This is a genomic window from Burkholderia stabilis (genome assembly GCF_001742165.1).
Taxonomy (GTDB): Bacteria; Pseudomonadota; Gammaproteobacteria; order Burkholderiales; family Burkholderiaceae; genus Burkholderia; species Burkholderia stabilis.
The window spans coordinates 285,346-400,688 of the sequence record NZ_CP016443.1 but is presented as its reverse complement, the minus strand read 5'-3'; the positions used below and the strand labels follow the sequence as shown (position 1 = coordinate 400,688).

Sequence of the window (115,343 nt, the reverse complement as noted above, 5' to 3'; positions counted from 1 at the left end):
GCAACGGCGCGATGCTCGCGGTCAGCCTGTCGACCTATGAAATCTGGGCGAACCCGAAACAGGTCGCCGATACCGACTACCCGCAAATCTCGAAGCTGCTCGACATGCCGCTCGTCGAAGTGAAGCGCCGGCTCGGCAACGACAAGACGTTCGTGCTGCTCAAGCGGCAGGTCGACGCCGACACCGCGAGCCGGCTCGACAAGCTCGCGATCGACGGCATCACGCAGATCGCCGATTCCAAGCGCTTCTACCCGGAAGGCGAATCGGCCGCGCACGTGGTCGGCTTCACGAACGTCGAGGACAAAGGCCAGGAAGGCGTCGAGCTCGCGGCGAATGCGCGGCTGCTGGGCACCGCCGGGCAGCGCGAGGTGATCCGCGACCGGCTCGGCCGCATCGTGTCGGACACGCGCCCGCTCGTCCCCGCGCAGCATGGCGCGACGATCGAGCTGACGATCGACCGCCGCATCCAGCAGCTCGCGTTCAGCCAGCTCAAGGCGGCCGTGGTCGAGAACAACGCGGTGGCCGGCAGCGTCGTCGTGCTCGACGCGCAGAACGGCGAGATCCTCGCGCTCGCGAACTACCCGACCTTCGACCCGAACGACCGCGCGCGCCTCACCGGCCAGCAGTTGCGCAACCGCGCGGTGATCGACACGTTCGAGCCCGGCTCGACGATCAAGCCGCTCGTCGTCGCGCTGTCGATCGACGAGCGCAAGGTCACGCCGAACACGATCATCAACACGTCGCCGGGCACCTACAAGATCGGCCCGGCCGTGATCCACGACACGTCGAACCACGGCTCGCTGACCGTCTCGCAGGCGCTGCAGAAGTCGAGCAACGTCGCGCTCGCGAAACTCGCGCTGAACCTGCCCGCCGAAACGATCTGGAACAAGTACCAGGAATACGGGATCGGCCGTGCGCCGGAACTGACGTTCCCGGGCGTCGCGTCGGGCCGGCTGCGCGGCTACAAGCGCTGGCGGCCGATCGAGCAGGCGACGATGGCATACGGCTACGGCCTGTCGATGTCGCTGCTGCAGATCGCGCAGACTTACACGGCCTACGCGGGCGACGGCACGCTGCACCCCGTGTCGCTGCTGAAGAACGGCACCGACCAGCAGACGATCGACGCGCATCGCGGCCACCGCGTGACGTCGGCGCAAACGGCCGCATCGATCCGCTCGATGCTCGAGATGGCGGTCGGCGAAGGCGGCACGGGGCGCCGCGCGCGCGTCGACGGCTACCGGATCGGCGGCAAGACGGGCACCGCGCGCAAGCAGGTCGGCGCGACCTATGCAAAGGGCAAGTACCGCGCGCTGTTCGCGGGAATGGCGCCGATGAGCAACCCGCGCCTGATCGTCGCTGTGATGATCGACGAGCCGCGCGGCAAGGGCTACTACGGCGGCACGGTGGCCGGCCCGGTGTTCGCATCGGTCACGAGCGGTTCGCTGCAACTGCTCGGCGTGCCGCCCGATGCGCCGGTCGAGCCCGCAACCAGCACACCGGCCAAGCCCGCGCCGCAAAAGACGGTCACGGCGCCGAAAGCGGCCGCTCAACCGAAAACGGCCGCCGCACAGAAAACCGCCACGCCGGTGAAAACGGCCGCTCAGTCCGGCACGGCCGCACACGCGAAGGCGGTGGCAGGCTGAAGCCGCCGCGCGGGCGGCACAGGATGCCGCCCGCCTTTCATCATCGCCGCCACGCTTTCATCCCACTTTCTAGGAACGTCACGCATTATTTGAGCGTTCCCGCTGCGCCCTCCTACAATTTTTGCGCGTCGCAGGCGGCCTTGCCCGCGCGCCCGACTACAACAACGGAGAGAGACGCATGCGATTCCACTGGAAAACGCTCGTACTGGCCACCGCGAGCGTCACGCTGCTCGGCGGCGCCCCGGCCCGTGCCGCCGATGCCACCGACGTGAAAATCGGCTTCCTCGTCAAACAGCCGGACGATCCGTGGTTCCAGGACGAATGGCGCTTCGCCGACCAGGCGGCGAAGGAAAAGCACTTCACGCTGATCAAGATTGCCGCGCCGAGCGGCGAGAAGGTGTCGACTGCGCTCGACAGCCTCGCCGCGCAGAAGGCGCAAGGCGTGATCATCTGCGCGCCCGACGTGAAGCTCGGCCCCGGCATCGCCGCGAAAGCGAAGCGCGCGGGAATCAAGCTGATGTCGGTCGACGACCAGCTCGTCGACGGCCACGGCGCGCCGCTCAGCGGCGTGCCGCACATGGGCATCTCCGCGTACAAGATCGGCCAGCAGGTCGGCCAGGCGATCGCTGACGAGACGAAGCGGCGCGGCTGGAATCCGGCCGAGGTCGGCATCATCCGGCTCGCGTACGACCAGTTGCCGACCGCACGCGAGCGCACCACCGGCGCGGTCGACGCGCTCAAGGCCGCCGGCTTCCCGGCCGCGAACGTGATCGACGCGCCCGAGATGACGGCCGACACCGAAGGCGCGTTCAACGCGGCGAACATCGCACTCACCAAGCATGCGAACTTCAAGCGCTGGGTGGCGTTCGGCTCGAACGACGATACGACGGTCGGCGCGGTGCGCGCCGCCGAAGGCCGCGGCATCGGCGCGGACGCGATGGTCGCAGTCGGCATCAACGGCAGCCAGGTCGCGCTCAACGAATTCGCAAAGCCGAAGCCGACGGGCTTCTACGGCTCGATCCTGCTGAACCCGCGCCAGCACGGCTACCAGACAAGCCTCAACATGTATGACTGGATCACGAAGAACCAGGCGCCGCCGCCGCTCGTGCTGACGTCCGGCACGCTGATCACGCGCGACAACGAGAAGCAGGCGCGCGCCGCGCTCGGCCTGTGAGCCTGCACAAGAAGGAACCGACATGACACGCACCACTCTCGTGACGGGCGCCGCCGGCGGCATCGGCCAGGCGCTGTGCCGCACCTTCCTCGCGGCCGGCGATCGCGTGCTCGCGCTCGATCGCGACCGCGCGGCGCTCGACCATTTCATCGATACGCTCGCCGACGCGCGCGCGACGCCGGTCGTCGACGACCTGACCGACGCGGAGCGATTGCGCTCGATGCTCGAAGCGCATCCGGAAGTCGACGTGCTCGTCGCGAACGCGGGCACGGCCGCGTCGACCACGCTGCGCGACACGACGCCCGCCACCTGGCGCACGGATCTCGATGCGAACCTGACGACCACCTACGTGAGCGTCGAAGCCGTGCTGGCCGGCATGCGCGCGCGCCGGCGCGGCGCGATCGCGATCATCGGGTCGGTGAACGGCGTGCACGCGCTCGGGCATCCGGTGTACAGCGCGGCGAAGGCCGGGCTGATCAGCTACACGAAATCGCTCGCGATCGAATACGGCCGCGACGGCGTGCGCGCGAACATCGTGCTGCCGGGCACGGTGAAGACACCCGCGTGGGAAGCGCGCGTGCAGCGCAACCCGCAGGTGTTCGAACAATTGAGGAAGTGGTATCCGCTCGACGATTTCGCGACACCGGACGACGTCGCGCAGGCCGCGCTGTTCCTGTGCTCGCCGGCCGCGCGGATCATCACCGGCGTTGCGCTGCCGGTCGACGGCGGCCTGCTGGCCGGCAATCGCGTGATGGCGCAGGAACTGACGCTCGAAACGTTTTATTGAACGAGGGGCGGCCGTTCGTCGGGCGGCCGGTACGACGACACCCTCGCCGCCCCGGCCGCTGCGCGGCGCGATGCCGCGCATCGTCAATGCGCAGCCGCGACCGGCTTCACCATCCTGCCGAGCACGTGCTCGGTCATCCCGCGCGCGAGTTCGGTCTCGCCCATGAACACGGTGCCGATGCCTTCGCTCGACAGCAGCGCGGCTTCGTCGCCGCTGTTCGTGCAGAGCACGACCTCGAGCGTCGGGTTGAGCGTGCGCGAGATCTCGACGATCTGCCGCACGTCGAACACGTCGGGCAGCGTGACGACCAGCATCCCGGCGCGCGCAATATGCGCCTGCACCAGCACGATCGGCTCGATCGCGTCGCCCGACACGGCCGCGATGCCGTCCGCGCGCAGCTTCTCGACGAGCTCGCGGTTCTGCTCGACGACGACGTACGCGATCCCGCGCTCGTCCAGCGCATGCGCGATCCGCGTGCCGACCTTGCCGTAGCCGACGATCACGACCTGCCCGGTCAAATGCGTTTGCGGCGTCGACATCGGCAGCGCGGCGAGCGGATCGTCGCGCGCCTCGAGCTTGCGCGCGAACGCCGAATGCTTGCGGATCCACGCGAGCGCCGGGTCGATCATCGCGAACAGCAGCGTGTTCATCGCGATGGAAATGAGCGCGACCGCGAGGATCAGGCTTTGCCCCTCGGCCGACAACAGCCCGAGCGCGCGGCCGAGCCCCGCGAGGATGAACGAGAACTCGCCGATCTGCGCGAGGCCCGCGCCGACCGTCAGCGCGGTGTTCAGCGGGTAGCGGAACGCGATCACGAGCGCAACCGCCGCGAGCGTCTTGCCGACCAGCACGATCGCCGCGACCTCGATCACGTGCAGCGGCTCGTCGAGCAGCACCTTCGGATCGAACAGCATCCCGACCGAGATGAAGAACAGCACCGAGAACGCGTCGCGCAGCGGCAGGGTCTCGTCGGCCGCGCGGCGGCTGAATTCCGACTCGCGCATCATCATCCCGGCGAAGAACGCGCCGAGCGCGAACGACACGTCGAACAGCTTCGCCGCGCCGAACGCGATGCCGACCGCGGCCGCGATCATGCACAGCGTGAACAGCTCGCGCGAGCCGGTGCGCGCGACGAGCCACAGAATGCGCGGAAACACGCGCTTGCCGACCACCAGCATCAGCGCGATGAACGCCGCGACCTTCAGCATCGTGACGCCGAGCGTGCCCCAGACGCTGCCGCCGGCCGCATGCACGTCGCCGGGCGGCGTGCCGCCGAGCAACCCGGCGACGGGCGGCAGCAGCACGAGCACGAGCACCATCACGAGATCCTCGACGACGAGCCAGCCGACCGCGATGCGCCCGTTGACCGTTTCGACGAGCCCGCGCCCTTCAAGCGCCCGCAGCAGCACGACCGTACTCGCGACCGACAGCGCGAGCCCGAACACGAGCGCCGCCCCGAGGCTCCAGCCCCATGTGAGCGCGAGCCCGCCGCCTAGCAGTGTCGCCACCGTAATCTGCACGACGGCGCCCGGCAGCGCGATCTTGCGCACCGCGAGCAGGTCGCCGAGCGAGAAATGCAGGCCGACGCCGAACATCAGCAGCATCACGCCGACTTCGGCGAGCTGCTGCGCGAGCGACAGATCGCCGACGAAACCGGGCGTGCCGGGGCCGATCACGATCCCGGCAAGCAGATAGCCGACGAGCGGCGGCATTTTGAGCAGCGACGCGAGGTAACCGAAGATCATCGCGAGACCGAAACCGGCCGCGAGCAACGCAATCAGGCTGACGTCATGAGGCATCCCCCCTCCCAAGTTCTTGTAACTATTTAGTAAGGTTCAAGAATGGAAGGATACGGGATGGGGCGGAAGAATGGCGCGCCGCCGCGAAAATTTCACGTGTCGGCGCGCCTTTGCGGGGTGCAACCCCGGCGATCCGGAAGGCGCGGCACGGCTCGGCCGGCGCCTTGAAACGGCGATCGAACCGGCGGGGCTGGAACGCCCCGCCGCCGCATCAGCGCGACGCCTGCGGGAACCGCGCGCCCGGCGGCGGTTCAGGCCGGGTCGACGGCACGCTCTTGCGCACCTTCGCGACCTGCGCGGCCGTCACCGGCTCGCCCGTGTTGCCCCAGCTCGTGCGCACGAAGTTCGACACGTCCGCGACTTCCTGGTCCGACAGGCGCCAGCCGAACGGCGGCATCGTGAAGGTCGACGGCGCGGTGCGCGTGCCCTGCAGCGCACTGCCTTCCAGCACGACGTGGATCAGCGACGTCGGATCGCCGCCCTGCACCACCGGGTTGCCGGCGAGCGCCGGGAACACGCGCGTGTAGCCGTGGCCGTCGCTGCGGTGGCACGCCATGCAGTTGTCGCGATAGACGGCCGCGCCCGGCTTGCTCGCGTCGCCCGTCTGCAGCGCCTTCGCAGCGGCCGCGTCGTACACGTGCGGCTGCTCGCCCTGCACGCGCGGCGGCAGCGTCTTCAGGTAGCGCGCGATCGCGTTCAGGTCGTCGTCGGTCATGTGCTGCATGCTGTGGCCGACCACGTCCGTCATCCCGCCGAATGCAGCCGTGCGCAGCGTGCGGCCCGTCTTCAGGAACTGCACGATCTCGGTTTCCGTCCACGTGCCGATCCCCGTGCGCGGCTCGCCGCGCAGGCTCGTCGGCACCCAGCCGTCGATCGCCGCGCCGCCGGCCAGGAAGTCCGGGCCGTCCGCGTCGGTCAACCCGCGCTCCTGCATCGTCGGCGCGCGCGGCGTGTGACACGCGCCGCAGTGGCCGAGCCCCTGCACGAGATACGCGCCGCGCGCGACCACCGGGTCGGTGTACGGCGCCGCATCGAACGGCTTTGGCGTCGGCGCGAACATCTTGCGCCAGATGCCGAGCGGCCAGCGCATCGACAGCGGCCACACGATGTCGACCGAACGGTTCTCGTGCTCGACGGGCGCGACGCCGTGCATGAAGTACGCATAAAGCGCCTTCATGTCGTCGTCGGTGAGGCGCGCGTAGGACGGGAACGGCATGGCCGGATACATCGTGTCGCCGTTCTTGCGCACGCCTTCACGCACCGCGCGGGTGAAGTCCTCGGCCGTCCAGTCGCCGATACCGGTTTTCCGGTCCGGCGTGATGTTCGTCGAATAGATGCCGCCGATCGGCGTGTCGAACTTCAGCCCGCCCGCGAACGGCTTGCCACCGCTCGCGGTGTGGCACGCGATGCAGTCACCCGCGCGGGCGAGGTATTCGCCGCGCTTGACGAGGCTCGCGTCGGCAGACTGGGCCGCGGGTGCTGCCGCCGCCCCGGAAGCCGCCGCGGGCGCCGGCGCCGGTTGCGCGAAAGCCGCACCGCCCGCGAAGCCGAGCACGGCCCATGCCGCACCGGCCGCCAGCGCGCGCGACACACTGCGCGCCGCGTTGTGGTTCATCGTCCTCTTCATACGGTCACCAGCGGGGCGGGATTTTTCAGGTATTGCTCGCGGATCGCACGTGCTGACCAGTAGGCCAGCGCCGCGATGATCCCGGTCGGGTTGTAGCCGATGCCCTGCGGCAGCGCCGAGGCGCCCATCACGAACACGTTGTGCACGTCCCAGCACTGCAGGTAGCGGTTCAGCACGCTCGTCTTCGGATCGGTGCCCATCACCGCGCCGCCGACGAGGTGGGTCGTCTGGTACGCGCGCGAATCGAAGTGCTTGCCGAACTCGCGCGTCGACACGCCGATCGCCTTCGGGCCCATCGCCTCCGCGATCTTCTTCATCTGCCCGGTCACGTACTGCGCCATCTTGATGTCGTTGTCCTTCCAGTCGAAGGTCATCCGCAACAGCGGCTGGCCGTACGAATCGCGATAGGTCGGATCGAGGTCGAGATACACGTCGCGGTACGACATGTTCGTGCCGTGCGCGTCCATCGAAATCGTGTGCGCGTAGTTGTCCTTCACGGCCTTCTTCCACGCCGAGCCCCACTGAGGCGTGCCGGGCGGCGTCGCGATGCCGCTGATCGGCTTCACGCCGGCCTGGTTCACCCACAGCGGCGAGCCGCCGACGAAGCCGAGCGGGCCGTGATCGAAGTTGTCCGCGTTGAAATCGTCCACCGCGACGCCGTTGCCGCCCGCGCCGATGAACGGGTTCGTGAACGTGTCCTTGTCGAAGAACGCCTTGATCGTCGACAGGTTCTGGTACGCGAAATTGCGGCCCACGACGCCTTCGCCGGTGATCGGGTCGTACGGCTTGCCGATGCCCGACAGCAGCAGCAGGTGCACGTTGTGATACTGGAACGCGGCCACGATCACGAGATCGGCCGGCTGGTGCACTTCACGGCCGGCCGGGTCGACGTAGGTCACGCCCGTCGCGCGCTTTTTCGTGTCGTCGAGGTCGACGCGCAGCACGTGGCACTTCGAGCGCAGCTCGAAATTCGGCGTCTGCTTCAGCGCGGGCAGGATGTTCAGGTTCGGCGATGCCTTCGAGTACATGTAGCACGCGTAGCCGCTGCAGTAGCCGCAGAAGTTGCACGGGCCCATCTGCACGCCGTACGGGTTCGTATACGGGCCCGACGTGTTCGCCGACGGCAGCCGGTACGGATGCAGCCCGAGCGACTGCGCGGCGTCGAAGAAACGCTGCGCCGAATAGGTGTTGAGCTGCGCGGGCAACGGGAAATTGTCGCTGCGGTTCGCCTCGAACACGTTGCCGTCGCCGACCACCTTGCCGCCGACCTTGTACGCCTGCCCCGACGTGCCGAACACCTTCTCCGCGAAATCGAAATGCGGCTCGAGCTCGTCGTAGGTGACGCCGGTGTCCTGGATCGTCATCCCCGCGGGGATGAACTTCTTGCCGTAACGCTCTTCATAGTGGCTGCGCAGGCGCAGCTCTTCCGGCGTGATCCGGAAATGCACGCCCGACCAGTGCAGCCCCGCGCCGCCGACGCCTTCGCCCGGCAGGAACGCCGCGAGCTGCCGGTACGGCAGCGCGGTGTCCTGCACGCCGTGGCGGATCGACACGGTCGTCTTCGACAGATCGAGGAACAGCTTCTTGCGGATGTTGTAGGTCAGCTCGTCGATCGTGTTCGGATACGCGCCGTCCGGATAGGTGTCGCGATATTCGCCGCGCTCGAGCGCGACGACCTTCAATCCCGCTTCGGTCAGTTCCTTCGCGAGAATCGCGCCGGTCCAGCCGAAGCCGACGATCACCGCATCGACATGCGGCTTTTTCTCTGCGGCCATCAGCTGCGCTCCCCGTTGATCGAAACGGGGCCGTACGGATACGGCTTGCCGTTCTGGTTGACGAAATCCATGAAGTCCGCGCGCGCGCCCGGAAAGCCGATCATCTTCCACGCGGCCATGTCCTGATTGCCGCCGTGCACCGGATCGCAGAAGTACCCTTCGCGCGTGTTCTGCAGCAACTGGCCGAAAAACACGCCGGGCGGCACGTCGTCGATCGGCGCGCCGCCTTTCTCCAGCGCGCCGAGCACGGTGTCGCGGGTCGGCGCGTCGAGATCCGCGAACGCCTTGCCGTGCGTCTTTTCGCAATAGCGGTTCACGGCCGCGATGCCGAGCCGGTAGATGTCGCGCGGCACGAGCTTCAGCTGGTAGCTGAGTTCGGGCACGCCCTGCTGGAACGGCCCCTGCATGTACCACGTCGCGCCGTGCGCGTAAGGCGTCTCCATCTGGCGATCGATGAATTCGGGCACGCCCGATTCGAGTGCGCCGGGGCCTTCGGCGTCGGCGGGAATCAACCGGTCGACGGCGGCCTGGACGAATGCCCACTCCTTCGCATCGAAGAAGGTCGGTTTGTACGGGGCGCGTTCGGCGTTGGCCGATGCGGCGGGCGCGTTGCCGGCCGTCGTCGCGGACGGCGACGACGAGCGCAGGTCGCAGCCGGCGACCGACGCGATCGGCACGAGCGCGACCGACGTGCGCAGGAAACGGCGGCGCGAGTTGGGTTTGTCAGGTGGCGTGGACATGGTCGGGTGTTGATCGTTGGGGATCGTGGTCCGGGCGCGCGCATTCCGCATGCGGTGCGCCCGGCACGGCGGCCATGCCGCATGCGGCCGGCCGTCCTGTTCTTTCGGGTGCTGCGAGCAACCTCGATTCGGGCACCTGCCCGCGCGACGCGCGGCGATGCCTTCATGCAGCCGCGGGCGCGCCGGCTCCGGCGGCGCTGCGCGGATCAACCTCTCTTCGGGTCTTATCTTCAGACAAATGCATGCCATCCGGCCTGCATCTGCCCACCATCGCCATGACCCTGATTCAACTTAGACGCCACGTTTGCCGACGGCAAGCGCAACGTGCACGACCCTCTTTCGGGTCCGGCGACGGGTACCGTGAATTATAAATGGAACCGGTTCCATTTCGAAGGGGTTCAATGCAATTCAATGCATCGAAAATCGCAACAATTGAAAAATCCGGGGCGCGGAATGCGCAAGGATGGTTTCGACGGAGATGGTGGATGACCGGCCGGCGCGGTGCCGGCCGAATGCCCTACACGAATGACCAGGGCCGCGCGCCGCTCACCATGGCCAGAACATCGACGCGAGCGACAGCGACAAAGCCGCGCAAAGCGGCGAGTAATACAGCGTGTCCATTCGCGCGAAACGCGAGCCGCGAATCCGCTTGAAGAAACCGACGTAACGGAAATCGCCGACGGCCCGCACCGCGAAGATCAATGCGAGCGCAACGACCGCGAACGCGATCGTGCAGGGATACGGGTTCCGCCCGAACCAGCCGGCCCGCGCGGCGACCACGCACGCACCGGCCAGCAACGCCACGGCGACGGCAAGCGTGCCGACGGCAGTCGGCCGCAACAGCGGCACGCCATCCTGTTCCGGAATCGCCGCACGCTTGCCCAGCCGCCCGCCCAACGCCCAGTAGACGTGAACGAGCGCAATCGCGCAAAGCGTCGGCACGCTGAAATACGCACCGGTCATGTCGGTCTGTGTCCTCGTCTCGTTATCTCGTTGTGTTGCCGGAAGGGTTCCGGCACGCGGCCTCGGCCCGCGACACGCATGACGATACCGAAACCCGACGGGTGCTGCATTGCGACGTCCGGTCGCAACCCGCCGCTGCGCGTGCTGCGGCGCAGTGCGCGGGGATCGCCGTACCGGCCGTGCGCTTGACTTCCCTCCACGCGCTACTACCCTGTTATTCCAGTACTGCGGTCTGCATGCCCCTTGCGCATCCGGCCGCACGTGCATCGTTCGCCGTACGGCGCACCTGCGCGACAACAATGACGAAGGCCATGGAGGCGACTCATGCTGATCGGTGTGCCGAAAGAGATCAAGAACCACGAATACCGCGTCGGCCTCACGCCGGCCGGCGCGCACGAGCTCACGCGGCACGGCCACGCCGTGCTCGTGCAGCGCGGCGCGGGCATGGCGATCGGCCTGCTCGACGACGACTACACGGCCGCAGGCGCATCGCTGTGCGACGGCGCGGACGAAATCTTCGCGCGCGCCGACATGATCATCAAGGTCAAGGAGCCGCAACCGGCCGAATGCGCGATGCTGCGGCGCGGCCAGATTCTCTACACGTACCTGCATCTCGCGCCCGATCCCGAACAGGCGGCCGCGCTCGTGAAATCCGGCGCCGTCTGCATCGCCTACGAAACCGTCACGGGGCCCGGCGGCGGCCTGCCGCTGCTCGCGCCGATGAGCGAGGTCGCGGGGCGCATGTCGATCCAGGTCGCGGCGACCCACCTCGAAAGCCCGCGCGGCGGCCGCGGCCTGCTGATGGCCGGCGTGCCCGGCGTGCCGGCCGCGCATGTCGTCGTGCTCGGCGCGGGCGTCGTCGGCACCGGCGCGCTGCAGATGGCGGTCGGCCTCGGCGCGCGCGTCACCGTGCTCGACACCAACGTCGGACGGCTGCGCCAGCTCGACCTGGTGTTCGCCAACCGGATCACGACCGTCTGCTCGAATGCGCATACGATCGACGAAGCCGTGCGCGACGCCGACGTCGTGATCGGCGCCGTGCTCGTGCCGGGCGCGTCGGCGCCGCGGCTCGTCACGCGCGACATGATCGCGACGATGCGCACGGGCGCCGTCGTCGTCGACGTCGCGATCGACCAGGGCGGATGCTTCGAGACATCGCATGCGACGACGCACGCGGAGCCGACTTACGTCGTCGACGGCGTCGTGCATTACTGCGTCGCGAACATGCCCGGCGCGGTTGCGCGCACGTCGACCTTCGCGCTGAACAACGCGACGCTCGGGGCTGCGCTCGCCATTGCCGACAAGGGCTGGAAGCGTGCGATGACCGACGATCCGCATCTGCGCGCGGGCCTGAACGTCTGCGACGGGCACATCACGTACGAAGCGGTCGCGCAGGCGCTCGGCCTGCCTTACGTGCCGGCCGCCGACGCGCTGGCGTGACGCCGGGCGCGCGTGCGTGCAGGCGGGCACGCCGCCTTCACGCGCCCTTCGGCCGGCTCCGCTTCGACGTGCCGCCCGCGCCCATCGTGCGCGCCAGCAGCGGCCGCAGTTGCGCGAGGGTGCGCGTGTTCAGCACGTCCGGCCGCGTAAGCCAGCCGCGGCGCGCCTGATCGATGCCATACGCGAGGTTGTCGAGTTCGTCCGTGTTGCCCGCATCCGAGCCGATCGCCACCGCCACGCCGGCCTTCGCGGCTTCGCGGCACCAGATGTCCGGCAGGTCGAGCCGCCGCGGCTGCGCATCGAGTTCGACGAAGCAGCCGCGCGCTGCCGCCTGCGCGATCACGCGCGGCACGTCGAGCTCGCAGGCGTCGCGCTCGCCGAGCACACGACCGGTCGGGTGCGCGAGAATCGTGAAATGCGGATGGTCCATCGCACGCAGCATGCGATCGGTCTGCGCCTCGCGCGGCAGGTCGAAACCGTCGCGTACCGCGCCGATCACGAGATCCAGCCGGCCGAGCATCGCGTCGGGCACATCGAGGCTGCCATCCTCGCGAATGCCGGCCTCCACCCCCTTGAGCAACACGAAATCGTCGAACGACGCATTGATGCGATCGATCTCGTCGAGCTGCCGCGCGAGCCAGTCGAACGCGTTTCGGCCGCCGCCCGCATGCGGTGCGCGATCGGTGACGGCCAGATACGCGAGCCCGCGTGCGCGCGCGGCGTCGGCCATCACGCGCAGGCTGTCGCGGCCGGCCGATGCATCGGTGTGCGCATGCAGGTCGCCGTGCAGATGCTTGCGCTCGACCAGCGCCGGCAGCGTGCCGGCGCGCGACGCATCGATCTCGCCGCGATCCTCGCGCAATTCGGGCGGCACCTCGTGCAACCCGATTGCGCCGTAGACCGATGCCTCCGTCTCGCCGGCAATCCGCTCGTCGCCGCGAAACACGCCGTATTCGTTGATCTTCAGGCCGCCCGCCTGCGCGATCCGGCGCAGCGCAATGTTGTGCGCCTTCGATCCGGTGAAGTAGACGAGCGCCGCGCCGAACGCGTCGGCGTCGACCACGCGCAGGTCGACCTGCAACCCGCTGTCGAGCACGATGCTCGATTTCGTCTGGCCGTGTGCGAGCACGCGCGCCACCTTGCCGTAGCCGACGAACGCATCGGCGACCGCAACCGGATCGCGGGCGGTGACGAGAATGTCGAGATCGCCGACCGTCTCGCGGCGGCGGCGGAAACTGCCGGCCGGCACGGCCTTGCCGACACCGGCGACCGCACTCAACCGTTCGAGCAACGGCAGCAGCGATTGCGCGGCATCCGGCAACAGGAAGCGTTGCGGCTTGCGCTGCAGGCGGTCGTCGATCGCTTCGAGCAGATGCGCTTCGGTTTTCGCGCCGAAGCCCGGCAGTTCTCTCACATGCCCGTTCTTCGCTTCGGCGCGAAGCTGTTCGAGCGAATCGACGTGCAGCGCGTCATGCAGCGCCTTCACGCGTTTCGCGCCGAGCCCCGGCACGTCGAGCAGCTCGACGATCGCGCCCGGCAGCGCATGGCGCAGCGTTTGCTGCAGTTCGCAGGTGCCGGTCGCGGCGATCTCGCGCAGCTTCGATGCGAGATCGGGCCCGATCGACGGAATCTTCCCGAGATCGTCGCCGTTCGCGACCATCGTCGGGATATCGCGCCCGTAGTCGGCGATCGTGCGTGCTGCATTGCGATAGGCGCGCACGCGAAACGGATTGGCGCCCTGGATTTCGAGCATGTCGGCGATCTCGGCGAACACGGCCGCACACTCGGCATTGTGGATCGGCATGATCGGCGTGGCTCCCTTCCACGTGGATGGCGCCGCGCGCATGCGCGACAGCGTCTGCCCGCCCGGCGCCGCATGTCGACGCCGCCGGGCGCCCGTTCGTCATCCTACGCTGGCCGAGCATGGCGTGCAGTGCGATCGCGGCCGCGACGTCAGAGCGATGCGCGTGGTGTCGTCGCGTATCGTCGCTCGTAGATCGACTGGCAATGCGTGCAGCGTTCGGCGGTCGGGCGCGCGAGCAGCCGCTCGTAGCCGACCGACGCATCGCAATCGATGCATTCGCCGTAGCTGCCGTCGCGCATGCGCTGTTGCGCGCGGCCGACCGCGCGCAGTTCGGTGAGCTTCATGCCGATCAACGCATGATCGACGTCGACGAACAGATCGGCGTTGGCCTCGTCGCCCTCGTCCGGCGCCGCGCCGGCAAGGTCCGCGTAGGATTCGGCCGCGCGCTGGTCCTCGCTCGTGCGGATGTCCGCACGCAGCGCCTGCTCGCTCTCGTTCAGCCGCTGTTTCAGCGTCTGCCGTTGTTGTTGGTCGAGCGCCATGGCCGTCTCTCCTTTTCCGGGTTCCGCGCGAAAGTGCGGCGCGCGGTGTCGCGCCGGTGCGCGGCGGGCAAGGTGCGACCGGCGCCGCCGCGCCCGGATGCGCGCCCGCACGCTCGAGGCGCCAGACGCATGCGAAGCAGGATAAACCCATTGACCGGGTGTGTGTTGACCGTCGTCAGCACCGCACCCGGTGCGGCGAAAAGCAGGGACAGACGCGAAATCGCGGCCGGCGATCAGCGCACGTCCTCGCCGAGCCACTGCTTGCTGATCGTGCCGTACTCGCCGTCCTTGAGCATCGTTTCGAGTGCTGCGTTGATCGCGTCGCGCAGTTTCGGGCTGTCCTTGCGCACCGCGATCCCCATCTTCTCCGGATACAGCAGCGGCCCGGCCGGCCTCGCGTCGACGTGCTTGTCGCGGATCGTCAGGATGCCTGCGATACGGTCCGTGACGAATCCCTCGATGCGGCGGTTCTGCATGTCGATCAGGATGTCGGGCAGCCCCTTGTAGGTTTTCACCTGCACGTCGGGCCGATTCTTGCGCAACCACGCCTCGTAGGTTTCCCCGAGCGTGACGCCGACCACCTTGCCCTTCAGCTGCGCGATGTCCTGCACGCTGCTGCCCTTCGGCACGAACAGCTGTGCTCCCGAACGATAGTAGGACTGCGTAAAATCCACGGCCTTCAGGCGCTCGTCGGTAATCGCGAGGCTGCCGATCACGGCATCGTACTTGCCGGCCAGCAGCCCGCCGACGATGCCGTCCCATGCCGTCATGATCGGCACGGGTTTCGCCCCGAGCCTGCCCGCGACGCGGGTGCCGATATCGACGTCGAAGCCGGTCAGCTTGCCCGACTCGTCGATGAAACTGAACGGCGGATACTTGCCGGTCAGCGCGAACGTCAGGTTGCCGGTCTGCCGGACCTTGTCGAGATCGTCGGCGTGCGCCGCGACGCTCGCGGCGCCGATGAACGCCGCGCAGGCGATCATCGTCATTCGTTGCAGCAAAGTCATCTTCAGTCTCCAGGATCTTGATCGTGAATCGAACGCGGCGATGCGTTCGACGTGGCATCGCACGGTGCTAGCGCCGCGCGACCTCGAACAGCGCGGCGGCCCCCTGCCCGCCGCCGATGCACATCGTGACGACGACGTGGCGCACGCCGCGTCGCGCGCCTTCGAGCAACGCGTGACCGACCATGCGCGTGCCCGTCATCCCGTACGGGTGGCCCAGCGCGATGCTGCCGCCATTGACGTTGACGACCTCGTACGACAATCCGAGCGTGTCGACGCAATGCACGACCTGCGACGCGAAGGCCTCGTTGAGTTCCCACAGGCCGATATCGGCTGTCGACAGGCCCGTGCGCGCAAGCAGCTTGCGCACGGCGGGCACGGGGCCGACACCCATCTCGTCGGGCCGGCAGCCGGCCACCGCGCACGCGACCAGGCGCCCGAGCGGCGGCGTGTCGAGCGTGCGCAACATTGCACCGGAGACGACCGCGCACGCGGCCGATCCGTCCGCGAGTGCGCAGGCATTGCCTGCCGTCACGGTGCCGCCGTCGCGCACGGTATCGAGCGCCGCCAGCGCGTCGCCGGTCGTCCCCGGACGCCCGCATTCGTCTTCGCCCACGCGCAGCTCGCGTGCGACGCTGTCGCCGCCGGCCTTGTCGCGCTCGAGCTTGCGCACGTCCACCGCGACGATTTCGTCGCGCAGCCACCCCGCTTGCGCCGCATGCGCGGCACGTCGCTGGCTGAGCGCCGCGTAGTCGTCCTGCGCGCGACGCGATACGCGATAGCGGCTCGCGACCACGTCGGCCGTCTCGACCATCGGCATGTAGGCGTCGGCGTGCCGCGCGAGCAACTGCTCGTCCTGCTGGCGATGGCGATTCATGTGTGCGTTCTGCACGAGGCTGATCGATTCGACGCCGCCAGCCAGAATCGCATCGGCTTCGCCGCCCGAGACCCGCGCCGACGCCAGTGCGACCGACATCAGCCCCGACGCGCATTGCCGGTCGAGCGTCATGCCCGGTACGCCGACGGGCAGATCGGCCGCCAGCGCCGCGAGCCGACCGATGTTGTAGTACTGCGACCCTTCCGGCAATGCGCAGCCGAGCATCACGTCGTCGATCCGTTCGGGATCGAGACCGCTGCGCGCCACCGCGGCGCGCAGCGAATACGCGGCCAGCGTCGGCGACGTCGTGTCGTTGAACGCGCCGCGAAACGCACGCCCGATCGGCGTGCGCGCATAACCGACGATCCATGCTTCGCGATCGGTGCCTGTCATGCGGCCTCCTTGTCGACGGTGAAATCGGCGTCGGTCAGGTTGCGGATCTCGGCGACGCTCATCGCGCCGAGCCGCTCGACCAGCGTCAGCCCATGCGCCGCGCACCGGAACACCGCGTATTCGGTCACGATCATTTCGACGCGGCGGCGGGCCGTGAGCGGCAGCGTGCATCGCTCGACGATCTTCGGCCGGCCGTTCTTGTCGGTGTGCGGCATCGTCACGATCACGCGCCGCGCCTTCTGTGCGAGTTCCGCGCCGCCGCCGATACCGGCCACGAGGCTGCCCGGCACGAGCCAGTTCGCGAGATCGCCGTACGCCGATACCTGCAACGCGCCCAGGAACGTGATGTCGACCAGCCCGCGCCGGATCATGCCGAACGACTCGGCGCTATCGACGATCGCGCCGCCCGGCACGACCGACACGTAACCGCCGCCGGCGTCGATCAGATCGCGGTCGAGATCGGCCGCGCGCGCGAGCGCGCCGACACCGACGATGCCGTTCTCCGAGTGGATCCAGGCGGCCGACGGATCGTCGAGATACGCCGGAATCAGCGTCGGCAGGCCGATGCCGAGATTGATCAATTGCCCGCGCGCCACTTCGCGCGCGGCCCGGCATGCGATCACGTGGCGCGGGTCAGCGCGGGATGGGCTGGTATTCATCGGTGTCTCCGTCGATCTGGATCAGGCCGTGCACGTGGATGCCCGGCGTATGGATGTCGTCGGACGCGAGCGGCGTCGCATCGACGACGCGCGCCTCGACCAGCACCCGATCCGCGGCCATCGCCATCAGCGGCGAGAAATTGCGCGCCGCGCCGCGATAGCGCAGATTCCCGCAGGCATCCGCACGATCCGCGCGAAGCAGCGCGAAATCGGCCCGCAGCGCGCGCTCGAAAAACAACGTCCGGCCGTCGACCGAAATCGTCTCGCGCGTCACGCCGAGTTCCGGCGGCAACTCGATATCGGTCACGACGCCGGGCAAACCGACGCCCGCGCAGCGGATGCGTTCGGCGAACAACCCCTGCGAAAAGAACTCGACCTGCAGCGCGCCGGACAGGTAGGCGCGCCGCGCGGGGCCGCTCAGGCCGAGATGCGTCGTCAGCAGCCGGCTCACGACGCCGGCCTCGATCAGTCGCGACACGCCGTAGTGGTCCTGGTTCGCGTCGTTCTTGATGATCGTCAGGCCGCGCTTGCCCTGCCGCTGCAACTCGGCGAGCAGCGAGAACGGCGTGCCCGGCGAGCCGAAACCGCCGACCATGATCGACGCGCCGTCCGGAATCGGCGCGACCGCGTCGGCGAGCTGCATGCGTTTGTCCATGTGCCGCCCCGTCATCGCCCGATCGTCCGGAACGCGAGGTCGAGCTTTTCGACGATCTCGTCGCATTGCGCGCGTGTCGTAATGAGCGGCGGCGCGATCAGCGTGTGGTCGCCGGTTTCCCCCATCAGCGATTTGCGCGGATAGACGATCACCCCCTGCTCGCGCGCGGCGCGCGTCACCTGCTCGCCGAACCGGAGCGACGGATCGAACGGGGTTTTCGTGTCGCGATCCGCGACATACTCGAGCGCGAGCAGAAAGCCGCGCCCGCGCACGTCGCCGATGAAGTCGTGCCGGGTCGCCAGGCTGTCGAGCAGGCCGCGCAGATAGTCGCCCGTCTCGGCTGCGTGCTCGACCAGCCCCTCGCGTTCGATCACGTCGATCACGGCCAGCGCCGTCGCGCTCGCAAGCGGATTGCCTGCGTAGGTATAGCCGTGCTGGAACCCGCCCGAGGCGAGGATCGGGTCGGTCAGCTCGGCCCGCGTCACGATCGCCGACGTCGGGTAGTAGCCGGCGCCGAGCCCCTTCGCCACGCACAGGATGTCGGCCTCGACATCCCAGTGCTGGAACCCGAACCAGCGCCCCGTGCGGCCGATGCCCGTCATCACTTCGTCGAGGATCAGCAGGATTCCGTGGCGCGAGCAGATCTCGCGGATGCGCGCGAAATACGCGTCGTGCGGCACCTCGGCGCCCGTGCTAGCGCCGCCGATCGGCTCCGCGACGAACGCGGCCACCCGTTCTGCGCCCACTTCGCGAATCGCCGCGTCGAGTTCGTCCGCGCAATCGAGCGCATGCTGCTCCGCGCTCTTGCCGGGCGGCACGCGATACTGCGTCGGCGAAGCCACCTTCGGATAGAGCTGGATCATCGGCTGGAACGGCTGCGTGAGCGGCGTGTAGCTCGTCATCGCGAGCGCGCCCATCGTCGAGCCGTGATAGGACGGCTGGCGCGCGATGAACACGCTGCGCTCGGGCGCACCGCTGCATACCCAATACTGGCGCGCGAGCTTCAAGGCCGATTCGACCGATTCCGACCCGCCGCTCGAGAAGAACACGCGGTCGAAGCGGCCGCCCGCGAGCCCGACGAGCTTCTCCGCGAGATCCACGGCGGGCTGGTTCTCGAACTGCGTCCGGTACGCGAACGCGACCTTGTCGAGCTGCGCGAGCATCGCGTCGCGGATCGCCGGATGACCGTGGCCCAGTTGCGCCACGATCGCGCCGGAACACGCGTCGATGTGACGCTTGCCGTCCGTATCCCATGCGTAGATGCCTTCGGCGCGTGCGACGGTGGGCAACTGCACGGCGGACTGGTAAAAGAGATGGTCGCTCATTGACGTCCTTTTCTGATTGCGTAAGGTGATTCGGTACCGCGCGGTCAGCGGATATCGGCGAGGAACGCCTGGGTCCGTTCGTGCGAAGGCCGATGAAAGATCTCGGTCGGACAGCCGTCCTCGACTACCCGGCCGTCGGCCATGAAGACGACGCGATCGGCCACGCGTTCCGCGAACCGCATTTCGTGCGTGACGACCATCATCGTCATGCCGGCCTTGGCCAGCCGCTCCATGACGGCCAGCACGCCGCCGACCATCTCGGGGTCGAGCGCCGACGTCGGTTCGTCGAACAGCATCGCGTCGGGCTTGAGCGCCAGCGCCCGCGCAATCGCGACACGCTGCTTCTGCCCGCCGGACAGGTTGCCGGGATAGACGTCCTGCTTGTCGAGCACGCCGACCTTGTCGAGCAGCTCCCGCGCTTCGTCCCGCGCCTGCGACGCCGTCATGCCGAGCAGTTGCATCGGCGCGAGCGTCAGGTTGTCGAGCACGGTCAGGTGCGGGAACAGGTTGAAATGCTGAAACACCATGCCGACCTTCATCCGCATCGCATTCAGGTAGCGCTCCTGCGCGCGGTGGCCGCGGCCCGGGTCGTTGACGAGGCTGCCGAGCACCCTCACCTCGCCGCGCGTCGGTGTCTCCAGGTGGTTCACGCAGCGCAGCAGCGTGCTCTTTCCCGATCCGCTCGGGCCGATCAGCACGACCACCTCGCCCTTGCAAACGTCGAGTGAAATGCCCTTCAACACGTCGAGCGTGCCGTAAGTCTTGTGGATGTCGCGCAGGACGATCTGCGGCTGGGTTCCGTTCATGCCCGGCCTCCCTTCAGGATCAGCCGCTGTTCGAGCTGGCGCAGCACCAGGCTCGTCCCGGTGGTCAGCAACGCATAGATCATCGCGCATGCAAAGTAGAGTTCGAATGGCTTGAAGGTCGCGCCGACCAGTTGCTGCGTGCGCATGAACAGCTCCGCGAGCGTGATCGTCGACACGAGCGACGTGTCCTTGGTGAGGATGATCAGGTTGTTGCCGAGCGGCGGCACGATCAGCCTGAGCGCCTGCGGCAGCACGACGAGCCGCATCGTGCGCGCGGCGCCGAAGCCGAGCGACCGCGCCGCTTCGACCTGCCCGTGCGGAATCGCGAGGATGCCGGCGCGGATCGTCTCAGCGTTGTACGCGCCGACGTTGAGCGCGAGACCGATCACGCCGGACGTGAACGGCGACAGCTCGAGCCCGAACTGCGGCAACCCGAAATAGATGATGAAGAGCTGCACGAGCAGCGGCGTCGAGCGGATCAGCCAGATATAGGCGCTGGTGGCATCGCGCAGCACGCGATGGCGCGACAGCCTGCCGAGTGCGGCGCCGAGGCCGATGGCCAGGCCGAATACGGTCGCGAGCAGCGTCAGCTCGACCGTGACGGCCGCGGCTTCGAACAGCATCGGCAGGTATTTGAAGACGAGATGGAAATCGAACATGGCATGGCGGCCAGCGCGCTGCGCGGCGGCGCAACGGCACTGAGGGTGTCTCCGTATGATGAGTGACCGATTTGATTCATCATCTGCAGATAGCCCGGAAGCCATTGCAGCAGAAGGAATCGGCCTGTTGTTTGACTGGATCGCAGTCTCGCTTTGAATTATTTTTCGGTCAATATATGATCTTTTTTAATCAATTGATTGACCGGAGCGAACATGCGGAGCGACTTCAGCCTGCGCGACATCGAAATCTTCCATGCGATCGCCACGGCCGGCTCCACGCGGCAGGCGGCCGTTCAGCTCGGCATCACGCAGTCGGCGGTCAGCCATGCGCTCGCGCGGCTGGAGGACAGCCTGCGCATCCGGCTGTTCGCGCGCGAGAACCAGCGCCTGCAGATCTCGCCGGCAGGCCGCTACATGCTCGACGAGGCCGTGCAGTTGCTCGACCGGCTGAATCGCATCGAAGAGGAAATTTCGCTGTTGCAGGACAGCGGCGTCGCGTCGCTGCGCATCGGCTGCGCGCCGGGGCTGTGCCACCGCTTCGGGCCGCGGCTCGCGCAGCACTATGCGCAGTCGCACACCGGCACGGGCGTCGCGCTCGACGTTGCCGCGAGCGGGCGGCTGATATCGGATGTGGAGGGCGGCCGCCTCGATCTCGCGATCGTGTCGTACGAGATCCATGAACCGGGCCTGATCTTCGTGCCCGTGTTCGGTGCGAAGATGGTCGCGCTGCTCACGCGCAAGAACCGGCTCGCCGCGCGCAAGCTGCTGACGTACGACGATCTCGCCGATCAGCAGTACATCAAGCCGATCCAGTCCGACCACCTGATCTACGACGATTCAAGCGACCGCCGCCGGCTCGGCTACGAGTTGCGCGTGAGCATGAGCTCGCTCGGCGAAGTGATCCGGCTGACCGACGGCGTGAGCCTGCTCAATGCGCTGACCGCCGCCGATCTGTGCGCGAACCGCGAGCTGGTGGCGCGCCCGTTCGATTCGAGCCAGTGGTTCAATTTCTATCTCGTTCACCAGCATGCGCTGAAGAACAATCCGGCCGTGCGCGACGTACTCGATATCGCGCAGGCGTGCGTGCGGGATACGGCGGAAAGCTCCGCGTATCCCGATGCATTCGTGATCCGCTGATGCGCAGCGGGCCGTCGCGCGTGACGCTCAGAAGGCGTTGCGCCCGATGAATCCGCGCACGACCGTCAGCAGGATGATCTTCATGTCGAACCAGAAGCTCCAGTTCTGCATGTAGAAGAGATCGAACTTCACGCGCGCCTCCATCGACTCGACCTTGCGCGTCTCGCCGCGATAGCCGTTCACCTGCGCCCATCCGGTGATGCCGGGCCGCACGCGGTAACGGTACATGTAGCAGTCGATCAGTTGCCGATAGAAATCGTCATGCTCGATCGCGTGCGGACGCGGGCCGACCACCGACATCTGCCCGAACAGCACGTTGAAGAACTGCGGCAGCTCGTCGAGCGACGTGCGCCGCAGGAACGCGCCGACGCGCGTGATGCGCGAATCGTTGCGCGACGCCTGCCGCACGACGCCCGGCTGCGCGCGATGCACCCGCATCGTCCGGAACTTCAGGATGTCGAACTCACGGCCATCGACACCCTTGCGCCGCTGCCTGAACAGCACCGGCCCCGGCGACGACAGTTTGACCGCGACCGCCAGCATCGACAGCAGCGGCAGCAACGGAATCAGCACGCCGAACGCGAACAGCCGGTCGAACGCGAACTTCGCCCACAGCTCCGGCGCGGAGCGCGGCGTGGTCGCGAGATTGATCGCCGGCATGCCGAGCACGTCGGTCGCAGAACGATCGACCATCGCCATCTGCCGCACGTCGGGCAACAGCCGCAACTCGACGAATTCGTCGCGCAGCTCGCGCACGATGCGCTGGATCCGCCACTCGTGCGACATCGGCAGCGTGAGCCACACCTCGTCGATCTCGCCGCCGCGAATCATGTCGCGCAGCGTGTTCCAGTCGTCGATCACCGGCACGCCGCCGATGCCGCCGGCGGCGCCCGACGCATCGTCATCGAATACGCACGCCGCCACGAACGGTCCGTTCGGCGCGAGCTGCATTCGCTCGATCGCCACGCGCCCGTACGCCGTCGCGCCGACCACCGCGACGCGACGCTGCCGCGCGCGCGGGTCGCCGCGCGTCAGTGCAAGCGCCAGCAGCGCGGTACGCCCGAGCAGCAGTGCCGCGTCGCCGGCCAGCACCGTGCGCACGATCCAGCGCGTCGTGACCGTGCCGCCGCGGTTCATGATCCACATCGTGCCGGCTACCGTCAGCACGCTCGCGCAGACGACGGCCGCCATCGTCTGCGTCAATACATGTGCACCGCCCTGCACCGCGATGCCGCCGCGCACGGTGCGCAGGTAGCGCGGCAGCAGCGCCACCGTCAGCACGCACAGCAGCGCGATCGCGCCGCGTTGCGCATCGGACAGCTCGCGCCACGCGAGGCCCGATGCCGCCTGCGCCGCGAGCGCCCCCGCCAGCACGAGCACGACGTCGGCCGCCGCGATCGCGGCGCGCCGCATCGCATGGGTTCCACCGGACATCGACTGCATCGTCATGCACCGTGTGCCGGGAATCCGCGACGCACCTCCGGCATGCGCGGGCGAACCGTCGCCGATCCCGCATTCCCGCGCGTACCGAGCAACCTGCGATAGTCGGCGCGAATCAGGTCGTAGCATTCGCACGCGTGATGTTCGAGGCCGACACGATCGAGCACGGTGATGCGGCCGCGGCGCTGCCGGATCAGCCCGGCTTCCTGCAGGTTGCCGGCGGCCTCGGTCACGCCCTCGCGGCGCACGCCGAGCATGTTCGCGATCGTCTGCTGCGTGACGGCCAGCTCGTCGCCGTCGATACGGTCGTGCGCCAGCAGCAGCCAGCGGCTCAGTTGCTCGCTGACCGAGTGATGCCGGTTGCACAGCGCGCTGCGCGAGACCTGCGCCATCGTCGCCTGGCAGTAGTTGAGCAGCAGCCGGTAGGTCGCCGGCGACCGTTCGAATTCGGCGCGCATCACGCACGACGGCACGCGATAGGCCATCCCGGCGATACGCACCTCGATCCGGCTCGACGCCGCCGCCCCGCCGACGAGCGTCGCGAGCCCGACCGCTCCCTCACGGCCGACCACCGCCACCTCGACCATCGCACCGTCCTCCATCAGGTGCTGCACCGACATCATTGCCGTCGTCGGGAAGTGCAGATGGCGCATCGGCTCGCCGACCCGGTCGAGCATGCCGGCCTTGATCCGGACCAGTTCGAGGTGCGGTGCGATGGCGCGGATGCTGTCCTCAGGGAGGGCATCGAGGATGGCGTTCGCCGAGTAGGTCGAGTGAAGATGAAGCATGTCTGTATCCCTTTTATTGTCCGCGCCGCCTGCAGCCGCGTGCACGGAACTCGTTATCGCGATGCGCGCCCGGACGTTGACAGCAGTTGCGGCCCACAACCCTGAATCCGATTGACCTCCGGCTTGTTGCCGCCGGATTGAATCGGTCGTCCCGTTTCGACACGCCAGCCGGAATAAGCGATTTACGTGCCAATACCTGTCCATGCTTAATATGTGAATCACGCCGCATTTAGATCGCCCGAATAACCGGCCCGAAGCAGAAAAAAACGTCTCATTTCCGGACACTCTTCCGGACCACGGACACTCTTTCGGGAAACTGACATGACGCGTCATTCGACTGATCAATTCGCGCGCGTCGAATCGCGACGTCCCAACCTGCCCCGCGACGCTTATCCTTCAAATACTTACAGTCGATTTTCAATTGTTTCCGTGACGTGCCGGACGGCATGCCGAGGCATTTCGGCGCGTCACACGCTTGTTTGAAACTGTCTCAAATTTGAATCCACCCACTAATTTCAGGCTCTGTCCGCTATCGCACACATCGCATCCAAGTCATTGATCTGAATGCAAAATCAAGCGATCCCCGGTTATTTGTCAAATAATGTTCAATGGGCGCGCGGCACTTTCTCCGGACGATTCATGATGTCACGCGATTGACGCACGATCGGCATTGAATAGTTCGCCAGCACGCCATTCCTTTTCCGGATGATTAATTTCTTGGAAATGAATCATTAAATCCGGATAACGTTTGCATGCAATCGAAATCGTCAAACTTTGTGAAATGACGCGCCGTGCAATTGGCAAAATGAAATTGCGTGCTAGCCTTTTCCGCAGCATCGTCATTTGAATTTCGATGAACACAAGTCCGCACGAGCGTGCGAAATCCCATTTTCCGGGATATCGCCGCGACGGCGCGCGACCGCCACCCTACGAGGATGCGCCGTGACCCACCAGGCCCATGAAGCCGTCGCGCAAGCGAACGGCATGATCGAGCTTTCCCACAGTTTCGATGCCAACCGGTTTCTCGCGGCCATCGACCGCGACGAGCTCACCACGCTGGCCCCTCATCTTCAACTCGTCCACCTGAAATCCGGGCAAGTGCTCTGCGAACCCGGCGACATGCTCGCCGCGGTCTACCTGCCCGTCACGACGGCGATTTCGCTGCAATACGTGTCGTCCGGCGGCATGACGCTGGAAGTGGCGGAGATCGGCAACGAAAGCGTGGTCTGCGACGACGTGATCGGCGGCAGCGGCAGGATGCCCTGCCGTGCGGTCGCCTGCCGCGACGGCTTCGTCTACCGGCTCGACCGGCGCGTGTTCGCCGCCGCGTTCGATGCGTCGCCGGTGATCCGCCATCTCGTGTTCGTCTGCGTGCGGCTGCTGATGGCGCAGGTGTCGCAGATCACGTTCTGCAGCCGTCACCACGTGCTCAAACATCAGTTATGCCGATGGTTCCTGCTCGCGTACGACCGCACGCGCAGCATCGAGATCCAGGTGACGCACAGCATGCTCGCGCAGATGCTCGGCGTGCGGCGCGAAACGGTCACGGATGCCGCGGGCGAGATCCAGAAGCTCGGCCTGATCCGGCAATACCGGAGCTCGATCGAGCTCGCCGACCTCGACGGTCTCGAACGAATGTCGTGCGGCTGCCGCGCGATCGTGCGCGACGAGATGAAGCGCATCCTGTCGGCCGACTCCGGCGTGCCGGCCGCATCGCGCGCCTGATTGCCGCGCCGATTCGCGCGGCGCGCGCCTGCGGGGTTGACGGTTTGTAGGGTGGCGAACAGAACGCCGTGCTGGCGAATGGTCTACTGATGCCGGACTGCCGGGGGGACGTCAGCGCATTTTGCGCGTCTGCCCGAGCGGACGACACCACGCACGCCGGAGCAGCACGTGAAAAACGAAATCAGAACCATCCTCAAACACGTCGCCCACCTCGAAGCCGCGATCGATTCGATCGGTGACGGGGACGACCTCTACGATGCGGGGCTCTCCTCGCTCGACACGATCCAGCTGATGCTCGCGATCGAGAAGCAGTTCAACATCGAGATTCCCGACGAGATGCTGAACCGCAACCTGTTCCGCAGCATCGACGCGCTCGCCGACACGATCGCCACGCTTCAACGCGCCGAGCATTCCGCATGAGCGCGCTGCTCCCCGAACTCGCGGCCGACAGCGAATCGCGTCGGCTCGACGAGGCCGCGCACGCCGTCGCACAGATCGCCGCGCAGCATGCGGATGCGGTCGATCGCGACGCGCGCTGCCCCGTCGAGGCGATCGAGGCGATGCGCGCGCGCCGGCTGCTGGGCGCAATGGTGCCGACCCATCTCGGCGGCGCTGGCGCATCGCTCGAAGACATCGCGTCGGCCTGCTCGATCCTCGGCCAGGCCTGCGCCTCGTCGGCGATGGTGTTCGCGATGCACCAGATCCAGGTTGCCTGCATCGTCGACCACGCCGCCGACCAGGGCTGGCACCGGCTGTTCATGCAGCAGCTCGTGCGCCACCAGTGGCTGCTCGCGTCGGCCACGTCGGAAAGCGGCGTCGGCGGCAACCTGCGCGCGAGCCAGTGCGCACTCGAAACCAACGGCGGCGAATTCCGGCTGCGCAAATCCGCGCCGACGATCTCGTACGGCGACTACGCGGACGGCATCCTCGCCACGGCGCGGCGCGATGCCGACGCGCCGGCTTCCGAGCAGGTACTCGTCACGCTGCTGCGCGACGGCTATACGCTCACGCGGCGCGGCGAATGGGACACGCTCGGGATGCGCGGCACCTGCAGCAACGGCTTCGAGCTCGACGCACGGGGCGCGGCCGTCCAGTGCCTGCCCGTGCCGTTCGCGAAGATCGCCGAGGAAACGATGGTGCCGGTCTCGCACATCCTGTGGGCCGCGGTCTGGATCGGCGTGGCCGGCGACGCGTTCCATCGCGCGCACCAGTTCTTCCGCGCGCAGGCACGCCAGACCGACGGCGCGCCGTCGCCCGCCGCGCGACGCATCGCCGAATCGCTCGCGCTGATGCAGGCGATGCAGGCTCGCGTCGACAACGTGGTGCGGCTCCATGCGAGTGCGTCGGCCCGCTCGTGGTCGGCCGGCATGGCCTGGGCCGCCGAGATCAATACGCTGAAAACCTACGTGTCGGCCACCGCGCTGGAAGTCGCGCACCAGGCGATGATGATCTGCGGGATGGCCGGCTACAAGCAAGGCACGCCGTTCAGCATCGGCCGCCATATTCGCGACCTGCACGCGGCGCCGCTGATGATCAGCAACGACCGTATTGCCGCCAACACTGCGAGCCTGCTGCTCGCGCTGCGTCCTGCGACGCTGGAGAAACATTCGTGAACGATCGCCTCGCCGTGCCCTCCGCCGCCTCCACTCCCGCCGACGCGCCGCTCGACCGCGCGGGCGTCAACCCGCTGCGCGACGCGCTGATCGATGCCGGCCTGCTGGTCTCGACCGGCATCCAGGGCCTGTTCGGCCGCAGCGAGCCGTTCGAGCGCGTCGTCGAAGCGCTCGACGCATTCGTCACACGCCTCGGCGCCGACCAGCAGGCCGAAGTGCTGCGCTTCCCGCCGGCGATGAGCCGCACCGAATTCGAGCGCAGCGAATACATGAAGAGCTTCCCGCAGCTCGCCGGCAGCGTGCATGCGTTCTGTGGCGACGAGCGCCAGCACCAGCGCGTGCTGCAATGCCTCGATCGCGGCGACGACTGGACGGAAAGCCAGAAGCCGACCTATGTCGTGATGACGCCGGCCGCGTGCTACCCCGTCTATCCGGTCGTCGCGCGCGCGGGCGCGCTGCCCGCCGACGGCCGCATCGTCGACGTGTTCTCGTACTGCTTCCGCCACGAGCCGTCGCTCGATCCGACCCGGATGCAGCTGTTCCGGATGCGCGAGTACGTGCGGGTCGGCACGCCCGAGCAGATCGTCGCGTTCCGCCAGACGTGGATCGAGCGCGGCACGCAGATGATCGACGCGCTGCGCCTGCCCAACGCGATCGATCTCGCGAACGATCCGTTCTTCGGGCGCGGCGGCAAGATCGTCGCCGACAGCCAGCGCGAGCAGAACCTGAAGTTCGAGTTGCTGATCCCGATCGAGCACGACGACCGGCAGACCGCATGCCTGAGCTTCAACTACCACATGGATCATTTCGGCGTGCTGTGGGACATCCGCACCGCGACGGGCGACGTCGCGCACACGGGCTGCGTCGGCTTCGGCCTCGAACGGCTCACGCTTGCGCTGTTCCGCCACCACGGCTTCGACATCGACGCATGGCCGGGCGAGGTCCGCGACGTGCTGTGGGGCACACGATGAAATTCGTTTCCCGCGACGGCGAGGATGCGTCGTTCGAGGATGTGCGCCATCGTGCGCGCCACTACCGGCCGCATCCGCTGCACAGTCAGGAGATGGTCTGGAAACAGACCAACTGCTACGTCGACATGTGGCTCGAAGTGCTCCGGTGGTGGGGCTTCAATCCGTACGCGGCGCTGCCGTTTACGATCGCGCTCGATTTCGAGGGCGACCAGTTCACGTTCTTCAAGTTTCCGCACGACGAACTGGAGCGGCTCTACGGGATCGTCGTGCAGGAGCACTCGATCTACGAGCCGCTCGACCAGCACATCGAGACGCAGGTCGCGCGCGGTCACCTGATGATCGTCGAGGTCGACGCGTGGTTCCTGCCCGACACGCGCGGCAGCAGCTATCGCACGCAGCACACGAAGACGACGATCGGCATCGATGCGATCGACCGCTCGAAGCACCAGATCGGCTACTTCCACAACAGCGGCTATTACGTGGCGGAAGATTTCGACTACAACGGGCTCGTCGGCAACAGTTCGCCGATGACGCTGCCGCCGTACGTCGAATGCGCGAAGCGGCGCTTTGCGCCGCTCGACGAGCGCGCGCTGTGCGAAGCGTCGCTTGCCGCGCTGCACCGCCACCTGCGGCGCCTGCCGGTCGTCGATCCGATCGCCGCATTCCGGCGGCAGTTGCAGGCTGACGCGAGGACGCTCGCCGATTCGCCGCTCGAACACTTCCACGCGTATTCGTTCAACTCGGTGCGGCAGCTCGGCGCGAATTTCGAGCTGTTCGGCCACTATGCGCGCTGGCTGCAGGCGAGCGGCTGCATCGGGCCGTTCGCCGAGATCCGCGCCGCGTGCGATCGCATCGCGTCGGAAGCGATGGTGCTGGAATTCCGGCTCGCGCGCGCCTGCGCACGCGGCAGGGAAGAGCGCGGCGACTCGACGCTCGAGGCGATCGAGGCCGCCTACGCCGACCTCGTCGCCTGCGCGCGGGAGATCAACGCGCCGCCGCGTCACGTGACGACCCTGCGCGGCGACGCGGCGCCCGTGCCGGTCATGCGGTGACGCGCGCGCCCGCCCCGCCCGCGTGGTCGATGCTGGCGACGGCCGCAGGCGCCGCGCAGGCGCCGAGCGCCCTCCCGGCCGACGGCGACGGCTGGATCACAGCGCCCGTGCCCGGCACCGTCGCGCAGGCGCTCGCGCTGGCCGGCCGGATCGACGAAGCCGCGTCGCTCGACAAGCGCGACCACTGGTACCGGATCGAGCTGCGCGGCCGCGGGCCGCGCGTGCTGCGCTTTCACGGCCTCGCGACGCTCGCGCAGGCGTGGCTCGACGACACGCCGATCCTGCGCTCCGACAGCATGTTCGTCGCGCACGACGTGCCCGTGTCGCTCGACGGCACGCACCGGCTCACCCTCTGTTTCCGCGCGCTCGCGCCGCACCTGCGCGACGCGCGCGCGCCGCGCCGGGCGCGCTGGCGCACGCGGCTCGCCGAGCCGGCGGCACTGCGCACGGTTCGCACGTCGCTGTTCGGGCACATGCCCGGCTGGTTTCCGCCGTACGTGCCGGCCGGCCCGTGGCGGCCCGTCGACGTGCTCGACCCGGCCGCCGCGCCGGTTCTGGTCGATTGCGATTTGCGCGCCCGTGTCGAAGGCGACACGGGCTGGCTCGACGCGGAACTGACGTTCTCCGCGCCGCTGCCCGACGCGCTCGCGGCCCGGCTGTCGTGCGGCGAACACCACGCGACGCTCGAACGCGCCGGCGCCGACCGGCTGCGCGCGAGCGTCGCGGTGCCCAACGTGCGCCGCTGGTGGCCGCACACGCACGGCGAACCGGCCCTCTACGACATCACGCTGCACATCGGCGACGAACGGCGGCCGCTCGGCTCGACGGGCTTCCGCACGATCGAGATCGACGCCGGCGCCGACGGCAAGGGTTTCGGATTGCGCATCAACGGCGTGCCGGTGTTCGCGCGCGGGGCGTGCTGGAGCAGCGCCGCGCCGCTCGCGCTGCACGCGGACGACGCGACCTACGGCCGCCTGCTCGGGCTCGCGCGCGACGCCGGTTTCAACATGATCCGCGTCGGCGGCACGATGACCTACGAAGCCGACGCCTTCCACGCCTGGTGCGACCGGCTCGGGATACTGGTCTGGCAGGACTTCATGTTCGCGAACTTCGACTACGCGCTCGACGATCCCGCGTTCGCGGAGAACGTCGAGCGCGAAGCCCGGCAGTGCCTCGCGCGCCTCGGCGCCTCGCCGTCGCTCGCGGTGCTGTGCGGCGGCAGCGAGATCGCGCAACAGGCCGCGATGTCGGGGCTCGGGCCGAAGCAGCGCTTCCTCGAGCTGACCGCCGACCGGCTGGCCGGCCATGCGGCCGCGCGCCGGCCCGACGTCCCGTACGTGCCCGATTCGCCCGACGGCGGCGTGTTGCCGTTCATGCCGCGCGAACGCGTGTCGCACTACTACGGCGTCGGCGCGTACCTGCGCCCGCTCGACGACGCGCGCCGCGCGGACGTGCGCTTCGCAAGCGAATGCCTCGCGTTCGCGAACGTGCCGTGCGATGCGACGCTCGCCGAGCTCGCCTGGCCCGGCGTGCACGAGCCGCGCTGGAAGGCGGCCGTGCCACGCGACCCCGGCACGTCGTGGGATTTCGAGGACATCCGCGACCACTATCTGCAGACGCTGTACGACGTCGCGCCCGACCGGCTGCGGCGCGAAGACCCGGCGCGCTACTTCGAGCTGTCGCGCGCGGTGATCGCGGACCTGATGCGCGAAACGTTTTCCGAATGGCGGCGCACCGGCTCGCGTTGCGCCGGTGCGCTCGTATGGCAGTTCCTGGATGTGATGCCCGGCGCCGGCTGGGGCGTGATCGACGCCGCGCATCGGCCGAAATCGGCATGGTATGCGCTGCGCCAGGTACTGCAGCCCGTGCAGGTGCTGCTGGTCGATGAAGGCCTGAACGGCCTGGACGTGCATGTCGTCAACGAGCGCCCGGCGCCGCTGTCGGCGGCGCTCGAATTGGTCGCGCTGCGCGACGGTCGCACGGCGGTCGCACGTGCCGGCTGCCCGGTGCGGATCGCCGCGCACGACACGGTGCGGATCGGTTCGGCCGAGCTGCTCGGCCGCTTCTTCGACTGGACCTATGCGTACCGTTTCGGGCCATGCGAGCACGACACCGTCGTCGCGACGCTACGCGCCGACGATGGCACGCTGCTGTCACAGGCGTTCCATTTCCCGTCCCGCACGCATCCGGCCGTGCTCGCGCGCCGTGAACTCGGGATCGAGGCATGCGTATCGCGCACCGGCGACACCTGGCACGTCGACATCGACACGCGGCACGTCGCGCGCCATGTGCAGATCGACGCACCGGGCTTCGTGCCGCGCGACGACTGGTTCCATCTCGCGCCCGGCACGCCGGCGCGCGTCGCACTCGTCCCGCTGGAAGCCGCCGGAAAAAATCCGGCCGCCGCCGACACGCCGCCCGCTGTCGAAATCCGCGCGGTAAACGCCGCACGCGCGGTACGCGCCACGCTCGCCGGCTGACGCGACGCTCGCGGTCATTGCAACCGCGAGCGTTCTCTACCTGTCGTAGCCTCAGTCCGACGAGCCCGTGCCGCGCGGCCGCTCGATCCCGTACGCCTCCATCCAGCGATACAGCGTCGCACGCGACACGCCGAGCTCGCGCGCGGAAGCCGCGACGCGCCCGCGCGTGCGCAGCAACGCGGTTTCGATCGCCTCGCGCTCGATCGACTTGCGGATGTCGGCCACGGACGGCGATGCCGCGTCGAGACAGTATTCGAGCTCGAGATCCTGTGCGGTAATCAGGCGTCCTTCCGTCATCACGACGGCGCGACGCACGCGGTTGATCAGCTCGCGGACATTGCCGGGCCAATCGTGCTTGTAGAGCGCCGTGATCGCGTCCGTCGAGAAACCGCGCACGCGATGGCGCGCGTCGCCGCGGAAACGTTCGAGCATGTGGTGCGCGAGCAGTTCGATGTCCTTGCCGCGCGCACGCAGCGGCGGCTGATCGATGCGCATCACGCACAGGCGGTGGAACAGGTCCGCGCGAAAGCGCCCTTCCGCCATCGCGTCGCGCAGGTCGACGTGCGTCGCGGATACGATCCGGACGTCGACCGGCACCGGGTCGCTGCCGCCAAGGCGATGAATCGCGCGCTCCTGCAGAAAGCGCAGCAGGCTCGCCTGGCTCTCGTGCGGCAGGTCGCCGATTTCGTCGAGCAGCAGCGTGCCGCCGTTAGCGGCTTCGACATAGCCGATCTTCCGCGCGTTCGCGCCGGTAAACGCGCCGCGCTCGTAACCGAACAGCTCCGATTGCAGCAGATGCGGCGGGATCGCGCCGCAGTTGACCGCGACGAACGGGCCGTTGCGCCGCTCCGAATGGCGGTGGATCGCGACGGCCGTGAGTTCCTTGCCGGTGCCCGTTTCGCCGAACACGAATACCGGTGCGTCGGTGCGCGCGAAGCGCCGCACCGTATCGAACAGCCGCAGCATCGCGCTGCAAGTGCCGACGATGCCCTTCTCTTCCGATTCGAGCCGTTCGCGGTCGCGCGCGAACAGGCATTCCATTCCGTATGCGTGGCCGACCGTGTCGGCGATCCGCTGGTGCGACGCCGGCAACGTGACGTAGTCGAAACAGTAGTCGCGCAACAGTGCGCGTACGTTCGGGGAAGCCGTCTGACCGACGTCGACGAGCGCGACCCACACGACGTCGCGCATCGACGCGCACGTGGACGCGATGCTGCCGATCGCATCGGCATGGCCGCCGCTCAGATCGAGGATGCCGCAGGTGATTTCGCCGGACGTGTCGCGCAGCTCGCTCGCCTGCGCGACGATCGAGACTTTCCAGTCGCGCCGCGCGAGTTCCTTTCGCAGCATCACGGACGGCGACTGCGTCCAGTAGATCAGCGGACGCTGCCCGTTACCGCTCTCCCCGCCGGCGCTCTTATCGCGCGTTATTGGCATATTCATAACGAACCATCACTTTCTCCACTCCGCGAACCGTTCGCGTGCGCTGCGGCCGGCGGCGAATGGCCACCTGTCCGCGCTGCGTTTCCGCAGCTTTGGCGAAGATCGAAATTGCACACGGTGAGAGCCCCTGGAGGTCGAGCCGGATGTCATCCGGCCTCGTTGTCATCGAACTCGAACGGAACGCGCGACCGCAGGAGCCACGACGTCCCGGCTTTGATGCGACGCGCCGTCAGGCTGGGCACGTCGGCAAACGGGAATTCCGTCCGCATTTGCGTCGCGTCGTACACGACAGTCGCGCTCGATGCTGAACCGGATGGCCGCCAACCCGATCTCGGAATGACCACCGCATTTCATCCGTTCCTGAATTTACACCCCGTTTCAAGATGGTCGTGTTACCAAAAGATAATCCTGATTCAGCCGGTTACGCGACGCTCGCCCCGCTCGACGCCCCTTTGACCACTGAGATTTGATTATCTCCGACCATTCCCGTCAATCAGTGGCAAATACTACTTTTCACGAAGATTGACACTGTTCATTACCCACGGTTTTCGCCGAAATCCCGGGAAATGACCGGCACCGCATTGCCCGCGCCGCATAATCCCGCGCGCCACCGCACCGCCGTATCGTGTGGCGACCGCTCGCTCGTCCGTTACACCCCGTAATCAGTCTCCCCGCGGCGCGCGGTGCGTTCGTGCTGCACCGGCGCCATCCGGCGCGCGCGACCTGTGCGCACCATTTTGCGGCGAATCGCGATGGCCCAATGTTAAATCGGGTGTGACGGCAACCGTTTCCCGCAATGCAGCATGACAACGGGCACGACAGCGTACGGATGAACGACGTGCGCGCCGCGCAACCGCGCAGGCGTGCATCGTCCTGAAGGAATTCGACTGGGCTGCAAGCGTCGGCTCGCGCAATGCGGCCGACCGTGTGCGCGAGCATGTGCCCGGCGCCGCCATGCACGACCAGCCCGTCGTGAACGATCGCAATCTTCAAGTCCTGCCCCCGGTTCTTTATTCACATTCGATGTTGGCTGGCCGCGCATCGCGGTGCGGCCGCCAGGATGGAGCAATTATGGAAAGGCACCGGCCGCGATGGTGTGTGCTACCGCACATTGCCGCGTTCCCGGGGCGGGCTCACCGCGTCGCATGCCACTCGGTCCGCGCGAATCCGGAGCGTGAGTACGCTTTCGAACAGACCAGTACATCGCGCATCCGGATGATGAAGATGCCGCGCCGCACGTGACGATCGCGTCCATGCGGCACGGCATGCCGAAGGCATCACGCGAGGAACGCATCATGGAATGGCATTGTTGTGAATTCGAACACCTGAGCGCCGTCGATCTCTATGCGATCCTGCGCGCGCGCAACGTCGTGCTGGTGGTCGAGGATGCGCATACGCATCTCGACATCGACGGCAAGGACGCCTGCGCGCTGCATGTCTATGCGAGCGTGCGCGACGGCGACACCACGGAAGTTACGGCCTACGCGCGCATCCTGCCCGGCGACGACATCGATCCGGACGTCGTGATCGACAAGGTACTGACCAGCGGGAGCTGCCGCGACGACGACACGCTCGAGCGGCTGATCGGCCGCGCGCTCACCGCCGCGCAGGCCGCGTGGCCGGACGCCGCAGTGCGCACGCACGTATCCGCGCCGCGCCAGGCGTTCTACAAACGCTTCGGATTCCGCAAGGCTTATGGCCCGTATCTCGAACAGGGCGCGCCGTTCGTCGGCCTGATCCGGCCGGCCAACCGCGCCGACGGCACGCTGCGTCACCTGCTGTCCCGGGCCGTCTCTGCGTCCCGGCCGCGAAACGACGACACGCGCGCCGACGGCCGCACACACAACCGGCTGCCCGCCGATACCGGAGCCAATCGATGACCCGCACCCTTCGCCCGGTTCCCGAACCCGATCTGCCGCGCATCCTGCCGGTGATCCTCGCCGGCGGCTCCGGCACGCGGCTGTGGCCGCTGTCGCGCGAGCAGTATCCGAAGCAGCTGATCGAGCTGATCTCGAACGAGTCGCCGCTGTCGGCGACGGCACGCCGCCTGAACGGCATCGAGAACGCGTCGCTCGGCGACACGCTGCTGCTGGTATGCGGCGAACAGCATCGCGTGATGAGCGCCGCGCAGGTGCTCGGCCGCGCGGCGCCCGCCCGCATCCTGCTCGAACCGGCCGCGCGCAACACCGCGCCCGCGCTGACGCTTGCGGCGCTCGACGCGAGCGCGCTCGCGGACGATCCCGTGCTCGCGGTGATGCCGGCCGATCACGTGATCGCCGATATCGGCGCGTTCCAGGATGCCGTCGCACGGGCCGCGTGCTACGCGCAGGAAGGCGCGATCGTCACGCTCGGCGTGCTGCCGCGCCGCGCGGAAACGGGCTACGGCTATATCCAGGTCGGCGAGCCGCGCGCGGGCCGCCAGGGCGGCCATGGCGGCTACTCGATCGGCCGCTTCGTCGAAAAACCCGATGCGACGCTCGCCGAGCGCTACCTGCATTCGGGCGACTACTGGTGGAACAGCGGGATTTACGTCACGCGCGCGTCGGTGTGGCTGAAGGCGATCAGCGCGCTCGCGCCGGCGATCCATTCGGCCTGCGAGACTGCCTGGCGCGCGGGCGTCGCAGAAGATCCGTTCTTCCGGATCGATGCGGCGGCCTTCGACGCATGCCCGTCCGACTCGATCGACTATGCGGTGATGGAGCGCCTCGCCGAGCACCGCGAACTCGGCATCGAAGGCATCGTGGTGCCGCTGTCGGCCGGCTGGTCGGACGTCGGCACCTGGGATGCGATCTGGGAAATCATGCCGAAGGACGATCAGGGCAACGTGGCGCGCGGCCCGATCGTGTTCGAGGATACGCAGGACAGCTTCGTGCGCTCGGAGGGACGTCTCATCGCATGTGTCGGGATGAAGGACGTCGTCGTGATCGAGACGCCCGATGCGGTGCTGGTCGCGAACAAGCACGACGTGCAGCGCGTGAAGAACATCGTCGCGCGGTTGAAGACGGACCGGCGCCCGCTGGTAAGCGAGCACCGCAAGGTGCAGCGGCCGTGGGGGCATTACGATTCGATCGACCTCGGCGAGCGGTTCCAGGTGAAGCGGATCGTCGTCGAGCCCGGCATGCGGCTGTCGCTGCAGATGCATTATCACCGCGCGGAGCACTGGATCGTCGTGCGCGGCACCGCGAAGGTGACCCGCGGCAACGAGACGTTCCTGCTGTGCGAGAACGAGTCGACTTATATCGCGGTCGGCGAGGTGCATCGGCTCGAGAATCCCGGCCGGATTCCGCTCGAGATCATCGAGGTCCAGTCGGGCGATTATCTCGGCGAGGACGATATCGTCCGGTTCGAGGATCAGTATGGGCGTGAGGTTGAAGCACTGCTGGCCACGCCGGTGCCGCTCGCTTCGCAGAATGCGCATACGCACACCGTGGCGCAGGACCAGGATGCCGTCCGATAGCCGCACGTGGCGATCCGATTCACGCCGTGCATGATCGATCGCGCCGTCCGAGCCACGGTCAATCGGAGCCGCGCTGCGACCAGCGCGGCTGCCTGACGTACTGGCGTACGCGCGGCAGCAACGACGTATCCGCGCCGGCAACGTCGGGGGCGGCCGAATGGGACTCAAACACCGTCGCGCACGGCGCCGCACGCTTCTGGCCGGTTGCGCAGGTTTGGGCGGGGCCAACCCGCACCGGCTGACCGTCGATCGCCGACAACTGGTTACCTGCCAGCCGGACCCCTGATACGTTCCCCCACAGACGAATGCCGTCGAACCGCGCGTGCGACACGCGATTGCCGACCACGGCCACGCGCGTCACCGCACCCGACCACGTGCTGATGTCGATCGCGCCCTGCTGCGTGAGCGGACGCGAATCGGTCCGGCCGGTCGCGGTCTGGATATCCGTGATCACGTTGTTCTCGATCCGGATGTCGGACGCGCCGTAGGTCCCGTTGCTGTCCTCCTGCGCGACGAGAATGCCGGCGCTCACCTGCACGTTGCGCACGATATTGTTCGAGATGGTCACATCCGCACCGCCGACGACCGTGATGCCCCGCCCCCAGGTGTTTCCTTCCAGCGAGTTTCCGGTGATCAGCACGTTGCGGCTCAGCACGCCGTCTTCGCGGTAACTCACCACCGCGATCATGTCGTCTCCGGTGCCGCGCACGACATTGCCCTGGACAAGCACGTTGCGCGCGCCGTGCGTCATGTGGATACCGTCGGCGAGCGTCGACAGCACCTCATTTCCAACGATCGCGACATCCGTTCCACCAAAGACGAAGATGCCGGCGCCGCCACCGTCGATCACGTTGTCCAGCACCTGCACGTCACGCCCCGTCACGTCCACCTTCGTCGATTCCGGCGTATAGAGACGCGTCGTGCCGGCTCCTGTCAGCCTGAATCCGACGATCGTCGTACCTGCGCCGCGCATCTCGATCGTCTGGTCTTCCGGAACGGTCGCGATCAGCGTCGCGCCGTAGCCGGACAGCACGACATGCGCCTGCTTCACGACGAGCGAACGACCGACGACGTAACGACCCGGCGCGAACACGAGCCGCTGCCCCGGCCGCAACGCGTCCAGCGCGCGCTGCAGCGTGTCGGCCTGATCGGCGGTGTCGGAGGCCGGACGAACATACGCATCCGGCACGCCCGCATGAATCCCGCCCGGCGCGGACGCCCCGGATCCGGCCACGGCAAGCCCCGGCCACCACGGGCCGCCCGCCACACACAGGCCGAACATCACGGCGCACGCGCCTGACAGGCATTGCGATCTACGCATATCGAAGCATTCTCCTGGGTTTGGCGATCCGGTACGACCGCGCGATGCGGCATGCGTGTGTCGTCACATCGGGAATCGGCTGATGACGATCGGCCGGTGCGTGTGCCATCGGACGCATGCCATGAGAAACATGATCCGGCAACGCATCGCTGCGCGCGGCGGCACCTGCGTACAACGGCCGGTCTCAAGCCTGCCCGCGAAACCGACGCAGCGAACGACGGGCGGTGCGTCCGATTAGATCATCCCGCCATGCCGGGCTTCGGTGCGTCAGCCCACCCATACCGTCCACGTCACGACGACGCGAAGCCGCGCGATGCCCGATTGCCGCTACGATCGCGCGCCGAATCCCCGAACGGTAGGCTCGCGAACAAAGCCGCCACGCGCGGTCCGTATCATGATCCACACACGCTATGGCTGTGGCCGTCGCCGCAATCGCCGGGCGGAATCGGCGTGCAGCCAGGTAGGCCGTGGCGCCGATCGCACCACGTCGACGCCCGACACGCAAGCTGCTGCCCGAGTCGCAAATGTCGACACGACCGTCTCGTTGCCGATCGATGTCATGCCGGCCAACGTCACGCGATGCCAGGTATCCGGATCGCCCATACCTGCTCGCCCGAGATCCCTTCATGACCGACCTCACCATCGCAATCTGCAACTACAACCACGGCGCATACCTGCGCGACGCGATCGATTCCGCGCTCGCGCAAACCGCGCAACGCGTCCGCGTCCTCGTGGTCGACGACGGTTCCACCGACGATTCGCGCGACATCATCCGGTCTTACGGCGAGCATATCTCGGCAGTCTTCCAGGAGAATCGCGGCCAGGTCGCCGCGTATAACCGCGCGCTCGAACAGGTCGCCACGCCGTACGTGATCCTGCTCGACGCGGACGACGTGCTCTATGCCGATGCCGCCGCCCGCGTGTTGGCCGAGTTCGCATCCGGCGATTTCGTGAAAGTGCATTTCCGGCTCGACGTGATTACGCAGGACGGCGCACCGACGGGCGTCACCATTCCGCAATCGGCCCTCGACACCGATTGCGGCCGCTTGCTGCGCGCGGGCTGGTTGTATCCGTCGCCACCCGCATCGGGTAACGCATATCGCACCGACGCGCTCAAGCGCATCTTTCCGGTGCCGGTCACGCCCGACAATCTGCATGGCGCCGATTTCTACGCGATCTACGGAATCGCGTTGCTCGGTGCCGTGCACATGATCGATGCGACGCTCGGCGGCTATCGCGTACATCACCGGCTCGACACGCGTACCGACGATGACGCGGACCGCGGCACAGCCGATCTGGCATTCGGAAATGCGGAAGACGCGGCCACCGGCGCACTGAAGGCCGGACGACGCTGGTCGACACTGCGCACGCTCGCCGACACGCGGCTGTATGAATCGCTCCCTGACGCCCCGTTCGATTTTGCGATCGAAAAGGCCATCTTTGCGAGCACGCTGTATCGCGCGCCGTTCCCGCGCCGCTGGCGCTGGTTCCGTTCCGAATCGGGACGCTACTGGCATACCGTGCTGCGCAACCCGTTCTGGCGCCCGCTCAAGAAACTCGTCGTCGCAACGCTGTCGCTCGCATGCCTGCTGCCGTCGTCGGCGCTCAGCGACCGTGCGATTCGCTTTATCGCCAACCCGCTTGCTCGCGCCCGCATTCAGAACGGCACGTCGCGCCCGGGCAGGCCGGACCGGCAAGCGTCGGCCTGACCCGGCGCTCGCTGTGTGCTTGCCTCGACACGTGCAATGTCAGCCCGGGCAACGCCGACTAATGTAAGCCATCGCACCCAGTTCGCCGTGCTTGCACAGCACAATGGTCCGGACCGACCCGATCAGGCATTTGCGTGAAAAACGCGCGATGGACACGTCTGAATCGTCATAGCCGAACGCCGGTGTTCGATGTTCGAATCGGTGATTCGCATGTGACGATGGGGAGACCCCACGACAACTTCAGCGAATCGAAAAGTTGAGCGCGGGGCGACAGATTCATTGATCAGGAATACATAGGCATTCAGCCGGATCTTTCAACCGGATGACTCGCCAGCGACTTCGCGATTCGTCGGCGACCGGCCTCGACAGAGACCGGATGAAGGCGCGATCGAACAGACAGACTCGACGATGACCACGAAAAAAATCGTTCACGTTGCCGAAGCGTTCGGCGGTGGTGTGCTCTCGATGCTGACCCATCTCGCCAACCACGCGGCGGAAACCGGCGCCGACGTAACGGTGCTTCACTCGATCCGATCCGAAACGCCGGTCGATTTTGCAACGCTGTTCCGGCCCGACGTCAAGCTGGTCTACGTGAGCATGGCACGTGAGGTCAGCCCCAAAAAGGACTGGCTCAGCTTGCGTGAACTGATCAAGAACCTTCGCGACAGCAACCCCACCGCGATTCATCTTCATTCGTCGAAAGCGGGCGTGCTGGGACGCATAGCCGCGAGGATCGCCGCACCGAATGCCAGGGTCCTTTATTCGCCCCACGGGCTTTCGTTTCTGCGTTGCGACGTGTCGCGTGCGAAGCAGTTCGCCTACTTGAGCTTCGAACGCATTGCGGCTCGCCTGGGCGGAACCGTCGTCGCCTGCTCGCGCAGCGAACTCATGGAGATCAAGGGCAAGGTCCACGCAAAATCCGCGGTGCTGGTGGAAAACGGCGTCAACGTGGTCGAGATCCCGTCACGCCGGATGCGCGACGATCGCAAGATCGCGATCGGAATGAGCGGCCGGGCATCGTTCCAGAAAAACCATGAAGCGTTTTGCCGGCTTGCGGGCAAGCTGCGCGGTCCCGACATGGCGTTCGTCTGGATCGGCGGCGACCGGGACGAAATCCCGGATCCCGAGGCGCGCCACGCAGTCGTCTGTAGCGGCTGGCTGACCCGCACGCGCGCGCTGGAGCTGACGTCCGAACTCGACATCTACGTCCAGACATCTCGCTGGGAAGGCATGCCGGTGGCCCTGATCGAAGCCCAGGTGGCCGGCATTCCCGCGGTCGTGACGGACGTCGTCGGCAACCGCGACGTGGTAATTCACGGCGTGACCGGATATATCGCGTCGAACACCGAAGAGATGGCCGGTTATCTGACCATGCTCCGTGACGACCGGAAACTCCGCGAGGAAATGGGCGCAGCCGCCAGACAACTCGCGACCTATCGGTTCTCGATGAGCGCCATCTTCCGGCGCTGGAATGCGCTCTACGGACTACGTCCGGTCGAACCTGCTACCGATGCGCGCGACTTCAAGCAGGTTGGCGCCGATCAGGTCAAGACCCAGTTCTGATTCCGATATTTCATTGCTGACATGATCGCATTCAAACATCCGAAAAAACTCATGTACAACGGTCGGTTTACCACGCAGAAAACGACCGGCGTACAACGCGTCGCGCGTGAGTTGATCGCCGCCCTGGTCGAGTTCCAGTCCGACGATCCGGTGACGGTACTCGTCCCGCCGCAGCCCGCCGTCGCCGTGAGCGGCACCCGGACGATCCGGGTCGGTTTCGGCAAAGGCGCGATCTGGGAACAACTGGTCCTCCCGCTTTTTTCTCGCCGCAGCCGCATCGTCAACCTCGGCAATTCGGGTTCCATCTTTCTCGGCAACCAGATCATCTTCATGCACGACGCGGCGGTATTCGATACGCCCGCTCACTTTTCCCGGCTCTTTCGGGTGTGGTACCGGATCATGTTCTGGATTCTTGCACGCACCTCCGCTTGCGTGCTGACCAACTCCCGCTTCTCGAGGGATCGTCTCGCTCATCATTGCGGCGTTTCGACGGACAAGATCAGCGTCGTACCACTCGGTGCGGATCATCTCGACGCACTGGAGCCGGACACGAGTGTGCTGCGAGAGCACGCGCTGACATCCGATCGCTTCGTGCTCGCGGTCAGCAGCATGAACCCCACCAAGAATTTCGGCCGATTGATTGCGGCATTCCGGCAAATCGGCGATCCGTCGGTGGATCTCGTCATTGTCGGCATGCGCAACACGGCCGTGTTCGGAAAGCAGGACCACGTCACCGCGGCCGAGCCGAACATCAAGTACGTCGGATACATCAGCGACGAAAAGCTGAAGGCGCTGTATCAGCATGCGACCTGTTTCCTTTACCCGTCGATCTACGAAGGCTTCGGCATCCCGCCTCTCGAAGCGATGCGCTACGGTTGCCCGACCGTCGTGGGCCGCTCCGCGGCGCTGCCCGAGGTCTGTGCGGACGCGGCGCTTTACTGCGATCCCTATTCGTCCGATGACATCGCGGAAAAACTGAAAAGCCTGCTGGATTCCGCCGAACTCAGGGCCGATCTGAGACGCAGGGGGCCTCTGCATGCGGAGAAATACCGCTGGAGCAAAAGTGCCGAGCTGATGACGCAGATATTCGATCGCCTTTAGCACGGCGCGCAGGCCCGCCTGCGTTGCCTTGCGCCGGATCGGCCGCCCGCCTGCGACCTCCCGTCTGCGCGCGCCGGGAGGCCCGTCGCGGCGACCGACCCGAAACACCATTCCCTGTGCAACGTAATGGCCGAGGCCAGACAACGGCATGCCGAGAAATGACACGATATATCGACTTTGAAACGGAACCGGTAGCCGATGACGAACCTGCGTCGTTTGACCTGATCATCGTCGGTGGCGGCGCGGCAGGACTGACGATCGCACGCGAAATGTCCGGCCTCGGGTTGACCCTCCTGCTGCTGGAGAGCGGCGGACTCGACGAATCGGCCGACCACGAAGCGCTCAATGCGGTCGACGTCGACGGATCGCTGGACGACGACGGATTGCAGCAGGCGCGACAAGCGTCCCATGCGTATCAATTGAAGTTCTGGTCGTCCGAAAACCAGAAGTTCGGCGTCCGGTGTCGCGTACTGGGTGGCTCGACTGCAGGCTGGGCCGGTAAAGTGGCGCCGTTCGATTCGCTCGATTTTGCGTCGCGCGACTGGCTGCCGAACTCGGGATGGCCGATCAGCGCCGTCGACCTCGCGCCCTTCATCGAGCGTGCGGCGCAACGGCTCGACGTCGGGCCCCTCGTCAACGGCCCGGCGTTCTGGGCGGCCGCGAAGCTGCCGGAACCGGCACGCATCGCCCGCATGAAGCATTTTTCGTCGTTCTTCTGGCAGCTTGCACGCTCGCATCGCAACCTGACCGACGTGATGCGATTCGGCCCGGACTTCAGAAGCGAAACGCATCGCGACGTGACCGTCGCGTTCAACGCAACGGTGTGCGCGATCAAAACCGACGTCGACGGCGTGACGGGCGTGGAAATCGCCGCATCGCTGTCGGGAAAACGACGTTGCATCGTGCAGTCGCGCCATGTCGTGATGGCCGCCGGCGCGATCGAAAACGCCAGGCTTCTGCTGCTGTCGAGGGACGCGGACGGCCATGCGCTCGGGAATGCCCACGACGTCGTCGGGCGCTATTTGACCGACCATCCGTGCATGTCGGTCGGCACGTTCTCGCAGGACAGTCAGGCTTCCGCGGCGGCATTGCTCGGCTTCTTTTCGCTGCAGCGAAACTATCGCGCTTTCATGTATTCGCACGGACTTGCGCTGCGCGCCGAAGTCCAGCAGGACCAGCGCCTGCCCAATATGGCGGTGTACGCAAATACCCGCATATCGAACGACGATCCGGTGGTCGCGCTGAAACGGTTGGCAACACGGCAAAGCAAGCGTCCGCTGGCCGATCTGCTCCTCGTGCTGCAACGCTCGGGCGTCGTCGTGAGTTTCGTCGGCCGGCGCGTCGTGGGGAGTTCGATGATTCCTCGCCGCCTGCGCCGCCTGATCGTGGATGCGGTGATCCGGCTCGATGCGAACTTCGTCGCCCGCGACTACGTGACGAAAGGTACCGGCAGAAAAATCGAGCAAGTCGCGCTCGACGTCATCTGCGAGCAACCGTCCGTGCCCGACAATCGCGTCACGCTGTCCGATCGATGCGACAGGCTCGGATTGCCCTTGGCGCGGGTGACCTGGGAGCCCGGCGACACGATGAAGCGGGCCGTGCTCGCGTTCGCACGATTGCTCGCGGACGATCTTCGCGCAGCCGGCATGCACGGTTTCTCGCTCTGGCCGGAAATCGCAGCGGGCGATCTGTCGAAGATCGTGCCGCACGACATGGCGCACACCGCCGGCACGACGCGGATGGGACGGGATCCGGCAACCAGCTTCGTCGACGAGAACTGCCAGGTGCACGGCGTTCGCGGCCTTCACGTCGCCGGTGCATCGGTCTTCCCGACCAGCGGGCACGCCAATCCGACCATGGTGATCATGGCGCTCGCGATCAGGCTCGCCGATCATCTGAAATCGACGCTGGTCGCGCAGCGGGTGGCGGCCTTGAAGCAACCTGCCGTTGCGAACGATGCGGCGCAGTGCGTGCTGGTGACGGGGGCAACCGGAAATCTTGGCGCGGATGTCGTCGATCAGTTGATCCAGCGCGGTTATCGCGTCCGCGGGCAATTCCGCCACAAGGTACCGACCGACCCTCGTGTCGAATGGGTCGCCGTGGATTTCTCCGATCCCGATCTCGACGATGACGTGCTCGACGAACTGGTCGACGGCGTCACGGCCGTGGTTCACCTCGCGGCCAGCCTGCCGGGCCAGCCGCAGATGGAAACGACCAACGTGATCAACCTGGAGCGCTTCGCCCGGGCGTGCGTCCGCGGTGGCGTCAGGTATTTCGGGCAGGCCAGCTCGATGGTGGTCTACGGCTCTCCGCGCAGCCGGCTCGTGGCCGAGACGGCGCCCCTGCTCGACGTGAGCCGGCCGCTCGAGCAGCAGTATTTCGAGTCGCGTGACATGCGCGAGTACGCGCGAAGCAAGCGGCTCGGCGAGGATGTTCTTTCCCGATACGCGAACAGCATGCATGTCGATCTGTATCGCATCGCCTTCTCGCAACAGCCCGGCCACCTCGAAGCGTCGTTGAACTGGAGCAGGAAGAAGCGGTTCTTCGTGCTGTACCGCAACAGTCACTACATTTCGCCGCGCAACGTCGCCAGGGCGATCGTGCATCTGCTCGCCCTGGCGACCGACAACGGCCGCCGCGACGGCATCGACGCGTTCAATGTCGCCGATACGCATTCGCCGACTTACAACGACATCTACCGGCGCGCGGGACGCAAGCAGATCCACGTGCCTTTACTCGCCGATGCGCTGAAGAGCCTGGCAGTCGGAAAGCGTGTCGGGAAGCGTTATCCGATGGGATTCTTCCGTCTCGACGACAGCAAGTTGCGATCGACGGGTTTCGTCCTCGATCGCGACGGCTGACGGCGACGCACGGCAAGCCCGCGCCCGGCCAACTGTCGCCCAGCGCACTGTCGAGCTCACCGCTCCTCCCTAGAGTGAAGCGATTCTTCCTCAATCACTTCAGGCGCCCGGCCCCACCGGCCGGTCGCCCTCTCCTCCCATGACTACACGCGAAGCCAGCCTCGACGTCGCCCGTGGCGCGGGGATCATTCTTGTCGTCTACGGGCACGTGCTGCGCGGAGTCGTCTCCGCGGGACTCGTGCCAGCCGGCACGGCCGATGCCGTATTCGCATGGAACGACTATGTGATCTATACGTTCCACATGCCGTTGTTCTTCTTTCTGTCCGGACTGCACGTCTGCAGTTCGCTGCGCCGCGCGCGGCAAGGTTTCCTGTGGTCGAAGGTCACGACGATCGTGTACCCGTACCTGCTGTGGTCGATCCTGCAGGGCGGCGTGCAGATCGCAATGTCGTCGCACGGCACCAATCATCCGTTTACGCCCGGCGACCTGCTGGCGATCGGCTGGCGGCCGTTCGCACAGTTCTGGTTTCTGTATGCGCTGATGCTCTGCATGATCGGCGCGTGGGCGCTGGCGTCCGGCATGCCTGACATGACGCGCACGCCCATGCCCGCACGTGCGCGCCGCCGGCTCGCCGGCGGAGCAGCGGTCGGCCTGGTGCTCGGTGCGGCGACGCAGTGGGGCATCCTGTCGACGACGCTGATGAACGTGCCGTTTTTCGTGGCCGGCATCCTCGCGTCGCAGGCGCTGCCAGGCTGGCTCGAGCGCAACAGCGGGCCGACCGCGTGCGCGGCGACGGCGGCGGCGTTCGTTGTGGCGATCGTGTTCGCGCATGGCTTCGGCAGCGCAACGAGCATCTGGGCCGTCCCGGCCGCGTTCGCAGGCATCGTGCTGGCACTGCAACTCGCGCATCGGTACGCGTCGCAACCCGCACGGGCTGCGTGGCTCGCGTCGATCGGATGCGCGTCGATGCCGATCTATCTGATGCACATTTTCGTGATGGCAGGCGCGCGCATCGTGCTGATGCGCATGGGCGTCACCAGTCTCGCGGCGCATCTCGCACTCGGCACGCTGGCCGGCGTCGCGATTCCGATGGCCGTCTATCTGGTCGCATTGCGTACGGGCCTCACACGCATCGCCGGCTTTCCGGCATGGCCCGAGCGCCTGACGGTCGCGCGCCCGCGTGCCGCGTGAGCTTCTTCGAGACGATCCGATGCCGGTTCGGCGGATTTGGCAGCGCCCGATTCGCGCTGCGCGCCGAAACCTTTCGGCACCGGGCGTCTTGATCGAAAGCTTGTGACGTAACGCTCCGGGATGGCCATCGGTTCGACACGATGCATGGAACGCGCGTCTATGGTGCTGCCTGCACCACTCCGGACAGCTTGACGATGCCACGCGGTGGAGTCGCGGTCAGGCTGCTGCGCTACGCGGCGCATGTCCGATCCGTATCGACACGCGGACGTTCCGCAATTTCAATCTCGTCACCGAATGGATTCCGGTCCGCGAAACACCACCGGCCGGGTTGACAATCGACTCAGCCGAGATCCGGCTCGCCGCGAACCGATTGCCCGGTCGCCGCACGGCTGAACCGTCGGCCCGCGCTGCCGATTCTCGCGTCGCCGGGCACAGCACGCCCGGCGACCGGCGAAACACGCGCCGGCCGCGTCGCAAACCAGCGGAATATGATGACCGGCAGCACGAGCGGCACGAAATTCCGTCCGCTGAACAGGTTCGGCGTTCGGAGTATCTCCATCAGCGACACGAAAAGCACCGCATGCGCGCAGCACCAGAACCCGCTCCCGCTTCGCCAGCCGGCATAACTGCGGCCGAGCATCCAGCCGAGCACGACCGCATCGAGAAGACCGAACCAGCCCCACTCGTAGAAGTAGACGAAGATCCCCGACGGATTGTTGAATTCCGGGTCGGCGTAGCTGTTCAGGAACAAGTTGACGCTGTCGCTCGAATCGAGCCACGGCTGCAGCATTGCACCGATCCCGGGAAAGCGCAGAAGCCAGTCGAACGTGAACATCGGATTGCCGTGACTCCATCCGAGCACGCTCAGTATCCCGGCGCCGTTGTTCAGCGACGTCGAGTAATACAGGCCGAGACGCTCGAGCGCGAAGTCGAAGACGTTGTCGTAGATGTTGACGTAATAGGCTTCCCACGAACGGTTGTACTCGTTCGCGATGAACAGCCCGAACAGCAACGGAATCGCCGCGTACGGCCCGAGCGTCAGCAGCCGCGCATACCGGCCGCCCAGCCGGAACCGTACGACCATGAGCGCGAACGGCATCACCATCTCGATCAGTGCGAGCCGCTCCGCGAACAGGAAGCTGCGCAGCAGCGTCAGCACCGCGAGCACCGCCAGGTATACCTTGTAACGGTTCAGCCCCTTCACCGGCGTCCTGAACACGTAGAAGTAGAACGCGACGAACGGCGCCGTCGCCTGCGTAAACGAGCTCAGGCCCGTGATGCGTCCGATCTGCTCGAGCATGTCGTACGCGTTGGCCTCGCCATGCAGGAATGCGAGCAACAATGCCGGTCGCGCGATGATGCTGCTCAGCATCACGAGATTTCCGAACAGCGCCAGCGCGAACACGAAATCGAGCACGCGCGGCGACAGCGCCACCGGAGCTGCCGCGGGCCTCGCCCGCGATTCCGCCTCGGTCGTCGCGAACCACGCCGCCGCCATGACGACCAGCAGGAACAGCGCGCCGACGAACGCGTAGTAGCCGTCGAAATAAATCCGCGCAATCGATTTCTGGTCGCCCAACAGGCTGATCGACAGCATCCCGTACAACGGCAGGATGAAGATCAGCACGAGGCGTGCGGGGTCCTCCCACCAGTAGCCCGTGTAACTGCCCGTCGCGCGGCGCGCGCGCGCCGTCGCCGCACGCTGTCGCAGCCCGACGTCGCCCGCCGCTCGCTTGTTCATGAAACGCGTTCCACCCGTTGCCCCGACGCCATCACCCCCGTGTATCCCGACGCGGCCTGATGCGTGTTCGTGTCCGAATAATCGTAGTCGTAGCGCCCCGGCGATCCCTTGTAGTCGTTCAGGATCACGCCGCGGACATCGATATGCGCGTGCTCGAGCCGTCGTGCGCTCTCGTCGAGCGCCGTCAGCGTCGTCACGCCGCTGCGCGCGACGAGGAACACGGTGCCCGCCAGGCGCCCGAGTATCAGCGCGTCGGCTACCGGCAGCAGCGGCGGGCCGTCGATCATGACGAGGTCGTAGCGCGATGCGACACGCTCGATCATCTCCGCGAGCGCGGGTTGCAACAGCAATTCGCCCGGATCGGGCACGACATTGCCCATCGCCATGAAATCGAGGCCAGGCGCCACGTCGCGCTTGATCGCCTCGTCGAGCCCGTGGGTGCCCGCAACGACATCCGACAGACCGGGCGCGCGGCTGTAACGGAACCGCTCGTGCAACGACCCCTTGCGCAGATCGGCATCGATCAACAGCACTCGCCGCTTCGCGGCGCCGACCAGCGAGGCGAGATTCGCGGCAACAAACGATTTTCCGACTCCCGTCGTGGGCCCGGAAATCAGGACCACCCGGTTCGGTGCGTCCGGCATCGACAACTGCAGCGCCGCGCGGAAATTGCGCAGGCTTTCGAGCGCCGCGTCCTGCGGCACCGGCTGGCGCGCATCGCGCCGCCCGGCTTTCGCATGCGGCTCGGCGTGCGCCGTCGCCGGGCTGTGCGGTACCGTCGCGAGGACCGGCACCCCCGTCGACCATTCGATTTCCTCAGCGTCGCCGATCGTGCCCACGATACGCTGCCGGACGACCACGAACCCGGCGCCCGCCAGCATGCCGACCAGCAGCAGCGCGATCACGGCCACGCCGCGATGCGGGCCGACCGGCATCTCCGCGACCTTCGCCGCATCGACGATCCGCACGGTGCCGGTCTTGCTGGCCCGCGCGAGCAGCATCTGCTGGCGCGTGTTGAGCAGGTTCGTGTAGAGCGCGGTGTCAACCGCGACGTCGCGTTGCAGTTGCAGCACGCCCTGCTCGACGGTCGGCAACTGCTGGATCTGCTTGCGCACCATGTCGAGCGAACGCTGCGCGTCGCCGAGCTGCGCGTCGACCGCCACGACTGCCGGGTGCTTGGGCATGAAGCGCGTCAGCAATTCCTCGCGCCGCTGCTGGAGCGTCTGCACGCGCGTCTCGATGTCTACCGACTGCTGCCGGAGCGCCAGCGCCTCGTCGCTCGTGTTGACCGTGCCGTGCGACGCGCGGAATGCGTTGAAGCGGTTCTCCGCGTTTTCGAGCTGTGACTTCAACTGCGGCAGCTGCGCATCCATGAAGCGGATCAGCTTGTCGGCCGCCTCGGACTTGCGCTGCGTGTTCTGCGCAAGGTATGCGTCGCCGATCGCGTTCAGCACGCGGCTGTCGTGCGCGGGATCGGTGCCGTCGAGCGTCACGCCGATCATGTTCGACTGCTTGCCTCGCTCGGAAATCAGCGCGTTCTTCTGCAGCCACGCGGTCGCTTCCTCGTCGCCGTAGCGCGTCAGGTCGAAGCGGGCGCCGGGCATGCCGGCCACGTCGCGCACGAACACGTTGATCGGCCCCTGCGGCGTCTCGACCTGCAACGGCTGGCCGATCCGGCCCTGCCAGACGGGGCCGGTTCTGCCGAAGAAACCCGTGCGCTGCAGCGTATAGGCGCCGTCGTTGCCCACGACGAGCGCGAAACGCTTGCCGAGCAGCCGCTTCGGCACGTCGAAGCTCGGCACGTCGATGCGTTCCGTGCCATACACGTAACCGCCCGGCAGCGGCGACGACAGCCCGTCGGCCGCGTTCACGAGCCGCCAGCCGACGATCGGCAGGTAATGTGGCTGCGCATCGACGGTGAGATTGGTGCTGTCGACCGCGCGGGCCAGCACCGCGCGAGACTTCAGCACCTCGATCTCGGTCGACGCGTCCGTCTTCAGGTCGAACACCGACGACGGGTCGCCCGACGGCGACGTCGGCTTCGACTCGGTCGGGCTCTGCTCGACCTGAAACAGGATGTCGGTCCGGTAGACGGGATGCGCGCACAGCGCATACACCGCCCCGACGAACGCGCCCGCGAGCGTCGTGCACAGGATCAACCGACGGCCGCCATAGAGCATGCTCCAGTAGCGGCGAAACGGATGGGACGGCCGCAACGCGGGTCCGTCGTGCGGGTCAGGCAGAGTCAGAGTGGTCATACGGCATCAGTCCCGTAGGCGCGACGAATCGCGATCGCGAAATCCGTCACGAGGTTCACGGCGAAATGGCTTTGGCCGTCAGCGCGCCCTGCGCGGACGACGGAATCAGCAGGTTCACGACACGGCTCCAGCGGACCAGCGACGACGCATCGACGAACACGACGTCGCGGCGCTCGAGCGGGAACTGCTCGGCCAGCGCGAACGACGCCGGCGAACTGCCGTCGAGGTGATAGACCTGCGGGCGATTGCCGGGCCCGCGGCGCACCACGTACACCTGCCGCGCGTCCGACGTGTACTGGCTCACGCCGCCGGTGTCGCCGAGCGCTTCGCCGAGGCTCATCCGGCCGTCGGTCAACGTCAGCGTCGCCGGACGCGACACCTCGCCGAGCACGAACACCTTGGCGTCGCTCGCGGCACGCACGCGCACGAGATCGCCGTCGCGCAGCAGGATGTTCGACGGGTTGACGCCCGCGGCGAGCATCGCCGGCAGGCTCACGTTCACGGTCTTGTCGCCGCGCGTCACCACGACCTGCGAGCGGTCGGCCGTCGCGGTGAAGCCGCCCGCGCGGTCGATCGCCTCGGGCAGCGTCATCGGCATGTCGTTGACGATCTGCAACCCCGGCGTGCGCACTTCGCCATCGAGGTAGACGCGCTTGCTGCGATACGCCTGGATACGCAGCGCGATCTGCGGCTTGCGCACGTATTCGCCGAGCTGTCTCGTCAATGTCGCGCGCGCCTGCGCCTCGGTCAACCCGGCCACATGCACGAGGCCCGCGTACGCGAACTGCACGTTGCCGCCGGCGTCGACCGTGTAGCCGGTCGCCACGGAGTTCGCGCCGACGGCATCCGCGCCGCCCGTCGTCTGCGTGACCGGAAGGTTCAGCTCGGGGTGGTCCCACACGACGATGCTCAGCACATCGCCGGCGCCGATCACGTACGGCGCCGGCTTGCCGAACAGTTGCCGGATTTCCGCATCGACGTTGGCCGGTCGCGCCGCATGCTGTTGCTCGACGAACGCGGGCGTGATCTCGATCAGTTGCTCGTTCGATACGTTCTGTACGCCATCGAGGCCACCCGCGCCCGATGCGTCGGCACTCACGCGTGCATTCGCGTCGTGATCGGCCGGCGCGCGATACGTCATGCCCGGCGAGAACGCACACGCGCTCAGCGCACACACGGCTGCCGCCAGCGCCACGCGCGACAGCCACGGCGAGCGGCAAACGCCGGCCGCGCGTCGCCGCGCCATCCCGAACGTCGATTCTTGTTGCGTGGTGGTTGACATGATGTCCTTCCGAAACTGTGCGGTAACCCGCCGAACGCGGCGGATTCCGGTATTACGCTTGCCGGCGCGGCTCGCATCGCGGTGCCGCTCCGCCCTCTTCACCGCAATTCACTCGGTACGATTCGTCATGAACTGCCATTCGTCACTTGCGTCGCTCGTCATCCTGTCGGCCGGCTTTGCCTGTGCCGCCGGTGCGCAATCCCTGCCCGCCGATTCGGCCGACGCGCCGGTCTTCGCGTCGTCACCGTCGCTCGCACCGCCACCTCGGCAGCGTTCGGCGCAAATCCCGCCGGCAAGCGCGGCCGTTGCAACAGCGGCATCCGACGTTTCTGCATCGGCCTTCGCGCGCCCCGGCAGCCTTGTCGCCGCCGAACCCGATTCGCGCTCGCACCGCACGCTGCGCCGACCGCTCGTGCCGAGCCGACCGCATCGTGCGCCAGCGGCCAGTGCTGCCGCCGACGGCTGGAGCAGCGATACGTTGTACGCGTCGCCCTACGCAACATCACCCTACGTACAGCCGAACGATCCGGACTGACACAGCCCGCCTGTGCCACAGGATTGGACACCACCACGAACGGCGCGTCTGTGAGCGACCTCACCGAACGCCGATCTTCATCCGCAACGGGGATCGCTCCCCGAAACGCACGACCACGACGCAACGCGCATCACACGCATCACGAACGGCCGACCGACACCTTCGCGTACGGTTGCCCTGCTGCGTCGGGCGCGACCGGATCGGCCACGCGAGTAGCCGCCCGGTCCGAATCGCCGCTCAACGCCCGCATGCACAGATCGATGACGGCATCCGTCCCCGCAGCGCCGTACAGCGCGTGATCGATCTGCGGCATCAAATGCATGCGGACGTGACGAGAGCGCCGGAAGGCTCGCTCCACCGCCCCGAAGTGACGCCGGACGTCGTCAATGCCGGGATCGACCGAGCCATATACGAGCAGCGTCCACACGTTGCGCTGCGCGAGTGCGTGCATCACGCCGCGCGGCGTGCCGACGCGCGGTTTCCAGCCGATGCGCGCGGCCGCCTCCATCGCGGGCACGCTGATGCGCGCGATGCCGTTCGCCGCCACCGCGCGCAGGATCGGCCGCAGGTCGCGGCGCTCGCGGATGAGCCGCTTCCACCTGCGCCATTCGCGCACCGACAGCCAGTAGCCGCGAACGGAGTTGTTACGCTGCTTCTGCACCGCTTCGAGCGTGAGCCCGGCCGGCCAAACGAAACGCGCGAGATTGATCGCGATCACGCCGCCGAGCGACGGCGTCTTCACCGCCGCATGCAACGCCGCATATGCGCCAGAACAGACGCCGGCCGCGATGACGTCCGCGTGGCCGAGCGCGCGCAGCCAGTCGGCAGCCGCCGCGACGTCGTCGATCGCCTGCGTCGAATAAACGACACCCGACTGGTCGTCCTCCGCGGCAGGCCCGCTGTCGCCGATACCGGTTACGTCGATCCGCAGCGTCGTCACTCCGACCCGCGCCATTGCGCGCGCGAGGCGCACGCCGAAGCGCCCTTCGCCGCTGCGCGGATTCGTCGACGTATTCGCGATCACGAGCGCCGGGCTGGCCGGTACTGACGGCGTCGCTCCGGCGGGACGACACAGCACGCCGGCCAGCCGGTTGGGGCCGACCGCGACGACCTGCTCGGTCATGTCGTTCATGTCGAGCGCGGCGGCTGGCTCGCCGTTCCATGCAGGATCCGCACGCGACCCGGTTTCGGCGGCCCCCGCCAAACGCGGCGCGCGTTCGACAATCCAGTGCACCAGCGTATCGATCGCCGCCCGCGGAAGGCGCGAGCGCGTGCCGTCGAGCATCGTCGTCGGCCATTCCCGGAAGGGATCGCATGTCACGTCCACGCCGCGCGCGAGCAATGCGTCGCGCAACGCGGGGCCGTCGCCCTGCTCCGGCTGGAGCAGCAGCATCGAAGCAGGCAGCGTCGGCGCATCGCGCACGACATCGCACAGATCGGTTGCCTTCAGCGCATCGACGAGATCGGCCGGGAACCGGTGCCCGAGCACGTTCACGCACGGCTCGTCCCGTTGCGCGAGACGGATCGCCGGCGGCGCCGTGTCGAGCCACTGGCGGTGAACGAACGACAGTTCGCGCAGATATGAACGGCCGCGCACGGCCGGCGAAAGCGCCACCATCGCGTCGACGCGCGGCACGGTAGACGAACCCGTGCCCGTCGCGGCCAGCATCGCGAACATCGCCCCCGCGCGAATGCCGACGAGCGTCAGCGCGGTCACGCCGGCTTCGTCGCGCAGCAGGTCGATCGCCTGGCGAATACTGTCGACACAGGCCTCGTACCGCCCGGCGTCGCGATCGTCGCCCGCCGAATCCCCCGCGCACGGATAGTTGAATCGCAACACGGTGACGCCCTCGTGCACGAGACGCTCCGCGATCGCGCGCGTGAGCTTGTGCGTCCACGTGGCCTCATGGCCCAGCGATTCGCACAGGATCACGCCCTGTCCCGTCTGTCCTTCGTGCAACCACCCCATGCAGCCAGTGAACGCTATCGGCTTCACTCGGTACTCCTCGGATCGGTATTTGTTATCGAATGCACGCCCGTGCGCCGGCGGGTTCACCGGCATGCGCGGCAGCGCGATCACGCGACGCACCGGCGAACGCACGCTCACCCGGCCGCGAAAATCGCCGCGCCCCTGCGCGGCCCGCTCGCCGTGTTCCGTGCACCGCACTGCCCCGCGCCCGGACCGGCCGCGCACCCTCGCGCGCGCCAGTCCGCGATCATGGAATTCGTCGCGTTGTACCCGGTTCGCCCGCGTGCGGCCCGATCGGACTCGCTGGCGGCAGGCCCGCCTCGGACGACCCGGTGCATTCGATTAGATCATTCGGACCGACCGGCCTTCGGTGCGCCAGCTTACAAATGCATTCACCACTGCGACGATGCAACGCGGCTCGCCGTGTCGCGATTCGCTCCATCCGTACTGCGGGAAGCCGCGAACGGTAGGCTCGCGAACAATGCCCGCTTGCACGGTCCGTATCATGGCCGTCATACGATGTGGCCGTGTCCGGCATCGCCGAATCAAACCGGCGCGCGACGGAGCGACCCACGAATCCAGGCAGCCGGGTCAGCGCCGACCGGCCGCGCCCCGCCACGCGGCCTGCACCGGTCGCCATGTGATGCCCCTCGGCGCCGATCGAGCGAATGTCAAACCTCAAGAAGAACTTCCTGCTGCTGCTGACCCTGCAGATTTCGATGTATGCAGTGCCGCTGCTGATCGCGCCGCTGCTTACGCACGCACTGGGCCCGGAAGGCTACGGTCAGCTCGCGTTCTCGCTCGCGGTCATCGCCTACCTCACCAACTGCACGAGCTACAGCTTCGACCTCACCGCGACCCCGCGCATCGCGCTCGCCCGCGACGATCGCACCGAACGCTCACGTATCTTCTGGGCGACGCTGTATGCGCAGATCGGCATCGCCGCCGTCTGTTTCGTCGTGTTGGTCCTTCTGACTTTCCTGATCGGCCGCTTCGGCGAAGACCGCGATCTGCTGCTGATCGGTTTCGGCATGGTGGCCGGCGGCGCGTTCACGCCCGGCTGGTATTTCCAGGGCATGGAAAAGCTGCGCGCGCTCAGCCTGATCCTGTTCGTCGGTCGTATGCTGAGCCTGCCCGCGATGTTCGCGCTCGTGCACAGCCCGGCGGACATCGATCGCGCGATGATCGTCAATGCTGCCGTCCCGGTCCTGTCGGCGATCGCGCTGGCCGGCTATCTGTATCGCCATCGCGAAATCGAATTCGTCCGCGTCGGCGTCGCCGACATCACCGAATCGCTGAAAGGCGGCTGGCAGGTGTTTCTCGCATCGACTTCGATCGCTTTCTATGCGTCGACCAATACCGTGCTGCTCGGCTTCGTGTCGGGCAACGTCGCGGCCGGCTACTTCGCCGCCGGCGACAAGCTGATCCGCGCGGCACTCAGCATGCTCCAGCCGCTGAAGGCCGCGACCTATCCGCGCATCAGCTACCTGATGCGGCACGCGCGCAGCGATGCATTCTCGTTCCTGCGCAAGCTGTTCGTCGTGCAGGTCGCGATGGTGCTCGGTATCTCGCTCGCGATTTTCTTCGGTGCGCCGCTGGCCGTGCGCGTGCTGTACGGCCCGGCGTACGAACCGACGGTGCACGTGCTGCGCTGGATGGCATTCATTCCGTTCATGGCCGGCATGACCGACATGTTCGGCGTTCAGACGATGCTGCCGCTCGGCATGAAAACGGCATTCACGCGGATCCTGATGTCGTCCGGCATCCTGAACATCGTGCTGGTGCCCGTGCTTGCCAAGTATTTCGCCGAACTGGGCGCGGCGGCGGCCGTGCTGCTGGCCGAGGCGGCGGTCGCGGCCGCGCTCGCGACCGTCGTCTATCGGGCCGGCATTCCGCTACCGGGCAGCCCGGTCGCGCGGCGCAGCTAGCGGGCACATCGCGCCCCGGTTTCGATGCGCACACAACGAGCCTCCCCTCCTTCCCCCACGCGAGCCCCTCTACGCAGGTACTTCTTACCCTGCCAAACACCTCGAATCGGGAACGATGACCGTCTTTTCACCACATCGCGCGCCCCTGCCAAATAAAGATCGTACGTATCGGTAGAAACACCGATGCTGTAGTCAAACTACATTCATACCATTAGTCGCTGCAGAGAATCGCTACATCCGATTCGGCAGCGTCGGGCGGCCTGTGCGTCGCCGCCCACATTTGCCGGTCGAGCCCAACCGGCCGTATCGATTCCCCGCCTGGCCTGGCATGCCGACGCGCAACCACCCTGCATCGCCAGCCGAATGCGTCCGGTGCGAATCCACGGGACGCGCGCAGCTCCAGACATCATTCGAACAACCGGCAATACGATCATGGAGAGCAACATGCGGGACACACTCTGGCCGGCCGTCGTGCTGGCAGCGACCCTCTGCACCAGCGCCTACGCGGCCAATGCCGATTTCAACGCGCAAGGCGACGCCACCGATGCGTTCGCGTCGGCGGCCGCGCAACGGCGCGCCGACCTGCTCGTGCGCAAGATGACGCTCGACGAGAAACTTCAACTCATTCATTCCCAGTACGAAATGTCGAAAGTGCCGGGCGGCGGCGGCGGCTACATCCAGGGCGTACCGCGCCTCGGCATTCCCGATCTCAACATGGTCGACTCGGCGACCGGTTCCGGCAGCACGTCGCAGGCCAGCACGACGTTCCCCGCGACGATCGCCGTCGCCGCGAGCTGGGATCGCCGCCTGTCGTACGACTACGGCAAGCAGGTCGCGATTCAGTTGCGCGCGCAAGGATTCGGCATGGGTCTCGGCGGCGGCACCAACCTCGCGCGCGAACCGCGCGGCGGCCGCCTGTTCGAGTATCTCGGCGAAGATCCGCTGCTCGCGGGCGACCTGCTCGCGGAACGCACGCTCGCCACGCAGCGGCAGAAAGTCATCGCGACGATCAAGCACTACGCCGGCAACGAACAGGAACACGGCCGGATGGGCGGCAATACGCAGATCGACGAACGCACGCTGCGCGAGCTGTACCTGCTGCCGTTCGAGATCGCCGCGAAGCGCGGCCGGCCGGGCAGCGTGATGTGCAGCTACAACCGCCTGAACGGCGCGTATGCGTGCGAGAACACTCACCTGCTGAACGACGTGCTGAAGAACGAATGGGGCTTCCAGGGCCAAGTGCAATCCGACTGGGGCGCGACGCACAGCACCGCCGCCGCGATCAACGCCGGGCTCGACGAGGAAGAGGACGTCGGGCCGACCGTGTACCTGACGCCGGCCGCCGTGAAGCAGGCGATCGCGAACGGCTCGGTGTCGACCGCACGCCTCGACGACATGGTGCGCCGCAAGCTGGCCGTGATGATTCGCGTCGGCGTGATGGACGACCCGGCCAAGGGCGGCGGCACGATCGATTTCGCGGCCGCGAACCGGTTCGCGCAGGCGGCCTCCGAGCAATCGATCGTGCTCCTGAAGAACGACGCCAACCAGTTGCCGCTTGCCGCGTCGGCGCTGTCGCGCATCGCGGTGATCGGCGGCCATGCCGATGCGGCCGTGCTGTCCGGCGGCGGCTCGGGCAACACGCGCGACCCGGTGACGGGTTCGTTCGCGGGCTGCGGCGGCCTGACGTTCGGCGCGTCGACGGGCTGCAGCTGGTGGCGCAACCCGTGGCTGAAGGTCGACGTGCCGATCGTCGCGGCAATCCGTGCGCTCGCGCCGGCCGCGCAGGTCACGTATGCGGGCAACAGCGACCAGCAGTCGCCGTTCCGCGCCTACACGCAGCAGGAAATCGACCAGGCCGCGGCGCTCGCGGGCCGCTCGGACGTCGCGATCGTCGTGGTCGCGCAGCCGGCCGGCGAGGATTTCGGCGACCTGCAGAGCCTGAGCCTCGCGAACCCGTCGAACCAGGATGCGCTCGTCGAAGCCGTCGCGCGCGCGAATCCGCACACGATCGTCGTCGTCCAGAGCGGCAACCCGGTGCTGATGCCGTGGAAGGATCAGGTATCCGCGATCGTCGAAGCGTGGTACCCGGGCGAAGCCGGCGGCAAGGCAATCGCGAACGTGCTGTTCGGCGCGGTCAATCCGTCCGGCAAGCTGCCCGTCACGTTCCCTGCCCGCGACCAGGATTCGCCGACCTGGGGGCAAAACGGTGCGTTCGAGAACGATCCCGTCTACGCGGAAAAGCTGAACATGGGCTATCGCTGGTATGACGCGCGCAACATCAAGCCGATGTTCGAATTCGGCTACGGGCTGTCGTACACGCACTTCGCGTATTCGGGGCTGTCGGTGTCGCGGCAATGGGACGGTTCGTTGAGCGTCGCGTTCACCGTGCGCAACGACGGGCGCGTCGCCGGCGCGGAAACGCCGCAGGTCTATCTCGGCGTGCCGTACAAGGACGAACCGCCGAAGCGGCTGGTCGGCTGGGAGAAGATCCGGCTGAATCCGGGTGAAGCGCGGCACGTTCGTGTCACCGTGTCGCCGCGGATGCAGAGCGTGTGGGATACGTCGCGCAACGGCTGGCGGATTGTGCCGGGCGGGACGGTGTATGTCGGGGCGTCGTCGCGCGATATCCGGTTGCAGGGGAACTGAGTGACGGCGTGAAGCAACCGGAAGCGCAGCGCGTGTCGTGGGCTGCGCTTCCGGTCCAGTGACGGCGCGCGCATCGCATCTCGCGTGCCTTGTGCTGCCGCAAATGCGGCGCTTGCCTGCCCGCGCACGATCCTCTTTACCGGAGCATCAGCGCCAGCAGCGTCGTCAGCGCGGCGATGGCGACGATCCCCGCCGCCACGCCCGCCAGATGCGCGGCAACCGCCAGGCCGGGAGGCAAGCGCACCGGCGGTACGTCGCCCGCCGCCCTGCCGGGCCATCGGCCGCGCGCGACCGGCCGGGCCCGGGCACGCGATGCGAAGCCGGCCATCATGCGCCGCCCGCTTCCAGCGTATCGAGCAACGGCCGGGCCAGATGCAGCACCTGGTACACCGTGCCCGCGCCGCCATCGGCCGGCTCGTGCTCCGATACGCGTACCCGCGTCAGTCGCCAGCGCAACGGATCGACGCTGACGGCGGCGGCGACGACATCCGGCTGCGCCGCGACTTCGCGATTGCGCGCGACCTCCTGCGCGATCGCCGCATCGAGATCGGCATCCGCCGGAATGTCGACTTCCTCCAGACGAACGAAACGTGCCGTCGACGCGCGCCCCTTGCGCGCATCGAGCGCGACCCGGACGTCGATCGGCGCGCGTCCGAAGCTGTCCGTCACGACCCGATAACGGCCGTCCGTCACGAACGCCGCGAACGCCTGCTCGTTGCGCCACAGATAAAACGACGCATAAGCGTTTTCCGTCGCGCCGTAGCGGCCGGCCTCGCGCAGCAGGAATCCCTTGAACAGCAGATCGGGCGTGTCGTCCCAAAGCCTGCCGCGCTCGCGGACGCGATGGCGAATGATGTCGAGGTCGTAATCCGCCGGCAGGCGGTGCACGTAGTACGCGGTCAGCATGATCGACTCCTGGCGAAAGAAACTGGCGGATCGGACGGGATTCCGGATGTCCGGGCGACTGGATAACAGCGTAGAAGACCTTGAATCATTTGAAAAGACGATGGCAGAATATTTCAATGATTCAAATTCGAAATGGATGAGTGTGCGATGAAAACGCTCGATATCGAAGCCGTGCAGGCGTTCGTGCTGACCGCCGACCTCAAGAGCTTCACGCGCGCCGCCGAGGCGATGGACACCACGCAGTCGGCGGTGAGCCTGAAAATCAAGCGGCTGGAAGACGGGCTCGGCCGCCGTCTGCTGGAGCGCACGCCGCGGCAGGTGCGCCTGTCGGCGGACGGCACCGCGTTCCTGGAGCCGGCGCGCGAGCTGGTGGCCGCCCACCAGGGTGCGGTCGGCGCGTTCGGCACCGGCCAGCGGCGGCTGGTGATCGGCGTCAGCCACCATGTCGTCGGCGCGGATCTCCCGATGCTGCTGCGGCGCATGAACGACGCGGAGCCCGGGCTCGTGCTGGAGATACGGGTCGCAGCATCGCGCGACGTGCTCGACGCATTCGACCGGGGCCAGCTCGACGCGGCCGTCGCGCTGCAGCACGACAGCCGGCGGCTGGATGGCGAAACCATCCTGTCCGAGTCGTTCGGCTGGATGGCCGCCGCCGATTTCGAATACCATCCGCCGCATCCGCTGCGGCTCGCGACGCAGGCCGAGCCTTGCAGCGTGCGCCGCATGGCGGTCGATGCGCTGAACGAAGCCGGTATCGCATGGACGGAAGTCTTTGTCGGCGGTGGAGTGGCGACGATCGGCGCAGCGGTGTCGGCGGGGCTGGCCGTCGCGGCGCTCGGGCATCGCGTGGCGCCAGCCGGTACGGCCGACGTGAGCGCGCGATACGGGCTGCCGCCATTGCCGACGCGCGACGTGGTGCTCTACTCGGGCCTGACCGATGCGCGCGCCCGGCAGGCGCTGCGCACACTGGGCGCGGCGCTGCGGTCGTCGGTCGGCATGCGGTGAATCGGCACGTGCGCCGGAGGCTGAACGCAGCCCCCTTCGCGAGACGTTTCGCCGCCCTTCCGGCGCGGCGCGGTATGCTTCGACACGCGCCGCGCATCCGCCGCGGCGGATACAGACAACACCCGGAATACGGGCAAGCGATTGCATCGATCGCGCTTGCCCATGACGATCAACGTGACTTACACCCTATCCGCTCCCCGTACGACCGAAATCGAGATCCGCAAGAGCCGCTTCATCGCGTACGCGCTCCCCGTCGACGACCGCGACGCCGCGATGCAGGCGCTGCAACGCCTGCGCGACGAGCATCCCGCGGCCACCCACGTCTGCTGGGCGCTGCTGGCAGGCGGCCAGTCGGGCATGTCGGACGACGGCGAGCCGTCGGGCACCGCGGGCCGGCCGATCCTCGAAGTGCTGCGCCATCACGACCTCGACGGCGTGCTCGGCGCGGTCGTGCGTTACTACGGCGGCGTGAAGCTCGGCGCGGGCGGGCTGGTGCGCGCGTACACGGATGCGATCGCGTCGGCGCTGCTCGATGCCGAACGCGTCGAACGCATCCGCCACACGCGGCTCGCGATCGAGATCGGCTATCCCGAGGAGGCACGCGTGCGCCGCTGGATCGAACAAGCCGGGTATGAACTGGTGGACAGCGCGTACGGGATGACGGTGAAACTCGTGATCAAGCTGCCGGAAACCGCCGACGCGAATGCGCGAATCGAGTTGTTCGACCTGACGCAGGGACGGTCGGGGTTTCCGGACCTGTAACGAAGAAACGCGCCGCCGCACGCGCCTCGCCGTCAGGACTTCCTCGAAGTCCAGCCGAAAAATCGAATACGTCCGATAGAAAAACTGCGTACCAGATCTTAATCTCACCGGGTTCCCGGCGACTCGCTCCATCCACGTTTTCCCGACAGCCCATGACAGGGTGCACGAGAGGCACCCTCGGCCCGGGCGGCACGCATGGCCACGCGTGCCGACGTGACATGCGTCAGGCGTCGCCAATAATCAAAACTCAGCCATGGGATAACGGACGCATGCAGCAAGTAAAAAAACTCCAAGCCGAACTTGCGGAACTCGATATGCGTATCAACGCGGCACGGCGCCGCGAACGCAATGCGGTACTCGCGCAGGTGCGCGAACTCGTCACGGGCTATGCGCTGACCGCGCGGGAAATCTTCGGGCAGGGTTACAGCGATCGCGCGAAGCTGTTCACCGTCGGCGTCAAATATCGCGATCCGGTAACGGGTGCGACGTGGAGCGGGCGCGGCCGCGCCCCCGCCTGGATTGCCGGCCGCGACCGGGCCGCCTTCCTGATCCGCGAGTAACGCGCGCCGCATTGCACGGCGCGCCCTTCCAGTCACTCAATAAACATCCGGCACGATCATGGTGTCCGGCACCGGCCGGCGCAGGTAATCCTCGTGATGCTCGCGTTGCGGCAGATCGATCGTCGGACGCGGCACATCGTGATACGGCACCTGGCCCAGCAGGTGGTGGATGCAGTTCAGCCGCGCGCGTTTCTTGTCGACCGCCTGCACGACCCACCACGGCGCCTCGGGAATATGCGTCCGCTGCAGCATCTCTTCCTTCGCGGCCGTATAGGCTTCCCAGCGGCGGCGGCTTTCGAGGTCCATCGGGCTCAGCTTCCACTGCTTCAGCGGATCTTCGATCCGGCTCTGGAAGCGCACCTCCTGCTCGTGATCGGTGATCGAGAACCAGTACTTGACGATCTGGATCCCGCTGCGCACGAGCATCTTCTCGAACTCGGGCACCGACCGGAAAAACTCCTCGTACTCGTCGTCGGTACAGAAATTCATCACGCGCTCGACGCCCGCGCGGTTGTACCAGCTGCGGTCGAACAGCACGATCTCGCCGCCGGCCGGCAGATGCGCGACATAGCGCTGGAAGTACCATTGCGTGCGCTCGCGGTTGTTCGGCGCGGGCAACGCAGCGACCCGGCAGACACGCGGGTTCAGGCGCTGCGTGATGCGCTTGATCACGCCGCCCTTGCCGGCCGCGTCGCGCCCTTCGAAAATCACGACGAGCCGGTGCCCGGTGGTCACGACCCAGTCCTGCAGCTTCACGAGCTCGCCCTGCAGCCGGAACAGTTCGCGGAAATACGCCTTGCGCGCCTCGCGACGCTCCGGCGAGAACAGCAGGTCCTCGCCGTCGTCGAAGCGGCGGTCGTCGAGCTCCATCTCGAGCTCCTCGTCGTACGCGTCGACGAGATCTTCTTCGAAACGGCGCTGGCGCGTCTCCATCGACGTCGTATCGGTGTGGTTGTCGGTCTCGGTGCGGGTATCGTTGTCGCCCATGGGGCCTCCTTCCATCATTGACGCAGGCAAACTGTCGCATTATCCCAGTGTCGCGCGTCAAAATGATGAAAACCTCCGGCTTGGGGTCGGTTCACGTCAATAACCGGCCGGCGAACGCGCGCCGGCGTCAGAAGCGGAACGCAAGCAGCACGCTGGCCAGCACGGGATTCGCCGAAATGTCGAACGTATTCGAGGCGAGCTGCCGGTTCGGCTGGTCGATGTCCAGCGTAATCTTCGTACGCAACGGGATGTAGGTGACCATCCCGGTGATCCAGAGCTGGCGCGTGATCTGGTAGCTCGCGCCGACGGTGAACACCGGCTCCCAGACGCTCTTCACCTTGGCCGACACGTTGGTCTTCCCCGATAGCAGCAGGTCGCCGCCGGCGTCCCAGATCCGCTGGAACAATGCCGGATCGAGCAGCAGCGACTGCAGGCTGCCGATGTCCGCGCCTGCCGCGAGCAGTCCGCCGAGCGACGCGAGCTTGCGCTGGAACACGGGGTTCAGGTTCGTGTTCGTGAAGCGCGTATAGCTGATGCCGAGGCCCGCGAACGGACGGAAACGATCGTCACGCTCGCCGAGGTAATACTTGAACACGACGGACCCGAGCCAGGCGCGCGTGGTCGCGAGCGGGTTGCTCTGCGTGTTCGCGAGATCGATCAGCGGCAGGCGCCCCTGCACGCCGGAAAAGATGCGGTCGAGCGGCAGCGCGATGCTGCCGTTCCCACGCAGCGTCAGCACCGGCGGAATGCCGCCGCCCAGTTCGGCCGCCCAGTTCTCCGAGAAAAAATGCGTGAACGTGAACGCCAGCGTGTTCGTATTGTCGAGCGACAGGCTCGAACCCTGGTTCTGGAAACTGTTCAGCCCGAGCGCGTCGGTGTGCGTCGTGACGGGCGTCGATCGGCCGGTCGTCGCGACGAAGTGCCAGCCGAGTCCGACCATGTTGCGATCGTCGCCCATCAGTTGCTCGAGCAACGGCGGCGCCTGGGCCGCCGGCAGATCGGGCAGCCGCGACGGATCGACCGGGTGCAACTCGTACGGCATCCGGTCGGCGTGGACGACACCGCTCGCCGGTGCGTCGCCGCGCGCATCGCGCGCAGTGGCAGGATCGCAGCCGGCTGTGCCGTTGTCGTCGAAGCCGATGCCGTCCGCGCCGTCGTCGCGCGACGCGTCGCATGCGCGCCCCGCCCCGTTGGCGCGCTGTCCAAGCGTGATCTTGCGCGCCGTCAGCGGCACGTCGGGCTGCGGCACGTCGAGAGGCGCGCTGCGCTGGCCGCGAGCCGGCCCCGCATCGGTCGCCCATGCGCCTGCATCGAACCCGTCCGCGTCGCCGCCCGGCCAGAAGCCGATCCCGTCGGCGCCGGCCTGCCAGCGCGCTCCCGCGTCGCCGTCCGGCTGCGGCGCGCCGTGCGCGGCTGCCGCACACGCGAACAGCGTCGCGCCGAGCCAGCGCGACAGCGGGCGCACGGAGCCGGGCCGCGCGCGGCGGCATTCGTCGCGGCGCGTCATCGGCTCAGGCCGGCACGCCGAACAGGCGCTGGCGGATCCGGTACAACGGCTCGAACAGCCATTCGAGCAGGCTGCGCCGTTCGAGCACGATGTCGGCCTTCAGCATCATCCCGGTCCGCAGCGACAGCGGCCGCCCTTCGAACGCCGGCGTGCGGTCGGCCAGCTCGACCCAGGTCTTGAAGTAGGTCTGCGGCGCGGCCGTGTCGCCCGGCAGGTTCAGCTCCTTCGCCGAGAACGCAACGGGCGAGATCGACAGCACCTTGCCGCGATACGTCCCGAACTTCTCGACCGGATAACTTGCGTACGCAACCTTCACTTCCTGGCCTTTCTTCACGAAACCGGCCTTCGACGACGGAATGTAGACCTCGGCGATCAGCCCGTCGGCCTTCGCGGGCAGGATCTCGACCACGCGCGTGCCGGGCGGGTCGATCACGCCGCCCTGCACGACGTCGAGCCGCACGATCTGCCCATCGGCCGGCGCGTACAGCACCTGGTTCACGTTCTCGTCGATGTTGTATTCCTTCGCGTTCAGCTCCTCCTGCTTGATCTTCAGTTCCGCGTTCGCGCCGTCGTACTTGCTCTGCATCGTGTCGAGGTCGCCGCGCAGCTTCATCGCGTTCTTCGCGAGTTCGGCGCGGCGCAGCAGCAGGTCCTGGTATGCCTGCCCGGCCTGCAGGTATTGCGTGTTGACCTGGTTGTACTGTTCGAGCGTCACGACCTGTTCGTCGAGCAGTTGCTTCACGCGCGCGCGCCGTTCGCCGTACTCGTCGACGATGCGCTTCTGGTCCTGGATCTGCCGGTCGATCAGCCCGCGGCTCTCGCCCTGCGCGGCGATCTGCTGGTTGATCTGCTGCACCGACGACCGGTATTCGAGCCGCGCCGCGTCGATCTGCTGCGTGACCTCGACGCGCTGCCGGTCGAGCGCCGCGCGCATGCCCTGCACGTTGTTCGCCTGGCTGACGAAGCTCGTGTCGCGCGTCACCGCCATCAGCCGCTGCCCGGCCTTCACCTGCTGATCCTTGCCGACGAACACCTCGCGCACGGCCCAGCCCGGCGGCGCGCCGACGCCGATCAGCCCCGAGCGCGGCGTCAGCATCCCCGACACGCTTTCGGTATTCGCATAGCTCAGTTCGACGAGCGCGGTCACGAACATCGCGAACATCGCCAGCGACAGGTAGCAGAAGAACCGCATCGACACCGGCACGTCGACGACGCCGTGGATCACGGTGCCGAAGGTCGTACCGCGCGCGAGCTTGCGCGACGGCTTCTGTTCTCGGAGGGCGGAGTTCCAGGTCGGCATGGGGCGGGCTCGTCAGGAGCGACGCCGCGCGGCCGCATCGAGCAGCGGCGTCGGCATCAGGTAAGGCGTGAAGTGTTCCCAGAAGTGCCATTGCTCGGGCTGGCGCACGAGCGCCTGCTCGAGACGGTCGACGATGCGCTGGTGCGTGGCGCGCACGGGCGAGGTATCGTCGTCCGCGCCGAGCATCGGCGCGAGCGGGCTGGCCGCGAGCTCGGTGAAATGCACCGCGCAGCGATCGCGAAACGGCACGCCCGTTGCATACGCCACGAGCAGCGGAATGCCCTGCTCGACCGCGAGCTTCACGCCGCCGCCGGCCATCCGCACCCAGCGCCCGCCGAGCCGGCAGCGGTTGGTCTTGCCGAACTTGCCGTGCAGGTCGGAAAACAGCAGGAACACGGGCGCCTCGCGCCGCAGGCTGGTGATCAGCCGCCGCAGGTGCACCCGCTCCTCGATGTCGATGAACTCGACTTCGCCCGCGCCGTATTCGGCGACGAGCCGCAGCGCATCGTCGAAGAACGCGCCGGGCGCGTCGCGGTGCAGGATCACCATCAGCTTGCGGTCGTCGGGAATCATGAAGCGCAGCTTCGTGACGAACAGCATCAGGTTGCCGAAGTGCAGCCCCGCGAGCATCAGCGGGCCGCCGCGCGCGAGCGCCTCGCGCAGCTGCGCGTCGCCTTCGCATGCCATGCCGTCGATCATCGACTTCATCGATTCGAGGCTGTGCGTGCGCAGCTTGAGGCCCGCGAACTCGGCCTCGAACAGCTCGCGCACGATCGCGGCCGATACCTCCCGCACGCGCCGCGGATCGTCGTTCAGGTGCGCGCTCAGCATGTACGCAACCGCGCGTTCGATCGACTCGCGAATGCACGGAAAGCAGCGCAGGCATGCGCCCGAGCACCAGCGCATCAGCCGCAGCCCGCGCGCGGGCGACGTGCGCAGCGCCACCGCGCGTACCGCGCGCCGCACCAGGAACGCATACGAGAACGGATTGAGCAGAAAGAGTCGCCCGAGCATCACCGTGCCTCCTCGGTCGTGCGCCATTCGTCGGTCGCGTCGGTCAATACGCCGTCGTGCATCCGGTAGATCCGGTCGACCATCGACAGGATCGACGCGTCGTGCGTGACGAGCACGATCGTGCACGGCAGCGTCAGCACGTTGCGGCAAATCTCGTGCGTCGTCGCCTGGTCGAGGTTCGACGAGAACTCGTCGAGGATCAGCAGGCGCGGCTCGCAATACAGCGCCCGCGCGATCAGCAGCCGCTGCATCTGGCCGGCCGACAGGAATTTCTGCGTATCGCCGAGCGGCGTGTCGTAGCGATGGTCGAGCCGTTCGATCTCGTCGTGGATGCACGCGAGCTTCGCCGCGTCGAACATCGCGCCGATGCGCGGCGCGGGCGCGAAGTTCGTGATGTTGTCGCGGATCGTCCCGCGAAACAGCTGGTCGGACTGCGTGACGGCCGCGAGATGCTTGCGGTACTGCCGCAGATTCACTTCCGCGAGATCGACGCCGCCGACGAACAGCGTGCCCGGCTCGGGCCGCACGAGCCCGCAGATCAGGTTCAGCAGCGTCGTCTTGCCGCTGCCGGTACGGCCGACGATCGCGATCTTGCTGCCGGCCGGCACGTCGAGCGCGATGTCGCGCAGGATCGGGCGGTTGCCGCCCTTCGGCACGTACGACAGCGCGCGGATCGACAGCGCACCGTCGAAGCCGTCGACCGGCCGCACGACCGCGTCCGGCGCGGGTTCCTCGGTTTCGGTCTGCAGCACGTCGGCGACCCGGTCCATGTGTACCTGCAGCACCTTGCGGCGCACGTAGAGCTGGATCGAATCGATGAACTTGTCGGCGAACAGGTTCTTGTACTGGATGAACGCGTAGATCACGCCGATCGTGCTCTGCCCGTGCATCACGAGCCACGCGCCGTACGTGACGATCACGAGCTGCTCGACGTGCACGATCCCCTTCGACACCGCGTCGAACAGCAATTGCAGCCGCTCCTGCTGGCGCATCGCCTGCAGCTTCTGCGTGAATGCGTTGATCCACAGGCTGCTGCGCGCGGTCTCGGCCGACAGCAGCTTGATCGAATGCGCGGAGCGGATGTTCTCGATCAGCAGCGCATCGGCCTCGGCGCCGCGCGTGAGGATCTGCGACATCGCATCCTGGAGCTGCGGCTGGATCGCGAGCCGGCTCAACGCGAACAGCACCATCCCGGCCAGGCTGATGCCGGCCAGCACGGGGCTGTAGTACAGCATCAGCACGAGCGTCAGCGTGCAGGTGACGATATTGAGCAGCCCGCCGACCAGCCCGTCGACGAGAAACCGCCCGACCTCCGACACCGACGACACGCGCGAGATCGAATCGCCGGTGTTGTGAAACAGGAAATAACCGATCGGCAGCCGCGCGAGGTGCCCGACCATGTTCGCCGACAACTGCTGCGACACGATGTTGCGCAGGTAGCTCTTGATGTTGCCGACGAGGTTCGCGTACAGCGTGTCGAACAGGAACACGATCGCGAACAGGATCGTCAGCAGGTACAGGATGTCGACGTCGGTTTTCTTCAGCGCCTCGTCGATCGTCAACTGCACGTACGACGGGCCGAGCAGCAGCAGGAGCTGCGCGGCCACGCCGCCCGCGATCCCGATTGCAAGGCTCTTGCGGATGCCCGTCAGCCCTTCGAGGTAGTCGCGCAGCCGGATCCGGTCGGCCGGCCCCGCACGGGTGAAGCCGATGTCCGGATTCAGTTCGAGTGCGTAGCCGGTGATGTGCGTGAGCGCCTGCGCGAGCGGCAGCTTCGTCTCGCCGAGCGCGGGGTCGACGATGTGCACGCTGCCGTAGCCGACCTTCGTCAGCACGACATAGTGGTTCATCCCCCAGTGCAGGATGCACGGCGTCTTGAGCGCGTCGAGCTCGCCCGCGTCGAACTGCAGCCCGCGCGCGCGCAGGCCGAGATCGTTCGAGATCTCCATCAGGTCGAAGAACGACAGCCCCGAATCGATCCGGACCGGATAGCGGTTGCGCAGCGTGCGCAGCGTCGTTTCGCGCCCGTGCCACGACGCGATCATCGCGAGACAGGCCAGGCCGCACTCCGTCACTTCGTCCTGCAGGACCGGACGGACTTTACGCGTATTGAAGAGCATGGTCAGGCACCCGGGGCGCAACGACGCGCCGCCCGGGCCTGCCGGTGCAGGCCCGTGGCGGGTCGTGCGCGATACGCATGGGCGCGGCCGGAGCACTGCCGGCCGCGACGAAAGATCGGTGTTGGCGGCCGCTCAGCGCGACGAGCCGAGCGACATCCGGAACTGTTCGACGGCGCGGGTCTGGTACTGGGTCATCAGGCCCTGCAGCGTGGACCCGATCGACTGATTGACGAGATCGACCGTATAGGCGGCCGAATTGGAGTAAAGCGACGCGCCGCCGCGAATCTGGCGGGCCTGTTCTTCCGTGATGTCTCGCATTTTTGTGGCCTTTATATCGTCGGAACGCCTTCAGCCGTCAGCCAATCTCGAAATCAATGGCCGTTTGCTTTATTACGGGGATAATTCGGCATTCCCGTCTCCTGATAATCGCCCGACCCGGAAATAATGCATTCCGGATTCGCTTTTATTTCACTGCGGCGATCGTTCTTTTACTTCTGTTTCGCAGCATTTCGCGCGGGGGGCGCCTCCCCGCGCACGGCGGTTACTTGCCGGTGTTATTGAACGTCTTCGGGTTCTGCAGGTAATTGCCGAGGCTCGGCAGGAACTGGCCGAGCGCGGTCACCACCGGCGCGGCGTCAACAGCGAGGCTACCCAGCGAGCTGATCGCACCGCCGCCATGCACATTCCTGACCTGTTCCGTCGTCATGACCTTCATCATTCTCTCCTCGTAAAAAATAAAGATGATGCAAAGAACCTTCATTGAAAGACAAACGGCTTTTAATCCCGAGCGACTTGTTAATCTAATAATCACTGCGATTACGAGCCGAAATCAGGCTATCATGCGGGCGCATCGGAATTCAATGGAGGACACACTCTTACAGGCGAGTTTTCCGATGCGCCGCGGCTAGCGGGCATTCACGCTGTTTGAATTCAATTTCCAAAACGTTTTAATCCCGCCGCAATGCGTTGCGGCACGGGCAGGAGACGGAGACGGCCATGTTTGAAACGAGGCGCGCGAATCGCGGGTCGGCAACGCGGAATGCGGGTAATTCCCTATCAAGATTTTCGACTAGGTGGAATCCCCGACTTGCGACCATTACATTATTCGCTGTAACAGTGACTGGTGCGGCTGCGAACGCGCATGCGTTCTGCCTCGACACCGCCTACCAGTACGCGGTCGTGCACGATCCGCGCTACCTGCAGGCGCGCAGCGAATACAATGCGGCCCGCCAGAAATTTCCCGAGGCGCGCGCGCAGATGCTGCCGCAGGCCGCCGCGCAGCTCGAATGGGGGCGCTACGGCACGCACGCGAACCTGTTCGGCATCGACGTCAGCGGCTCGAGCAATGCCGCGTACGGTTCCGCACAGATCACGCAGGCGCTGTTCAACGTGCCCTACCTGTACGACATGCGGCGCGCGACCGAGTACGAGGAATCGTCGAAGCAGAAGCTCGAAGTCGCGAAGCAGGACCTGATCCTGCGCGTCGCGAACGCGTGCTTCGATCTGCTGAGCGCGCGCGAGAAGCTGCAGTCGGCCGACGACGAAGTGAGCGCGCTCACGCGCCTCGAAAGCGATACGCGGCGCATGGCGCAGCTCGGGATGAAGACGATCGGCGACACGGCGGAGATCGAGGCGCGCCGCAGTCTCGCGCAATCCGACGAAGCGCTCGCGCAAACCGATGTCGACGCGCGCCGCGCGCGCTACGAAACGCTGCTCGGTTCGACGATCGATTTCTCGCGCTGGCCGCGGCTCGCGATGCGCGGGTCGTCACCGCGCATTCCGTCCGGCGAGTACGCGCCGCAGGACAACCCCGCATACCGGCAGGCGTATCGCGACGTCCAGGTCGCGCGGCTCGCCGCGAAACGCGTCGGCGCCGAGCACCTGCCGACCGTCGACCTGTTCGCATCGTATTCGCGCGGGCTCAATCCGAACCTGCGCGGGCTGACCGATCGCTCCGACTTCCATCAAAGCGCGTTCGGCGTACAGGTGACGATCCCGATCTTCTCCGGCGGTAGCGTGTACTACCGGCAGGTGGAAGCCGAACACGTGACCGAGCAATACCGCAACCGGCTGCGCGAAGTCGAGGAACAACTCGGCACCGATCATCGCGAGGCGCTGTCCGCGCTCGAATCGGTCGGCAAGCGCATCCGCGCGTTGCAGCAGTCGTTGCAGGCCGCACGGCTCGCGTACGACTCGTCGATGAAGGCGCATCAGGTCGGCTACAGCACGACGTACGAAACGCTGAACCTGCGGCGCGATATCTCGGGCATCCGGCAGAAGCTGTTCGACAGCTATCTCGATGCGCTGAAGCTGCAATTGAAGCTGAAAAGCGTGCTCGGCACGCTCGACGAGCAGTCGCTGATCGCGGTAGACAGCTTCCTCGAAAGCAACGCGGCGAACGACCGGAGCTGAGTGCGGACCGTCGCGCATCGCGCATGCCGGATTGTGGTTGCGCATGCAACCTTGTACGGCGATGCCGGTGCGCCGGCGCGATCGTTTCATCGCGCCGGCTCGCCGCGATATCGCGCCGCCGTTTCCGGCAAACCCGCGTCCGACCCTGCCCGATTGCGCGACGCAACGCATGTGCCTGAACGCACGCCGCCCGGCCGCGCCGCCGGCGCAACGTGCAGGGGTATACGCGATGTTGCGTCAAAAAAAATCTTTGCATAGAGTGCATCCCATCGATCCGGCGGACAAAGACGTCCCACGATCGTGCGCAGCGCGAGCCCGATAGCCCGCGCTTCGCCGGCCAAGCATCCGGCCGCCCATCCGCATTCCCCGTTATCCGACAGCGTTGTCGGATGAACGGACCGGCAAAGAAGCCCTTGCCTCGCTCGTCGAGGCAAGGGCTTTTTTTTGGTTCATCGCGGGAAACCGTGGAGCCTTGGAGGGCGATTGCGTAACCTGATGCCTGACTTTATGGAGGTCAGGAGGAAGAATTGCTCGATCGCAAGACACTTCAGGCACTGGGTTGCTGGACAGGCTATCGGCTGGAGCGGGTGGAGTGGCCGGAGGGCGAAAGCCGCACGCTGTCGCTGTACTTGAAACCGGTCAGCAAGGTCATGTACTGCGAGCAATGCGGAGCGCGTTGCCAGCAGATTCATGAAACGACGGTGCGGCGCGTGCGCGATCTGCCGTTGTTCGAGTACCGGGTGGTGTTGCACGTGCCCCGCCGCCGGGTCTGGTGCGAACGCTGCGGCGGGCCGAGGCTGGAGAAGCTTGGCTGGCTGGGCCGCTACCAGCGGGTGACGGAGCGATTCGCCAAGGCCTGCGAGAAGCTGCTGCAAGCGGCCAGCGTGCAGGCGGTAGCCGCCTTCTACGACCTGGGCTGGCATACGGTCAAATCAATCGACAAGATGCGCCTGCGGGCACGCGTGGCCGAGCCGGACTGGTCGACCATCCGCTATCTGGCGATGGACGAGTTCGCGCTCCATAAAGGCCATCGCTACGCCACGGTGGTGGTCGATCCGATCGGCCGGCAAGTGCTCTGGATTGGGGCGGGACGCTCGCGCGAAACGGCCCGAGCCTTCTTCGAACAGCTTCCCGCGGGCGTCGCCGAGCGCATCGAAGCGGTTGCGATCGACATGACCACGGCCTACGAGCTGGAGATCAAGGCGCAGTGTCCGCAGGCCGAGGTGGTCTACGACTTGTTCCACGTCGTCGCCAAGTACGGGCGCGAAGTCATCGATCGGGTGCGCGTGGATCAGGCCAATCAGTTGCGCCACGACCGGCCGGCCCGGAAGGTTCTGAAGTCCAGTCGTTGGCTGCTGCTGCGCAACCGCCGCAACCTGAAGCAGGAACAGGCCGTGCATCTGAAGGAACTGCTGGCCGCCAATCAGCCGTTGCTGTGCGTCTACGTGCTACGCGACGAACTCAAGCGGCTGTGGTTCTACCGGAAGCCAGCTTGGGCGCAAAAAGCTTGGGAGCAATGGATCGAGCAAGCTCGGCAAAGCGGGATTGCCGCGCTGCAACTGTTTGCGCAGCGTCTGCAGGGTTACTGGCACGGAATCCTCGCCCGCTGCCGCCATCCGCTCAATACCAGCGTCGTCGAAGGCATCAACAACACCATCAAGGTCATCAAACGCAGGGCATACGGGTACCGCGACGAGGAATACTTCTTCCTCAAAATCCGCGCCGCCTTCCCCGGAATTCCGCGATGAACCTTTTTTTTGCCTTTCGAAAACGCACGTCTTCACCCGAACCAGGAGCACACCATGCGTCATGGCGATATTTCCAGCAGCAACGACGCCGTCGGCGTCGCCGTCGTCCAGTACAAGATGCCGCGTCTGCACACGCGTGCCGACGTGATCGCGAATGCCCGCGAAATCGCCGAGCGCGTGGTCGGCATCAAGCGCGGCCTGCCCGGCATGGACCTCATCGTGTTTCCCGAGTACTCGACGCACGGGATCATGTACGACGCGAAGGAGATGTACGACACGGCATCGACGATCCCCGGCGAGGAAACCGACATCTTCGCGGCCGCATGCCGCAAGGCGAACGTGTGGGGCGTGTTCTCGCTGACCGGCGAGCGCCACGAGGAGCACCCGAACAAGGCGCCGTACAACACGCTCGTTCTGATCAACAACCAGGGCGAAATCGTGCAGAAGTACCGCAAGATCATGCCGTGGGTGCCGGTCGAAGGCTGGTATCCGGGCGACTGCACGTACGTCGCCGAAGGGCCGAAGGGGCTCAAGATCAGCCTGATCATCTGCGACGACGGCAACTACCCCGAGATCTGGCGCGACTGCGCGATGCGCGGCGCCGAGCTCGTCGTGCGCTGCCAGGGCTACATGTACCCGGCGAAGGACCAGCAGGTGCTCGTGTCGAAGGCGATGGCGTTCATGAACAACTGCTACGTCGCGGTCGCGAATGCGTCCGGGTTCGACGGCGTGTATTCGTATTTCGGCCACTCGGCGATCGTCGGCTTCGACGGCCGCACGCTCGGCGAATGCGGCGAGGAGGAAAACGGCGTGCAGTATGCGGAGCTGTCGGTGAGCCTGATCCGCGACGCGCGACGCAACATGCAGTCGCAGAACCACCTGTACAAGCTGCTGCATCGCGGCTACACGGGCAAGATCGGTTCCGGCGAATCGCCGAACGGCGTCGCGCAATGCCCGTTCGAGTTCTACGCGAACTGGGTGAACGACCCGGACGGCACGCGCCAGGCCGTCGAACGTCTCACGCGCGCGACACCCGGCACGCCCGAATGCCCGATCGAGGGCATCCCGTCCGAAGCGCCCGCGCATCGCTGAGCACGCCGCCTTGCCCCGGCCGTTCGCGCCGCGTGCGCGAACGGCTCCGTCTCACTCTGGAGCTTTCATCATGCTCGGTGTCGCTCTCTTCTTCATCGGCGCAGTGCTGGTCGTCAACGGCGTCGCACTCACCGGCCGCATCGAGCCGCGCGACGCAGCCGGCCTGAACCTGCTCGTCGGGCTGCTCGCGCTGCTGATCAATCTCGCCGGCCTCGTGCGGGCATCCGCGCCGCCGCAGTACTTTTCCAGCGCGGGCGGCCTGCTGTTCGCGTTCACGTACCTGTATCTGGCCGCCGTCCAGTGGCGCGGGCTGCAAGGCGCGGGCCTCGGCTGGTACTGCCTGTTCGTCGCGATCAGCGCGCTCGTCTATGCGGGCACGTCGCACGACGTTCGTTTCGGCACGATGTGGCTGCTGTGGTCGAGCCTGTGGTTCCTGTTCTTCGTCGCGCTCGGGCTGAAGCGGCGCGTGCGCTTCCTGCCCGGCTACACGATCGCGATCGGCGTCGGCACCTGCTGGCTGCCCGGCATGCTGATGATGACGGGGAGGTGGTGATGAGCGCACGCGATACGCCGCTTGCCGTCGATCCGCTCGCCGGACACCGCATCGCCGACGCCCCGTTCTACCAGCCGGCCGGCGCCGAAGCCGACTGGTTCGAGACGGCCTGCCGCCATCACCTGCCGGTCCTGCTGAAAGGGCCGACCGGCTGCGGCAAGACGCGCTTCGTCGAATACATGGCGTGGCGCATGGGCCTGCCGCTGATCCAGGTCGCGTGCAACGACGACACGTCCGCCGCCGACCTGACGGGCCGGCACCTGCTCGACGCCGACGGCACCTACTGGGCCGACGGCCCGCTCACGCTCGCCGCGCGGCACGGCGCGATCTGCTATCTCGACGAGATCGTCGAGGCGCGCCCCGACGCGACGGTCGTGATCCATCCGCTGACCGATTCGCGGCGCGTGCTGCCGCTCGACCGGCTCGGCGAAGTCGTGCACGCGCATCCGGATTTCCATCTGGTGATCTCGTACAACCCCGGCTATCACGGCGAGCACCGGCGGCTGAAGCCGTCGACGCGGCAGCGCTTCGTCGCGATCGACTTCGGTTATCCCGATGCCGCGCACGAAGCCGACGTCGTCGTACGCGAAAGCGGTGCCGATCGCGAAACCGCGCGCCGGCTCGTCGATCTCGCGCAGCGCACGCGCGCGCTGGTCGGCAACGGGCTCGACGAAGGCGCGTCGACGCGCCTGCTCGTGCACGCGGCCCGGCTGATCGTCGCGGGGCTCGCGCCGCTCGACGCCTGCCGGATCGCGATCAGCGACGCGGCCACCGACGATGCCGACACGCGCGCCGCGTTGCAGGCGATGGCCGCCGCGCATTTCGCGACATGAGCGCGCTGCAACTGGCCCGTTTCCTGCACGGGATGACCGCGCACGAGACCGACGTGCGGCTCGACGATGCGGCGCTGCGCGCGACGCTCGGCCACGCCGCGTTGCGCGTGCCGCGCGCGCTGTCGCCCGGCGCACGCATCGCGGCGGCCGCGCACGCGCTCGCGCACTGGCTGCATTCGCCGTCCGGCGAGCCGGTCGACACGCTGACGCCGATCGGCACCGCCGTCGCCGGCCTGATCGAGGATGCGCGCGTCGAAGCGCTGCTCGCCCGCGAATGGCCGGGGCTCGCGACCTTCTGGGCGCCGGCGTTCGCGCCGATCGAGCGCGAAGGACTCACGTTCGGCTGCCTGTGCGCACGGCTGGCGAAGGCGCTGTTCGATCCGTCCTATCGCGACGGCAATCCGTGGGTCGACAAGGGCATGCAACTGTTCGACGAAAAACGCGACGCGCTCGACGACTATCGCGCGTTTCGCACGATCGCATCGCGGCTCGCGAACGATCTCGGCCAGATGCGCGTGCGCTTCGAACCCGACGACGGCGCATGGCTGCGTTACCGCGACGACAACTCGTGGCTGTGGGCACAGCCGGCTGCCGCCGCCGAACGCGCGGGCCATGAAGGCATCGAGATGTCGGCCGCGACCGGCGGCCACGGCGACGACCACGACGACGAGCCGCCGCCCGCGCCGGATGCGCCGCGCTATCCCGAGTGGAATTGCCACACGCAGCGCGAACGCCGCGACTGGACGACGATCGTCGAACGCGCACCCGCCACGTCGGCGCCGCCGCCGTCGCTGGCCGCGCTGATCGACGCCGACCGGCGCGCAGCGAAGCGGATGCCGGCCGCACGCGCATCGGAGCTGCTGCGCCGCGTTGGCCGCCAGCTCGACGGCGATGCGCTCGACGTCGATGCGGCGGTCGCCGCGCGCATCGCGCGGCGCGCCGGGCATGCGCCCGACCCGCGCGTGTTCCGCCGCCGCGTGCCGCACGATGCGCGCGGGCCGGTGCTGATCCTGCTCGACCTGTCGGCGTCGACGGCCGCGCACGTCGCCGCGCTCGAAAAACGCGCCGCATTCGTGCTCGGCGACCTGTTCGACCGGCAGCGGCGCCGCTGGGCCGTGCACGGCTACACGTCGGACGGCCGGCATCGCGTGTACTACGCGCGCTTCAAGGATTTCGGCGAGGCGTTCGACGCCGGCCGCCGCGCGGCGCTGCTCGCGGCCGATGCCGGGATGAGCACGCGCACGGGCGCGGCATTGCGTCATGCGCTCGCGCTGCTGCGCCGCGAAGCGGCGAGCACGCGGGCCGCCGTGCTGATGATCGGCGACGGCGAAGCCGCCGACATCGACGTGTTCGACCCGCGTTACCTCGTCGAAGATGCGCGCCATGCGGCGCGCGGCGGCCGGCAGCGCGGCGTCTCGATCGCCGGTCTTTCGTTCGGCGCGCCGCCCGGGTTGTCTACAATACTCGGCGTCGGCCCGGGCTGCGTTCACGCGGCGAACGGCGACGCCTTGCCCGCCGTCGTCGCGCACGCGGCCGGGCGCCTGACCGCCTGACGGCCCTACCCGGAAGAAACAGGACAGACGGAATGAACAGTGTGAAGGTTGGCGTATTGTTCTCGCAGAGCGGATGCACGTCGCACCTCGGCCAAAGCCAGTTGCGCGGCACGCTGCAGGCGATCGCCGAGATCAACGAAGCGGGCGGCGCCAACGGCTGCGAGATCGTGCCCGTCGTGCGCGACGCGTGTTCGGACCCGGCCGTCTACGCGCGGCTTGCCGAGGAGCTGATCGCGACCGAACGCGTGAACGTGCTGTTCGGCGCGTACATGTCGAGCAGCCGCAAGGCGCTGATTCCGATCGTCGAGAAGTGGGACAAGCTGCTGTTCTACCCGACGCTCTACGAAGGCTTCGAGTTCTCGCCGAACGTGATCTATACGGGCGCCGCGCCGAACCAGAACAGCGTGCAGCTCGCCGCGTTCATGACCGCGCAGTTCGGCCCGCGCGTGTACCTCGTCGGGTCCGACTACATCTACCCGTACGAGTCGAACCGCATCATGATCGACCTCGTCACGCAGCATCCGGAAGGCCAGATCCTCGGCGAGGTGTACATGCCGCTCGTCGCGTCCGAGCAGGATTTCGCGGCGGTCGTCGAGGATATTCGCGCGAAGGCGCCCGATTTCGTGTTCAGCACACTCGTCGGCGACAGCACCGCCGCGTTCTACCGCGCCTATGCGCAAGCCGGCCTTGATGCGCGCAAGATGCCGATCGCGAGCCTGACGACGTCCGAGATCGAGCTGGGCCAGATGGGTGCGGCAGCGGCCGGCCACTACACGTCGTCGCCCTATTTCCAGACCATCGATTCGGACGTGAACCGCCGCTGCATCGCGCAGCTCAAGGCGCGCTTCGGCGACGACGCGAGCGCGTCCGCGCCGTGGGAAGCCGCGTATTTCCAGGTCCACCTGTTCGCCAATGCGCTCGCACGGGCGGGCACGGACCAGCGCGACCGGCTCGTCGAGCATCTCGCGGATGCGGAATTCGATGCGCCGCAAGGCCGCGTGAAAATCGACCGCCTCACGCAGCACACGTGCCTCTATCCGCGCATCGGCTGCGCGACCGCCGACGGCAATTTCACGATCGTGCGCGAAGCGACGCGGCGCGTGCATCCCGATCCGTATCTCGTCACGCACTCGCTCGGCGATCGCGTGCACACGCCCGACGAACTGAAGGCGTAACCGACGATGCGCACCCGCACCCCGATCCGCTCGACGCCGCGCCTGCTCGCCGAACTGCGTTCGCTCCGCGTGATGGTGTACTACCCGGACGACGACAACGGCCTGCTGCTCGTCGAGCAACTGTCGCGCATCGGCTGCCCGAGCGAGCAGCGCTGGCCGCCGCCCGCCACCCTGCCGGAGAGCGTCGACCTCGTGATTCTCGCGGTAAGGCCCGACCTGCTGCACCTGTCGATCCCGTGGCTCGAGGACGAAGCGCGACCGCCCGTCATCGCCGTGACGACGTACGAAAGCCCGACGATTCTCGAATTGATGCTGCGCATCGATGCGCAGAGCGCGGTCACGACGCCCGTGCGCTCGTTCGGTTTATTGAGCGCGATGGCGCTCGCGTGCCACCAGAGCCGCCGGCACGACGAATACCGGCGCCGTATCGCGCAGCTCGAACAGCGCGTGATGTCCGCGCGCACGCTGCAGGAGGCGAAGACGCTGTTGATGCAACACAACGCGATCAGCGAGGAAGAGGCGTATCAGCAGATCCGCTCGCAGGCGATGGAGCGCCGCATCTCGATCAACCAGCTCGCCGAGCAGATCGTGCATGCGCATGCGCTGCTGAAACGGTGACGCGGGATCGTTCGCCGCGCGTCAGTCGGGCGGCGGCAGCACGACCGTGTCTTCCGGCCCGAGCACGCGCCCGTCCTGCGAGCGCAGCTCCAGTTTCCTGACCGGCAGCCCGGTCTTCCTGTCGACGAGGAGCACGTGCGCCTCGTCCGGCTCGAAGAAGAAATCCTCGCCCCACTGCCGCAGCGCGACGAGCAGCGGAAACAGGCCGCGCCCTTTCTCGGTCAGCACGTATTCGTGATGCGCGCCGCCGTCCGCGGCCGGCACCATGTCCATGATCCCGTGCGCGACCAGGTTGCGCAGGCGTGCGGCCAGGATGTTCTTCGCGAGGCCGAGGTTCTTCTGGAATTCGCCGAAACGGCGAAGCCCGTCGAATGCGTCACGGACGATCAACAGCGACCACCAGTCGCCGATCGCGTCGAGCGGGCGGGCAACTCCACAGAGGGAATCTTCGTGCGTGGTTCGTCTGTTCATCGAGGGTTACGGTGTTTTTTGCCGATGCGATTGGTTGCAATATAAAACCAAGATCATAAAAGATCAACCCTCGGCGGCTGACTGTTCGCGATCGATGAATGGAACGGATGTATCGCCATGGATTGGCAATTCAATTCGTGCATTTCAATCGATATATCCCTCCTCATCCCCTTTTTCATCGTTCATCGAACGCGGTAACGCCGTCATCCAGCGGTGGCCCGGATCATTCTTCAGGTTGCAACTTGAAACCACATGTCCTACGCTTCGACATGGTTTCAATTTGAAACCAAACAATCCGGCTACCCGAAGGAGCGCACGATGATCCGGTCCGATGCCACGTTCGACGGCACCTTTCCATTCGCCCCGCATTTCGACGACACGTCCGGCTTCCGGATGCACTACGTCGATGAGGGGCCGCGCGACGGCGAAACCGTCCTGTGCCTGCATGGCGAACCCACGTGGGGTTACCTGTTCCGCCATCTGGTTGCGACGCTGAGCCGAACGCACCGCGTCGTCGTGCCCGACCACATGGGATTCGGAAAAAGCGCGACGCCGCAAGATCGCAGCTACTGGCTGCACGATCATATCGACAACCTGGAACGTTTCGTTCTCGCGCTCGACCTCGATCGGATCACGCTCGTGCTGCACGACTTCGGCGGCCCGGTCGGCATGGGGCTTGCCGCCCGTCACCCGGATCGCATCCGGCGCATCGTGTCGGCGAACGGGCCGACGCCGTTCGGCCAGCCCGATCTGATCGAACGCCTGACCGCGAACGGCCGCGATGCGCCATGGTTCCGGTGGATCACGCGCGCGGCTGCTGACGACACGCTCGAAACGGTGCTCGGGCAACTCGGCTTCAACATCCTGAGCACACTGAAGCTCAACGGCTTCGAGAATCACGCAATCATCAACGAGACGTGGATTGCGGCCTACGGCGCGCCGTTCGCGCGACCGGCCGATTGTCTCGGCGCGATCGGATGGGCACGGGGGTTTGCTGACGACGCGCACCGGTTCGAGGCGCCCGATGCGGCGGCGATACGCGCGATACGCGACAAACCCGCGCTCGCGATCTGGGGAGACGCCGATCGAACGCTCGGCGCCGAACACTTCCTGCCGCTCTTTACCGCGCTGTTTCCATCAGCGCCCGTCGAGCGGCTGGCGGGCGTCGGGCATTACTGCTTCGAAGATGCGCCCGAAGCCATTTCGGCACGGATCGCCGCGTTCATCCGGAGCACTGGCTGAACGCGTTTCGTCGCACGCGCGATCCAAAAGAAAAAGCGTTCCGCAGCCGAAGCTGCGGAACGGCGTGCGCGGCCGCTGTCGCGAGCGCGCACGCGTCACTTCGCGTCAACTTCAGCGTCAATGAATGATCCGCGTCACCCCCCGCCCGCGCGGATCGGCCATCGCTTCAGGCGTCTTGCCGTCGATCTTGATTACCTGGATATCGCCGCTGAAATCCTGCCCCTTCAGCGTGTAGCCGCGTGCCTCGATCTGCTTCGCGAGTTCGCCTTCGATCGGGTGGTACGGCTCCCAGAAGATCGTGTTCGGCGGCAGCAGCTGATGATGGAAGCGCATCGCGCCGACGGCTTCCTTCAACGGCATCTTGAAGTCGTAGATGTTGTTGATCACCTGGAAGATCGACGTGAAGATGCGCGAGCCGCCCGGCGTGCCGATCACGAGCGATACCTTGCCGTCGCGGGTCATGATCGTCGGCGACATCGACGACAGCGGGCGCTTCTTCGGTTCGATCGCGTTCGCGTCACTGCCGACCACGCCGAACATGTTCGCGACGCCCGGCTTCGCGGAGAAATCGTCCATCTCGTCGTTCAGCACGATGCCCGTGCCGTCGGCGATCACGCCCGAGCCGAAATAGCCGTTGATCGTGTACGTGTTCGACACCGCGTTGCCCCACTTGTCGACCACCGAGAAGTGCGTCGTTTCGGCCTTCTCCGGCATCGTCGTGCCGAGGCCCGGCTGCACGCTCTTGGTATCCGACGGCTCCTTCGGGTTGACCTCGGCCGCGCGCTTCGCGATGTACGCGTCGTTGGTCAGCTGCGCGATCGGCACCTTGTAGAAATCCGGATCGCCCAGATACTGCGCGCGATCGGCGAACACGCGCTTCTCGATTTCCGCGACGAGGTGGATGTATTGCGGCGAGTTGAGCTTCACGCCCTCGAAGTCCTGCTTGAGGTCGGCCTTCATCTTCAGCAACTGCACGAGGCCGATACCGCCCGAGCTCGGGGGTGGCGCGGTGATCACGTCATAGCCGTTCCACTTCGCCTGCACCGGCTGGCGCCACACCGCGCGGTACTGCGCGAGATCCTCGGTGGTGATCAGCCCGTTGCCGTCGCCGGTCTTCATCGACGCGGCGATCAGCTCGGCCGTCTTGCCCTTGTAGAACCCTTCCGCACCGTCGTTCGCGATGCGCGTCAGCACGTCGGCGAGATCGGGTTGCTTGAAGTTCACGCCCGCCTTCAACCCGGAGAAGTATTTGTCGAAGTTGGTCTTGCCGCCGAATTCCTTCGATGCGTCGACGCCGCGCTGCGCCAGTTGCTCGTCGACGAGGAAGCCGTCGCGCGCATAGTGGATCGCCGGCGCGAGCACCTGCTTCCACTTCAGTTTGCCGAAGCGCTTCTGCGCTTCCCACATCCCCGCGACCGTGCCCGGCACGCCGACCGCGCGCGGACCGTACAGGCTCATGCCCTTGACGACGTTGCCGTCCTTGTCGAGATACATGTCCTTCGTCGCGGCGAGCGGCGCGCGCTCGCGATAGTCGATGAAGTACGGTTTGCCGTCCTTGTAGATCGTCATGAAACCGCCGCCGCCGATGTTGCCGGCTTCGGGGTAGGTCACGGCGAGCGTGAAGGCGATCGCGACGGCCGCGTCGATCGCGTTGCCGCCTTCCTTGAAGATCCGCTCCGCGGCATCCGCGCTGTACTTGTCGGCCACCGCGACCGCCGAGCTCGTCAGGACCGCCGGTTGCGGCCCTTTCGCATACGCGGGCGCGTTCGGCAGGAACCCGATGCCGGCCACCGTCGCGAGCACGACAGCGGATGATTTGAAGCGATTCAGCGTAGTCATTGCATGTCCCCCATGTGGATCTCCTTCAGGCTGGAAAAGCACCTGATCCGCTTATAGCCGCTGGCGCGCCTGCGGCCACATACCGGTTTCGTAGTATAGGGGGACAAAAAGGGTCGAACACGCGGCGCGCCACGAAAGCGTGCCGATTGTCGGCGTTGTGTGCGTCCGGTCACGCAGTCGTGCCGATACACGCATGCGGATCGGTCGAAATTGCACGCGGCGCGCGTCATCACGCAACGCACAAAACGGAAAGTTGCGAATCGCACTGCGCGCCGTGCCGCATGCAAAAAAATCTGCGCGCGAACCACCCGCGGCGCAGTGCGATCTGAGAAGATAGCGCCCCGCTTTCGCGCCGCATCATTTTCATTCACGCGCCGCTTCACGTTTCTTCGTCTCGCTCCCTATGGCATCACACAATGCGCATCATGCGTCCGGCTTCGCGGCCGGCGTCGCCGCCGCCGTTCTCGTCGCGCAGACCGGCGCAACCGGCCCGTGGCACGCGGGCCTGCTCGCCGCGTTCGCGGCCGGCGTCGCGGGCGGCACCGCGCCCGACTGGCTCGAAGTCGCGTGGTGGAGCCGCAAGCGCCGCCTGTGGATCACGCATCGCACCATCACGCACTGGGGCATCGGCTGGATCGCGCTGCTCGCGCTCGGGTGGCACGGGCTCACGCATCATCCGCATCCGCTGTGGGCCGCGCCGTTGTTCGGCTTCGCCTGCGGCGGCGTGATGCACCTGCTCGCCGACTGGCCGAATCCGCTCGGCGTGCCGTGGATCTGGCGGCGTCACTCGCTCAACCTGTGGAACAGCGGACATTGCGATCTCATCATCGTGGGCGCCGCCTGGGGCGGCACACTGTGGCTCGCGCAATCGCTGTGGACACGCGCGCCGCTGCTCGAACACTGGCTCGGCTGGCTGCATCGCGTGTAGTCGCGTGTCGTCACACGGTGTCGCGGTTCAATGCGGCATCGGGTGCTGCGCGCACATCCGTCACGTCCATTGAAAGTTTCGTGCGCGGCCTCATCTGACGTGTCGATACGCGTGCCCGAGCGGCACGCAATGCCCGGCACGCACACGCGACGTCTGGCACACTGACGATTCGATTCGCGCGCGATCCGTCCGTGCGCTCGCACCCCATTTCAACGCTCCGATGGACGTCACCGCTACCCGCCCCGCCGCCCGTGCGCTCGACGTGTTCCACCCAGCCGTCGCCGCGTGGTTCAGCCGCACGTTCGCCGCGCCGACCGGCGCGCAGGCGCTCGCGTGGCCGCACATCAAGGCCGGCCGGTCGACGCTCGTCGCCGCGCCGACGGGCTCGGGCAAGACGCTCACCGCGTTCCTGTGCGCGCTGGACGATCTGGTGCGCGATGCGCTGTCGCATGACGGCACGCTGCCCGACGCAACACTCGTCGTGTACGTCTCGCCGCTGAAGGCGCTGTCGAACGACATCCACGTGAACCTCGATGCGCCGCTCGCCGGCATCGCCGAATCGCTCGCGCAACTCGGCCTGCCGGTGCCGGCGATCCGCACGGCCGTACGCACCGGCGACACGACGCAGGCCGAGCGCGCCGCGCTGCGCAAGCGCGCGCCGCACATCCTCGTCACGACGCCCGAATCGCTGTACGTGCTGCTGTCGTCCACATCGGGCCGGCAGATGCTGTCGAACGTGCGCTCGGTCATCGTCGACGAGATCCACGCGCTCGCGTCGTCCAAGCGCGGCAGTCATCTCGCGCTGTCGCTCGAACGTCTCGACGCGCTGGCCGGGCGCGCGCTGCCGCGCATCGGGCTGTCGGCGACGCAAAAGCCGATCGATGCGGTCGCGCGCTTCCTGGTCGGCGGCCCGGCCGATGCGCCGCGCGACTGCACGATCGTCGACACGGGCCACGCGCGCGAGCGCGACCTCGCGCTCGAACTGCCGAACGTGCCGCTCGAACCGGTGATGGCGACCGACGTGTGGGAACAGATCTACGACCGGATCGCCGGGCTCGCGGCCGCGCATCGCACGACGCTGGTGTTCGTCAACACGCGGCGCACCGCCGAGCGCATGACACGCCATCTCGCCGACCGGCTAGGCAAGGAGGCGATCGCCGCGCATCACGGCAGTCTCGCGAAGGAGCACCGCTTCGATGCCGAGCAGCGCCTGAAACGCGGCGAACTGAAGCTGCTCGTCGCGACCGCGTCGCTCGAACTCGGCATCGACATCGGCGACGTCGATCTCGTGTGCCAGGTCGGCTCGCCGCGCGGGATCGCGCCGTTCCTGCAGCGCGTCGGCCGTTCGGGGCACCATGTCGGCGGCATCCCGAAAGGCCGGCTGTTCCCGCTGTCGCGCGACGAACTCGTCGAATGCGCGGCGCTGCTCGATTGCGTGCAACGCGGCGAACTCGACGCCTTGCGCCTTCCCGAAGCGCCGCTCGACGTGCTCGCGCAGCAGATCGTCGCCGAAGTCGCGTGTGCGGAATGGCAGGAGGACGCGCTGTACGCGAGCTTCACGCGCGCGGCGCCGTACGCGCGCCTGTCGCGCGAGCGCTTCGACGAAGTGATGAAGATGCTTGCCGAAGGCTTCACGAGCCGCCGCGGCATGCGCGGCGCCTACCTGCATCGCGACGTGGTCGGCGGCACGGTGCGCGGGCGCCGCAACGCGATGATGACCGCGACCACATCGGGTGGCACGATCCCCGACATGGCCGACTACGCGGTGCTGCTCGAACCGCAGGGCATCCAGGTCGGCACCGTCAACGAGGATTTCGCGATCGAGAGCCTGGCCGGCGACGTGTTCCAGCTCGGCAACCAGTCGTACCGGATCATTCGCGTGGAAACGGGCCGCGTGCGCGTCGAGGACGCGCAGGGCCAGTCGCCGAACATTCCGTTCTGGATCGGCGAGGCGCCGGGGCGCAGCGACGAGCTGTCGGCGGCGGTTGGCCGGCTGCGCGCGCGGCTCGACGGGCTGCTCGCCGAAGGCGACCGGCACGCGGATGCCGGCAGCAAACGCAAGCGTGCGGGCGCTCGTGCCGCGACCGACGTGGCGACCAACGCAGGCGCCGACACCGGCACCGCGATCGCTCCCGCCGAAAGCCGCCTCGCACCGGCGTTGCGCTGGCTCGTCGACGAGCTTCACCTGTCGCCCGACGCCGCGCGCCAGATCGTCGACTACCTCGCCCGCACGCGCGCCGCGCTCGGCGCGCTGCCGACGCAGGACACGCTCGTGATGGAGCGCTTCTTCGACGAATCGGGCGGCACGCAGCTCGTGATCCATTCGCCGTTCGGCAGCCGCATCAATCGCGCATGGGGGCTCGCGCTGCGCAAGCGTTTCTGCCGCAGTTTCAACTTCGAGCTGCAGGCCGCCGCGACCGACGACGCGATCATCCTGTCGCTGTCGCTCGCGCACAGCTTCGCGCTCGATGAAGTGTGGCGCTACCTGCGTTCGGCCAGCGCCGAGCACGTGCTGGTGCAGGCGCTGCTCGACGCACCGATGTTCGGCGTGCGCTGGCGCTGGAACGCGACGACCGCGCTTGCGCTGCCGCGCTTCACCGGCGGCCGGCGCACCGCGCCGCAACTGCAGCGGATGAAGAGCGAGGATCTGCTCGCGACCGTCTTTCCGGACCAGGTCGCGTGCCTCGAGAACATCGTCGGCGAGCGCGAGATTCCGCATCACCCGCTCGTCGACCAGACGCTCGACGATTGCCTGCACGACGCGATGGACACCGATGGCTGGCTCGCGTTGCTGCGCCGGATCGAAAGCGGCGCGATCGAACTTGTCGCGCGCGACCTGCCCGCGCCGTCGCCGCTCGCGGCCGAGATCCTGAACGCAAAGCCTTACGCGTTCCTCGACGACGCGCCGCTCGAAGAGCGTCGCACGCAGGCCGTGCAGTCGCGCCGCTGGAGCGATCCCGAATCGGCCGACGATCTCGGCGCGCTCGACGCCGATGCGATCGATGCGGTGCGCGACGAAGCATGGCCGCTCGTGCGCGACGCCGACGAAATGCACGACGCGCTGCTCACGCTCGCGTGCATCGCCGACAGCGAAGCACAGGCGCACGAAGGCTGGCCCGAACGGCTCGCGGAGCTTGCGGAAAACCGCCGCGCGACGAAGCTCGTCACGCCGGGCGGCGCGGCGCTGTGGGTGCCGGTCGAACGGCTCGTGTGCATGCGCGCGTTGCATCCCGACGCACGCACGGCGCCGGTGCTCAAGGTGCCGGCCGCCTGCGCGCAGCAGTGGGAAGCGGATGCCGCACTCGTCGACGTGATCCGCGCACGGCTCACCGGTTTCGGGCCGCTTGCGCTCGACGCGATCGCGCAACCGCTCGGCCTGCCGCCTGTGTCGATCGCGACAGCGCTCGCGGCGCTGGAGCGCGAAGGCTATGTGATGCGCGGCCGGTTCACGCCGGGCACGACGACGGACGAATGGTGCGAACGCCACCTGCTCGCCCGCATTCATCGCTACACGGTGAAGCGGCTGCGCCGCGAGATCGAACCGGTCGAGCGCGCCGATTTCATGCGCTTCCTGTTCCACTGGCAACACCTGACGCCCGACACGCGCGGTTCGGGCCGCGATGCACTCGCGGCGGTCGTCGAACAGCTCGAAGGCTACGAGGCCGCGGCGAGCGCCTGGGAAGACGCGCTGCTGCCCGCGCGGCTCACCGACTATATGGCCGGCGGCCTCGACGAGCTGTGCCGCTCGGGCAAGCTCGTGTGGACGCGCATCGGCGCGCCGGCGCGCGCGGCCGGCACGCCCGTGAAGACGACGCCGATCGTGCTGCTGCCGCGCCGCCATCTCGCCGCCTGGCAGGTGCTGCGCGACCCCGACGCGCAACCGGCGCTGTCCGCACGCGCCACGCAGGTGCGCGATGCGCTCGCCGCCCATGGCGCGATGTTCTTCGATGCGCTGCTCGACGACCTGCACATGCTGCCCGTCGAACTCGAACAGGCGCTCGGCGAACTCGTGTCGGCCGGCCTCGTGAATGCGGACAGCTACGCGGGCCTGCGCGCGCTGCTGAAGCCGGCCGTCAAGCGCAGCGCGACCTACGCGCCACGCACGCGGCGTGGCGGCGCACTGATCGGCGGGATGGACGACGCGGGCCGCTGGGCGCTCGTGCAGCGTCAGCCGCCATCGGACGATGCGCCGATGCCGAAACGCGGCCCGGCCGCGACCGATCCCGACGCGGTCGAACACATCGCGTGGACGCTGCTGCGTCGTTACGGCGTCGTGTTCTGGCGGCTGCTCGAACGCGAAGCCGACTGGCTGCCGAGCTGGCGCGAACTCGTGCGCGTGCTGCAACGGCTCGAAGCGCGCGGCGAGATTCGCGGCGGACGCTTCGTCGCCGGGCTCGCGGGCGAGCAGTTCGCGCTGCCCGAGGCGATCCCGATCCTGCGCGAACTGCGGCGGCAACCGGGCGACGGGCAGTACGTATGCGTGACGGGCGCCGACCCGCTGAATCTCGCCGGCACGCTGCTGCCCGGCGACAAGGTGCCGGCGCTGGCCGGCAATCGCGTGCTGTTCCGCGACGGCGTGCCCGTCGCATCGCTCGTGTCGGGTGCGTTCCACTATGCGCCCGAATTGTCGCCCGCCGCGCGCGAGGATGCGCGCCTGCGCCTTGCGCGCTACTGCTGACATCGACTGACACGCGTACCGCACAGACTACTGATCGCCGGGCCGCGCTGTCGCCATCGTTCGGGTAGCATCGATCGATTGGCCGCGCGGATTCCCGCGCCCGTCCATAACAAGACTTCCGGAGACTGCTGCCCATGCCCTCGCATGCCGACTCGCCTGCCGCCCATCACGCAGGCTCGCTGACGATTTTCCAGGGCGCCGCGCTGTATATCGGCGCGGTGCTCGGCACCGGTGTAATCGCGTTGCCCGCGCTGGCCGCCGAGGTTGCAGGCCCGGCATCGCTGCTCGCGTGGGCCGCGCTCGTCGTGCTGTCCGGGCCGCTCGCGGCCACCTTCGCCGCACTCGGCGCGCGCTATCCCGACGCGGGTGGCGTATCGACCTACGCACGGCGCGCGTTCGGGCCGAAAGCGGCGGCGATCGTCGGCTGGTGCTTCTACTTCGCAGTGCCGGCCGGGGCGCCGGCCGCCGCGATGTTCGGCGGCGCGTACGTCGCGGCCGTCACGGGCGGCGGGCACACGACGGTCATCGTCACGGCCGCCGCGCTGATCGCGACCGTGTCGGCGGCGAATGCATTCGGCGTCACCGTATCGGGCCGCATGCAGCTCGTGTTGTCGGCCCTGCTCGTCATGCTGCTGCTCGCCGCGGTGCTCGCGTCGGCGCCGCATGCACGCACGTCGAACCTCCATCCGTTCGCGCCGCACGGCTGGCTCGCGGTCGGCCAGGCCGCCGCGCTGCTCGTGTGGAGCTTCGCCGGCTGGGAAGCGATCACGCATCTCGCCGCCGAATTCCGCCGGCCCGCGCACGACATGCCGCGCTCGGCCGGCATCGCGGTCGTGGTGGTCGGGTTCCTGTACCTGTCGGTCGCTGCCGCGAGCGTGACGGTGCTCGGGCCGTCCGCGGGCGGATCGGGCGCGCCGCTCGCCGAACTAATCGCAGGCGGCATCGGCGGTCATGCGCAGGTGCTGGCCGCCGCGGCCGCGCTGCTGCTCACGCTCGGCACGATGAACGCGTATTTCGCAGGCGCCGCGAAGCTCGGTGCGGCGCTCGGGCGCGACGGCGCGTTGCCTGCGTGGCTCGCACAAGGCAGCCAGGTCGGCGGCGTCCCGCGCCGCAGCCTTGGCGTGATCGCCGTGCTCGCGGCCATTGCACTGGCCGCGACGACGATCTCGGACGTCGGGCCGAAGCCGCTCGTGCTCGTCACGTCCGGGTGTTTCGTGATGGTGTACGGGCTCGGCGCGGCCGCCGCGCTGAAGTTGCTGCCGCGCGGGGCATCGCTTACCGCTGCGCATGGATTTCGCTGGTCGCGGTCGCCGGGTTGTTCCTGACGACCGGATGGTACTTGCTGTGCCCGCTGCTGCTCGCGGGCGGTGCGCTGCTTTATCTGCAGATGGCCGGGCCGCGTCAGTGACCCGGTTTGCGCATGCAGGCCGACACCCGCCGGCTCTTGGCCACGCACCGGCAAACGCCGGCCGCAGCCCGCTGCGCATCACACGGCCGATCGCGACAAGCCGGCCGCGCGCCGTTTCTTCGCGCCCGTCAGGCCGGCACCAGCTCGAAGCTGAGCCGTTTGCCGAGCGCGGTGGCCGCGCTCGCGAGCGTCGCCAGCGTGAGGCTCGTGTCGGTTTCGTCGAGCAGCCGGTTGAGCGCGGCGCGGCTGGTTTTCATCCGCGCGGCCATCGCGGTTTTCGTGATGTGCTGCGCCTTCATTTCCTGCCCGATCTGCCACGCGATCACGCGCTTGATCGCGGTGGCGGTGGCCGCTTCGAGATTGCCGTCCTCTTCGAGGAAGGTATCGAAGTCGCTGCCGATATGCGGGTTGTTCGTGGTCGTCATGTCGTACTCCAATGCATGGCGTTGCCGGCGGCCCGACCGTCGACGACGGCGCGTTCCGGCGCAACCGGGAAATTCAGATGGCGTGCGTCAGCGCTTTCAGCCGCGCGACGGTGACGCCGAGATCGTCCGACGGCGTGGCCCGCGACTGCTTGAAGAAGCCGTGCAGCAGGACCATCGTGTCGCCGACGACCGTGAACAGCACGCGGGCGCTCCGCCCCGGCAGCATCACGCGGATCTCCCATAGATCCTTCGCCATCTTCCGGACCAGCGGCATGCCGAGCGGCCAGCCCAGCTGAACGGTCTTGATCTCTTCGCCGATCACCCTGCGCTCCACTTGCCCGAGCGCCTTGAGCCATTCGCGCACCGGCTCGTTACCGCGCGCCGTGCGGAAAAACCGCACGCCGAGCGTGACCTGGATTTGCTGTCTCGCCATCGTCTTGTCACCAAGCGTACCAAAAACGATACGATATGCCAAGCGCCGCGAGTACCGCTACTGACCGAATGGCCAATCAGGCGGCAGGCAAAGGAATCGAGACGGGTGTGCGGTGCGGTCCGGCGCCTCAACGATCGCGGCGAGCCGGCTTGCGCGCGGCGCGTGGCGACCGGTGCGGGCGCGTATCGCCGAATCGGGATCGCGCGATGTCGCGCACCGCGTCGATCAGCGTGCGCGCGACCGGCGACGGTTGCGCGTCGGTGCGCAGCACGAGCCCGACCGGTTCGTCGGTGCCCGCGGACGGCAGCGGCAGGCGCGCCAGCGCACCGGCCGACAGATCGTATTCGGCCGCATAGAGCGGCACGAACCACACCGCGTCGTTTTCGAGCGCCAGCGCGCGCGCGACCGACACCGACAACACCTCGATGAACGAATCCAGCGGCGGCACGCCACATGCACCGAGCAGTTGTTCCGCCGACTGGCGGATCAGCGTGCCGAACGGCGGCAGCACGACCGGGTAGCGCGCGAGCTCGGTGGCCGGCGCCGCGCTCGACAGCAGCGGATGCCCGGCGCGCACCACCGCGACGAGCGGCTCGTTGTACAACTGCTCGAACGAGAGCCCGATCATCCGCTCCGGCTCCGACAGCCGCCCGATCGCACATTCGATCGCACCTGACTTCAGGCGCTCGAGCAAATCGGCGTTCGCGGCCGTCGCGATCCGCACGACGACGCGCGGCCAGCGTTCGGTGAGCGCCTTCATCAACGCCGGCGCGAGCGATGCCGCGACGGTCGGCAGCATGCCGATTTCGAGCGTCGCGGCGGCGGCCCCGCTCTCGCGCGCGAGCAACCCGATACCCTGCCGCAACGCCAGCACGCACGCGTTCGCATGCGGCATGAACAACTGCGCCTCGCGGGTCGGCTGCGCGCCCTGCCGGCCGCGTTCGAACAGCTTCACGCCGAGGATCGCCTCCAGTTCGGCGATCGTCTTCGAGACGGCCGGCTGCGTGATCGACAGGCTTTCGGCCGCCTTCTGCACGCCGCCCAACTGCGCGACCGCGAGAAAGCACTGCAGGTGCCGGAACTTGACGCGGCCGTCGGCGATACGGTTATTCATAACGGGTGGTTATGCGATTGACGATGAAACGCCATTTTGCATAACTTTCCGGATAGTCCCAAGCAGTCGTTGATACGTCACGCGTCCCGCCGCAACGCGTGGAAGCCGGTCGGCTCCCAGATCCGCTTCGCGATCAGCAGCCCCGTCCCGTGTTTCTGCCCGAGCGGCGCGGACGACGATTCCGCATGCAGTGCGGCGGCCTTGCTGCGCAGGCGGCGCAGCTCCTGCTCGAGTTCCGCGGCGGCCGCCTCGGTCAGCATCCCTTGCGAGAACGTCATCGTCTCGCCCGCGCCGTCGAAGCGGCTGTCGAGGAAATCACCGAGCGCGTGCGTGTGGAAATAACGCCGGATCGGGCCGCCCGGCAGCCAGTCGAAATCGCGCGCGACGCGCACGCGAATCCGGTCGCCCGGCAGCAGCGCGACGACGTTCATCCGGTCGAGCATCAGCAGGTATTTCACGCACTCGGCTTTCGTCACGCGATAAGCCGACACGATGTCCTCGACGGTCCAGTAGTTGATCGCGCAGACGGCCACGAGCAGCAGCTTCTCGTCCGACACGAGCAGCGCCTCCTGCTGCTCGGTCAGCACGTGCAACCGCGGCGCCGACGCCGAGGCCTCCTGCACGAGCTCGGCCAGCGTGTAGCCGAGCAGCTGTGCGATCTCCGCGACGCGCTCGAGCGTAAAGCGGCCGCTCGCGAACAGCCGTTTCACGCTCGTCTCGGATACGTCGAGCGCACGCGCGACATCGCGGTAGGTCATTCCCTGCGCCTTCAACTGGCGCTTCAGCGTTTCGATGAGTTGGGCGGTTTCGGTCATTTTGGTATCGAAAAATGATGCTTAAAGTCAGATATTAGGCCACCTGCGCAGGCAGATGAACACGTTTTAGTACTTGTCTGCATAATCCGCTCCTTCCTGTCACTCAACGACGGAGCCGAAATGGCCACCCGAACCGAAACCGCAGCCTACGAACCGCACCACGCCGCACCGCGCGATGCCCGCGATACGGATCGCACGATGCCGCTCGCCACCGTCCGCACGCTGGCCGCCAGCGCGCATGTCGGCGATCTCATGTTCATCCGCGTGCCGGCCGGCTCGCCGAGCGATGCGGCCGGCGCGACGGGTGCGTGGGCCAATCGCTTCGGCATCGTCGTCGATACGTCGGGCGACGAACCCGTGATCGCCGAGCCCGCGCTGGCGTGGACGAAACTCTCGCCGCTGTCGCGCTTCGTCGCCCGTACCGAGGGCGGACGCATCGCGCTGGCGCGCCGCGTCGCGGCACCGACGGCCGACGCGCAACGCCGGATACACGCGGCGGCCGAACAGCGGATCGACGCGCTGCTCGGCAACCGCTTCAACGTGCGGGCGCGACGCGGTTTCTGCGTGCAGTACCTGAGCGACGTGATCGGCGCCGACCGCGCAGCGACGCCGGCCGCACTACTGCGCAGCGGCGCGCTGTCGCTCGAATTCGACGGAATCGTGTTCGATCCCGGCCGCAAATGACGGCAGGCAGGCTCAGGGAGGCCGGATAACAACAAGAACAAAAGACAAAAAATAGCGACGGGCTGGCTGGAGGGCCGTGCACGGGGTCGTCACCGACGACGCGAAGCCCGATCGCTTTCATCCGCCGGACAGGCATCCTGTCCGGCGGATTTTTCATGGGCGCGCCAAACATAACCATCCGTTATGCGTCTCGCGAAAAAAGGTCATTTTGCATAACCTTTCGGATTGGCTAAAGTCGTGCCATCCACTTTGCGAAAAACCTATCAGGAGACGCCCGATGGATTCCCCCACGATCCTCACGCCGCGCGACTGGCCGTCGCATCCGGCCTATGTCCACCCCGAGTACCGCTCGTCCGTGAAGCGCGGCCCGACGCGCCCGATGATCCCGCTGAAGGAAAAGCTGCGCGACCAGTACGCGCCCGTCTACGGCGCCGAAGATCTCGGCGCGCTCGATCACGACCTGACGAAGAACGCGGTGAAGAACGGCGAGCCGCTCGGCGAGCGCATCGTCGTCACCGGCCGCGTGCTCGACGAAGGCGGCCAGCCCGTGCGCAACACGCTCGTCGAGGTATGGCAGGCGAACGCGGCCGGACGCTACGTGCACAAGGTCGACCAGCACGACGCGCCGCTCGACCCGAACTTCCTCGGCGCGGGCCGCTGCCTGACCGACAACGAAGGCCGCTACCGCTTCCTGACGATCAAACCCGGCGCGTATCCGTGGGGCAACCATCCGAACGCGTGGCGCCCGAATCACATCCACTTCTCGCTGTTCGGCGATTACTTCGGCTCGCGTCTCGTCACGCAGATGTACTTCCCCGGCGATCCGTTGCTCGCGTACGACCCGATCTTCCAGGGCACGCCTGAAGCAGCGCGCGACCGCCTGGTCTCGCGCTTCTCGATGGACATCACCGAAGAAGGCTATGCGCTCGGCTACGAATTCGACATCGTGCTGCGCGGCCGCGACGCCACCCCGATGGAGCGCTGAACCATGACGACGCTGAAGCAAACCCCTTCGCAAACGGTCGGCCCGTACTTCGCATACGGCCTGTGCCCGCAGCAATACGACTACGACCTGAAAAGCCTGTTCACGCCGACGATCGCAGCCACCCACGCCGAAGGCGAGCACGTGCTGCTGGTCGGGCAGGTGTTCGACGGCGACGGCAAGGTCGTCAACGACGCGCTGCTCGAATTCACGCAGGTGGACGGCGCGGGCCGCTACCCGGCGTCGCGCGACGACATCGCGAAATCCGGCTTCACGGGCTTCGCGCGGGTCGGCACGGGCACCGATGCGCAGCACCGCTTCGTCGTCGAGACGGTGAAGCCGGGCCGCATCGCCGCCGACGAGGCGCCGCACATCAACGTGACCGTGATGATGCGCGGGATCCTCACCCATGCGTTCACGCGCGTGTACTTCGACGACGAAGCCGCGGCGAATGCGGCCGACCCCGTGCTGAACACGGTGCCGGCCGAGCGCCGCGCGACGCTCGTCGCGAAACGCGACGCGCAGCCGGGCCGCCCGGTCGTCTACCGCTTCGACATCCGCATGCAGGGGCCGGAAGAAACCGTGTTCTTCGACGTGTGACGCATGGGCCGGCGCACGCCGGCTCCGCCCGCCACCGCAGCGCCGCGTGGCGCGATACCGACAGGCATCGCGTCACGCGGCGTTTTTCGTGTTCCGTCGCCTTCTTTCGATGCTGCGCCGCATCGCGTCAGGCCACGGGGGCCGATGTCCTTTGCCCGTGGCTTCTGTCCCCCACATCGAACGCGCGATTGAAACGCTTGCTGCGACAGCACATAAGTCGTCCGTTCGGTGGTGTATCGTTTGCGCGTTATGCGGCGTATGCTTCGTTATCCGCAACGAGCCGACGGAATTGAATCGAACTAAGCAACAATTACGCAAGTAATGCGCGACACCGCCCGGCCGGCTGTGCGCGCATTTTTTTCTGACCGTGTGCCTTTAAACGCGTCTGACCGAATTTGGCAGGCGCGTATTTTTTTGCGGCTGCGGCACCGGCGAGCAGACCTGGCGCGCCCGCCGGCAGCCCCTTCCGGTCAACGCCGGATTTCCAGATACCGGCTCGGCGTATCGCCCAGGATCCGGCGAAACGCCGACGTGAACGCGCTCGCGCTCGCGTAACCGAGATCGAGCGCGACGCGCGTCACCGGCTGCCCGTCGCTCAGGCGGGAAATCGCCGCGAGCATGCAGACCTGCTGGCGCCACGCGGCGAAACTCACGCCCGTCTGCGCGCGGAACTGTCGCGTGAAGGTGCGCCGGCTCACGCCCGCGTCGGCGGCCACCTGGTCGAGATCGGCCGCGATCGACGGTGACGCGAACAGGTGCCGGCACACCTTCGCCAGCCGCGCGTCGGCCGGCAGCGGCGCATGCAGCGACAGGCGCGGCATCGTCGCGATTTCCGCGATCAGCAGCGCCATCAGCTTGCCCGCGCGCCCGTCGACGTCGTACATGGCCGGCAGGTCGATCGCATCGTCGATCAATTGCCGCAGCAGCGGAGACACGCCATACACGCCGCATTGTTCAGGCAGGCCCGCGTCGAGCGCGGCGTCATCCGAGACGAACGTGTTGAGCATCGTGACCGGCCCGGTCATCGTCATTTCGTGCCGCACGCCGGCCGGCACCCAGCAGGCCCGCTGCGGCGGCACCAGCCAGCGGCCGTGCGGCGTCGACACGCTGATCGTGCCGCGCGACGCGAACGCGAATTGCCCGCGCCCGTGCGCGTGCTCCGGAAACGTCGTGCCCGCCGCATAGTCGTTGGCGGTCACGACCACGCTCCGGGGAATGTGTTCGTAAGGGTCCAGCAGCGTATTTCTCACGGCCCGAATTCCATCATCAATGACCCGATATCGAAGGCGGGTCACCTTCGATCGATCTACGATCCGCTCCAGGCTTGCGCGACCTCACGGTCGCAAGACCCGTCGGCCTGATCGGCCGAATTGCAACCTCATCGGAGCGGACATGCCGAATACGTTTCATCGCGTGGGGGACGGCCCCCACCCTGTTCTCGTGCTGCACGGCTGGTTCGGCGACGCCCGCGCGTTCGAACCCGTCGAAGCCTGGCTGTCGCGCGAGCACTTCAGCTATGTGTTCATGGACTACCGCGGCTACGGCCGCATGCGCGACACACCCGGCGACTACACGATCGACGAGATCGCCGCCGACGCGCTCGCGCTCGCCGATGCGCTCGGCTTCCCGACCTTCAGCCTCGTCGGCCATTCGATGGGCGGCATGGCGATCGAGAAGATCGCCGCCGTCGCGCCCGAACGCGTGCGTGCGCTGGTGCCGATCGCGCCCGTGCCGTGCGGCGGCCTGCCGTTCGACGCCGGGCGGCGCGCGCTATTCGAGCGCGCCGCCGGCACCCTCGCCGATCGCCGGACCATCATCGATCGCAGCACGGGCGGCCGGCTGCCCGCCGCCTGGGTCGAGTGGAAAGCCGCGTATTCGGCAGCCTGTGCGTCGGCGCAGGCGTTCGGCGCGTACTTCCGCGCGTGGGCCGATACGGATTTCAGCGGCGAGATTACCGGCGTCCATCCGGTGAAAGTACTGATCGGCGAGCACGATCCGGCGTTCGACGCGGCGCTGATGGCGCGCACCTACCTGCGGCGCTACCCGCTCGCCACCGTCGACGTGCTGCGCAATGCGGGCCACTATCCGATGAACGAGACGCCGCTCGCGCTGGTCGCGGCGATGGAAGCATTCCTGCTTGCCGCGGCAACCCATCCCGTCGTCATCGACTGACACGCCACGCGCAGGCGGCATCGTCGCGGCGCGCATCACCGCAACATGAACGACATCGCCGACAAGCTGTTCAGCGTGCGCACCACATGCTCGACCGAAGGCCCGTCGAAGCGCAGCGTCACCGCATCGACGCGCTCGAGCGACGGCAGCACGCAGAACAGATCGGCGAGCGCGGCCGTCTGCACGCGCAGCGTGCAAGCGGCCGGCGCGGGTCGATGCGCGCCGGCGCGCCAATCCGACGACAACGCTCGCGCGACCGTCTCGCGCGCGGCGGTCGCGATCCGGGCGCACGAGGCAGCGGGCGTGAGCGTGTCGCCGCTCGACGCACCGCCGGCCGTCTTCAGCGTTTCGAAATGCGCGTCCGGAAACAACGGTTGGGTTTCCTCAGCGAATACATCGTCGCCCGTCGCCAGCGCGACGTGCGCGCCGTATTCACGCGCCAGCGCGCCATACAGCCCGGCTTCACCGAGCTCGACGCCGTTCAGCCACACCTGCGTGAACGCGAAGCTGTTGATCGTGTGCGCAAGCACGCCACGCGCCTGCGATTTCGCGTGATAGCCGATCATGAACACGAGGTCGGGCCGCTGTTCGAGGCCCGCCATCATCCCGAGCATGCGCGGCTTGCCGAGCACGACGCGCGCGCGTGCATCGAGCCCGTCCGGCAGCAGGTTGCGATACCCGCCGTGCGAATCGTTGACCCAGACGGCCTGTGCGCCACCCGCGAACGCGCCTTCGATCGCCGCGTTCGCCTCGGCGGTCATCCAGCGGCGCGCGCGCTCGTATTCCGGATTGCCGGCGCGGGTCTGCTCGACGGCGAATACGCCGGCGACGCCCTCGATGTCGGTCGAAATCAGGATCTTCATGATGGGGTAACACGCCCTTCGTTGTCTTCGTTGAACAGGTGATCGAGATCGGGCACCGCATCGCGCAGCGATTGCCGCACGTGAGCATCGCGCCCGGCGACCGTCACGGCCTGCAGCAGCGCATCGGCGATCGCGTGCTCGACGCTTTCGGTCGCGGCCATGAACAGCGGATCGAGCGCCGCGTCGGCCACGAGAGCCGGCAGCGCGACGTACGACGCGTCGTGCGCGATCGTGTACGCGGTCGAGAATGCGAGTGCGATGTCGCCGCTGCCGTGCCCGTAGACCGAACCCGTGCGGGCCAGCCCCGCGCCCGCGCGGCGCGCGAGCCGCGACAGTTGCCGCGCGTCGAGCGGCGCATCGGTCGCGAGCAGCAGGATGATCGAGCCCTGCTCGGGCGGCGCCGCATGCGCGGCCGCAGCAGCCTGCCGTTGCGCGACGATACGCCCGAGCGGCACGCCGCCGAGCGTCAGCATCGGCAGCCGGCCGAAATTCGCGAGCACGAGCGCGCCGACCGTATAGGGCCGGCCAGCCGCGACGGCGACGCGCGACGCCGAGCCGATGCCGCCCTTCAGGTCGAAGCACGACATGCCACGCCCGGCGCCCACCGCGCCGCGCACGACGTCGCGCGATGCGGCGCGGCACGCGTCGTCGTAATGCGCGGCCGTGACCGCGAACGCCTGGATATCGTTCAGGTAACCGTCGTTGCACTCGAACACGAGCGGGTTGACGGTCGACCAGTCGCGGCCGATTTGCGGATTCGCCGCGATCGCCGCACGGATCTGCGCCTGCGCCACTGCGCCGACGCCGAACGTGTTGGTCAGCGCGATCGGCGTGTCGAGCGTGCCGAGTTCGGCGACCTGCACGAGCCCGACGCTCTTGCCGAAGCCGTTGATTACGGCCGCGCCGGCCGGCACCTTGCTGCGGTACACGTCGCCCGGATGCGGCTTCACGACGGTCACGCCCGTCTGCACGCCGCCGGCGGCGAGCGTGCAATGGCCGACCGTCACGCCCGGCACGTCGGCGATCGTGCCGCGCGGCCCGGCCGGCAGCGTGGCGGCCCACATCGGTGCAGTGCGCATCAGCGGCGCTCCAGTTTGGGATCGAGCGCGTCGCGCAGGCCATCGCCGAGCAGGTTGAACGCGAGCACGGTCAGGAAGATGGCGAGGCTCGGGAAGATCGCGACGTGCGGCGCCGTCACCATGTCCGCGCGCGCCTCGTTGAGCATCGCGCCCCACTCCGGCGTCGGCGGCTGCGCGCCGAGCCCGAGGAACGACAGGCTCGCGGCCGTGATGATCGACGTGCCGATCCGCATCGTGAAGTAGACGACGACCGACGAAACGGTGCCCGGCAGGATGTGCCGCATGACGATCGTCCAGTCCGACGCGCCGATGCTGCGCGCGGCCTCGACGTAGGTCATGTGCTTGAGCATCAGCGTGTTGCCGCGCACGAGCCGCGCGAACGCCGGGATGCTGAAGATCGCGACCGCGCAGATCACGTTGATCATCCCGTTGCCGAGGATCGCGACCACGCCGATCGCGAGCAGGATGCCCGGGAACGCGAACAGCACGTCGGCCACGCGCATCGTGATGCGGTCCCACCAGCCTTCGTAGTAGCCGGCGAGCAGCCCGAAGATCGTGCCGATCAGCGCGCCGAGCGCGACCGAGAAGAAGCCGGCCGCGAGCGAGATGCGCGTGCCGGCGACGATCCGGCTGAAGATGTCGCGGCCGAGCGAATCGACGCCGAACCAGTGCACGGCCGACGGCCCCGCGTTCAGCGCGTCGTAGTCGAAGTAGTTTTCCGGATCGAACGGCACGATGTGCGGGCCGACGAACGCCAGCACGACGAGCAGCAGCACGAAGCCGCCCGCGACCAGTGCGACGGTCTGCTTGCGGAACTTGCGCCAGAATTCACGCCACGGCGTGCGGATCGCGGTCGATGCGGCCGGTGCCGCGGTCGGGACAGTCGCGTTCATGCGCGCCTCACTTGAACCGGATGGTCGGGTTGATGACCGCGTACAGCACGTCGACGGTCAGGTTGATCAGGATGAATTCGAGCGAGAACAGCAGCACGATCGCCTGGATCACGGGGTAGTCGCGCATCGTCACCGCATCGACGAGCAGCCGCCCGAGCCCCGGCCAGTTGAACACGGCCTCGACGACGATCGAGCCGCCGAGCAGGAAACCGAACTGCAGCCCCATCATCGTGACGACGGGGATCATCGCATTGCGCAGGCAGTGCTTGAGCACGACCATCGGCTCGTGCACGCCCTTCGCGCGCGCGGTGCGCACGAAATCCTCGTTCAGCACCTCGACGAACGATGCGCGCGTGAAGCGCGCCATCACGGCCGCGACGGCCGCGCCGAGCGTCAGCGACGGCAGCACGTAGCTCTTCCATGTGCCGTCCGGCACGACCGGCAGCCAGCCAAGCTTCACCGAGAAGATCTCCATCAGCAGCATGCCCAGCGCGAACGCGGGAAACGAGATGCCCGACACCGCGATCGTCATCCCGAGGCGGTCGGGCCAGCGATTGCGCCATACCGCCGACGCGATCCCGATCGCCATGCCGAACGCCGTCGCCCACGCCATGCTGACGAGCGTGAGCATCAGCGTCGGCATGAAGCGCTCGCCGATCTCGGTCGACACCGGCCGCTTGCTGCGCGTCGACACGCCGAAATCGCCGTGCGCGATCTTCACGAAGAAGTTCGCGAACTGCGTCGGCATCGACTGGTCGAGGCCGAGGTCGGCCCGCACGAGCGCGACCGTCGCGTCGTCGGCTTCGGGGCCGGCCGCGAGCCGCGCCGGGTCGCCCGGCAGCAGGTGCACGAACAGGAACACCAGCACCGCGACGATCGCGAGCGTGGGCAGCAGGCCGAACAGGCGTTTGACGAGAAAATTCAGCATGGGGCACCGATCGAATCAGCGCGCCGGCAGCTTGCGCCGCCGGCGCCGCGTGGCGGGCAAACCGCCGTCATTTCACCGAAATCTCGTCGAAGTTGAACGAGCCGTCCGGCATCACGTACATGCCCTGCAGACGCTTGCTGCGCGCGTAGACGATCTTCTCCTGCACGAGGAAGATCCACGGCGCGTCGGCCCAGATCTGCTTCTGCGCATCGGCGTAGAGGGCCGCCTTCTTCGCGCGGTCGGTCGTCGCGAGCGCCTGCGCGAGATCGTCGTCGACCAGGCCGTTCTTGTAGTACGCCGTGTTGTACAGCTTCGGCGGCGCCGACTCCGACGCGAGCAGCGGCGACAGCGCCCAGTTCGCCTCGCCGGTCGACGCCGACCAGCCGCTGTAGTACATCCGCACCGGCGCCTTCGCCGGATCCTGGGCGCTCTCCACCCGCGCGACCCGCTCGCCGGCCTCGAGCGCCTGCACCTGCACCTTCACGCCGACCTGCGCGAGCTGCTGCTGCACGAACTGGATCAGCTTCTGCGCCGTCGTGTGGTTGTAGGCGGACCAGAGCGTCGATTCGAAGCCGTTCGGGTAGCCGGCCTCCTTCAGCAACGCGCGCGCCTTCGCCGGGTCATACGGCCAGGGCCCGAGCTTCGTCCCGTATTCGACGCCCAGCGGCGCCACCCCGGTCTGTGGTGTCGCGTAACCGGCGAACACGACCTTCGCGAGCGCATCCTTGTTGATCGCGTAGTTCAGCGCTTCGCGCACCTTCGGGTTGTCGAACGGTTTTTGCCGCGTGTTCAGCGAGATGTAGCGTTGAATGATCGACGGCGCCTCGATCAGGTCCACCTTCGGGCTGCTTTTCAGATCGTTCGCCTGCTCGAACGGAATCGTGAACGCGAAATCGGCCTCGCCGGTCTTGATCAGCGCGGCGCGCGTGTTGTTGTCGACCACCGGCTTCCAGTCGATCGAGTCGACCTTCGGATAGCCCTTCTTCCAGTAGCCGGCGAATTTCTTCACCTTCATGTCGTCGGTCTGCTTCCACTCGACGAACTCGAAGGGCCCGGTGCCGACCGGATGCAGCGACACGTCGCGCCCCCACTTCTTCAGCGCGGCCGGCGAAATCATCACCGCGGACGGATGCGCGAGCGTGTTGACGAACGCCGAGAACGGCTCGCGCAACGTGAAGCGCACCGTGGTCGGATCGACCACTTCGGTCTTCTCGATCACCCGGAACAGGCCGAAACGCTTCAGCTTGTTCGCCGGATCGGTCACGCGGTCGAAGTTCGCCTTCACCGCGGCCGCGTTGAAATCGGTGCCGTCGTGGAATTTCACGCCCTGGCGCAGCTTGACCGTGTACACCTTCGCGTCCGGCGACGCCGTATAACTGGTCGCGAGCACGTTCACGAGCTTCATGTTCTTGTCGAAACCGAACAGGCCCTCGTAGAACGACTTGACGACCGCCTGCGACACCGTATCGTTCGCGTCGTACGGGTCCATCGTCGTAAACGTCGAGTACACGGCGACCACGACGTTCTGCTGCGCGAACGCGGGCACCGCGGCCGACAACGCGAGCGCGCCGGCACCCGCAGCGAGCAGCGCGCGCGGACGGAACATCGGGAACGAATACGGCTTGTTCATCTTGTTGGGCTCCTGTGGATGATTCGGTAACGCGTGGTGGAAATCGCGGCGTGACTGCACCCGCTCGGGATAAAGACGCCGTTGTCTCGCTCGTGCGCAGCTGCGGTCCATATGCGGCCTGCCGTGCGTTCAGTACGCGCCGCCGACGCGATGCGTCGCGACGTAATGATCGGGGCCGACCGCGACCAGCGGCGCGACGACCGGCTCGTCGCCGGCCGCGCGGATCGGGCTCGGAATTTCGTCCGCCGCGAGCTGGCGCGGCGCATGCCGGCGCGCGGGATCGGCCACCGGCACCGCGCTCATCAGCTTCTTCGTGTACGGATGCTGCGGCGCTTCGAACACCGCGCGGCGCGGGCCGATCTCGACGATCTGGCCGAGATACATCACCGCGACGCGATGGCTGATGCGCTCGACGACGGCCATGTCGTGCGAGATGAACAGATACGCGACGCCGAGCTCGCGCTGCAGGTCGAGCATCAGGTTGACGATCTGCGCCTGCACCGACACGTCGAGCGCGGACACCGACTCGTCGGCGATCACGACCTTCGGGTTCAGCGCGAGCGCGCGCGCAATCGCGATCCGCTGCCGCTGCCCGCCCGAGAATTCGTGCGGATAGCGGCGCGCGGCCTCGGGCGGCAGGCCAACCTTGTCGAGCAGCCAGTCGACGCGCGCCTGCGCTTCACGGCCGCTCGCGACGCCGTGCACCAGCAGCGGCTCCATGATCGAAAAGCCGACCGTGATTCGCGGGTTCAGCGACGCGAACGGATCCTGGAAGATGAACTGGATGTTCCGGCGCAGCGCCTGCAGGTCCGCGCCCTTCATCGCGCTGATGTCGCGGCCGTCGAATTCGATCGAGCCGCTTTGCGATTCGACGAGGCGCAGCAGCGAACGACCGGTGGTCGACTTGCCGCAGCCCGATTCGCCGACGAGCGCGAGCGTCTCGCCCGCACGCAGCTCGAAGCTCACGCGCTCGACCGCATGCACGTACTGCGACACGCGACCGAACACGCCGCTCTTCACCGGAAAACGCGTGACGAGATCGCGTACGCGCAGGATCGGCGCCGAGGCCGGATCGACGTGCGGTTGCGCGGCCGGTGCCGCGGGCACGGCTGCCGCGCCGTCCACCTTCAGCAGCGGGAATTTCTCGGGGATGTCGGTGCCCTGCATCGAGCCGAGCCGCGGCACGGCCGCCAGCAATGCGCGCGTGTAACGATGCGCGGGCGCCGCGAAGATGCGATCCGACTCGCCCTCCTCGACCTTCTCGCCGCGATACATCACGAGCACGCGATCGGCCACTTCGGCCACCACGCCCATGTCGTGCGTGATGAAGATCACGCCCATGTTCATCTCGTCCTGCAACCCGCGGACCAGTTGCAGGATCTGCGCCTGGATCGTTACATCGAGCGCGGTCGTCGGCTCGTCGGCGATCAGCAGCGCGGGCCGGCACGACAGCGCCATCGCGATCATCACGCGCTGCCGCATCCCGCCCGACAACTGGTGCGGATAGCGCGCGAACACGCGGCGCGCCTCGGGAATGCGCACGAGGTCGAGCAGCCGCAGCGCTTCCGCGCGCGCTTCGGACGCGCTCTTCGACTGGTGCAGTGCGATCGCCTCGCTGATCTGGTCGCCGACCGTAAACACCGGGTTCAGCGATGTCATCGGCTCCTGGAAGATCATCGCGATATCCGCGCCGCGAATGCCGCGCATCGTCGCGGCGCTCGCCTGCGCGAGATCGACGAGCGCGCCGCCGCGGCGCCGGAACGCGATCCGGCCGCCCGTGATCGCACCGCCGCCATGCTCGACGAGCCGCATCAGCGCGAGCGACGTGACCGACTTGCCCGAGCCCGATTCGCCGACGATCGCGAGCGTCTCGCCGCGGTCGACGTGAAACGACACGTTGCGCACCGCGTCGAACGTCTCGCCTTCGCGGCGGAACGTCACCGACAGGTCGTCCACGGCGACGACACGCTGCTCGGGCAGCACCAGGCCGGACGGGTTACGGCTCGAACTCATGCGTGGGTCTCCTCGTGCGATCCGGAATCAGGCCGCATCGTCGCGGTAAATGCCGACGACAGGCGCTTCGCCGACGCGCGCATAGCCGCGGTACATCCCTTCGGTATTGAACGGCATCGCGACGTTGCCGTGCGCGTCGACCGCGATGATCCCGCCGCGGCCCGCCAGGCGAGGCAGCTTGTTCATCACGGCGTCGTGCGCGGCGTCGGCGAGCGACGCGCCGCGATAGGCGATCTGCGCGGCGACGTCATGCGCGGTCGCGAGCCGGATGAACATCTCGCCGGTGCCCGTCGCGGATACCGCGCAGGTCGCGTCGTCCGCATAGCAGCCCGCGCCGATGATCGGCGAATCGCCGACACGCCCCGGCTGCTTGTTCGTGATGCCGCCCGTCGACGTCGCCGCCGCGACATGGCCGTGCAGGTCGCACGCGACCGCGCCGACCGTGCCGTGCTTGCGGTCCGGATCGAGCGGTTCGGCCGGCTGCGATTGCGCTTGCGATTTGCCGAACGCGAACGCCGCCGCATCGTGGTCGAGCATCGTGCCGGCCGCCGCGCGCGCCTTGACCCACTGCGCGTGACGCGTTTCGGTGTCGAAGTAGCCGGGCTCCGCGAGCTCGAGCCCCTGCGCGGCAGCGAACGCGTCGGCGCCCGCGCCGGCGAACAGCACGTGTTCGCTCGCCTCCATCACGCGCCGCGCGGCCAGCACCGGATTGCGCACGCGCGTCGCGCAGCAGATCGCGCCAGCGCCGAGCGTCGCGCCGTCCATGACCGCCGCGTCGAGTTCGTGCCTGCCTTCGGCCGTATACACGGCGCCGCGCCCGGCGTTGAACAGCGGACAGTCTTCGAGCATCCGCACCGCGACGGTCACGGCGTCGAGCGCGCTGCCGCCGTCGGCCAGCACCTGCTGCGCGGCCTGCAGGATCGCGGTCAGTTCGGCGCGGTACTGGCGTTCGGTGTCGGTGTCCATCGCATCGCGCAGGATCGTGCCTGCGCCGCCGTGAATCGCGACGATCGCGGAAGAAGTCATGATTTTTTCGGACGAGGGGAAGAAGGGTTGGCGGCGGACAGCGCCGCTTGCGGCTGCACGAGCCACGGCAGCAGGAATTCGGTCATCTCGGCGGCGGACTTCGCGGAACGGTGCGTGCGCAGCGCGACCGCGTCGATCAGCGCCTCGATCATCGTCAGCACGGCCGCTTCCGACGTGGCCGCGAAGCGCCGTTCGGCCTTGACGTACAGGTTCAGCGACGCGACCGGCGCAAGCGGCGATTGCGGGCCGTCGGAGATGCCGAGCACGCGCGCGCCGCGCGCCGCCGCGCGGCGGGCCAGCTCGATCGTGTCCTTCACGTAGCGCGGGAACGCGAGTGCGATCACGAGATCGCGGGAATCGGCCGTATACAGGCGCCGCGCCGCGTGCGAAGGGCCGCCGAGCAACGCGAGCGACTGCACGTTGTCATGGCACACGGACAGCCCGTGCTCCATCAGCCCGGTGAGAAACGCGCTCGACCCCGCGCCGAGGATCAGCACGCGCCGCGCGCCGACGATCGCCTCGACCGCGGCCTCGACGTCGGCCGCGTCCAGTTGCGCACGCGTGTTCTCGATGTTGGCGACGGCCTGGTCGAACACCGCGTCGATCCACACGGCGCCGCGCACGCCCGGCTCCTGCTCCTGCGCCGAACGCAGCCGCTCGACCGGCCCGAGCGTCGCCTCGAAGCCGCGCACGAGCGCCGCGCGCATCGCCGGATAGCCGTCGAAACCCAGCGCCTTCGCGAAGCGGTTCGCGGTCGCGATCGACGCATTGACGGCCTGGGCGAGTTCGTCGATGCGCATCGTCGCCGCGCGAAACGGATTCGCGAGCACGAACTCGCCCATGCGCCGATGGATCGGCGTCATCAACGGCATGGCCGACGCGATCCGCTCGGCAATGGCGGGTTCGTCGTGGCTGGCGTCGTGCGGAACGAGAGGCGTCATGCGAATGGTTGTTGCAAGGTAGATGAAAATGAATTTACACAATCTGCGAACGAGAAAAAAATAAACTTTCATGAAGGTTGTCGCGCCGCATCCGGTGCCGGTGGACCGTCTGCCCATCGCTCAGCCCCGCCGCACGGGTGTTCGGCACGAGATCACGATGCGCGTCCCCCGCTTCTCTGTCACCCGCTTATCGGGAAAACCCCGAGCCCGTTCGCTCGAATGCAGATGCGGCATTGCGGCGCGACGCACGCTCCCGCGCTGAAGCACGTGTTCGTGATCGCCCGGCGCAGCGGCATTCGGACAGCATTCGCGCGGCCTTTCCGGGCGGTTCGGGGTCGCTGCGATGACGCCTGGAATGAAGGCCGTCGCCGAGCGGTTTCCCTGTCGCGCAAACGCGTCGCGACCGATGGCCTGCGGCCGTATCCCGCGCAGCAGGTTCGACCTGCCGCTCGCCTGATCGGGCGTCGCGTGAGCCATACGGGTTTTCCCGACCGTCTCCATCCCTTACAATTCGTCAGGTTTATCCCTTCTGCATATCCCTTCTTGCAGTCCTGACACCGCGGTACACTCGACGCACGCCGTATCAGGGTCCGACGCGCAACCTGTGCGCCGGGCGGCGTTGCGCCTCGTTGCGCCCACAACTGGATGCCCGCCATGCCAGAGTCCCGTCCCTCCCCCCGCACGACATTCAAGCCGCAGGTCGTCCTGCCCGCGCTCGCAGTCATCGGCGCACTGCTCGTCGTGTGCGCGCTGCTCCCGAGCGAAGCCGGCGCGCTGTTCGCCGCCGGCCAGCAATGGGTCATCGCGCGCTTCGACTGGTTCTACGTGCTCGCCGTCACCGGGTTCCTCGTGTTTCTCGTGCTGATCGCCGCGAGCGATTTCGGCAACATCCGGCTCGGCCCCGACGACGCCGAACCCGAATTCAGCTTCGTGTCGTGGACGGCGATGCTGTTCGCGGCCGGCATGGGCATCGGCCTCATGTACTTCGGCGTCGGCGAGCCGATGCAGCATTTCCTGAAACCGCCGACCGTCGACCCCGGCACGCCCGCCGCCGCGCGCGAAGCGATGCTGATGACCTTCTTCCACTGGGGTTTCCATGCGTGGGCGATCTACGGGCTGATGGGGCTCGTGCTCGCGTACTTCGGCTTTCGCTACAACCTGCCGCTGACGCTGCGCTCCGGGCTGTACCCGGTGCTGCGCGAACGCATCAACGGCTGGATCGGCCACACGGTCGACGCGTTCGCGCTGGTCGGCACGGTCGCCGGCATCGCGACGACGCTCGGCTACGGCGTGATGCAGTTGAGCGCGGGCCTGCATACGGTGGCCGGCTGGGACACGGGCAGCAACGTGTTCCGCATCGGGCTCGTCGCGGTCGTCGTGATCCTCGCGGGCGTGTCGGCCGCGACCGGCCTCGACAAGGGCGTGCGGCGGCTGTCCGAGCTGAACCTGCTGCTGGCGTTCCTGCTGCTCGCGTTCGTGGTCGTCGCGGGCCCGACGCTGTTCCTGTTCCGCGCGCTCGGCGACAACATCGGCCAGTACCTGTCGAGCCTCGTCGCCCTGTCGTTCCGCACGTACGCGTATGCGCCGCCTCGCGAGGAAGGCTGGTTCGGCGGCTGGACGATCCTCTACTGGGCGTGGTGGGTGTCGTGGTCGCCGTTCGTCGGCATGTTCATCGCGCGCATCTCGCGCGGCCGCACGATCCGTCAGTTCGTGATCGGCGTGCTGCTCGTGCCGACCGCGTTCAACCTCGTGTGGATGACCGTGTTCGGCAACAGCGCGATCTGGCTCGATACGCACGGCGCGGCCGGCGCGCTCGCGCAGAACGCCACCAATGTCGACGCGCTGCTGTTCCGCTTCTTCGATTTCCTGCCGCTGTCGCAATCGCTGTCGATCGCCGCGATCGTGCTGATTGCGGTGTTCTTCGTCACGTCCGCCGATTCGGGCGCGTTCGTGATCGACCAAATCGCGACACGCGGCAACGAGCATTCTCCCGTATGGCAACGGCTGTTCTGGGCCGCGCTGCTCGGCGTGACGGCCGCGGTGCTGCTCGTCGCGGGCGGGCTCGGCGCGCTGCAGGCGATGACGCTGATCGCCGCGCTGCCGGTCGCCATCATCATGCTCGCGCTCTGCTACGGGCTGTGGCGCGGGCTCGCAGCCGACCGCGCGCACTATTCGCAGGACGTCGCGCCTGCGACGACCTTCTGGACCGGTCAGCACTGGCGCCACCGCCTCACGCACATCCTGCGGCAAACGACCGAGGCCGAGGCGCGCCAGTTCGTCGTCGAGACGATCGAGCCCGCGCTGCGCAAGGTCGCCGACGAGCTGCGCGCGAGCGGTGTCGATGCGCACGTGCAGCGCGACAGCGACGACGCGGTGCGGCTCACCGTGCCGACCGCCGAACACCGCGATTTCGTGTACGGCGTGCGCGTGACGGTGAAATCCGCGGCTGCGTTCCTGGTACGTGAGGCAGCCGAACCGGAATCGGCGCGCGCGCATGTCTACGGGATCGTCACGTTCTTCGAGGACGGGCGGCTCGGGTACGACGTCGAATACCTGCGCGGCGACGAAGTGATCGCCGACGTGCTGCGCCAGTACGAACGCTACGTGTCGCTCGCGGCCGACACGCGCACGCATCTGCTGAGCCGCGCACCGGGGCACGCGACGGAGGCCGAATGAACGCGCACGCCGCAGCCGCGCCTGCGCCGCGCCGGTTTGCCGCGCGGGACGGCGCCGCACACGGAGCCGCACGATGAACGGGCTCCTGCACGATCGCACCGCCGACTTCATCGCGCTCGGCACGCTCGCCGTGCTTTACCTCGGCGGCGCCGGCATCGCGCTGTGGCGAATCCGTGCCGCGGCACGGCGCGGCAAGGTCTACTGGATCGTCTGCATGGTGCTGCTGGCCGGCGGCGCCATCGCGATGGGCGGCAACCTGTCGCCCGTGCCGGACAGCGGGGAGATGCCGCCCGGTTTCGCGCTCGGCGTCGAAGCCGTCCTGCTCGGCCTGGCGTTCGTTGCGGCGGGTTGCGCGTGGCTGATGCTGCGCGTGCGCAAACGCTGACACGCACCTTCCCTTCATCACGCGGCCCTGTCGAATCGTGCGCGAACGGCGGCGCGCACGGCCGGCAGGCGGCCCTTTCCTGATCCGCCTTTTATCGCAACGCGTTACGCGGACGGCGCACGCGCCGTCACGAGCCAGCACGCCGCGTCGAAACGCACCTCCGCGCCATGCACGTAACGCTCGAACGCGGCGCGCACCGTGTCGACCACGCGCCGCTTCGTCGCGTCGTCCGTCTCCAGCAGCGCAAGCCCGACCGGCCCCAGCCGCGCGATGTAGTCGTCCAGCGCGGGCTCGGGCAATACGCACGCCCGATCGACCGGCTCGATCGCGATGTCGGCCCAGCCGCTGTCCGACAGCACCGATGCAATCCGCTGCCGGTCGCCGAATGCGAACTGCCCCGGCGCGCCGGGCCGACGCGCGGGCAGGTTCGGCAGCAACGGTGCGGCGGCCCGCTCGGCCGTCGTCATGAACGGGTTGTCGTCCATACCGCGCCACGCGACGAACCGCATCTGCGCATTCGGCCGCGCCGCGTGACGCAGATTCGTAAAGGCCCCGACCGGATCGTCGAAGAACATCACGCCCAGACGCGACACGATCAAGTCGACGCTCGCGGGCGCGAACGCATGCGTCTGCACGTCCGCGCACACGAAGCTGGCGTGAACGCCGCTGCGTTCGGCGCGCGCCTGCGCCGCATCGATCATCCAGGACGAGATATCGATGCCCGTGCATTGCGCGTTCGCGCCGAGCCGCCGCGCGATCGCGAGCGTGACCGCGCCCGTGCCGCAGCCGACATCGAGCACGCTGCGCGCGGATGACGCGGCCGCCGCGTCCGCGAGCAGCGTTTCGAATGGCGTGAACATCCGGTCGAGCGACACCTGCGCATCGACCCACGCGCGCCCCGACGGGCCGTTCCACAGCGCAGACTGTGCGTCGTTCGGACGTTTGGTTTCCATCGTCGATTTCCTTTCTGCTTCATGGGTCATGAACCGGACTGTGCTTCTTCAAGCCGGCTTGAAGTCAAGACCCCGGCCGCGATCCGCCGCCCTGTCCGACGCCCGCCCGTATTCGGATGCGCCGTTTTTTTCACATTTCTTACATTCACGCTGCGTATCGTTGACGACTTTCCTACGGTGCCTCCCATGCGACGACTCCTCCCGCGCGCACTGCTCGCGCGCTGCGCCCCGCTTGTTGCCCTCGCCGCGTTGTCCGCGTGCTCGAATCACATCGATACGCCGGCCGATCCGGCCAGTGCGTCGGTCAACGTCCAGGCCGCATGGGTCGAGATCGGCGATGCGAACCAGGCGATCGCGCGCGTCATCACGAACTACAACCCCGCGTCGGCCAGCGATCCGCTGTGCCCGCAACTGACCGTCAACGGCAAGCTGTCGCGCATGACGCTGCGCGCGGGCACCGCGACCGCGGCCCAGCGGCCGACCGCCAGCGATCCGTCCGATTCGAAGCCGTCGAGCTTCCCGGTATCCGTCTGCGAGGCGACGCTGCCGGCCGACGCGCAGTCGGCGAGCGTCGCGGGCCGCACGCTGCCGCTGCCGAAAGCGCAGCCGCAGCGCATCGCGATCATTGCCGACACGGGCTGCCGGATGAAGAAGGCCGACAACGCATGGCAGGCGTGCAACGACGCGACGGTCTGGCCGTTCGATACGATCGCGGCGAGCGTCGCGAAGCTGTCGCCCGACCTGGTGCTGCACGTCGGCGACTATCACTATCGCGAGAACGCATGCCCGCCCGACATCGCAGGCTGCAAGGACAGCCCATGGGGCTATGGCTGGGATACGTGGCAGGCCGACCTGTTCCGCCCGGCCGCACCGTTGCTCGCGAAGGCGCCGTGGGTCGTCGTGCGCGGCAACCACGAGGAATGCGCGCGCGCGGGCCAGGGCTGGTTCCGCTTCCTCGACCCGCGCCCGTATTCGGCCGCGCGCTCGTGCGACGATCCGGCCAACGACAACGACGCGAACTACTCGGAACCGTATGCGGTGTCGCTCGGCGGCGGCTCGCAGGTGATCGTGTTCGACACCGCGAAGGTCGGCCGCAATCCGCTCAAGACGACCGACGCGCAATTCCGCGTCTACCAGAAGCAGTTCCAGACGGTGGCATCGCTCGCGTCGAAGGCCGGCATGACGACGACGATCTTCACGAACCATCATCCGATCCTCGCGTTCGCGCCGATCGCCGGCAGCACGCCCGCGCCGGGCAACCTCGCGCTGCAGTCGGTGATGTCGAGCCTCAACGCACAGGCGTACTACCCGCCCGGCGTGCACGTCGCGCTGCACGGGCACGTGCACGATTTCCAGGCGATCAATTTCTCGTCCGGACACCCGGCGACGATCGTGTCCGGCAACGGCGGCGACAACCTCGATGTCGCACTGCCCGACCCGTTCCCGGCCGGCCTGACGCCCGCGCCGGGCGCCGTGATCGAGCGGCTGTCGCACAACAACAGCTTCGGCTTCCTGATCATGGAGCGCAACGCAGCGCCGGCGACGGGCTGGATGTTCCATGCGTATTCGGCGGCCGGCAAGCTGCTCGCGTCGTGCAACCAGTCGGGCACGACGCTCGCGTGCGACAAGACGGGGTTCATTGCGCCGTGACGAGGAGTGACGAAGTTCGATGTGCCGGCCGCCTCGTGCGCGGCCGGCAAACGCTGCACGCGCTTGCCGCGGCCGTGCTCGCCGGCCTGGCGTTCGCGGCCCACGCCGCGCCGCTCGAGACGGTCCTGCTTCCCGGCGCGCCGCCGTCGCGCGTCGTCGGCACGATCGGCAACGGCACGCCGCAGGTAACGGGCAAGATCGACGCGGCCACCGCGCGCTTCGCGCCCGACCCGACGCTCGTCGCGCTCGGCCGCCGGATCTTCTTCGACCCGCGGCTGTCCGAGCCGCGCGGCATGTCGTGCGCGGGCTGCCACGATGCGGGGCGCGCGTTCGCGCCGACGCTGTCGGCGGCATCGCTCGCGGGCCCCGGCGTGCCGGAAGGCAGCCGGCACGGGCGCTTCAGCCAGCGCAATGCGCCGTCGCTGCTCTATGTACGCTACGTGCCGCGCCGCCACTTCTACCAGGACGACGACGCGCCCGCGCCTTCGCCGTTCGGCGGGCTGTTCAGCGACGGTCGCGCGGATACGCTCGCCGAGCAGATCCGCGGGCCGCTGTTCGATCCGAACGAGATGAACAACCGGTCGCCGGCCGCGCTGCTGCGCAAGGTCAATGCGACCGAACTCGCGCCCGATCTCGCCGCGCGCTTCGGCGCGCCGGTGCGGCGCGATCCCGAGCAACTGGTGCGCGCGCTGGGTTCGGCCATCGAGGCCTATCTGCAAAGCGACGAGATGGCGCCCTTCACGTCGCGCTTCGACGCGTTCCTGCGCACGCGCAAGCCGCTCGCGCCGGCCGAGATGCGCGGCCTCGCGCTGTTCCGGAATCCGGACAAGGGCAACTGCATGAGCTGCCATACGCTGTCGGAAACGTCGAGCCGCCCGGAGCGCTCGCTCTTCACCGATTTCGGCTATGACGCGATCGCCGTGCCGCGCAACCGCGCGCTGCCGGCGAACCGCGATCCGCGCCATTTCGACAACGGGCTGTGCGACACCGCGCGGCGGCTGCGCTGGCCGGAGCCGACCCAGTGGTGCGGCTACCTGCGCACGCCGGGGCTGCGCAACGTCGCGGTCAAGCAGACGTTCATGCACAACGGCGTGTTCACGACGCTGCGCGACGCGGTTGCGTTCTACAACACACGCTCGACCGATCCCGGCTTCTGGTATCACGGCGCGAAGACCTTCGACGACGTGCCGGCCGCCTATCGCGGCAACATCAACGTCAACTCGACGCCGATGAACCGCCGGCCCGGCACGCCGCCCGCGCTGTCCGAAACGGAAATCGACGATATCGTCGCGTTTCTCGGCACGCTGACCGACGCGCGCTATACGGGCATCGCCGTGCCCGCGACCGCCCGCGCCACCGGATCGCCGGACCGCCGAACGACCGCAGCGGCGCGCTGACCCTGGCCGAACGGCCAGCCGCATGCGCACCCGCTTGCGGTCGCTGCAAACACTGGTTATATTTACAGTACTGTATTTATGAACAGTGAGGCGCGCGATGGAACATCTGGTCCGTATCGTCAACGACACCGATCGCCAAGTGCTGGCGTGGCTGCGTACCCAAGCGGGCGATGCCCGCGTCGAGCGCGCGGCGCGCCAGCTCGGGCATACACGCAAGCCGTTTCCGTCGGCCGTCTGCCGGTATCTGGGCATGAGCGCGCCGGCCACGCTGCGCCAGGCCGAACGGCCGCGCGCCTCACGTGATTTCTCGGTCGGCGATCGTTACCTGTCGTTGATCCGCCAGCACCTCGCCACGCACTCGGCCAGCCGCTGAAATGGCGGCGGCATCGCGGCCGCAGTGGCGCAGCCGGCCAAGCCGGTCACGCATGCGCGAGCGCTGCGGCGGCTACAGCCGCGCTTATGCGGCGGCTGCCTCGCGGACGAGGCGGCCGAGCGTTTCGAAAGCCGCCTCGTGCGCCGCATCGGACACACGCGTGCAGGCGAGCCGGATATAGCCGTCGAAGCGGTCGGAATTCGAGAAAATCGAGCCGGGTGCGATCTTTACCCCGTGCGCCAGCGCCGCGTCGAACAGCGCATCGGAGCGCACGCCGTCCGGCAAGGCGATCCACAGCAGCATCCCGCCCGGCGGCTGGTTCATCCGGGTGCCGGCCGGGAAATGGCGCGCGATCGCGTCGATCGTCACGTCGCGCTGCACACGCAACTGTTCGCGGAACCGGTGCAGATGGCGGTCGAATGCGCCCGAGCCGACGAATTCCGCCGCCACGGCCTGCAGCAACGCTGCGTTGTGCCGGCTGTGCGCGAACTTCAGCATCTTCACGCGCGCATGCCAACGCCCCGCGCTCATCCAGCCGAGCCGCATCCCGGGGCCAGCACCTTGTTGAACGACGGGCAATAGATCACCGTGCCGTCGCGGTCCCAAGCCTTGACCGGCTTTACCGTCTGCGGCGCCTCGACGAGCTCGCGATACGGCTCGTCCTCGATCACGGCCACGCCGTGGCGCGCGCACAGCGCGACCAGCGCGGCCTTGCGCTCGTCGGGCATCACGCAGCCGAGCGGGTTCTGCAGGTTCGGCACGACCACCACGGCGCGAATGTCCGGGTACGCGGTCAGCGCCACTTCGAGCGCCTCGATCGACAGGCCGGTCGTCGGGCTGGCCGGGATTTCGAGCGCGCGCAGGCCGAGGCTTTCGAGCAACTGGATCAGGCCGAAGAAAGCCGGCGATTCGATCGCGATCGTGTCGCCGGGGCGCGCGACCGCACGCAGTGCGAGATTCACCGCGTCGACACCGCCGCTCGTCGACATCACGTCGTCCGGCGATACCGTTACGCCGTACGACAGCGCGCGCTTGGCCATCGTCTGCCGGAATTCGGGCGAGCCGCCGACGGGCCCCGCATCGGTCAGCAGCGTCGGCTTGCGGCGCAGCAGCCGGATCGCCAGCGCCTGCAGGCGCTCGGTCGGATACAGCGCGGCCAGCGCGGAGGCGCCGCCGAGGTTCAACGCATCGGTCGCCGCGTTCGCGCGGTCAATCACGCGCGACACGCGTTCGTGCAGGCCCGCGAACGGCGGCTCGACGCTCAGCGGCGGCCCGTCGCTCTCCGGCAGCGTTTCGAGCGCGGCCGACGCGCGGCGCCGCACGAAGTAGCCCGAGCGCGGCTTCGCCTCGCACCAGCCCGTATCCTCGAGCCGCCGGAACGCCTGGATCGCGGTCGACAGGCTCACGCCGTGCTGCGCCATGAACGCACGCACCGACGGCATCCGGTCGCCGGGCGACAGCGTGCCGGCCGCGATGATGCGGCGGTAATGCTCGGCGAGCCGCTCGTAAAGCGGTTCGCCGTTCATCGGCAACGGCGAGCGGGATGCGTCGGTGAGAGGTGTCATGCGGGCCATCGTGCCCGCGCAGCAGAAGGCCCGCCAGATACAGATTCGGGGAAAACCTGCCGATACAGCGACGCAAAATCGTCGCCTGCACCGCAACAGATTCCCATCCCCTGAATCTGTCGTGCCCGCCCCGGGTTCCCTAACCTGATTG

General features: G+C 67.4%; 93 protein-coding genes and 2 pseudogenes (1 of these 95 running past the window's edge). 46 read left to right on the top strand and 49 right to left on the bottom strand.

What is annotated here, in order from left to right; all coding sequences use genetic code 11:
- The 3 genes from BBJ41_RS19850 to BBJ41_RS19840 form a co-directional block, all read left to right on the top strand.
- Positions 1-1,643 carry the 3' portion of a peptidoglycan D,D-transpeptidase FtsI family protein gene (locus tag BBJ41_RS19850; protein ID WP_069748050.1) on the top strand. It extends 250 nt beyond the left edge of the window, so the window shows 1,643 of its 1,893 coding nt (coding positions 251-1,893); its start codon lies off the left edge, out of view; it ends in the stop codon at positions 1,641-1,643.
- 178 nt (positions 1,644-1,821) lie between these two features.
- Positions 1,822-2,817, top strand: coding sequence for an arabinose ABC transporter substrate-binding protein (locus tag BBJ41_RS19845; RefSeq protein WP_069748049.1), 996 nt, complete (start codon positions 1,822-1,824; stop codon positions 2,815-2,817).
- Positions 2,818-2,839: 22 nt separating this feature from the next.
- Entirely contained in the window at positions 2,840-3,604 is a 765-nt protein-coding gene (locus tag BBJ41_RS19840) for an SDR family oxidoreductase (protein WP_069748048.1), read from the top strand.
- A gap of 83 nt (positions 3,605-3,687) precedes the next feature.
- Here the strand turns inward: BBJ41_RS19840 and BBJ41_RS19835 are convergent, their stop codons facing one another.
- The 5 genes from BBJ41_RS19835 to BBJ41_RS19815 form a co-directional block, all read right to left on the bottom strand.
- Positions 3,688-5,403, bottom strand: a complete 1,716-nt coding sequence (locus tag BBJ41_RS19835; protein ID WP_069748047.1) for a cation:proton antiporter domain-containing protein — start codon at positions 5,401-5,403, stop codon at positions 3,688-3,690.
- A gap of 211 nt (positions 5,404-5,614) precedes the next feature.
- Positions 5,615-7,030, bottom strand: coding sequence for a c-type cytochrome (locus BBJ41_RS19830; protein WP_069748046.1), 1,416 nt, complete (start codon positions 7,028-7,030; stop codon positions 5,615-5,617).
- Complete coding sequence (locus BBJ41_RS19825) at positions 7,027-8,805, bottom strand: GMC family oxidoreductase (RefSeq protein WP_069748045.1); 1,779 nt, start codon at positions 8,803-8,805, stop codon at positions 7,027-7,029. The genes BBJ41_RS19830 and BBJ41_RS19825 overlap by 4 nt, the downstream gene beginning before the upstream one ends.
- On the bottom strand, positions 8,805-9,545 hold the full coding sequence (locus BBJ41_RS19820) for a gluconate 2-dehydrogenase subunit 3 family protein (protein ID WP_069748044.1): 741 nt from the start codon (positions 9,543-9,545) through the stop codon (positions 8,805-8,807). Before BBJ41_RS19820 ends, BBJ41_RS19825 begins: the two co-directional genes overlap by 1 nt.
- A 546-nt stretch (positions 9,546-10,091) precedes the next feature.
- Positions 10,092-10,508 carry a DUF3995 domain-containing protein gene (locus BBJ41_RS19815; RefSeq protein WP_069748043.1) on the bottom strand — a complete coding sequence of 139 codons (417 nt, stop codon included), beginning with the start codon at positions 10,506-10,508 and terminating at the stop codon, positions 10,092-10,094.
- A 324-nt stretch (positions 10,509-10,832) separates the two neighbouring features.
- Between BBJ41_RS19815 and ald the strand changes: the two genes are divergently transcribed.
- On the top strand, positions 10,833-11,948 hold the full coding sequence (ald, locus tag BBJ41_RS19810) for an alanine dehydrogenase (RefSeq protein ID WP_069748042.1): 1,116 nt from the start codon (positions 10,833-10,835) through the stop codon (positions 11,946-11,948).
- 37 nt (positions 11,949-11,985) lie between these two features.
- On the opposite strand, the gene polX is transcribed toward ald, so the two are convergent.
- From polX to BBJ41_RS19765, 9 genes are all read right to left on the bottom strand, one after another.
- A complete protein-coding gene (gene polX / locus BBJ41_RS19805) occupies positions 11,986-13,752 on the bottom strand; it encodes a DNA polymerase/3'-5' exonuclease PolX (RefSeq protein WP_069748041.1) in 1,767 nt (588 codons plus the stop codon).
- A gap of 149 nt (positions 13,753-13,901) precedes the next feature.
- Positions 13,902-14,294 (bottom strand): TraR/DksA family transcriptional regulator, encoded by a 393-nt coding sequence (locus BBJ41_RS19800; protein WP_069748040.1) that lies wholly within the window; start codon positions 14,292-14,294, stop codon positions 13,902-13,904.
- A gap of 233 nt (positions 14,295-14,527) precedes the next feature.
- The gene (locus BBJ41_RS19795; RefSeq protein ID WP_236872107.1) at positions 14,528-15,301 is read right to left on the bottom strand and encodes a transporter substrate-binding domain-containing protein; all 774 of its coding nucleotides are present in this window, start codon (positions 15,299-15,301) and stop codon (positions 14,528-14,530) included.
- Positions 15,302-15,368: 67 nt separating this feature from the next.
- On the bottom strand, positions 15,369-16,568 hold the full coding sequence (locus tag BBJ41_RS19790; protein WP_069748039.1) for an acetyl-CoA C-acyltransferase: 1,200 nt from the start codon (positions 16,566-16,568) through the stop codon (positions 15,369-15,371).
- The gene (locus BBJ41_RS19785) at positions 16,565-17,227 is read right to left on the bottom strand and encodes a 3-oxoacid CoA-transferase subunit B (RefSeq protein ID WP_069748038.1); all 663 of its coding nucleotides are present in this window, start codon (positions 17,225-17,227) and stop codon (positions 16,565-16,567) included. Before BBJ41_RS19785 ends, BBJ41_RS19790 begins: the two co-directional genes overlap by 4 nt.
- Positions 17,202-17,882 carry a CoA transferase subunit A gene (locus BBJ41_RS19780; RefSeq protein WP_156814829.1) on the bottom strand — a complete coding sequence of 227 codons (681 nt, stop codon included), beginning with the start codon at positions 17,880-17,882 and terminating at the stop codon, positions 17,202-17,204. The genes BBJ41_RS19785 and BBJ41_RS19780 overlap by 26 nt, the downstream gene beginning before the upstream one ends.
- 11 nt (positions 17,883-17,893) lie before the next feature.
- The gene (locus tag BBJ41_RS19775) at positions 17,894-19,207 is read right to left on the bottom strand and encodes an aminotransferase family protein (RefSeq protein WP_069748036.1); all 1,314 of its coding nucleotides are present in this window, start codon (positions 19,205-19,207) and stop codon (positions 17,894-17,896) included.
- A 44-nt stretch (positions 19,208-19,251) separates the two neighbouring features.
- Entirely contained in the window at positions 19,252-20,013 is a 762-nt protein-coding gene (locus tag BBJ41_RS19770; RefSeq protein WP_069748035.1) for an amino acid ABC transporter ATP-binding protein, read from the bottom strand.
- Positions 20,010-20,672 carry an amino acid ABC transporter permease gene (locus BBJ41_RS19765; RefSeq protein ID WP_069748034.1) on the bottom strand — a complete coding sequence of 221 codons (663 nt, stop codon included), beginning with the start codon at positions 20,670-20,672 and terminating at the stop codon, positions 20,010-20,012. Before BBJ41_RS19765 ends, BBJ41_RS19770 begins: the two co-directional genes overlap by 4 nt.
- Before the next feature lie 213 nt (positions 20,673-20,885).
- Between BBJ41_RS19765 and BBJ41_RS19760 the strand changes: the two genes are divergently transcribed.
- Positions 20,886-21,809 carry a LysR family transcriptional regulator gene (locus tag BBJ41_RS19760; protein ID WP_069748033.1) on the top strand — a complete coding sequence of 308 codons (924 nt, stop codon included), beginning with the start codon at positions 20,886-20,888 and terminating at the stop codon, positions 21,807-21,809.
- 27 nt (positions 21,810-21,836) lie between these two features.
- On the opposite strand, the gene BBJ41_RS19755 is transcribed toward BBJ41_RS19760, so the two are convergent.
- The 3 genes from BBJ41_RS19755 to BBJ41_RS40505 all read right to left on the bottom strand — a co-directional run bounded on the left by BBJ41_RS19755 (position 21,837) and on the right by BBJ41_RS40505 (position 24,880).
- Positions 21,837-23,243 carry an undecaprenyl-phosphate glucose phosphotransferase gene (locus BBJ41_RS19755; RefSeq protein ID WP_069750274.1) on the bottom strand — a complete coding sequence of 469 codons (1,407 nt, stop codon included), beginning with the start codon at positions 23,241-23,243 and terminating at the stop codon, positions 21,837-21,839.
- Between the two features lie 11 nt (positions 23,244-23,254).
- On the bottom strand, positions 23,255-24,037 hold the full coding sequence (locus BBJ41_RS19750) for a Crp/Fnr family transcriptional regulator (protein ID WP_069748032.1): 783 nt from the start codon (positions 24,035-24,037) through the stop codon (positions 23,255-23,257).
- Between the two features lie 645 nt (positions 24,038-24,682).
- On the bottom strand, positions 24,683-24,880 hold the full coding sequence (locus tag BBJ41_RS40505) for a hypothetical protein (protein WP_156814828.1): 198 nt from the start codon (positions 24,878-24,880) through the stop codon (positions 24,683-24,685).
- A 99-nt stretch (positions 24,881-24,979) separates the two neighbouring features.
- On the opposite strand from BBJ41_RS40505, the gene BBJ41_RS19745 reads away from it, so the two are divergent.
- From BBJ41_RS19745 to BBJ41_RS19720, 6 genes are all read left to right on the top strand, one after another.
- Positions 24,980-25,762, top strand: a complete 783-nt coding sequence (locus BBJ41_RS19745) for a Crp/Fnr family transcriptional regulator (RefSeq protein ID WP_175972575.1) — start codon at positions 24,980-24,982, stop codon at positions 25,760-25,762.
- 168 nt (positions 25,763-25,930) lie between these two features.
- The gene (locus BBJ41_RS19740; RefSeq protein WP_069748031.1) at positions 25,931-26,182 is read left to right on the top strand and encodes an acyl carrier protein; all 252 of its coding nucleotides are present in this window, start codon (positions 25,931-25,933) and stop codon (positions 26,180-26,182) included.
- Complete coding sequence (locus BBJ41_RS19735; protein ID WP_069748030.1) at positions 26,179-27,375, top strand: acyl-CoA dehydrogenase family protein; 1,197 nt, start codon at positions 26,179-26,181, stop codon at positions 27,373-27,375. Before BBJ41_RS19740 ends, BBJ41_RS19735 begins: the two co-directional genes overlap by 4 nt.
- Entirely contained in the window at positions 27,372-28,346 is a 975-nt protein-coding gene (locus BBJ41_RS19730; protein WP_069748029.1) for an amino acid--[acyl-carrier-protein] ligase, read from the top strand. Before BBJ41_RS19735 ends, BBJ41_RS19730 begins: the two co-directional genes overlap by 4 nt.
- Positions 28,343-29,398 (top strand): DUF1839 family protein, encoded by a 1,056-nt coding sequence (locus BBJ41_RS19725; protein WP_069750272.1) that lies wholly within the window; start codon positions 28,343-28,345, stop codon positions 29,396-29,398. The genes BBJ41_RS19730 and BBJ41_RS19725 overlap by 4 nt, the downstream gene beginning before the upstream one ends.
- Positions 29,395-31,878, top strand: coding sequence for a glycoside hydrolase family 2 protein (locus tag BBJ41_RS19720; RefSeq protein ID WP_069748028.1), 2,484 nt, complete (start codon positions 29,395-29,397; stop codon positions 31,876-31,878). The genes BBJ41_RS19725 and BBJ41_RS19720 overlap by 4 nt, the downstream gene beginning before the upstream one ends.
- A gap of 51 nt (positions 31,879-31,929) precedes the next feature.
- Here BBJ41_RS19720 and BBJ41_RS19715 read toward each other — a convergent pair whose 3' ends face one another.
- Complete coding sequence (locus BBJ41_RS19715) at positions 31,930-33,321, bottom strand: sigma-54 dependent transcriptional regulator (RefSeq protein ID WP_069748027.1); 1,392 nt, start codon at positions 33,319-33,321, stop codon at positions 31,930-31,932.
- A 1,253-nt stretch (positions 33,322-34,574) separates the two neighbouring features.
- Between BBJ41_RS19715 and BBJ41_RS19710 the strand changes: the two genes are divergently transcribed.
- Together BBJ41_RS19710 and BBJ41_RS19705 are read left to right on the top strand one after the other, a co-directional pair.
- A complete protein-coding gene (locus BBJ41_RS19710; RefSeq protein ID WP_175972584.1) occupies positions 34,575-35,201 on the top strand; it encodes a GNAT family protein in 627 nt (208 codons plus the stop codon).
- Positions 35,198-36,778, top strand: coding sequence for a mannose-1-phosphate guanylyltransferase/mannose-6-phosphate isomerase (locus BBJ41_RS19705; RefSeq protein WP_069748026.1), 1,581 nt, complete (start codon positions 35,198-35,200; stop codon positions 36,776-36,778). The genes BBJ41_RS19710 and BBJ41_RS19705 overlap by 4 nt, the downstream gene beginning before the upstream one ends.
- A gap of 58 nt (positions 36,779-36,836) precedes the next feature.
- Here BBJ41_RS19705 and BBJ41_RS19700 read toward each other — a convergent pair whose 3' ends face one another.
- Positions 36,837-38,099, bottom strand: coding sequence for a right-handed parallel beta-helix repeat-containing protein (locus BBJ41_RS19700; RefSeq protein ID WP_069748025.1), 1,263 nt, complete (start codon positions 38,097-38,099; stop codon positions 36,837-36,839).
- 626 nt (positions 38,100-38,725) lie between these two features.
- Between BBJ41_RS19700 and BBJ41_RS19695 the strand changes: the two genes are divergently transcribed.
- From BBJ41_RS19695 to BBJ41_RS19675, 5 genes are all read left to right on the top strand, one after another.
- A complete protein-coding gene (locus tag BBJ41_RS19695; RefSeq protein ID WP_069748024.1) occupies positions 38,726-39,808 on the top strand; it encodes a glycosyltransferase family 2 protein in 1,083 nt (360 codons plus the stop codon).
- A gap of 408 nt (positions 39,809-40,216) precedes the next feature.
- The gene (locus BBJ41_RS19690) at positions 40,217-41,371 is read left to right on the top strand and encodes a glycosyltransferase (protein ID WP_069748023.1); all 1,155 of its coding nucleotides are present in this window, start codon (positions 40,217-40,219) and stop codon (positions 41,369-41,371) included.
- A gap of 21 nt (positions 41,372-41,392) precedes the next feature.
- Positions 41,393-42,472, top strand: coding sequence for a glycosyltransferase family 4 protein (locus tag BBJ41_RS19685; RefSeq protein ID WP_069748022.1), 1,080 nt, complete (start codon positions 41,393-41,395; stop codon positions 42,470-42,472).
- Positions 42,473-42,630: 158 nt separating this feature from the next.
- A complete protein-coding gene (locus BBJ41_RS19680; protein ID WP_069748021.1) occupies positions 42,631-45,333 on the top strand; it encodes a GMC oxidoreductase in 2,703 nt (900 codons plus the stop codon).
- 139 nt (positions 45,334-45,472) lie between these two features.
- Positions 45,473-46,525 carry an acyltransferase family protein gene (locus BBJ41_RS19675; RefSeq protein WP_069748020.1) on the top strand — a complete coding sequence of 351 codons (1,053 nt, stop codon included), beginning with the start codon at positions 45,473-45,475 and terminating at the stop codon, positions 46,523-46,525.
- Between the two features lie 340 nt (positions 46,526-46,865).
- On the opposite strand, the gene BBJ41_RS19670 is transcribed toward BBJ41_RS19675, so the two are convergent.
- From BBJ41_RS19670 to BBJ41_RS19660, 3 genes are read right to left on the bottom strand one after another with little or no spacing between them, the layout of a single operon-like run.
- On the bottom strand, positions 46,866-48,266 hold the full coding sequence (locus tag BBJ41_RS19670) for an O-antigen polymerase (protein WP_069748019.1): 1,401 nt from the start codon (positions 48,264-48,266) through the stop codon (positions 46,866-46,868).
- Positions 48,263-50,524, bottom strand: a complete 2,262-nt coding sequence (locus tag BBJ41_RS19665; protein WP_069748018.1) for a polysaccharide biosynthesis tyrosine autokinase — start codon at positions 50,522-50,524, stop codon at positions 48,263-48,265. Before BBJ41_RS19665 ends, BBJ41_RS19670 begins: the two co-directional genes overlap by 4 nt.
- Before the next feature lie 55 nt (positions 50,525-50,579).
- Positions 50,580-51,806 (bottom strand): polysaccharide biosynthesis/export family protein, encoded by a 1,227-nt coding sequence (locus BBJ41_RS19660; protein ID WP_069748017.1) that lies wholly within the window; start codon positions 51,804-51,806, stop codon positions 50,580-50,582.
- On the opposite strand from BBJ41_RS19660, the gene BBJ41_RS19655 reads away from it, so the two are divergent.
- A complete protein-coding gene (locus BBJ41_RS19655) occupies positions 51,805-52,341 on the top strand; it encodes a hypothetical protein (RefSeq protein ID WP_236872106.1) in 537 nt (178 codons plus the stop codon). The two genes, BBJ41_RS19660 and BBJ41_RS19655, sit on opposite strands and share 2 nt — an antisense overlap.
- A gap of 139 nt (positions 52,342-52,480) precedes the next feature.
- On the opposite strand, the gene BBJ41_RS19650 is transcribed toward BBJ41_RS19655, so the two are convergent.
- Positions 52,481-54,337, bottom strand: coding sequence for a serine aminopeptidase domain-containing protein (locus BBJ41_RS19650; protein ID WP_069750270.1), 1,857 nt, complete (start codon positions 54,335-54,337; stop codon positions 52,481-52,483).
- Positions 54,338-54,978: 641 nt separating this feature from the next.
- On the opposite strand from BBJ41_RS19650, the gene BBJ41_RS19645 reads away from it, so the two are divergent.
- Together BBJ41_RS19645 and BBJ41_RS19640 are read left to right on the top strand one after the other, a co-directional pair.
- Positions 54,979-56,238, top strand: a complete 1,260-nt coding sequence (locus BBJ41_RS19645) for an oligosaccharide flippase family protein (protein WP_069748015.1) — start codon at positions 54,979-54,981, stop codon at positions 56,236-56,238.
- A gap of 444 nt (positions 56,239-56,682) precedes the next feature.
- A complete protein-coding gene (locus tag BBJ41_RS19640; RefSeq protein ID WP_069750269.1) occupies positions 56,683-58,884 on the top strand; it encodes a glycoside hydrolase family 3 C-terminal domain-containing protein in 2,202 nt (733 codons plus the stop codon).
- A 136-nt stretch (positions 58,885-59,020) separates the two neighbouring features.
- On the opposite strand, the gene BBJ41_RS19635 is transcribed toward BBJ41_RS19640, so the two are convergent.
- Positions 59,021-59,215 (bottom strand): hypothetical protein, encoded by a 195-nt coding sequence (locus tag BBJ41_RS19635; protein ID WP_156814827.1) that lies wholly within the window; start codon positions 59,213-59,215, stop codon positions 59,021-59,023.
- The gene (locus BBJ41_RS19630; protein WP_069748013.1) at positions 59,212-59,790 is read right to left on the bottom strand and encodes a DUF4865 family protein; all 579 of its coding nucleotides are present in this window, start codon (positions 59,788-59,790) and stop codon (positions 59,212-59,214) included. The genes BBJ41_RS19635 and BBJ41_RS19630 overlap by 4 nt, the downstream gene beginning before the upstream one ends.
- Between BBJ41_RS19630 and BBJ41_RS40500 the strand changes: the two genes are divergently transcribed.
- From BBJ41_RS40500 to BBJ41_RS19615, 4 genes are all read left to right on the top strand, one after another.
- Positions 59,789-59,941, top strand: coding sequence for a hypothetical protein (locus BBJ41_RS40500; RefSeq protein WP_156814826.1), 153 nt, complete (start codon positions 59,789-59,791; stop codon positions 59,939-59,941). The two genes, BBJ41_RS19630 and BBJ41_RS40500, sit on opposite strands and share 2 nt — an antisense overlap.
- Positions 59,938-60,795 carry a LysR family transcriptional regulator gene (locus BBJ41_RS19625; RefSeq protein ID WP_069748012.1) on the top strand — a complete coding sequence of 286 codons (858 nt, stop codon included), beginning with the start codon at positions 59,938-59,940 and terminating at the stop codon, positions 60,793-60,795. The genes BBJ41_RS40500 and BBJ41_RS19625 overlap by 4 nt, the downstream gene beginning before the upstream one ends.
- Before the next feature lie 162 nt (positions 60,796-60,957).
- Positions 60,958-61,557, top strand: coding sequence for an IMPACT family protein (locus BBJ41_RS19620; RefSeq protein ID WP_277625459.1), 600 nt, complete (start codon positions 60,958-60,960; stop codon positions 61,555-61,557).
- 269 nt (positions 61,558-61,826) lie between these two features.
- Positions 61,827-62,117 carry an H-NS histone family protein gene (locus tag BBJ41_RS19615; RefSeq protein WP_069748011.1) on the top strand — a complete coding sequence of 97 codons (291 nt, stop codon included), beginning with the start codon at positions 61,827-61,829 and terminating at the stop codon, positions 62,115-62,117.
- Positions 62,118-62,153: 36 nt separating this feature from the next.
- On the opposite strand, the gene ppk2 is transcribed toward BBJ41_RS19615, so the two are convergent.
- The 7 genes from ppk2 to BBJ41_RS19580 all read right to left on the bottom strand — a co-directional run bounded on the left by ppk2 (position 62,154) and on the right by BBJ41_RS19580 (position 69,763).
- On the bottom strand, positions 62,154-63,104 hold the full coding sequence (ppk2, locus tag BBJ41_RS19610; RefSeq protein WP_069748010.1) for a polyphosphate kinase 2: 951 nt from the start codon (positions 63,102-63,104) through the stop codon (positions 62,154-62,156).
- Between the two features lie 127 nt (positions 63,105-63,231).
- Positions 63,232-64,611 (bottom strand): OmpW/AlkL family protein, encoded by a 1,380-nt coding sequence (locus BBJ41_RS19605; protein ID WP_069748009.1) that lies wholly within the window; start codon positions 64,609-64,611, stop codon positions 63,232-63,234.
- Between the two features lie 4 nt (positions 64,612-64,615).
- Complete coding sequence (locus tag BBJ41_RS19600; protein ID WP_069748008.1) at positions 64,616-65,911, bottom strand: HlyD family secretion protein; 1,296 nt, start codon at positions 65,909-65,911, stop codon at positions 64,616-64,618.
- A gap of 12 nt (positions 65,912-65,923) precedes the next feature.
- Positions 65,924-66,928 carry a lysophospholipid acyltransferase family protein gene (locus BBJ41_RS19595; RefSeq protein WP_069750267.1) on the bottom strand — a complete coding sequence of 335 codons (1,005 nt, stop codon included), beginning with the start codon at positions 66,926-66,928 and terminating at the stop codon, positions 65,924-65,926.
- Positions 66,925-69,045, bottom strand: a complete 2,121-nt coding sequence (locus BBJ41_RS19590; RefSeq protein WP_069748007.1) for a peptidase domain-containing ABC transporter — start codon at positions 69,043-69,045, stop codon at positions 66,925-66,927. Before BBJ41_RS19590 ends, BBJ41_RS19595 begins: the two co-directional genes overlap by 4 nt.
- Positions 69,046-69,177: 132 nt before the next feature.
- Positions 69,178-69,363, bottom strand: coding sequence for a hypothetical protein (locus tag BBJ41_RS19585; protein WP_031396799.1), 186 nt, complete (start codon positions 69,361-69,363; stop codon positions 69,178-69,180).
- Between the two features lie 223 nt (positions 69,364-69,586).
- Positions 69,587-69,763, bottom strand: coding sequence for a hypothetical protein (locus BBJ41_RS19580; RefSeq protein ID WP_006479216.1), 177 nt, complete (start codon positions 69,761-69,763; stop codon positions 69,587-69,589).
- Between the two features lie 278 nt (positions 69,764-70,041).
- Here BBJ41_RS19580 and BBJ41_RS19575 point away from each other — a divergent pair, with 278 nt between their 5' ends.
- From BBJ41_RS19575 to BBJ41_RS19540, 8 genes are all read left to right on the top strand, one after another.
- A complete protein-coding gene (locus tag BBJ41_RS19575) occupies positions 70,042-71,457 on the top strand; it encodes a TolC family protein (RefSeq protein WP_069750266.1) in 1,416 nt (471 codons plus the stop codon).
- Positions 71,458-71,984: 527 nt separating this feature from the next.
- The gene (locus BBJ41_RS19570; protein WP_069745024.1) at positions 71,985-73,205 is read left to right on the top strand and encodes an ISL3 family transposase; all 1,221 of its coding nucleotides are present in this window, start codon (positions 71,985-71,987) and stop codon (positions 73,203-73,205) included.
- A 54-nt stretch (positions 73,206-73,259) separates the two neighbouring features.
- Positions 73,260-74,297 (top strand): aliphatic amidase, encoded by a 1,038-nt coding sequence (locus BBJ41_RS19565; RefSeq protein ID WP_011355442.1) that lies wholly within the window; start codon positions 73,260-73,262, stop codon positions 74,295-74,297.
- A 70-nt stretch (positions 74,298-74,367) separates the two neighbouring features.
- Positions 74,368-74,850, top strand: a complete 483-nt coding sequence (locus tag BBJ41_RS19560; protein ID WP_069748006.1) for an AmiS/UreI family transporter — start codon at positions 74,368-74,370, stop codon at positions 74,848-74,850.
- Positions 74,850-75,683 (top strand): CbbQ/NirQ/NorQ/GpvN family protein, encoded by an 834-nt coding sequence (locus BBJ41_RS19555; protein WP_069748005.1) that lies wholly within the window; start codon positions 74,850-74,852, stop codon positions 75,681-75,683. Before BBJ41_RS19560 ends, BBJ41_RS19555 begins: the two co-directional genes overlap by 1 nt.
- Positions 75,680-77,236 carry a vWA domain-containing protein gene (locus BBJ41_RS19550; protein WP_069748004.1) on the top strand — a complete coding sequence of 519 codons (1,557 nt, stop codon included), beginning with the start codon at positions 75,680-75,682 and terminating at the stop codon, positions 77,234-77,236. Before BBJ41_RS19555 ends, BBJ41_RS19550 begins: the two co-directional genes overlap by 4 nt.
- Positions 77,237-77,268: 32 nt before the next feature.
- Entirely contained in the window at positions 77,269-78,411 is a 1,143-nt protein-coding gene (locus tag BBJ41_RS19545) for a transporter substrate-binding domain-containing protein (RefSeq protein ID WP_069748003.1), read from the top strand.
- Positions 78,412-78,417: 6 nt separating this feature from the next.
- Positions 78,418-79,029: an ANTAR domain-containing response regulator gene (locus BBJ41_RS19540; protein WP_069748002.1), complete on the top strand. Its 612-nt coding sequence runs from the start codon at positions 78,418-78,420 to the stop codon at positions 79,027-79,029.
- A 21-nt stretch (positions 79,030-79,050) separates the two neighbouring features.
- Here BBJ41_RS19540 and BBJ41_RS19535 read toward each other — a convergent pair whose 3' ends face one another.
- A complete protein-coding gene (locus BBJ41_RS19535) occupies positions 79,051-79,500 on the bottom strand; it encodes a winged helix-turn-helix transcriptional regulator (RefSeq protein WP_069748001.1) in 450 nt (149 codons plus the stop codon).
- A 318-nt stretch (positions 79,501-79,818) separates the two neighbouring features.
- On the opposite strand from BBJ41_RS19535, the gene BBJ41_RS19530 reads away from it, so the two are divergent.
- A complete protein-coding gene (locus tag BBJ41_RS19530; RefSeq protein ID WP_069748000.1) occupies positions 79,819-80,742 on the top strand; it encodes an alpha/beta fold hydrolase in 924 nt (307 codons plus the stop codon).
- Between the two features lie 117 nt (positions 80,743-80,859).
- Here BBJ41_RS19530 and ggt read toward each other — a convergent pair whose 3' ends face one another.
- On the bottom strand, positions 80,860-82,581 hold the full coding sequence (ggt, locus tag BBJ41_RS19525; RefSeq protein ID WP_069747999.1) for a gamma-glutamyltransferase: 1,722 nt from the start codon (positions 82,579-82,581) through the stop codon (positions 80,860-80,862).
- A gap of 403 nt (positions 82,582-82,984) precedes the next feature.
- On the opposite strand from ggt, the gene BBJ41_RS19520 reads away from it, so the two are divergent.
- From BBJ41_RS19520 to BBJ41_RS19510, 3 genes and pseudogenes are all read left to right on the top strand, one after another.
- Positions 82,985-83,509 carry a metal-dependent hydrolase gene (locus BBJ41_RS19520; protein WP_069747998.1) on the top strand — a complete coding sequence of 175 codons (525 nt, stop codon included), beginning with the start codon at positions 82,985-82,987 and terminating at the stop codon, positions 83,507-83,509.
- Positions 83,510-83,729: 220 nt separating this feature from the next.
- Positions 83,730-88,187, top strand: a complete 4,458-nt coding sequence (locus tag BBJ41_RS19515) for a DEAD/DEAH box helicase (RefSeq protein WP_069747997.1) — start codon at positions 83,730-83,732, stop codon at positions 88,185-88,187.
- Positions 88,188-88,321: 134 nt separating this feature from the next.
- Positions 88,322-89,595 (top strand): annotated as a pseudogene (locus BBJ41_RS19510) (APC family permease).
- A 128-nt stretch (positions 89,596-89,723) separates the two neighbouring features.
- On the opposite strand, the gene BBJ41_RS19505 reads toward BBJ41_RS19510, so the two are convergent.
- From BBJ41_RS19505 to BBJ41_RS19490, 4 genes are all read right to left on the bottom strand, one after another.
- Positions 89,724-90,020, bottom strand: a complete 297-nt coding sequence (locus tag BBJ41_RS19505; RefSeq protein WP_011658604.1) for an XRE family transcriptional regulator — start codon at positions 90,018-90,020, stop codon at positions 89,724-89,726.
- A 73-nt stretch (positions 90,021-90,093) separates the two neighbouring features.
- The gene (locus BBJ41_RS19500) at positions 90,094-90,453 is read right to left on the bottom strand and encodes a type II toxin-antitoxin system RelE/ParE family toxin (protein ID WP_069747996.1); all 360 of its coding nucleotides are present in this window, start codon (positions 90,451-90,453) and stop codon (positions 90,094-90,096) included.
- A gap of 127 nt (positions 90,454-90,580) precedes the next feature.
- Complete coding sequence (gene pcaQ, locus BBJ41_RS19495) at positions 90,581-91,567, bottom strand: pca operon transcription factor PcaQ (protein ID WP_069747995.1); 987 nt, start codon at positions 91,565-91,567, stop codon at positions 90,581-90,583.
- Positions 91,568-91,644: 77 nt separating this feature from the next.
- Complete coding sequence (locus BBJ41_RS19490) at positions 91,645-92,382, bottom strand: helix-turn-helix domain-containing protein (RefSeq protein ID WP_069747994.1); 738 nt, start codon at positions 92,380-92,382, stop codon at positions 91,645-91,647.
- Between the two features lie 120 nt (positions 92,383-92,502).
- Here BBJ41_RS19490 and BBJ41_RS19485 point away from each other — a divergent pair, with 120 nt between their 5' ends.
- From BBJ41_RS19485 to pcaG, 3 genes are all read left to right on the top strand, one after another.
- Positions 92,503-93,066: a YiiX/YebB-like N1pC/P60 family cysteine hydrolase gene (locus tag BBJ41_RS19485; protein ID WP_069747993.1), complete on the top strand. Its 564-nt coding sequence runs from the start codon at positions 92,503-92,505 to the stop codon at positions 93,064-93,066.
- A 277-nt stretch (positions 93,067-93,343) separates the two neighbouring features.
- The gene (pcaH, locus tag BBJ41_RS19480) at positions 93,344-94,051 is read left to right on the top strand and encodes a protocatechuate 3,4-dioxygenase subunit beta (RefSeq protein ID WP_069747992.1); all 708 of its coding nucleotides are present in this window, start codon (positions 93,344-93,346) and stop codon (positions 94,049-94,051) included.
- A gap of 3 nt (positions 94,052-94,054) precedes the next feature.
- On the top strand, positions 94,055-94,648 hold the full coding sequence (pcaG, locus tag BBJ41_RS19475; RefSeq protein ID WP_069747991.1) for a protocatechuate 3,4-dioxygenase subunit alpha: 594 nt from the start codon (positions 94,055-94,057) through the stop codon (positions 94,646-94,648).
- Between the two features lie 470 nt (positions 94,649-95,118).
- Here the strand turns inward: pcaG and BBJ41_RS19470 are convergent, their stop codons facing one another.
- Entirely contained in the window at positions 95,119-95,898 is a 780-nt protein-coding gene (locus tag BBJ41_RS19470; RefSeq protein ID WP_069747990.1) for an AraC family transcriptional regulator, read from the bottom strand.
- Positions 95,899-96,040: 142 nt separating this feature from the next.
- On the opposite strand from BBJ41_RS19470, the gene BBJ41_RS19465 reads away from it, so the two are divergent.
- Positions 96,041-96,820: an alpha/beta fold hydrolase gene (locus tag BBJ41_RS19465; protein WP_069747989.1), complete on the top strand. Its 780-nt coding sequence runs from the start codon at positions 96,041-96,043 to the stop codon at positions 96,818-96,820.
- A gap of 35 nt (positions 96,821-96,855) precedes the next feature.
- Here BBJ41_RS19465 and BBJ41_RS19460 read toward each other — a convergent pair whose 3' ends face one another.
- The 8 genes from BBJ41_RS19460 to BBJ41_RS19425 all read right to left on the bottom strand — a co-directional run bounded on the left by BBJ41_RS19460 (position 96,856) and on the right by BBJ41_RS19425 (position 106,193).
- The gene (locus BBJ41_RS19460) at positions 96,856-97,683 is read right to left on the bottom strand and encodes a M55 family metallopeptidase (protein ID WP_069747988.1); all 828 of its coding nucleotides are present in this window, start codon (positions 97,681-97,683) and stop codon (positions 96,856-96,858) included.
- Complete coding sequence (locus BBJ41_RS19455) at positions 97,680-98,762, bottom strand: DmpA family aminopeptidase (RefSeq protein WP_069747987.1); 1,083 nt, start codon at positions 98,760-98,762, stop codon at positions 97,680-97,682. Before BBJ41_RS19455 ends, BBJ41_RS19460 begins: the two co-directional genes overlap by 4 nt.
- The gene (gsiD, locus tag BBJ41_RS19450) at positions 98,762-99,655 is read right to left on the bottom strand and encodes a glutathione ABC transporter permease GsiD (RefSeq protein ID WP_069747986.1); all 894 of its coding nucleotides are present in this window, start codon (positions 99,653-99,655) and stop codon (positions 98,762-98,764) included. Before gsiD ends, BBJ41_RS19455 begins: the two co-directional genes overlap by 1 nt.
- Before the next feature lie 7 nt (positions 99,656-99,662).
- Entirely contained in the window at positions 99,663-100,583 is a 921-nt protein-coding gene (gene gsiC / locus BBJ41_RS19445; RefSeq protein WP_069747985.1) for a glutathione ABC transporter permease GsiC, read from the bottom strand.
- Positions 100,584-100,650: 67 nt separating this feature from the next.
- Positions 100,651-102,213 (bottom strand): glutathione ABC transporter substrate-binding protein GsiB, encoded by a 1,563-nt coding sequence (gene gsiB / locus BBJ41_RS19440; RefSeq protein ID WP_069747984.1) that lies wholly within the window; start codon positions 102,211-102,213, stop codon positions 100,651-100,653.
- Positions 102,214-102,342: 129 nt separating this feature from the next.
- Positions 102,343-104,226: a dipeptide ABC transporter ATP-binding protein gene (locus BBJ41_RS19435; RefSeq protein WP_069747983.1), complete on the bottom strand. Its 1,884-nt coding sequence runs from the start codon at positions 104,224-104,226 to the stop codon at positions 102,343-102,345.
- Positions 104,227-104,253: 27 nt separating this feature from the next.
- On the bottom strand, positions 104,254-105,252 hold the full coding sequence (locus BBJ41_RS19430; protein WP_069747982.1) for an isoaspartyl peptidase/L-asparaginase family protein: 999 nt from the start codon (positions 105,250-105,252) through the stop codon (positions 104,254-104,256).
- Positions 105,249-106,193: a MurR/RpiR family transcriptional regulator gene (locus tag BBJ41_RS19425; RefSeq protein ID WP_069747981.1), complete on the bottom strand. Its 945-nt coding sequence runs from the start codon at positions 106,191-106,193 to the stop codon at positions 105,249-105,251. Before BBJ41_RS19425 ends, BBJ41_RS19430 begins: the two co-directional genes overlap by 4 nt.
- 654 nt (positions 106,194-106,847) lie before the next feature.
- Here BBJ41_RS19425 and BBJ41_RS19420 point away from each other — a divergent pair.
- Positions 106,848-108,869 carry a BCCT family transporter gene (locus BBJ41_RS19420; RefSeq protein WP_069747980.1) on the top strand — a complete coding sequence of 674 codons (2,022 nt, stop codon included), beginning with the start codon at positions 106,848-106,850 and terminating at the stop codon, positions 108,867-108,869.
- Positions 108,870-108,942: 73 nt separating this feature from the next.
- On the top strand, positions 108,943-109,254 hold the full coding sequence (locus BBJ41_RS19415; RefSeq protein ID WP_069747979.1) for a hypothetical protein: 312 nt from the start codon (positions 108,943-108,945) through the stop codon (positions 109,252-109,254).
- A 104-nt stretch (positions 109,255-109,358) separates the two neighbouring features.
- Here BBJ41_RS19415 and BBJ41_RS19410 read toward each other — a convergent pair whose 3' ends face one another.
- A complete protein-coding gene (locus tag BBJ41_RS19410) occupies positions 109,359-110,207 on the bottom strand; it encodes a class I SAM-dependent methyltransferase (RefSeq protein ID WP_069747978.1) in 849 nt (282 codons plus the stop codon).
- Positions 110,208-110,393: 186 nt separating this feature from the next.
- On the opposite strand from BBJ41_RS19410, the gene BBJ41_RS19405 reads away from it, so the two are divergent.
- From BBJ41_RS19405 to BBJ41_RS19395, 3 genes are all read left to right on the top strand, one after another.
- Positions 110,394-111,857: a metallophosphoesterase family protein gene (locus tag BBJ41_RS19405; RefSeq protein ID WP_069747977.1), complete on the top strand. Its 1,464-nt coding sequence runs from the start codon at positions 110,394-110,396 to the stop codon at positions 111,855-111,857.
- A gap of 74 nt (positions 111,858-111,931) precedes the next feature.
- Positions 111,932-113,254: a cytochrome-c peroxidase gene (locus BBJ41_RS19400; protein ID WP_236872154.1), complete on the top strand. Its 1,323-nt coding sequence runs from the start codon at positions 111,932-111,934 to the stop codon at positions 113,252-113,254.
- 97 nt (positions 113,255-113,351) lie between these two features.
- Positions 113,352-113,627 carry a CppA family protein gene (locus BBJ41_RS19395; protein WP_069747975.1) on the top strand — a complete coding sequence of 92 codons (276 nt, stop codon included), beginning with the start codon at positions 113,352-113,354 and terminating at the stop codon, positions 113,625-113,627.
- 84 nt (positions 113,628-113,711) lie between these two features.
- Here the strand turns inward: BBJ41_RS19395 and BBJ41_RS19390 are convergent.
- Positions 113,712-115,201 (bottom strand): annotated as a pseudogene (locus tag BBJ41_RS19390) (aminotransferase-like domain-containing protein).
- Positions 115,202-115,343: the final 142 nt, after the last annotated feature.

What these genes read in the sequence shown, in the direction of transcription:
- BBJ41_RS19435 (WP_069747983.1), bottom strand. Translation starts at nt 104,226, where the DNA reads ATGAGTTCGAGCCGTAACCCGTCCGGCCTGGTGCTGCCCGAGCAGCGT.
- BBJ41_RS19565 (WP_011355442.1), top strand. Translation starts at nt 73,260, where the DNA reads ATGCGTCATGGCGATATTTCCAGCAGCAACGACGCCGTCGGCGTCGCC.
- BBJ41_RS19690 (WP_069748023.1), top strand. Translation starts at nt 40,217, where the DNA reads ATGACCACGAAAAAAATCGTTCACGTTGCCGAAGCGTTCGGCGGTGGT.
- BBJ41_RS19705 (WP_069748026.1), top strand. Translation starts at nt 35,198, where the DNA reads ATGACCCGCACCCTTCGCCCGGTTCCCGAACCCGATCTGCCGCGCATC.
- BBJ41_RS19485 (WP_069747993.1), top strand. Translation starts at nt 92,503, where the DNA reads ATGGCCACCCGAACCGAAACCGCAGCCTACGAACCGCACCACGCCGCA.
- BBJ41_RS19405 (WP_069747977.1), top strand. Translation starts at nt 110,394, where the DNA reads ATGCGACGACTCCTCCCGCGCGCACTGCTCGCGCGCTGCGCCCCGCTT.
- BBJ41_RS19535 (WP_069748001.1), bottom strand. Translation starts at nt 79,500, where the DNA reads ATGAACAGACGAACCACGCACGAAGATTCCCTCTGTGGAGTTGCCCGC.
- pcaG (WP_069747991.1), top strand. Translation starts at nt 94,055, where the DNA reads ATGACGACGCTGAAGCAAACCCCTTCGCAAACGGTCGGCCCGTACTTC.
- BBJ41_RS19765 (WP_069748034.1), bottom strand. Translation starts at nt 20,672, where the DNA reads ATGTTCGATTTCCATCTCGTCTTCAAATACCTGCCGATGCTGTTCGAA.
- BBJ41_RS19560 (WP_069748006.1), top strand. Translation starts at nt 74,368, where the DNA reads ATGCTCGGTGTCGCTCTCTTCTTCATCGGCGCAGTGCTGGTCGTCAAC.
- BBJ41_RS19455 (WP_069747987.1), bottom strand. Translation starts at nt 98,762, where the DNA reads ATGCGCACTGCACCGATGTGGGCCGCCACGCTGCCGGCCGGGCCGCGC.
- BBJ41_RS19540 (WP_069748002.1), top strand. Translation starts at nt 78,418, where the DNA reads ATGCGCACCCGCACCCCGATCCGCTCGACGCCGCGCCTGCTCGCCGAA.
- ppk2 (WP_069748010.1), bottom strand. Translation starts at nt 63,104, where the DNA reads ATGGGCGACAACGATACCCGCACCGAGACCGACAACCACACCGATACG.
- BBJ41_RS19685 (WP_069748022.1), top strand. Translation starts at nt 41,393, where the DNA reads ATGATCGCATTCAAACATCCGAAAAAACTCATGTACAACGGTCGGTTT.
- BBJ41_RS19580 (WP_006479216.1), bottom strand. Translation starts at nt 69,763, where the DNA reads ATGATGAAGGTCATGACGACGGAACAGGTCAGGAATGTGCATGGCGGC.
- BBJ41_RS19415 (WP_069747979.1), top strand. Translation starts at nt 108,943, where the DNA reads ATGAACGGGCTCCTGCACGATCGCACCGCCGACTTCATCGCGCTCGGC.
- BBJ41_RS19770 (WP_069748035.1), bottom strand. Translation starts at nt 20,013, where the DNA reads ATGAACGGAACCCAGCCGCAGATCGTCCTGCGCGACATCCACAAGACT.
- BBJ41_RS19830 (WP_069748046.1), bottom strand. Translation starts at nt 7,030, where the DNA reads ATGAAGAGGACGATGAACCACAACGCGGCGCGCAGTGTGTCGCGCGCG.
- BBJ41_RS19760 (WP_069748033.1), top strand. Translation starts at nt 20,886, where the DNA reads ATGCGGAGCGACTTCAGCCTGCGCGACATCGAAATCTTCCATGCGATC.
- BBJ41_RS19520 (WP_069747998.1), top strand. Translation starts at nt 82,985, where the DNA reads ATGGCATCACACAATGCGCATCATGCGTCCGGCTTCGCGGCCGGCGTC.
- BBJ41_RS19790 (WP_069748039.1), bottom strand. Translation starts at nt 16,568, where the DNA reads ATGACAGGCACCGATCGCGAAGCATGGATCGTCGGTTATGCGCGCACG.
- BBJ41_RS19410 (WP_069747978.1), bottom strand. Translation starts at nt 110,207, where the DNA reads ATGGAAACCAAACGTCCGAACGACGCACAGTCTGCGCTGTGGAACGGC.
- BBJ41_RS19615 (WP_069748011.1), top strand. Translation starts at nt 61,827, where the DNA reads ATGCAGCAAGTAAAAAAACTCCAAGCCGAACTTGCGGAACTCGATATG.
- ald (WP_069748042.1), top strand. Translation starts at nt 10,833, where the DNA reads ATGCTGATCGGTGTGCCGAAAGAGATCAAGAACCACGAATACCGCGTC.
- gsiC (WP_069747985.1), bottom strand. Translation starts at nt 100,583, where the DNA reads ATGCTGAATTTTCTCGTCAAACGCCTGTTCGGCCTGCTGCCCACGCTC.
- BBJ41_RS19665 (WP_069748018.1), bottom strand. Translation starts at nt 50,524, where the DNA reads ATGACCACTCTGACTCTGCCTGACCCGCACGACGGACCCGCGTTGCGG.
- BBJ41_RS19750 (WP_069748032.1), bottom strand. Translation starts at nt 24,037, where the DNA reads ATGCTTCATCTTCACTCGACCTACTCGGCGAACGCCATCCTCGATGCC.
- BBJ41_RS19395 (WP_069747975.1), top strand. Translation starts at nt 113,352, where the DNA reads ATGGAACATCTGGTCCGTATCGTCAACGACACCGATCGCCAAGTGCTG.
- BBJ41_RS19555 (WP_069748005.1), top strand. Translation starts at nt 74,850, where the DNA reads ATGAGCGCACGCGATACGCCGCTTGCCGTCGATCCGCTCGCCGGACAC.
- BBJ41_RS19635 (WP_156814827.1), bottom strand. Translation starts at nt 59,215, where the DNA reads ATGATGGCCGGCTTCGCATCGCGTGCCCGGGCCCGGCCGGTCGCGCGC.
- BBJ41_RS19800 (WP_069748040.1), bottom strand. Translation starts at nt 14,294, where the DNA reads ATGGCGCTCGACCAACAACAACGGCAGACGCTGAAACAGCGGCTGAAC.
- BBJ41_RS19625 (WP_069748012.1), top strand. Translation starts at nt 59,938, where the DNA reads ATGAAAACGCTCGATATCGAAGCCGTGCAGGCGTTCGTGCTGACCGCC.
- BBJ41_RS19640 (WP_069750269.1), top strand. Translation starts at nt 56,683, where the DNA reads ATGCGGGACACACTCTGGCCGGCCGTCGTGCTGGCAGCGACCCTCTGC.
- BBJ41_RS40500 (WP_156814826.1), top strand. Translation starts at nt 59,789, where the DNA reads ATGATCGACTCCTGGCGAAAGAAACTGGCGGATCGGACGGGATTCCGG.
- BBJ41_RS19710 (WP_175972584.1), top strand. Translation starts at nt 34,575, where the DNA reads ATGCGGCACGGCATGCCGAAGGCATCACGCGAGGAACGCATCATGGAA.
- BBJ41_RS19695 (WP_069748024.1), top strand. Translation starts at nt 38,726, where the DNA reads ATGACCGACCTCACCATCGCAATCTGCAACTACAACCACGGCGCATAC.
- BBJ41_RS19425 (WP_069747981.1), bottom strand. Translation starts at nt 106,193, where the DNA reads ATGACGCCTCTCGTTCCGCACGACGCCAGCCACGACGAACCCGCCATT.
- BBJ41_RS19590 (WP_069748007.1), bottom strand. Translation starts at nt 69,045, where the DNA reads ATGCTCTTCAATACGCGTAAAGTCCGTCCGGTCCTGCAGGACGAAGTG.
- BBJ41_RS19585 (WP_031396799.1), bottom strand. Translation starts at nt 69,363, where the DNA reads ATGCGAGACATCACGGAAGAACAGGCCCGCCAGATTCGCGGCGGCGCG.
- BBJ41_RS19670 (WP_069748019.1), bottom strand. Translation starts at nt 48,266, where the DNA reads ATGAACAAGCGAGCGGCGGGCGACGTCGGGCTGCGACAGCGTGCGGCG.
- BBJ41_RS19725 (WP_069750272.1), top strand. Translation starts at nt 28,343, where the DNA reads ATGAAATTCGTTTCCCGCGACGGCGAGGATGCGTCGTTCGAGGATGTG.
- BBJ41_RS19835 (WP_069748047.1), bottom strand. Translation starts at nt 5,403, where the DNA reads ATGCCTCATGACGTCAGCCTGATTGCGTTGCTCGCGGCCGGTTTCGGT.
- BBJ41_RS19785 (WP_069748038.1), bottom strand. Translation starts at nt 17,227, where the DNA reads ATGAATACCAGCCCATCCCGCGCTGACCCGCGCCACGTGATCGCATGC.
- BBJ41_RS19620 (WP_277625459.1), top strand. Translation starts at nt 60,958, where the DNA reads ATGACGATCAACGTGACTTACACCCTATCCGCTCCCCGTACGACCGAA.
- BBJ41_RS19700 (WP_069748025.1), bottom strand. Translation starts at nt 38,099, where the DNA reads ATGCGTAGATCGCAATGCCTGTCAGGCGCGTGCGCCGTGATGTTCGGC.
- BBJ41_RS19815 (WP_069748043.1), bottom strand. Translation starts at nt 10,508, where the DNA reads ATGACCGGTGCGTATTTCAGCGTGCCGACGCTTTGCGCGATTGCGCTC.
- BBJ41_RS40505 (WP_156814828.1), bottom strand. Translation starts at nt 24,880, where the DNA reads ATGACGATGCTGCGGAAAAGGCTAGCACGCAATTTCATTTTGCCAATT.
- BBJ41_RS19825 (WP_069748045.1), bottom strand. Translation starts at nt 8,805, where the DNA reads ATGGCCGCAGAGAAAAAGCCGCATGTCGATGCGGTGATCGTCGGCTTC.
- BBJ41_RS19845 (WP_069748049.1), top strand. Translation starts at nt 1,822, where the DNA reads ATGCGATTCCACTGGAAAACGCTCGTACTGGCCACCGCGAGCGTCACG.
- BBJ41_RS19460 (WP_069747988.1), bottom strand. Translation starts at nt 97,683, where the DNA reads ATGAAGATCCTGATTTCGACCGACATCGAGGGCGTCGCCGGCGTATTC.
- BBJ41_RS19820 (WP_069748044.1), bottom strand. Translation starts at nt 9,545, where the DNA reads ATGTCCACGCCACCTGACAAACCCAACTCGCGCCGCCGTTTCCTGCGC.
- gsiB (WP_069747984.1), bottom strand. Translation starts at nt 102,213, where the DNA reads ATGAACAAGCCGTATTCGTTCCCGATGTTCCGTCCGCGCGCGCTGCTC.
- BBJ41_RS19505 (WP_011658604.1), bottom strand. Translation starts at nt 90,020, where the DNA reads ATGACGACCACGAACAACCCGCATATCGGCAGCGACTTCGATACCTTC.
- BBJ41_RS19675 (WP_069748020.1), top strand. Translation starts at nt 45,473, where the DNA reads ATGACTACACGCGAAGCCAGCCTCGACGTCGCCCGTGGCGCGGGGATC.
- BBJ41_RS19605 (WP_069748009.1), bottom strand. Translation starts at nt 64,611, where the DNA reads ATGACGCGCCGCGACGAATGCCGCCGCGCGCGGCCCGGCTCCGTGCGC.
- BBJ41_RS19735 (WP_069748030.1), top strand. Translation starts at nt 26,179, where the DNA reads ATGAGCGCGCTGCTCCCCGAACTCGCGGCCGACAGCGAATCGCGTCGG.
- ggt (WP_069747999.1), bottom strand. Translation starts at nt 82,581, where the DNA reads ATGACTACGCTGAATCGCTTCAAATCATCCGCTGTCGTGCTCGCGACG.
- BBJ41_RS19490 (WP_069747994.1), bottom strand. Translation starts at nt 92,382, where the DNA reads ATGACCGAAACCGCCCAACTCATCGAAACGCTGAAGCGCCAGTTGAAG.
- BBJ41_RS19515 (WP_069747997.1), top strand. Translation starts at nt 83,730, where the DNA reads ATGGACGTCACCGCTACCCGCCCCGCCGCCCGTGCGCTCGACGTGTTC.
- BBJ41_RS19680 (WP_069748021.1), top strand. Translation starts at nt 42,631, where the DNA reads ATGACACGATATATCGACTTTGAAACGGAACCGGTAGCCGATGACGAA.
- pcaH (WP_069747992.1), top strand. Translation starts at nt 93,344, where the DNA reads ATGGATTCCCCCACGATCCTCACGCCGCGCGACTGGCCGTCGCATCCG.
- pcaQ (WP_069747995.1), bottom strand. Translation starts at nt 91,567, where the DNA reads ATGAATAACCGTATCGCCGACGGCCGCGTCAAGTTCCGGCACCTGCAG.
- BBJ41_RS19500 (WP_069747996.1), bottom strand. Translation starts at nt 90,453, where the DNA reads ATGGCGAGACAGCAAATCCAGGTCACGCTCGGCGTGCGGTTTTTCCGC.
- polX (WP_069748041.1), bottom strand. Translation starts at nt 13,752, where the DNA reads ATGCCGATCCACAATGCCGAGTGTGCGGCCGTGTTCGCCGAGATCGCC.
- BBJ41_RS19630 (WP_069748013.1), bottom strand. Translation starts at nt 59,790, where the DNA reads ATGCTGACCGCGTACTACGTGCACCGCCTGCCGGCGGATTACGACCTC.
- BBJ41_RS19660 (WP_069748017.1), bottom strand. Translation starts at nt 51,806, where the DNA reads ATGTCAACCACCACGCAACAAGAATCGACGTTCGGGATGGCGCGGCGA.
- BBJ41_RS19530 (WP_069748000.1), top strand. Translation starts at nt 79,819, where the DNA reads ATGATCCGGTCCGATGCCACGTTCGACGGCACCTTTCCATTCGCCCCG.
- BBJ41_RS19780 (WP_156814829.1), bottom strand. Translation starts at nt 17,882, where the DNA reads ATGGACAAACGCATGCAGCTCGCCGACGCGGTCGCGCCGATTCCGGAC.
- BBJ41_RS19465 (WP_069747989.1), top strand. Translation starts at nt 96,041, where the DNA reads ATGCCGAATACGTTTCATCGCGTGGGGGACGGCCCCCACCCTGTTCTC.
- BBJ41_RS19430 (WP_069747982.1), bottom strand. Translation starts at nt 105,252, where the DNA reads ATGACTTCTTCCGCGATCGTCGCGATTCACGGCGGCGCAGGCACGATC.
- BBJ41_RS19715 (WP_069748027.1), bottom strand. Translation starts at nt 33,321, where the DNA reads ATGAATATGCCAATAACGCGCGATAAGAGCGCCGGCGGGGAGAGCGGT.
- BBJ41_RS19550 (WP_069748004.1), top strand. Translation starts at nt 75,680, where the DNA reads ATGAGCGCGCTGCAACTGGCCCGTTTCCTGCACGGGATGACCGCGCAC.
- gsiD (WP_069747986.1), bottom strand. Translation starts at nt 99,655, where the DNA reads ATGAACGCGACTGTCCCGACCGCGGCACCGGCCGCATCGACCGCGATC.
- BBJ41_RS19775 (WP_069748036.1), bottom strand. Translation starts at nt 19,207, where the DNA reads ATGAGCGACCATCTCTTTTACCAGTCCGCCGTGCAGTTGCCCACCGTC.
- BBJ41_RS19420 (WP_069747980.1), top strand. Translation starts at nt 106,848, where the DNA reads ATGCCAGAGTCCCGTCCCTCCCCCCGCACGACATTCAAGCCGCAGGTC.
- BBJ41_RS19575 (WP_069750266.1), top strand. Translation starts at nt 70,042, where the DNA reads ATGTTTGAAACGAGGCGCGCGAATCGCGGGTCGGCAACGCGGAATGCG.
- BBJ41_RS19795 (WP_236872107.1), bottom strand. Translation starts at nt 15,301, where the DNA reads ATGACTTTGCTGCAACGAATGACGATGATCGCCTGCGCGGCGTTCATC.
- BBJ41_RS19840 (WP_069748048.1), top strand. Translation starts at nt 2,840, where the DNA reads ATGACACGCACCACTCTCGTGACGGGCGCCGCCGGCGGCATCGGCCAG.
- BBJ41_RS19755 (WP_069750274.1), bottom strand. Translation starts at nt 23,243, where the DNA reads ATGTCCGGTGGAACCCATGCGATGCGGCGCGCCGCGATCGCGGCGGCC.
- BBJ41_RS19645 (WP_069748015.1), top strand. Translation starts at nt 54,979, where the DNA reads ATGTCAAACCTCAAGAAGAACTTCCTGCTGCTGCTGACCCTGCAGATT.
- BBJ41_RS19600 (WP_069748008.1), bottom strand. Translation starts at nt 65,911, where the DNA reads ATGCCGACCTGGAACTCCGCCCTCCGAGAACAGAAGCCGTCGCGCAAG.
- BBJ41_RS19545 (WP_069748003.1), top strand. Translation starts at nt 77,269, where the DNA reads ATGAACAGTGTGAAGGTTGGCGTATTGTTCTCGCAGAGCGGATGCACG.
- BBJ41_RS19655 (WP_236872106.1), top strand. Translation starts at nt 51,805, where the DNA reads ATGATGTCCTTCCGAAACTGTGCGGTAACCCGCCGAACGCGGCGGATT.